The following is a 112,111-nucleotide window of genomic DNA, read 5'->3' as shown; positions in this document are numbered from 1 at the left end:
GCCGCGATCTTGCTCTCCGCGTCGCCCTTGCCGCCCGACACGATCGCGCCGGCATGGCCCATGCGACGGCCCGGAGGTGCCGTACGGCCCGCAATGAAGCCTGCCATCGGCTTCGACCGACCGCGCTTGGCTTCGTCGCGGAGGAACTGTGCCGCCTGCTCTTCTGCGTCGCCGCCGATTTCGCCGATCATGATGATCGACTGGGTCTCGTCGTCGGCGAGGAACAGCTCGAGCACGTCGATGAAGTTCGTGCCGTTGACCGGATCGCCACCGATGCCGACCGCAGTCGTCTGACCAAGGCCTGCGTTCGACGTCTGGAACACCGCCTCATAGGTGAGCGTGCCTGAACGGCTGACAACGCCGACCGAGCCCTTCTTGAAGATCGAGCCAGGCATGATGCCGATCTTGCACTCGCCGGGAGTCAGCACGCCGGGGCAGTTCGGGCCGATGAGGCGCGACTTGGAGCCCGACAGCGCGCGCTTGACCTTGACCATGTCGAGGACGGGAATGCCCTCGGTGATCGCGACGATCAGCTCGATCTCGGCGTCGATCGCCTCGAGGATCGAATCGGCGGCGAAGGGGGCGGCACGTAGATGACCGACGCGGTCGCGCCGGTCATCGCCTTGGCTTCGGCGACGGTGTTGTAGACGGGGAGGTCGAGGTGCGTGGTGCCGCCCTTGCCGGGCGTGACGCCGCCAACCATCTGCGTGCCGTATTCCAGCGCCATCTTGGTGTGGAAGCTGCCGGTTTCGCCGGTCATGCCTTGCGTGATGACCTTGGTGTTCTTGTCGACGAGGATGCTCATTCTATCTCCAGTCCGGTCCGCCCCGGCGAAGGCCGGGGTCCAGTTGGGAAGGCGGTCATGGTAACGCGATACGATCGTACAGGTCATCCCAAGCAGGATTGAACCCTTCGATCTCACGCACTTTCCAGGCCCGCTTCCACTCCTTCATTTGCAGCTCGCGCTGCCGTGCCGCTTCCCATTCGCCGCAAGCCTCGTACCAGACGAGGATCTTGCAGCCGTAACGCTTGGTGAAACCGCCGAAGCCGTTGCGGTGCTCCCACACACGCTTTGGCAGGTTTACGGTCGAACCGAGGTAGATCGCACCGTTGGGGAAGTTGGCCATGATGTAGACGAACGCTTGTTCTTCCATCATTTCGGCTTTCCCAACTGGACCCCGGCCTTCGCCGGGGTGGTGGTTACTCCTTTTGGTTCGTCACCTCACCTCAAATCAGTTCAGCGAACCATCGATGCCCTTGCAGGCCACGATCAGTTCCTTGACCGCATCGACCGACACGGTGAGGTTCTGCTTCGCTTCGTCGTCCAGCTTGATCTCGACGATCTTCTCGACGCCGCCCGCACCGATCACCACCGGCACGCCGACGTACAGATCGGTAAGGCCGTATTCGCCCGAGACATACGCCGCGGCCGGCAGCACGCGCTTCTGATCGTACAGATACGCCTCGGCCATCGCGATGCCGCTGGTCGCCGGCGCGTAGTATGCCGAACCCGTCTTCAGCAGCGCGACGATCTCGCCGCCGCCGCCGCGCGTGCGCTTGACGATCGCGTCGATCTTTTCCTGGCTCGACATGCCCATCGCGATGAGATCGGGAACCGGGATGCCCGACACCGTCGAGTAGCTGATGACCGGGACCATCGTGTCGCCGTGGCCGCCGAGCACGAAGCTGGTGACGTCCTTGACCGAGACCTTGAACTCGTCGGCGAGGAAGTGGCTGAAGCGCGCCGAATCGAGTACGCCGGCCATGCCGACGACCATATGGTGCGGCAGCCCGGAGAACTCACGGAGCGCCCAAACCATGGCATCGAGCGGGTTGGTTATGCAGATCACGAATGCGTCGGGGGCGTTGGCCTTGATGCCCTCGCCGACGGCCTTCATGACCTTCAGGTTGATGCCGAGCAGGTCGTCGCGGCTCATGCCGGGCTTGCGTGCGACACCGGCGGTGACGATGATGACGTCCGCGCCGGCGATGTCGGCATAGTCGTTCGAGCCGGTAATCTGCGAGTCGAAGCCTTCGACCGGGCCGCACTGCGACAGGTCGAGCGCCTTGCCCTGGGGGATGCCCTCGGCGACGTCGAACAGGACGATATCGCCAAGGCCCTTGAGTGCTGCGAGGTGCGCGAGCGTACCGCCGATGTTACCGGCGCCGATCAGCGCGATCTTCTTGCGAGCCATTCCAATCCGTCTCCGTCTGATGTGCGGGGTGATTGGTGACGCCGGTTACGCGCATTATCCCGCTACGGCAACCGCTAAAAGGACAAAAGCAGCTTGTTATTGCGAGTAGTTCGCATGTGCAATAAGCTCAGCGGTGGCCCTCGGCGAGATAGTCCTCGGAGCGCATCTCTTCGAGGCGGCTGATCGTGCGGTCGAACTCGAAGCGCCCGTCACCGCTTTCGTAGAGGTCGCCGGGTTGCGCGTCGGCAGCGGCGAGCAGCTTCACCTTGTGCTCGTACAGCGCGTCGATCAGCGCGACAAAGCGCGCCGCCTCGTTGCGGTTCTCGGGGCCGAGCTTGGGGATGCCAACGAGGATGACGGTGTGGAATTTCCGCGCGATGGCGAGGTAGTCGGCCACGCCGCGGGCTTCTCCGCACAGCTTCTTGAAGCTGAACACCGCGACGCCCTTGAGCGACTTCGGCACCCGCAGCGTGCGGCCCTGGACGATCAGGTCTTCGGCGGGGACGTGCTCGCTGTCGTCGGTCGAGAAGTCGGTAAGGCGGAAGAATGCGGCGGAGAGTTGCGCGGTCGCCTCGGGGCCGTTGGGGACGAGCCAGGTGTCCTGGCTGCCGAGCCGGTCGCGGCGATAGTCGACCGGGCCGTTGAGCGGGAGCACGTCGAGGCGGTGTTCGATGGTCGCGATGAAGGGCAGGAAATGCTCGCGGTTGAGGCCGTTCTTGTAGAGATCGGCGGGCGGGCGGTTCGAGGTGGTGACGATCGTCACGCCGGAATCTAGCAGCGAGGTCACCAGCCGCGAGAGGATCATCGCGTCGGGGCTGTTGGTGACCATCATCTCGTCGAACGCAAGCAGGCGGGTCTCGTCGGCGATCGCGGTGGCGACGGGGACTATCGGGTCGCCGACTTCCTTGCGACGTTCGGCGGCGATGCGCGCGTGGACCTCAAGCATGAACTCGCCGAAGTGGACGCGGCGTTTCTTCTCGATCGGCGCGTTGGCGAAGAACAGGTCCATCAGCATCGACTTGCCTCGGCCGACACCGCCCCAGAGGTAGACGCCTCGGGGTTGGCTTTCTTGGAGAAGCGGGCGAAGAAGCCGGTGGATTTGGGGGTGGCGAGTTCGGTGGCGAGGGTGTTGAGGCGGGCGGCGGCGGCGGCCTGTTCGGGGTCGGGGCGGAGTTCGCCGGATGCGACGAGTGCTTCGTAGGCCTTGAGTACCGTCACGCCGCCACCCCATTACCACCCCGGCGAAGGCCGGGGTCCAGGTGGAAAGGTCGCCGTGATAGAGCGCTGCGCTTGATCAATGATTGTGTCCCAACTGGGCCCCGGCCTTCGCCGGGGTGGTGGTAGCGGCCGGGGTCAGCCCTTTGGCGGCTTAGGCGACGGCTTGCGGATCGTGGCCGAGAAGGCGGCGATCTTCGTTTCGTCGTTCCCTTGCACCACGAGGCCCCGGAGGAACAAGAGGCGGCCGGTTTCCTTGAGCACCTCGACCTGCGCCTCGATCGGCTCGCCGATGCGACCGCCGCCGATGAACTGCGTGTTGAGATCGAGCGTGACGGCGGTGCCGGCGGTGATCAGGCCGAAGCCTCTGGCGGCGGCGAACAGCGCGACGTCGATGAAGGCGAGGAGCGCGCCGCCGTGGACGTTGTTCTGGAGATTCGAGTGGCGATGCTCGGGGGTGATGCGGACGCGGACGGTGTGGCCGTCGACGCGGTAGAGCATGGGGCCGAGCAGCGTGTTGAACCGGGTTGGGTCGGAGAGCGACCAGCTGCGCCAGCCTGGGTTGGCTGGGTCTTCAGCTTCGACGAAATGGGGTTGGGTCAACGGTCTGTCCTTCCGAGCATCCGAGAACACCGCGCCCTTTTCTTACCCGCCTCCCCACTCCGTTCGTCCTGAGCGAAGTCGAAGGACCTTGGGAAGCGTCAGCCCCTGCCCCCGAGCGGGTGCTTCGACTTCGCTCAGCACGAACGGGAGGGGACAACGGGACCGGAGGGGAGCGGATCGAGGCGTGGAAGAAGGGGGAGGGGCGTAAAACACGCCCCTCCCCCCACAGCATCAGACGATCCGTTCGGCTTCCATCTTCTTGATCTCGGCGATCGCCTTGGCGGGGTTGAGGCCCTTGGGGCAGGCATTCGCGCAGTTCATGATGGTGTGGCAGCGGTACAGGCGGAACGGATCCTCGAGCTCGTCGAGGCGCTCGCCGGTCATCTCGTCGCGGCTGTCGGCGAGCCAGCGATAGGCCTGCAACAGGATCGCCGGGCCGAGGAACTTGTCGGCGTTCCACCAATAGCTCGGGCACGAGGTCGAGCAGCACGCGCACAGGATGCACTCGTACACGCCGTCGAGCTTCGAGCGGTCTTCCGGCGACTGGAGCCGCTCCTTGCCCGAGGGCGGCGGGGTGACGGTCTGCAGCCACGGCTTGATCGACGAATATTGCGCGTAGAAATGCGTGAAGTCGGGGACCAGGTCCTTGATCACGTCCATGTGCGGCAACGGGGTAATCTGGACCTCGCCCTTGCAATCCTCGATCGCGGTCGTGCAGGCGAGGCCGTTCTTGCCGTTGATGTTCATCGAGCACGAGCCACAAATGCCCTCGCGGCACGAGCGGCGGAAGGTGAGCGAGGAATCCTGCTCGCTCTTCATCTTGATCAGCGCGTCGAGCACCATCGGGCCGGTGTCATTCAGATCGAGCTCGAAATTATCGTAGCGCGGGTTCTCGCCGCCGTCGGGATCGTAGCGATACACCTTGAACGATTTCAGACGCTTGCTGTCCCCCGAACCCTGGCTGATCGAGGCGTGCTTGACGCCCTTCTTGACGACGCTGTTTTTCGGGAGCGAGAATTCGGCCATTGCGAGCGGTCCGTCCGTGGTGTGATTATAGGTTGTCAGAGCCGATACATGACAGGGGCCCTCCCCGCAAATCCTTAGCTTCGCGGGTGCAACATGCGTCACACCCGCTGTCGCGTTGCCTTCTGCTCTCCGGTCAGATGATGTCGAGGACGAGCCCGAGGTCGCGGGCTTCCTCGGCTTCGATGTACCAGTTGGAGGGGGCCTTCTTCTTCAACTCCTCGAGCGATACCTTCGAGCCCTCGACGATCGCGCGGAAGCCTTCCTCCTGGATGTTGATCGAGTCCTCGATCTCGTGGAGCTTCGCCTTGAGCGTGTAGGACAGCGTGTTGAGCGGGCCGTTGAGCTCGATCGTGCTCTGCATCTGGCGCTCGTGGATCATGATGCGGCTGTTGCGGGTGAGGAAGCGGCTGTCGACGGGGAAGGCGGACATGAACGTCGCGCCAGCGGAATAGACCGCGACCTTGCCGAGGAACAGCGTCTCGCGGCCGGTATATTCGCGGAGCAGGCGGATGTTGTCGCCCATCGCGCGCGCGACTTCGGGGTCGCCGCCGAGCGTGGTGATCGAGACGACCAGCGGGCCTTCGGTGGGTGCGGCGACGAGTTGCGACTTGAAATTGTCGTACATCGCGTCGTCGACGGGGCCGTGGAGGTGGATGTGGGGGGCGGCCAGCAGCGGATAGTTGCGGGCGTTCGAAGCGGGGGATGTGTCGGTCATGCCGCGGCAAACTTTTGCGGGGGCGGTGGGTTCCGGATTAGTTGCTGCATGTCAGCAACGTGATTTGGTAAGACCTTTTCGACGTGCTATAAAGCGGTCATGATCGAGACCATCCATGCCGGCGCGACCGTGAGCATCAGCGACCTTAAGAAGAACCCCTCCGGAGTCATCGAGGCTGCGGGTGGATTTCCAGTGGCTGTGCTCAATCGGAATACGCCTGCCGCCTATCTGGTGCCGGCAGCGGCGTGGGAGGAATTGATGGACCGTTTGGAAGACGTCGAACTGGCAGACCTGGTGCGGGCGCGTGCCGACGAGGTGCCGGTCGCGGTGTCGCTTGGCGACCTATAGTCTTGCTTTCCTGCCGAGCGCGCTGCGGGAGTGGGAGAAGCTTGGCGCCAATGTTCGCGAGCAGTTCAAGGCGAAGCTGACCGAGCGGTTGGGCGAGCCGCATATCGCGAGTGCGCGGCTGAGCGGGATGACCGGATGCTACAAGATCAAGCTGCGGGCCGCGGGGTATCGGCTGGTGTACCGGGTCGACGATGGCTTGGTGACGGTGATCGTCGTGGCGGTCGGACGGCGGGATCGGAATCTGGTGTACAAGATCGCGGCTGGCCGGCTCGATTAGTCGTCGGCGTTGCGCCTGAAGCTTGTTTCCCCGCGAAGGCGGGGATCCAGACTGGGCTCCCGCCTTCGCGGGAGAACAAGGAAGAGGTCAGGCCTTTCCGGCTGTGCGCTTGTATTGAAGGATCCAGCCTACCAAGCCGCCTGGGACTCCGCCTACCAGCGAGAAGAGCGCGTAGAAGGTGATTGCGATCTTTTGGGGTTCTTCGCCGACACCGCGGGGTTCGATGCCGAAGACGTAGATCGCGGTCAGTAGTGCGACGACCGCCGGCCACAGGAAGCCGGCGATCATCGGTTGGAAGCGCGTCAGGAGCCCCACCGCGACGGGCACGAGGAACCCGATCGCGATGATGGCCCACGTCATCGAAACATCCGCTTCATCAGTATACCCGCTTCTTGGGCTTGATGTAGTCGATGTCGTCGGTGAGCGTGTAGTCGTGGACCGGGCGGAAATCGATCTTGGTCTCGCCGCCCTTGCCGCCCCAGCCGTTGAAGGTGGTGATGGTGTGCTTCATCCAGTTCGCATCGTCGCGCTCGGGGAAATCCTCGTGCATGTGCGCACCGCGCGACTCGGTGCGGTTGGCCGCCGAGTTCATCGTCACGACCGCCTGGCCGATCAGATTGTCGAGCTCCATCGTCTCGACCAGATCAGTGTTCCAGATCATGCTGCGATCCTTCACGGCGACGTCGGTCATCCGGCTGTAGATCCCGGCCATCTTCTCGACGCCCTGGTTCAGCAGCTCGGTGTCGCGGAACACCGCGCAATGCTTTTGCATGGTCTGCTGCATGTCGAGGCGGATCTGCGCGGTCGGCGAACCGCCGCTCGCGTTGCGGAAATGGTCGAGACGCGTCAGCGCGAGATCTTCCGACCCCTTGGGGAGCGGCGCGTGTGCCGTACCGGGCTTCAGCGTGTCCTTGATCCGCAGGCCGGTCGCGCGGCCGAACACCACGAGATCGATCAGGCTGTTCGAACCGAGGCGGTTGGCGCCGTGGACCGAGACGCACGCTGCCTCGCCGACCGCGAACAGGCCAGGGACGACCGCGTCGGGGTTGCCGTCGACGAGGTTGACGACTTCGCCGTGGAAGTTGGTCGGGATGCCGCCCATGTTGTAATGCACGGTCGGCGTGACGGGCAGCGGCTGGCGCGTGAGATCAACGCCGGCGAAGACTTTCCCCGTCTCGGTGATGCCCGGCAGGCGCTCGGCAAGCACCTTCGGATCGATGTGATCGAGATGCAGGAAAATGTGGTCGCCGTTCTTGCCGACGCCGCGGCCTTCGCGCATTTCGAGCGCCATCGAGCGGCTGACGACGTCGCGCGAGGCGAGGTCCTTTGCCGACGGGGCATAACGCTCCATGAAGCGCTCGCCCTCGGAGTTGGTCAGATAGCCGCCCTCACCGCGTGCGCCCTCGGTGATGAGCACGCCCGCACCGTAGATGCCGGTCGGGTGGAACTGGACGAACTCCATGTCCTGCAGCGGCAGGCCGGCGCGGAGCACCATCGCGTTGCCGTCGCCGGTGCAGGTGTGCGCCGAGGTCGCCGAGAAATACACGCGGCCGTAGCCGCCGGTGGCGAGCACGGTCTGGTGGCTGCGGAAGCGATGGATCGAGCCGTCTTCCATGCACAGCGCGATGACGCCGCGGCAGACGCCGTTCTCCATGATCAGGTCGAGCGCGAAATACTCGACGAAGAAGTCGGTGTTGTACTTCAGGCTCTGCTGATACAGCGCGTGGAGCATCGCGTGGCCGGTGCGATCGGCGGCAGCGGCGGTGCGCTGGACCGGAGGGCCCTCGCCCATGTTCTGCATGTGGCCGCCGAACGGACGCTGATAGATCGTGCCGTTCTCGTTACGGCTGAACGGCATGCCGGCATGTTCGAGCTCGTAGACCGCCTGCGGGGCCTCGCGGCAGAGATACTCGATCGCGTCCTGGTCGCCGAGCCAGTCGGAACCCTTGACGGTGTCGAACATGTGCCAGGTCCAGTGATCCGGCGAGTTGTTGCCGAGCGACGCGGCGATGCCGCCCTGTGCGGCGACGGTGTGGCTGCGGGTCGGGAAGACCTTGGTGATGCACGCCGTCTTCAGGCCGCTCTCGGCGATGCCCATCGTCGCGCGCAGGCCGGACCCGCCGGCACCGACGACGACCGCATCATAGGTATGATCGATGATCTTGTAGGCAGCTGACATTACGCGGGAGCTCCGGAGAAGGCGACCTTCAGGATCGCGAACAGGGCGATGCCGCCCAGCGTGAAGGTGAACAGGTTGAGGAGGATCATCGTCACGACACGGCTTTCGTCGTGCATGTAATCCTCGATCACGACCTGCAGACCGAGACGGAAGTGATAGAACACCGAGAGGATCAGCAGCGCCATCGGCACCGCGACCCACGCCGATTGCAGCCACAGATGGACCGCGGCGTAATCATAGCCGGGCATCCGCGCGACCGAGATCATCAGCCAGAGCATGAGGAACAGGTTCGCGCCCGCCGTCAGACGCTGCTGCCACCAGTGATGCGCGCCGTGCTTGGCGCTGCCAAGGCCGCGGACGCGACCGATTGCCGTACCCGAACCCATTACTTGATCCCCATGTAGAGCCAGAACACGACCGTCAGCGCGACAGATGCGACCATCGTGGCGAGCGCGCCCATCTTGTTCCGCTTCAGTTCGTAGCCCGCGCCGGTGTCGAGCACGAAGTGGCGAATGCCGGTCATCATGTGCTGGAACAGCGACAGCGTCAGCCCGACCGCGACGATATAGCCGAGGATGTTGAGCCGGCCGGTGTCGGTGGTGAACACGTCGACGAAGGTCGCGTACGCCTGATCGCCCGACGCGATCGCGGCGAGCCACCAGACGAGCAACAGGCTGCCGACGGTCGCCATCCCGCTACCGGTCGCGCGGTGCAGGATCGAGACCAGCATGTGCGGGCCCCATTTATAGACCTGCAAATGGGGAGATAGCGGGCGTGCCGGGTTGCGCGATGCCAAGGGCGGAGTCCTCGAACCAGAAGATGACGAACCAAGAACAGCTTGGTCCAGAATATAGATATGGGCGACCTATTAGCCACCGCGTGCTGCGATGCAACCCATTGGGGCCGGTCCGATAACCCATGACACCGCTGGCCCTCCACGCGACATGGGAGCGCCGATCCACTTCATTGCGGTTTCGAAATAATCCGCAACACGGTCGACGCGGCCCCCATCCCTAACCCGCTCTTAAGATATGCCGTGTAGCGCTGGACCGGTATTCCCGATCCGGAGCCCAGCATCTTGACCACCACCGACCTGCCGGTACCCGGCGCGATTGCCGCTTCCGTCGACCTGGCAGCCCGGCTGCGGGCGTTCGACTTCGACGGATCGCTGGCTGGCGCGAGTCGGGAAGTCTGGGCCGCGCTCGCTCCCGAAATCACGCACGTCTCGAAGGCGTATTGGGAGCAATGGCTGCGCTGTTTCTCCGACGAGCGGATCTGGGCGGCGCACGAAACCGAGCGGATGATCGAGGTCGGCTGCACGTTCCTGCGCAATCGCTTCCTCGAGACGAGCGGTCGCGCCTGGGTCGAGTCGGTCGAACGCTCGGTCGCCGCCGCTTATGTTGCGGACGTCTCGCCGATGGCGCTGCTGTCGATGATCAGCGCGAGCGACCGTGCCGCGCTCGAAGTCTTGATGCGCCGGGTCGACCGGTCCGATGCCAAGCTGCCGGTCTATATCGACACGCTGATGCGGCTGTCGGCGCTCGAAGGCGAGATCACCGTCGCGATCTACAACGCATACCGGACGCACTCCGCGCAGAACGCACGCGATACGCTGGCGGCCGAGTTCCGCGACGGCATCGCGGCGATGGTCGAGACCGCGACCGACGAAGGCCATATGCTCCGCGAACAGGCGATGCGCAGCTCGGCGTCGACCCGCGCGGTGCTGGGCAAGGCGAGCGAAGTCGCCGCCGCCGCCGAGCAATCCGCAGTCGCCATGCGCGAAGCCGCACAGACCGCCGCCGGGCTGATCCGCGCGATCGAGGATGCGCGGACCGAGGTCGAGGCTGCGGCCGAGATCGCCAATCGTGCGTCGGTGCAGGCTGGCCAGGCGGTCGGCATGTCCGAGACACTCAGCGATCACGCGAAGTCGATCGAGTCGATCCTCGGGCTGATCCGCGACATCGCCGGGCAGACCAACCTGCTCGCACTGAACGCGACGATCGAGGCCGCACGCGCCGGCGATGCGGGCCGCGGATTCGCGGTCGTGGCGCAGGAGGTGAAGAGCCTCGCCAACCAGACCGCACGCGCAACCGACGATATCGCCGCGAAGATTGCCGCGATCCAGTCGGCGACGCGCTCGACGGTCGAGACCAACGCCTCGATCAAGTCGACCGTGGCCGAGGTGCAGGAGAGCGCCGACCGGATCCGCTATGCGATGGAGGCACAGGCGCAGACCGTGACCGCGATCACCGCCGCGGTCGACGAGACCGCGCTGGCGGCGGATTCGATGTCGACCACGATCGCCGCGATCCGCGAGGATACCGAGACGGTCGCGACCGAGATCGACGGCGTCGGCCGCGGCTTCGACGTGCTCGACTCGCGGCTTGGCAATCTCAAGAACAGCGCCGGGGATTTCGTCGCGAAGGTCGCTGCATAAAGGACCCTCAGGAGGGGGCGATGATCGAACACCAGGAGAGGATGGCCTTTGCGGCCGGCGAGACCAAGACCCGGAACCCGGTGCGCAACTGGGGCGGCGATCAACGGCCGCTACGCGAGCGCGTGCATGATTACGACTGGGACGGGCTGATCGAACCCGCCTGCGCGACGCTCAGCGCGTTGCTAGAACCGGCCGATCGTCGCCGGATCGCCGAGACGTTCTGGCGGCACTATCTCTCGCTCGAGTCGGCACGGCACCTTCAGCGGCATTTCACCCCCGAACTGCTCGATCAGCGGATCGCCCTGAGCACCGAATATGTCGGCCTGAAATACGGTGCCCCCAACGACGATGCGTGGAAGGCGATGGCGATCAGTCATGCAGAGAATTCGCATCGCTCGGGCGTCCCCCTGCCCGCGCTGCTGTCATCGCTGGCATTTGCGCACAGCGTGACGCTCAACCTGCTCGCGGATCGGCTCGGCGGGGACCTGTCGGCGATGCGGACGCTGAGCGACGTGGTCCAGCGGCTCGCGCTGATCGAGGCGGATATCATGGCGTCGCATCTCGGCGCGAGCGATGCGGAGGCGGCACGGGTCGAACGCCAGACGCGCGCGACCGATTTTCGCAGCAGCATTGCCGCATCGATCGAGGATACCGCGGCGCTGGGCGCGCGGATTCGCGTGCAGGCGGCGGGGGCGTCGGCCTCGACCCGCGGAATGCTCGGTCGGGCAAGCGAGGTCGCGGCGGCGGCGGAACAGTCCGCGGTGGCAATGCGCGAGGCGGCATACACCACCGCCGGGCTGATCCGCGCGATCGAGGATGCGCGCGGTGAAGTTGAGGCCGCAGGCAAGATCGCCGACCGCGCCTCCGCCCAGACCGGCGAGGCAGTCGGCGTATCGGAGGCGCTAAGCGAACATGCCAAGTCGATCGAATCGATCCTCGGGCTGATCCGCACCATCGCCGGGCAGACCAATCTGCTGGCGCTGAACGCGACGATCGAGGCGGCGCGCGCGGGCGACGCCGGGCGCGGCTTCGCGGTGGTGGCGCAGGAGGTGAAATCGCTCGCCAACCAGACCGCGCGCGCGACCGACGACATCGCCGCGAAGATCGCCGCAATCCAGTCGGCGACCGCGGCGACGGTCGCGACCAACGCCGAGATCAAGTCGACCGTCGCCGAGGTCCAGCGCAGCGCCGCGCGGATCCGTCACGCGATGGAGTCTCAGGCGCAGACCGTCAGCGCGATCACCGCCGCAGTCGACGAAACCGCGCTGGCGGCGGATTCGATGTCGCACACCATCGCCACGATCCGCGAGGATACCGAGGCGGTAGCCTCCGAGATCGACCAGCTCGGCCACGCGTTCGGCGAAGTCGATGATCAGCTGGGGGTGCTGCGGGGTGCGGCGGACGGGTTCTCGGCGAGCGTGGCATGAGCCGCTCGGAGACACTGTTCGTCACCCGCGGCTCTGGCCGCTCCTGCGCCATAACCAGCCGAGCAGGCGGCCCGCCAGCGCCGGCAGTCCTGGGCGGAACAGCAGCCAGTCGCGGATCGGTGCGTCGACCGTCGCGCCGATGACCTGCTTATAGCCACTATCGCCTGCGCCCCAATCGACCCGGCGGATCCCCCGCGCCTGGGCCGCGACCAGATTGCGCCAGTAGAGCAGCTTGCCCGGCGAATGCTTCGCGAAATGCGGGTCGTAGCTGTTGGCGATCGCGTACAGGAGTTCGCCGGTATCGATATCGAACGAGAAGGCGGCAGGCGCACCGTCGACCGTCAGCAGCGCGGCGCGGAACATGCCCGCAAGCACCGGGTCGGCGACCGCGGCCTGCCAGAAGGCGAGATGACCGTCAGCGGTGAACTTCATGCCGGTGCGATCGGTAGCGTGCGCGATCCAGCTCGCCTGCTCGACCGCGCCGAGGTCGGCGAATGCGGCGGGCCAGTCCGCACCCGAGAGGAAGCGCCAGTCCGGCGTGCCATGCTCGGCGAGGTGCTTTTCGTGGAAGCGGTTCTTGCGCAGCGTCGAGGTGCGAGGCCAGGGCTCACCTTCGCGCGCACGTGGCAGGTCGAGCGACCAGTTATCGCCGATCGCGCGATCGACCGTCGTCCAGCCTTGCGCGCGGGCGGTGGCGATCAACGCGGCGGCGGCGGGGTCGGTGTCGTAGACCGGGCCGATCCTGATGCCGTTGACGTGGCGCGCTAGGGTCGACAGCGCGGCCTTTAGCGCAGGTTCACCGGCTTCGAGCGCGAGGCCGAAGCTGCGGAACGGCCAGTAGCAGCCGGGGATCGCCGCGATCCGGAGTAGGCGTGGCCCCAACGGCACGAACGGCAGCGTCAGCACCGGCACGTCGTCCTGCTCGACCACCAGGGTCTTGGCTTGGCCACCATAAGCAGCGAGCGCGGCGGCGTACCAGCCGAAGCGGAGGAAACGGTGGCTCTGCGCGCCCCGCTCCGCGACGGTGTCGATCGCGGCGGCCAGCCCCTCGACCACATCGGCGCGGACAGTGGGCGGTAGCCGGACGAAGTCGGCCAGGAGCATCGGCTTGGACATTGCCCGCTAGATACCGCGCAGAAGGTTACGATTGCATGCTCTTTTGCAATCGCCCCTTTTGCATTCGGCCATTCCCCATCATGGTGACGGTCATGCCGACGATCCCCGCCATTTCGACGATCGCCCAGACGATCCAGCTCTCGCTCGCGCCGGTGTTCATGCTCGCCGGCATCGGTCAGTTGCTCAACGTTCTGGCCGGACGCCTGTCGCGGGTGATCGACCGGGCGCGCAAACTGGAACTGCTGCACGGCAGCATCGCCGGACCCGACCATCATCGCTACGTCTGGGAACTGCGCCTGCTCGACCGCCGGATGACGATCATCAACGCCGCGCTGTTCCTGGCGGTGTCGAGCGCGATCATGACGTGCGTGTTGATCGCGCTGCTGTTCATCGCCGAACTGGCGAAGCTGCATTTCGGCACGGCGGTGGCCTTGTGCTTCATCCTGGCGATGATCCTGCTGATCGCAGCACTCGTCTCGTTCATCGTCGAGGTGCGGATCTCGCTGCGCGCGTTCCGGATTCGGCCCGAACTGCTGAAAGACCTGTCGTGATCGAGAAGCGCATCCTGCAGGCGGTCGTGGCAGTCGCGTGCCTGTTGCCACTGATCGTCGGCGGCCAGGGCGTGCTGCACGGCCCCGCGCCGTTCGGGCATCTCGCCGAGGTGCCACGCGATCTGGACAGCCATTTCCGGTATATCTCGGGGATCTTCTTCGCGACCGGATTGGGGTTTCTAAGCTGCATCCCCGATATCGAGCGCAAGGGGCCGCGATTCCGGCTGCTCGGCGGGCTGATCTTCGTCGGCGGCGTATCGCGGGGGATCTCGCTGCTGGCGGTCGGCGTACCGTCGCAAGGACACGTACTCGGGCTGGGTATGGAGACGGTGGTCGTGCCGTTGCTGATGCTCTGGCAGTGGAATTTCGCGAAGCGGGCGGGCTGACCCCTTTTCCCCGGCCCCTCGACACGCACAGTCCCCCACCCGTCATCCTGACGAAAGTCAGGATCCAGAGCCATTGGCGCCACGCTCTTTGCTCTGGGTCCTGACTTTCGTCAGGATGACGGCAGGTGTGGGAGGTCGTCCTGTTTCACCCAGCACGCCAATCACCCGGTCAGCGAGCAGCGTCCAAACCGGGGCCTATGTCGGCAGTCGGCAGATACCGTGGCGCCACGCGAGCCTTCGCTCTTTGCTCGTACGCATAGCCCGCGCCCAGCACCGCCGCGTCGCCGTACTTCGTCGCGATGAACGACAACCCAACCGGCAGACCACGGACCAACCCCATCGGCACCGTCAGGTTCGGATACCCCGCGATCGCCGGCAACCCGCTCGAACTCGGCCCGCCGTACTGATCGCCGTACACCGGTTCGCTCAGCCACGCCGGGCCATAGGTCGGCTCGACCAGGACGCTCGCGCCCGCCGTCTTGAGCATCGCATCGATCCCCTCGGCACCCGCCAGTCGCAACGATTTCGCGCGCGCCGCCTTGTACGCGGGATCGCCCAACCCCTTGGTCTTCGCCGCAGCCTCGAACGTCTCCTGCGCGAAGAACGGCATTTCGGCGCCTGCGTTGGCGGTGTTGAACGCGATGACCTGATCGAGCGTCCGCGTACGGACCGCGCCCGGCGTGGTCGCGAGATACGTGTCGAGATCGGCTTTCAACTCGGTCTGGAGCACCAGCAGTTCCGCCTCGCCAAGACCATCGAGCTTGGGCTGCTTGACCTCGACCAGCACCGCGCCCGCAGCCTTCATCACATCAAGCGAGGCCTGGTATTTCGCGGCAAGGTCCGCGGTCATCTCCGGCCGGATCACGCCGACGCGCAGGCCCGACAGCGCGCTGGTCGACAGCTCGGCCGCATAGTCGCGCTTGTAAGCCCCTGCCCCCGCGGTCGCGGCATCGGCAAGATCAACCGCAATCATCGCCGAGAACATCGTCGCGACATCACGCACGCTTCGCGCCATCGGCCCCGGCGTATCCTGGCTGTGGCTGATCGGTACGACATGCGTGCGGCTGACGAGGCCCAACGTCGGCTTCAACCCGACCAGTCCGTTGAGCGACGACGGACACACCACCGAGCCATCGGTCTCCGTGCCGATCGCCGCCGCCGCGAAGCTCGCCGCGATCGCCGCGCCCGAGCCACTCGACGAACCACACGCGGTACGGTCGAGCGCGTAGGGGTTCTTGACCAAGCCGCCGACCGCACTCCAGCCGCTCATCGACCGGGTCGATCGGATGTTCGCCCATTCGCTGAGGTTGGTCTTCCCCAGGATCACCGCCCCCGCGGCGCGGAGTTGCGCGACCACGGGCGCGTCGCGACGGGTCATGTTATCCTTCAGCGCGAGGCTGCCGGCCGTCGTCGGCATAGCGTCGGCAGTCTCGACATTGTCCTTGATCAGCACCGGCACGCCGTGGAGCGGCCCACGGATGCGCCCGGCCTTGCGTTCTGCGTCGAGCGCCTTTGCCTGCGCCAGCGCGTCGGGGTTGAGCGCGATAACGGCGCGGAGAGTAGGGCCCTTGCGGTCCATCGCCGCGATCCGCGCGAGATAGGTGCGGACGAGGTCGACGCTGCTCGCCTTGCCGGACGTCATAGCCGCCTGGAGCTGATCGATCGACTGTTCCTCGACCGCGACGGCCTTGGCGCTCGCGACGGCTGGAATGGCGGTTGCGAGCAATAGCCCGATGATAAACTTACGCATTTTGCGAATCCCCTTTGGCGCGAGGCTATCGGGGTTGCGCATCCACGCCAAGCGGTCTGAACGATGCTCGACACGATGCGTTACGGATCGGCAACGGATAGGGGAATGGCGTGCGTCTCGTGTTGAAGATCGTCGGGGGCATCGTGCTGCTGGCGGTCGTGGTCGTCGCGCTGGCGGTGACGATCGTGCCGCGCTTTCTCGACCGCATCTACTACCGCGGACCGGTCAGCGCCCATTTCGACGGTACGCGCTTCGTCAATCCCGACAACGACGCCGACACGCAGCAGATCCAGCCCGCGGGTGCCGGCAACGGTGGGGGTCGCGCGGGCTTCTTCTGGCGCTATTTCACCGGCAGCGATGGGCGGCCTGCGTGGCCGAAATCGGTCGCAGTGAACCGCATCGCGCCGCCCGCGCGCGTCGAGGGCGAGCGGATGGTCGTGACGTGGGTCGGCCATGCGAGCGTGCTGATCCAGACGCAGGGGCTCAACATCCTCACCGATCCGGTCTGGGCGGAGAAGGCCGGGCCGCTGGGCACGGGGCCGAATCGTGTCACCGAGCCGGGCATCGCGTTCGATGCGCTGCCCAGGATCGACCTCGTGCTGGTCAGCCACAATCATTACGATCATCTCGACAAGGCGACGCTGCAAAGGCTGTGGCAGCGCGACCGGCCGCGGATCGTCACGAGTTTGGGCAACGACAGCGTGATCGGCCAGACCGGCGCGCAGGCTATCGCGCTCGACTGGGGGCAGCGGGTAGCGATCAAGCCCGGCGTCGCGGTCACCGTGACGCGCAACCATCATTGGGGCAGCCGCTGGTTCACCGATCGCAATCGCGCGCTGTGGTCGAGCTTCGTCGTGACGCTGCCGGGCGGGAACGTATTTTTCGCGGGCGATACCGGGATGGGCGACGGCCAATGGCCGGTCGAGGCCGCGGCGCTGGGGCCGATCCGGCTGGCGCTGATCCCGATCGGCGCGTTCCGGTTCGTCGACGGGCAAATGGAGTCGGGCAGCCATATCGGGCCGGTCGATGCGGTCGAGGTGTATCGCCGGCTCGGCGCAGCGCACGCGATCCCGATTCACTGGGGGACGTTCCGCCTGTCGTTCGAGGGGTATGATACGCCGCCGAAACTGCTGGCGGCGGCGATGCGGTGCACGGGGCAGACTGGGTTCGCGCCGGTTGCGATTGGACGGCCGGTGGAAGTTGGGGCGTATGTGAAGCCTGCGGCGGTAACGCCGATGGCTCGGGCGGCTTTGCTTGAATGCCTCGATACGCCACAGGTTCGCGCGCTCCGCTAAATTCTCCGTCACCCCGGAGCTGTTCGGCGGGTATCCCCTTCGAGCAAGTAAGCGTGTTTCCCCGCAAAGGCGGGGACCCAGACTGGGCTCCCGCCTTCGCGGGAGAACAAGGATAGACAAGAGTAACGTCGGCCCCAGATCCGACCACCCCGGCGAAGGCCGGGGCCCAATTGGGGAAGGCTGTTGATGGTGGACAGCTCTTCGTTACTGCCACCTTTCCAATTGGGCCCCGGCCTTCGCCGGGGTAGTATTTTCCTCAATCGCGCCCGTCCCTCACCCCATCTTGAACACGCAGAGCTTGTTGCCGTCCGGATCGCGAAAATACGCGCCATAGAAGCCCATCTCCTCAGGCCCGCGCGTGCCGGCACCACCTTCGTCCGCGCCGCCGAGTTCGATCGCCTTGGCGTAGACCTGGTCGACCTGCTCGCGCGAGATCCGCCGCTAGCGCGACCATCGTGCCGTTGCCCGCGGTCGCGGCTGCGCCGTCATAGGGCTTGCCGATCACCAGCATCGGCTTGTCGGGGCCCGCGCCGTAGAAGGTCAACTGGCGCGCGTCGGGCATTTGCATCAGGCGCTTGCCGCCGACCGTCGCGAACAGCGCATCGTAGAACGCCAGTGCGGCGTCGATATCGTTGGTGCCGAGCGTCGCGTAACCGATCATGGGTCTCTCCTCTTATGATTGAGAAGCGATATCGGCGGGTCATGCCGCGAACACAACCGTTCCCCCGCGAAGGCGGGGTCCAGACCCGCACTCTCCCGGCGTTCGACGGGGAAGTAATCCCTGGACCCCGCTTTCGCGGAGGAACAGTAGGTCAGCCAACGAACGCGCGCTCGATGACGAACGTACCCGGCTTCGAATTCGCGCCCTCCTCGAAGCCCTGCGCCTCGAGCATCACCGCGAATTCCTTGATCATCTCGGTCGAACCGCACAGCATCGCGCGATCGGTCTCGGGGTTGAGCTTCTGCTCACCGCGGACCGGGTGGCCGAACAGCGACGCATCCTCGATCAGCGCCCCGATCCGCCGCGTGGTGCGGAACGGCTCGCGCGTCACGGTCGGGATGTAATGAAACTGCGTCTGCGCCTCGTCGGCGATCAGCGGGTCCTCTGCCAGCAGCCCGACCATCTCGTCGTGATAGGCGAGATCGCTCACGCGCCGCACGCTGTGCACGACGATCACCTGCTCATATGCTGCATAAACGTCGGGATCGCGCATCAGGCTGAGGAACGGCGCGAGGCCGGTGCCGGTCGAGAACATGAACAACCGCTTCCCCGGCAGCAGCGCGTCGAGCACCAGCGTGCCGGTCGGCTTCTTGCCGAGATACACTTCGTCGCCGGGCTGGATCAGCTGAAGCTTCGAGGTCAGCGGGCCGTCCTCGACCTTGATCGACAGGAACTCGAGCTCTTCCGAATAATGCGGGGACGCGATCGAATAGGCACGCATGATCGGCTTGCCGCCTTCCTGCGGAAGACCGATCATCACGAACTCGCCCGAGCGGAAGCGGAAGGTCGAGGGCCGCTCGATCGCAAAGCTGAACAGATGTTCGTTCCAGTGACGCACCCACAGCACCTTGGCGTTGAGGAACGCGGGGGTCTCGGGGATCAGCGCGGGCGCGCGGGTTGCTTCGACGGTCGGGGCGGTCATGCGTCTATTCCTTGGCCTACGCGCGGGCGCTGGCGGATCGATGGCTTGCGAAACGGTCGCATTATGGGCGTGAGCCGGACGGGTCAACAACAGCTAAACTTGGCATCGCCCAAACAGGTCCCGTGGCCGTTGCCGACTCAGGCCATGTTCCCCATATTCCCCCTCGATGGCCATTCAGATCCGCACCAGCCTCGCCGAGCCCGAAACCGGCGAAAGCTTCGTCCCGCACCGCCCCACCGCGCGCCCGAACAAGGTGGAGGGGGCAAGGCGTTCAACCTCGTCAGCGAGTACGAACCCGCGGGCGACCAGCCCACCGCGATCGCCGAACTCGTCTCCGCGATCGGCGACGGCGAGAAGGATCAGGTGCTGCTCGGCGTCACCGGCTCGGGCAAGACCTTTACGATGGCCAGCGTCATCAACCGCGTCCAGCGGCCCGCGCTGATCCTCGCGCCGAACAAGATCCTCGCGGCACAGCTGTACGGCGAGATGAAGTCGTTCTTCCCCGACAACGCGGTCGAATATTTCGTTAGCTATTACGATTACTACCAGCCCGAAGCGTATGTCGCGCGCTCCGACACGTACATCGAGAAGGAATCGTCGACCAACGAGTCGATCGACCGGATGCGGCATTCGGCAACCCGCGCGCTGCTCGAACGCGACGACGTGATCATCGTCGCGTCGGTGTCGTGCCTGTACGGCATCGGCTCGGTCGAGACCTATTCGGCGATGATCTTCGACCTGAAGAAGGGCACGACGGTCGACCAGCGCGAGATCGTGCGCAAGCTCGTCGCGCTGCAGTACAAGCGCAACGACGCGGCGTTCCAGCGCGGCAATTTCCGCGTGAAGGGCGACACGCTCGAAATCTTCCCGTCGCATTACGAGGACAGTGCGTGGCGCATCTCGTTCTTTGGCGACGATATCGAGGAGATCATCGAGTTCGATCCGCTGACCGGCAAGAAGGTCGCGTCGCTGAACTCGGTGCGCGTCTATGCGAACTCGCATTACGTGACGCCCGGCCCGACGCTCAAGCAGGCGGGCGAGGCGATCAAGCACGAGCTCGCCGAGCGGCTGAAGGAACTGGTGCTGGAGGGCAAGCTGCTGGAGGCGCAGCGGCTCGAGCAGCGCACCAACTTCGACCTGGAGATGATCGCCGCGACGGGCTCCTGCGCGGGAATCGAGAATTACAGCCGCTTCCTGACCGGCCGCATGCCGGGCGAGCCGCCGCCCACTTTGTTCGAATATCTCCCCGACAACGCGCTGCTGTTCGTCGACGAGAGCCACGTCACGATCGGCCAGATCAACGGCATGTCGCGCGGCGATCACCGCCGTAAACTGACGCTCGCCGAATACGGCTTCCGCCTGCCGTCGGCGATCGATAACCGCCCGCTGCGCTTCAACGAATGGGACGCGATGCGCCCGCCGACGACCTATGTCTCGGCGACCCCCGGCAGTTGGGAGATGGAACAGACCGGCGGCGTGTTCGCCGAGCAGGTCATCCGCCCGACCGGGCTGATCGATCCGCCCGTCGAGATCAAACCGGTCGAAGAACAGGTCCAGGACCTGATCGTCGAAGTCGGCAAAACGACCGCGCTTGGCTATCGCACCCTAGTCACCACCCTGACCAAGCGGATGGCCGAAGACCTGACCGAATACATGCACGAAGCGGGCATAAAAGTCCGCTACATGCACAGCGACGTCGAGACGCTGGAACGCATCGAACTTATCAGAGATCTCCGTCTCGGCGTCTACGACGTCCTCATCGGCATCAACCTGCTGCGCGAGGGGCTCGACATTCCCGAATGCGGGCTGGTCGCGATCCTCGATGCGGACAAGGAGGGCTTCCTGCGCTCCGAGACCTCACTGATCCAGACGATCGGCCGCGCGGCGCGCAACGTCGACGGTCGCGTGATCCTGTACGCCGATCGCGTAACCGGATCGATGGAGCGCGCGATGAACGAGACGTCGCGCCGCCGCGAGAAGCAGGTCGCGTACAACACCGAACACGGCATCACCCCGACGACGATCCGCCGCAACATCGGCGACATCATCGCGCATGTCGCGAGCCAGGATCAGGTGACGATCCCGATCGACGAGGACCGCCCGCATATGGTCGGCCACAACCTGCGCGCGTATATCGAGGACCTCGAGAAGCAGATGCGCAAGGCGGCGAGCGATCTGGAGTTCGAGACCGCCGGGCGACTGCGCGACGAAATCCGCCAGCTGGAGAACGAGGAACTGGGCCTGCCGGTCGACCAGCAGAAGGCGCCGGTCATGGGGCGGTCGAACGAGGGCAAGCCGGGCACGCGAAAGACACGCTACGGCAAGAGCCAGAAGATGCGGATGGGGGCTCGCGGTCGCGGTAGCCCTTGCGTGCTTACTGTTGCCGCTGGACACTAATGGATCGCCTATGCCTAATTGATTGTGGCTTATGATCCGCAGCTTTCACGACAATGAGGCCGAGCACGTCCATAGTGGGCGGCGTAGCCGCAAGCTGCCTGCAGATATTCAGCAAACCGCGCGACGCAAGCTCAGACAGCTTGATAACGCCGGAAAGTTAAACGACTTACGTATTCCGATAGGCAACCGGTTGGAGCAGTTGAAAGGCTACTTGCCATTGCGGTATAGCATTCGGATCAACGACCAGTGGCGGATCACCTTCCACTGGCTCGACGGAGGCGCGGACGATGTCCGGATTGAGGATTACCACCGCGGATAACGACCGGTTGGGCAACGTCCACCCAGGTGATATCCTGCGCGAAGATTTTCTGATCGGGAGCGAAGTTTCGTTTGAAGATGTCGCGCGGGACGCTCTGATCAATCTAGCGCTTCTTCGTGAAATCGTGGCAAGCAAAAGGGATATCGATCCTTCGATTGACGCCCGCCTGACCCGGTATTTTGGGATGTCAGACGGGTTTTTCTGCGCCTCCAAATTAGTTACGACGTCGAAGAGGTCAAGCGCAACGAAGCCGATGCGCTTGACCGGATCGTTCCGCGCGCAGCTTAGCCGACGACGAGGTCTTCGCTGCTCGACCCGTAATAGCTTGCGACGCGGTCGGCATAGGCCTGGTCGAAGACGGGCGCGTTGTTCGCCCAGCTCGGGCCGCCTTCGAGGACGCGCTTGTCGATCGTGACGACGTAGAGGTCGCGGACGGCGTCGAACTGGAGCAGCGCGAACGGCAGCGGGTAGAAGCTCTTGCCCATGCCGAGGAAGCCGCCGAGGCTGAGGACGGCGTGGGTGACGCGGCCGGTGCCCTTGTGGACCATGAACGCGTGGACCGAGCCGACATTGTCGCCATCGCGGCTCTCGACCTTCATCGTGCCGGAGATGTTCGACTGGACGAGCAGCTGGGTGGGCGTCTGGGCGGCGGTATCGGACATGGACGTTCTCCTGATTTCTTCCGTCGTTGAACCGGTATCACCGTGCGGCGGTTCCCGCCGGGCGCGCTTCGTCGTACTTGAGCGACCGCCGGGCGTGCCGCATAGCGATGCGATGCGCACTCCGTCCCCTCACCTCGTCGGCTTGCGATCGCTTGCCCGCCCTCTCGTCCTAGCGCGGCTTGCCGGTCTGGCGACGCTCGCGTCGATCGCGGGCTGCGTTCCGCCGCCGCGTGCGGAAGCGCCGCCCCCGCCGCGTACCATTACGACGGCGCCTGCCCCGGAGCCGCGTCCGGCACCTATTGCTGCCGACTGGCGCGACTGGCCGTATTCGCCGGGGACGTGGGTGTACCGCCGCGATGCGCGCGGCTCGATCGCTTTGTTCGGGCCGGCCAATGCCGATGCCTCGCTGACGGTGCGATGCGACACCGCGGCGCGCCAGGTCTATCTGTCGCGCGCGGGCAGTACGCCGACGCCGCTGACGATCCGCACGTCGAGCGTGACGCGCGCCGTGTCCGTACAACCGACCGGGGGCACGCCGCCCTATGTCGCGGCTGCGCTGATGCCGAACGATTCGTTGCTGGAGGCGATGGGGTTCAGTCGCGGGCGGTTCGTCGTCCAGCAGGCCGGACTGCCGCCGCTCGTCGTGCCCGCCTGGGCCGAGATCGAGCGCGTCACCGAGGATTGCCGCGGCTGATTTCGGTGAAGTGGCAGTCGAACAGGATTGCCCGAAAACTTCCGTAAAACAAGGCTTGTATCGCAGGCGCGGTCGGCACACATTGGCGTTGCGGTCAGGCTTGGCCGCGTTGTTTCAACAAGCGAAAGGAGGTGATCCGATGTCTCATGGTTCAGCAGTGAGTTCGGTTCGGTTCGTTCGGGGGACGCACCGCTAACGCCGCCGACATGCGTGGGGAGTATCCTCTCCCAGTCAACGCGTGTGTCACAGGATAAGCGGTACGCATGGTCCTCCGGGCTGGAACTCTCCGGCCGCTGACCATGTCAGGAGGCTGTCGGGTCGTCGGGAGACGATCCGGCAGCCTCTTTTCGTTTGTGGGAGTGTCGGGGCGTGGTGGCATGCAGCGCTCGGGGCAAACCCATTGCCCGGCCCGCGCCGCCTAATGTGGGGCCAATTCCAGACTCCACCGCGCTACGGACTTGATCGTTTAGGTTTTGCGGCATTGTGTGGCCGAAACTATTCAGAGATTCCGGGACGTTTGGCACGCCGCCGTTCGTGACGGATCGAAGGGCAGCGCACGTCCTTGCTCTCCCGCGAAGGCGGGAGCCCAGTCTGGATCCCCGCCTTTGCGGGGAAACATGCTGGTTCAGGTGCACAGGCGGCGCTTTGCCCCGTAGAGGCGCCGGCTGCCCAAGACCGCCGCCCTAAAGGAACGACTTCGCCCGGTTGAGGACGATGCTGCACATCCGCGTTTTCACCTGCCCGCCGAGATCGTCGAGCGAAAACGCCTGGCCGTTCGGCGCCTGTACTTCGCCTTCCTGTCCCGCCGCGTAGCCCGGCGACGTCTGCACGCCCTGTCGTCCGGTCAGACGCTGGAGGATCGACTGCGCGCCGGTGGCCGGGGCCTTCGCGCTGCCCGCTCGTGGCGCTGCATTCCGTCCGCCGGTTAAGGCGCCGAGCGCACCACCTTGCCCGAGCAGATTGTTCTTAAGGCAATAGCCGAGCAACCCGGCGGCATTGCCCGCGCCGATCGATCCGACGTTCGGTAGCGCACCACCTAGCAGACCACCAAGTCCGCCGAGGCTGCCCAAGCCGCCCTGCGTCGGCGCTGATTGCGGCGCGGTGGTCTGTGCCGAGGCCGTGGTCGCGAGGGCGAAGGCTGCGACGAGGGCGATTGCGGTCTTGGGCATGATGAGCGTGCTCCGATAAGGTCGTATTACCAACAGGACTGGCCCGGGTGCGTTCCGGGCTCGGCTTCGTTCAACCGCCCGCGAAGAACGCGTCGACCGATCCGCGCTTGGCGCCCAACGCCGCCGCGACCCGTCGGCGAGCATCGTAATATACCAGCGCCGGCGCGGCCGGATCGGTCTGTCGAAGGCGGGCGGCCTCCGCGTCCGTCAGGCTGCTCTCGCCCGCGACATAATCCGCATACCCCTCCTGCTGCCAGGTCGGGAGCATAGCACTGCGCACTTCGCCAAGATGGTTGGCGATCATGATGTGCGTCGTCTCGTGCGCGATCACGCCGGACAGCGTCCGGGTACCGCCGATCGCACGACCGTTCGTCACGCGATCCGCGGCGACGTCGCTGCGGTTGAAGACGATCGCCGAACTGAAGGGCCGGCGGAATGCAAAGGCACCCGGCGACTGGATCGCCAGAAGGCGCCAGCGCCAGCCACCGTCCGTCAGGAACAGCGAGCGATCGAGCGAGCCGGTGTAGAGCGGACTGGCGCGCAGCAACCCTTCCGCGCGCGCCAGTTCGCCGGCAATCCGCGGATCGATCGGACGCTCGGCATAGACGGTGACGGTGCCGATCCGCTGCTCATGCGGAAACGCTAGCAACTGCGGCGCGTAGACGACCGCGACGGCAAGCAGAAGGAGGAAGGCCACGACCCACCGGACGGGCCCCCGCCCCCTTCTGCCTGCGCGCGTCGTCATGCCGGCGTCAGCAAGCCTTCGCGCGCGATCTTCTCGCGCCACACCAGCGGTGCAAGCTGGTGGACGTTCTCGCCCGCGGAATCGACCGCGACGGTCACTGGGAAGTCGCTGACCTCGAACTCGTAGATCGCTTCCATCCCGAGATCCGCAAAGCCGACGACCTTCGAACCCTTGATCGCGCGCGCGACCAGATACGCAGCCCCACCGACCGCCATGAGATACGCCGACTTGGCCTCCGCGATCGCCTTGGTCGCATCGCCGCCGCGCTCCGCCTTGCCGACCATCGCCAGCAGGCCTTGGTCGAGCATCATCCGCGTGAACTTGTCCATCCGCGTCGCCGTGGTGGGGCCCGCAGGTCCGACGACTTCCTCGCCAACCGGATCGACCGGGCCAACGTAGTAGATCACGCGACCCTTGAAATCTACCGGCAGCGGCTCGCCCGCATCAAGCATGTCCTTGATCCGCTTGTGCGCCGCATCGCGCCCAGTCAGCATCTTGCCGTTGAGCAACAGGCGGTCGCCGTGCTTCCAGGTTTGCACGACTTCGGGCGTCAGCGTGTCGAGATCGACACGGATCGCGGCCTTGTCGGGCGTCCAGTTGACGTCGGGCCATTCCTCCAGCTTCGGCGCTTCCAGATACACCGGGCCCGAGCCGTCGAGCACGAAATGCGCGTGGCGGGTGGCGGCGCAGTTCGGGATCATCGCCACCGGCTTCGACGCGGCGTGGGTCGGCCAGTCGAAGATCTTGACGTCGAGGATGGTGGACAGCCCGCCCAAGCCCTGCGCGCCGATACCGAGCGCATTGACCTTGTCGTAGATCTCGATCCGCAGCGCCTCGATGTCGTTCTTCGGGCCGCGCGCCTTCAGCTGTGCCATGTCGATCGAGCCCATCAGCGACTGCTTGGCGAGGATCATCGACTTTTCTGCGGTGCCGCCGATGCCGATCCCTAGCATGCCGGGCGGGCACCAGCCGGCGCCCATCTGCGGGATCATCTCGAGCACCCAGTCGACGATCGAGTCGGATGGGTTCATCATCTTGAACTTCGACTTGTTCTCACTGCCGCCGCCCTTCGCCGCGACGTCGATCGAGACGGTGTTGCCGGGCACCATCTCGACATGCATCACGCTCGGCGTGTTGTCCTTGGTATTGCGGCGGGTGAAGGCGGGGTCGGCGAGGATCGACGCACGCAGCTTGTTCTCCGGGTTGAGATACGCCTTCCGAACACCCTCATCGATCACTTCCTGCAGCGAGCGGGTCGACTCAAGACGGCAATCCTGGCCCCATTTGACGAAGATCGTGACGATCCCGGTGTCCTGGCAGATCGGGCGGTGGCCCTCCGCGCACATCCGGCTGTTGGTCAGGATCTGCGCGATCGCATCCTTGGCGGCGGGGCTCTGCTCGGCCTCGTACGCGACGCCCAGCGCGCGAATGTAATCCATCGGGTGGTAGTAGCTGATGAACTGGAGTGCGTCGGCGACGCTTTCGATCAGGTCGGCTTCGGTGATGACGGTCATGCAGCGCCTTTACGGATACAGGTTTGCAGACGTCTTAGCGGCGATCGTGCGATTTTTGAAGACGGGGTCACGTCACAGACCATGGCGAGCGCGATCACGCAGATCCAAGCGGTGAAGGTCGGCGTGTCGCGTCGATGCCAAACGAAAGGGGCTGGAACGATGATCCCGCCACTCCAGCCCCCTTGCTTTGATCACCGAGGTACCGGCCCGATGGCCGCGCGGTGATTACATCGGTGGCGTCAGGCCGTCCTTGCCCACTGCGACCGACCTGGCGCCCTTGGAGTCCGCCGAGATGATCGCGAACAGCTTCTGGCCCTTGGCGAGGACGGTGCGCTCGGCCGGCTCGAACCGGACGATCGGCGTGCCGACGGGGACGACGACCTGGGCCTTGCCGCCCTTGTACGAGATGCTCAGCTTGGTCTCGCCGGGCTTGCCTGCGCCACCTGTGACCGTGCCATTCGTCATGCCGCTCTGCTGCGCGACCGTGCCGTTGGTCATCGCACTCTGGCCATCGACGGTGCCGTTGGTCATCGCGCTCTGCCCGTCGACGGTGCCGTTGGTCATTGCGCTGGACCCGTTCGTGCCGCCGCCTGCAGCCGCGACCGCGCCGGGGACGTCCCAGGGATAATGACCCTCGCCGGTGCCGCGCATCGCCTCGGGGAAGATCACCAGTTCGACCGCGCGCAGCGCGTCGTCGGGACCGGTCGTCGCGGTACCGATGAAGTCGCCGTCCTTGAGCGTCGACAGGTCGGACTTCACCACCCAGGCGAACTTGGTGTTCGCGTCGAGCGGAACGGTGGCCGACTTGCCGTCATAGGTCTGGACGGTCAGCGCGTCGGTACCGATCGCGGTGATGACGCCGCGTACACGGTTTACGGCCGGGGTCGCGCTCGCCGCGGTGGTGTTGCCCATGGCGATGTTTGCGGTCGAGGTGTTCGAGTCCGTCGAAGTCGTCTGACCACAGCCGCCAAGGACCGCGACCACGCCGCTCAGCAGCATCAGCTTTTTCGTCAACATCGCAGTAAATCCTTCACAATATCAAGGCGTAGCGCCGAGACGGCACCGGCGATCGGTTCGCAGACGGCCATGATGATATGGTCGATGTGGCTCACCGCCGGAAGGGGCAATCGGTCGCATGCTACGGGCAGCGTCGGCGAGTGAGTGTTGGGCCATTTCGGCGGCGGCAGGGCGACTTCGGCTTTCCGCGCGGCGCTGCTCCGCCTAGAATGCGCCGATGCAGGATATCAGAAACATCGTCGTCCTGACGGGCGCGGGCATCTCGGCGGAGAGCGGGATCGCGACGTTCCGCGGGCCGGGCGGCTTGTGGGAGGGGCACCGGGTCGAAGATGTCTGCACGCGCGAGGCGCTCGCAGCGGATCCGGAACTGGTGCACCGGTTCTACGATCTGCGCCGCGCTGCGTTGGCGACGGTCGAGCCCAATGCCGCGCACCGTGCGCTGGCGCGGCTGGATGCAGAATGGGCGGGCGAGTTGCTGATCGTCACGCAGAATGTCGACGATTTGCACGAGCGGGCGGGCGCGACGCGGATGCTCCATATGCATGGCGAGTTGCTTTCGGCCTTGTGTGCCGCGTGCGGTGCGCGCGAGCCTTGGGCGGGCAGCCTGCCGGAGGGGTCGGCGTGCGGCGCGTGTGGCTCGGCGGCGCTGCGGCCGGACATCGTGTTCTTCGGCGAGATGCCGTACCAGATGGAACGGATCGAGGCGGCGTTGGCGAAGGCCGACCTGTTCGTGTCGATCGGCACGTCGGGGGCGGTGTATCCGGCGGCGGGGTTCGTACAGACCGCGGCGTATCATGGGGCGCGGACGCTGGAACTGAACCTCGATCCGTCGATGGGGAGCGTGTTCTTCGAGCAGACGCGGATCGGTGCGGCGGGCGTGCTGGTGCCGTCGTGGGTGGACGAAGTGCTGGGCCGATAGTCAGGCAGGCACGGGCGTTACGGACGATCGCGTATAGGACCGCCCCCAGAACCAGATACCCGCCACGATCATCGGCACGCTCAGCGTTTGCCCCATCGTCAGTCCCCACCACAGGTGATCGAGTCCGGCGTCGGGCTGGCGGACGAATTCGAGCAGGAAGCGCGCAGTGCCGTAGAGGGTCAGTCCGGTGCCGAGCAGCCGTCCCGGGCGAAGCCGCGCGTCGGTGCGCCAGAACAGATATGCGAGCACGATCATGGTCACGCCCCCTCGAGCGCGGCTTCGTATAGCTGGCTGGGGTGGCGGGGGATGCCGTCCTGCGTGCCGGGGAAGATCACCGCCCAGGGCAGCGAACTGGGCCGGCCCCACAACTCACCGTTCACGAAATTGGCGATCCGTACCAGCACGAGCCCAAACGGCGTCGCGCACGCAACATAGTCGCAGACGCGGAGCAGCGAGAGGCGATGGCGGCGGGTGAACGCGATCAGGCTGACGATCACGCCGAGGAACCCGCCATGCAGCGACATCCCGCCCCGCCAGAGTTTCAGCACGTCCAGCGGATCGCGCCAGATCTCCGGCCGGTAGAACAGGCAATAGCCGAGGCGGCCGCCGAGTATGATGCCGAGCGTCAGATAGAAGACGAGGTCGTCGACATGGCGTTCAGCCATCGGCGCGCCGGATCGCCCGAGCATTTTCCGCAGATACCACCAGCCCAGGGCGATCATCGCGATGTAGCTGAGCGCGTACCATCTGAGCTGGAACAGGCCGAAATCCCAGGCGACCGGGGAAAGAGGAAGCTGGTCATAGCGGATCGCGGACGTCGCATCGATCATGATCGGCATCGTGTGGTCCTCGTCCGGCTGAGCGGGCGTAGGGACGATAGCATGCGCGGGTAAGAGGACGGCGCAGTTTCGACCGGGCGATCAAGTAACGGTTTTACTATTGCGGGATCGAATCGTGGAAAAACTGACCCAGCTTGTTCGAACTCTACACCACCCCGGCGAAGGCCGGGGCCCAATTAGAAAGGTCGAAGTGACGGATCGTTGTCCGCAGTTACGACCGTCCACCAATTGGGCCCCGGCCTTCGCCGGGATGGAATATTTTCGCGGGTTCAGTCGACCCAGTCTAGGCCCATGTCGCGGTAGACTTCGCGGTCTTCGTCCCAGCCCGGCTTTACCTTTACGTGCAGGTATAGATGGACGGGCTTGCCGGTGATCGAGGCGAGTTCGATGCGGGAGCGGGCGCCGATTTCCTTGATGCGGACGCCGCCCTTGCCGAGCACGATCGCGCGCTGGGTGGGGCGTTCGACGAGGATCTGCTGGTGGATCTCCAGCGAGCCGTCCTGGCGTTCGATATACTGCTCGGTCTCGATCGTGCTCGCATAGGGGAGTTCGGCGTGGAGCTGGAGATAGAGCTGTTCGCGCGTGACCTCGGAGGCCAGCGCGCGCTCGGTCGAGTCGGAGACCTGGTCCTCGGGGTAGTGCCACGGACCTTCTGGCATCGCCTTGGCGAGTTGCGTCTTGAAGTGGGCGAGGCCGTCGCCGGTGCCGGCGCTGATGAAGAAGGTCTCGGCGAACGGGAGCAGCGCGTTCAGTTTCTCGGCGTGGATCAGCAGCTTGGTCTTGTCGGCGAGATCGACCTTGTTGAGGATCAGCCAGATCGGCTCGGTGCGGCCGACCAGCGACTCGACGATCGTCGTCACCTTGCCGCCGATGCCACCCTTCGCGTCGACCACCAGTGCGATGATGTCGGAGCCTTCAGCACCACCCCAGGCGGCGGCGACCATCGCGCGGTCGAAGCGGCGCTTGGGCTCGAAGATGCCGGGGGTGTCGACGAGCAGGATCTGCGTGTCGCCCTCGATCGCGACGCCCATCAGCTTGGCGCGTGTCGTCTGTGCCTTGGGGCTGACGATCGCGACCTTCTGGCCAACGAGCGCGTTGACGAGCGTCGACTTGCCCGCGTTCGGCGCGCCGACGATGGCGACTAGGCCGCAATGCTTGGGGGCGGAGATTTCAGGCGTGGTAGGTTCGGTCACTAAAGCTCTTTTCGGCATCGGGATATTCGGGTGCGGTCATACAGACAAAACGCCCTCGCGTCATTCCCGCCGAACTACGGCACTGTCGCCGCGTCGAGCGCAGTTTTAGGAAGGCAGTTATTTCGCGCAGAGGCGCAGAGGACGCGGAGATGATGCGAATGAGGCGCGTGACCGCCGCGATCACATCCCGCCGAGTATCTCGGTGTCTTGCCGGGCACGACCGTGCCCCAAGCGTACCACCTCCGCGTCCTCTGCGCCTCTGCGCGAACAAATCCTTCTTAGCCGAGCTTCTCCAGCAGCGCCTTGGCCGCGGCAGTCTCGGCTTCCTGTTTGCTGGAGCCCGTCGCAGTCGCTTCGGCTAGCTTGCCGACTGACACCAGCATCGTGAATTTGGGGGCGTGGCCGGGGCCGGTGCGTTCGACGATGGTATATTCGGGGGGCTTGCGGTTGTGCGCGGCGGCCCATTCCTGGAGCGCGGACTTGGGGTGTTGCGGGGCTTTTGCGCCCGCCTGGACACGGTCGCCCCATGCGCCGCGGACGAAGGCGCGGGCGGCATCGAGGCCGGCTTCCTGGTACCAGGCGCCGATCAGCGCTTCCATCACGTCGCCGAGCACGTTGTCGCTGTCGCTGGCGCCGTCGTCGCGCGCCTGCTTGCCGAGTTTTAGATGCGCGCGGACGCCGAGTTCTCGCGCCACGTCGGCGCAGACCGGGCCGGTGACGAGTGCGTTTAGGCGCTTCGACAGCGAGCCCTCGGGGTCGGTCACGAACAGTTCGTATAGCCACTCGGCGATGATCAGGCCGAGCACGCGGTCACCGAGGAACTCGAGTCGCTCGTAGTTCGCCGCGGCCTGGCTGCCGTGGGTCAGCGCGCGTTCAAAGGGGGCGAGGTTGGTCGGTACGCGGCCGAAGAGCGTCTTCAGCCAGCCGGCGAGGTCGCTCAAAGCCTTCCCCGATACGGCTCCAGCGCGCGGCACTGACCCAGGTCCAGGGCTTCAGCCATTCGGCATTGCCGTCGGTCGAGAAGAAGTTGACGACGGCCTTGCCCTCGACGTTCTCGAGCGGGACGTAGCCCATGCCCTGCGGCGCGGGGAAGCGGCTGTCGCCGCTGTCGTCGCGGTTGTCGCCCATCACGAAGATGTGCCCGGCGGGGATCGTGTAGAGCCCGGTGTCGTCGCGATCGGGGAGTTCGGCCTGGTCGAGAACTTCGTAGCTGCGGCCGGCGGCCCCGTTCTCGCCAGGGAGCGTTTCGCGGAAGCGGGGGTAGCGGCAGATCTGCACGTTGGCGACGACGTCGACGAACGGCGCGCCGCATTTCTCGGCGTTGAAATTGGCGGTGAGCGGGATCGTGAAGTCGGCGATGCGGAGCTTCGGGATTGCCTTGCCGTTGAGGTAGACGGTGCCCTGCCGCATCTGGATCGTCTCGCCGGGCAGGCCGATGACACGCTTGATGACGTCGTGGTCGAGCACTTCGGGCGCGCGGAAGACGACGACGTCGCCGCGCGTCGGCGTGCTGCCGAAGATGCGCCCGGGAATCAGCGGTACACCCGCGGGGAGCGACCAGCGCGAATAGCCGTAGTTCCACTTCGAGACGAAGAGATAGTCGCCGATCAGCAGCCGGGGCAGCATCGATTCGGACGGGATGCTGAACGGCGCGAAGATGAAGCTGCGCAGGATCAGCACGACCACCGCGAGCTTCAGCAGAAAGCGGAACGTCTCGCTCGTTTCGGAGCGCTTGGGTTTGGTCTTCACGTCATTTGCCATGTGCGCGGGTTTGCGCAGACCGCGCCTATCGTCAAGCGTGTGCGGGATACGTGTCACCGAAAGAACGTTGTCGCGGTCTCGCGCTTGCAGCATGACCGGCGCGCACGTCTATTCGGAGAAGTAGCATGACCGCCGACTGGTCCAAGATCGAAGCCCTGCCCGCCACCACGCTGACCGACCTGTTCGCAGCGGACTCGGAGCGCCTCTCGAAGCTGAGCCTCGATGTCGCGGGGATCCACTTCGACTGGTCGAAGACGCATCTGACGACGGACATGGTCACCGCGTTCGAGGAGATGGCGAAGGCGCAGGACCTGTCGGGCAAGCGGCAGGCGCTGTTCTCGGGCGAAATCGTCAACGTCACCGAGGGCCGCGCGGTCGAGCACACCGCCGAGCGCGGCGAGGGCAAGCCTGAGAGCGTCGCGATCGCGCAGGCCAGCCACCAGCGCATGCGGACGCTGATCGATGCGATCGAGGCCGAGGCGCTGGGTCCGGTGCGGCATATCCTGCATGTCGGGATCGGTGGGTCGGCGCTGGGGCCGCAGTTGCTGGTCGATGCGCTGGGGCGTGAGGACAAGCGCTACGACGTCGCGATCGTCGCCAATGTCGACGGCGTTGCGCTGGAGGACGTGTTCGCGAAGTTCGATCCGGCGGCGACGCTGCTCGTGGTCGCATCGAAGACCTTCACCACGACCGAGACGCTGATGAACGCCGAAAGCGTGCTGCAGTGGATGACCGAGCATAATGTCGAGGACCCTTACGGCCGCGTGATCGCGCTGACCGCGTCGCCCGAAAAGGCGATGGAATGGGGTGTCGACGAAACGCGCATCCTGCCGTTCGCGGAGAGCGTCGGTGGGCGGTATTCGCTGTGGTCGACGATCGGTTTCCCGGCGGCGATCGCGCTTGGCTGGGACAAGTTCGAGGAGCTGCTCGAGGGTGCGGCCGAGATGGACCGGCATTTCCGACTCTCCGCGCTGCACGAGAACGCGCCGGCGCTCGCGGCGTTCGCTGACCTCTATTACACGCAGATCCGCCATGCCGAGACGCGCGCGCCGTTCGCGTATGACGAGCGGTTGCGGTTGCTGCCGAGCTATCTCCAGCAGCTTGAGATGGAATCGAACGGCAAGTCGGTGACGGTCGACGGCCAGCCGCTCGGGCGTCCGTCGGCGGCGATCACTTGGGGCGGCGTCGGCACCGAGGCGCAGCATGCGGTGTTCCAGTTGCTCCACCAGGGCACGCATCTCGTGCCGGTCGAGTTCATCGCGGTGATCGAGCCGGGCGACACGCTGCCCGAGGAGCATCACCGTGCGCTGTTGCTGAATGCGTTTGCGCAGGGTGCGGCGCTGATGGCGGGCAAGCAGGTCGAGGATCCGGCGCGGAGCTATTCGGGCGACCGGCCGTCGTCGACGCTGCTGCTCGACGATCTCGACGCGCACACGCTGGGCGCGCTGATCGCGTTTTACGAGCACCGGGTGTTCGTGAACGGAGTGCTGCTGGGGATCAATTCGTTCGACCAGTTCGGAGTCGAGCTTGGGAAGGAAATGGCGAAGGCGGCGGAGAAGGGCGGACAGACGTTCGATCCTTCGACGGATGATCTGATCAAGCGCGCGTTTGGGTGAGGTTGGGGGAGGGCGGTCCCCTCCCCTTTGTCTGTAATCCAATTACCCAACCCAAAAACGCACCACCCCGGCGAAGGCCGGGGCCCAGTTGGGTGAACCGCAGTTTGCCACACCAAAGCCTCACCAACTGGGCCCCGGCCTTCGCCGGGGTGGAGGTCGGTTGTTGTAGGTATGGAGCACTCTTTACCATACCGCGTTACGCCATGATGCTACTACTCCTTGCCGTCGCGCTCGCCGCCTCACCCACCGTCGCGCAGATGAAGTGGGAGCGGCGCGTGTTGATCGTCTCCGCCTCGACCGCTGAAGATCCCGCGCTTGCTGAGCAGCGTCGCATTCTCGCCGGGTGGAAAACCGACGCTGTCGCGCGCGACCTCACCATCGTCGAAATCGTTGGTGACACTGTCCGCGGCGCGAGCAACCCAGCCGCGACGCTCCGCCGCCGATACAACCTCCCCACCCGCTTCACCGCGATCCTCATCGGCAAGGACGGCGGCGAGAAACTGCGCAGCGCCAAGCCCTTCCCCGCCGCCGCACTGGAAGCGACGATCGACGCGATGCCGATGCGCAAGGCCGGTCAGCGATAGACCCAGCCGATCAGCGTGATCGCCGCGCCGGGGTTGTGGCGTCGCGCCCCCTGCCCCAGATGGCATGCAAAGCCGCTCCCAAGCGGCACGCGACGTACAAGGACTGCCCGTGACCGACACCACATCCGCGACCGATACCCAATTCGACTACGACCTCTTCGTCATCGGCGCAGGCTCGGGCGGGACGCGCGCCTCGCGCGTTGCCGCCGCCCACGGGGCACGCGTCGCGGTTGCCGAGGAATACCGGGTCGGCGGCACCTGCGTCATCCGCGGCTGCGTGCCGAAGAAGCTGCTGATCTACGGCGCGCATTTCGCCGAGGATCTGAAGGACGCAAAACGCTTCGGCTGGCAGGTGCCCGATGACTGCGCGTTCAGCTGGCCGACGCTGCGCGACAACGTCATGGAGGAGGTCGACCGGATCAACGGCGCCTACACGACCACGCTGCAGAACAATCACGTCGACATCATCCACCAGCGCGCGGTCGTCTCCGGGCCCAACGAAGTCACGCTCGCCGATGGCACCGTCAAGACCGCCGCGAAGATCCTGATCGCGGTCGGCGCGCACCCGCTGGTGCCCGGATTCCCCGGCGCCGAGCACGGCATCACCTCGAACGAGGTGTTCCACCTCGACGACGTGCCGAAGCGCGTGCTGATCGCGGGTGCAGGCTATATCGCCAACGAGTTCGCCGGGATCTTCCACCAGTTCGGGTCGCACGTGACTTTGGTCAACCGGACCGATGTGATCCTGCGTGGCTATGACGAGTCGATCCGCGACCGCCTGCTCCAGATTTCGATGAGCAAGGGCATCGATTTCCGCTTCAACGCTGCGTTCGAGAGCATCGAGAAGGACGAGAACGGGTGTCTCACGGTCAGGATGAGCGGACACGAGCCGATCACCGTCGACCTCGTGATGTTCGCGACTGGCCGCCTGCCTAACACCAAGGGCCTCGGGCTCGAAACCGCAGGCGTCGAGATGGACGCGGCAGGCGCGGTGATCGTCGACGAGGACAACCGGTCGAGCTGCGACTCGATCTTCGCGGTCGGCGACGTCACCAACCGGATCCAGCTGACCCCAGTCGCGATCCGCGAGGGGCAGGCGTTCGCCGACACCTTCTTCGGCAACAAGCCCACGCGCGTCGATTACGCCAACGTCCCCGCGGCTGTGTTCAGCCACCCGCCAATGGCTGGCGTCGGCATGACCGAGTCTCAGGCGAAGGAGGCGCTCGGTTCGGTGAAGGTCTACACGTCGGACTTCCGCCCGATGAAGAACGTGCTGGCGGGCCGCAACGAGCGCTCGCTGTACAAGATGATCTGCGATGGCGAGACCGACCGCGTGGTCGGCATCCACATGATCGGTCCGGACTGCCCGGAGATCCTTCAGTCCGCCGCGGTCGCGGTGAAGGCGGGGCTGACCAAGGCCGATTTCGACGCGACCGTTGCGCTGCATCCGACGATGGCGGAAGAGCTTGTCTTGATGAAGTGAAACCTTCAGGCTTTGCGTTGCGGGAACGACGCGGTAGATCGCGCATACCCGATCCTCGAAAGGTCCCAGCATGCGTGAAGCCGCCATCGTCTCGACCGCCCGTACCGCTATCGGCAAGGCGTATCGCGGCGCGTTCAATGCGACCGAGGCGCCGGTGCTGGCGGGGCATGTGATGAACGCGGTGGTCGAGCGCGCAGGGATCGATCCGGCGCGGATCGACGAGGTGTTCTGGGGCGTCGGCAACCAATGGGGGACGCAGGGCGGTAACGCCGGACGGATGGCGATCTTTGCGGGCGGGCTGCCGGAATCGGTGCCGGCGTTTACGCTCGACAGGAAATGTGGGTCGGGGCTGACCGCCGTGGCACTCGCGGCGCGGACGATCATGTGCGACGAGGCGGATGTCGCGCTTGCCGGCGGGATGGAGTCGATCAGCTACACCGTGACCAAGGATGCGCCGCGCTACGTCAACGCGAGCGTAATCGCCAAGGAACCGGCAGCGTATATCCCGATGATCGAGACCGCAGAGATCGTCGCGGAGAAATACGGCATCAGCCGCGAGGCGCAGGACGCCTACGCCGCGATGAGCCAGCAGCGTGCCGCCGCCGGGTTGGCGAACGGGGCATTTGCCGAGGAGATCGTGCCGATCACGGTCGAGAAAGCGCTGTTCGACAAGCAGGGTGCGCACGCCGGGATCGAGAGCGTCACGCTGTCGCAGGACGAGGGTATTCGCGCCGGCACGACGCTGGAGGGTCTGCGCGGGCTGAAGACGGTATGGCCGGGTGGTGAGTTTTCCGGGCCGGGGTCGAGTGTCACCGCGGGCAATGCGAGCCAGTTGTCGGACGGCGCGTCGGCGCAACTGCTGATGGATCGCAGGACTGCTGAGGCTGAGGGCAAGGACATCCTCGGCATCTATCGCGGGTTCCAGGCGGCGGGGTGCAGCCCGGCGGAGATGGGTATCGGGCCGGTGTTCGCGATCCCGAAGCTGCTCGAGCGTGCGGGGCTGTCGGTCGGCGATATCGGCCTGTGGGAGCTCAACGAGGCGTTCGCGTCGCAATGCCTCTATTGCCGCGATTTCCTCGGGATCGATCCGGAGAAGTACAACGTCAACGGCGGCGCGATCGCGGTCGGCCATCCGTTCGGAATGACCGGCTCGCGGCTCGTCGGGCATGCGCTGATCGAGGGTCGCAAGCGCGGCGTGCGCTATGTCGTGGTGTCGATGTGCACCGCAGGCGGCATGGGCGCCGCGGGGTTGTTCGAAATCGTGTGATCTTCCTGCCTCTCAATGAAGGAGGAGTTGGGGGTGGGTTGGCTGCCGTGTGGTTCAAAACGGTGAGGCCGATCACCGTCATCCCAGCGAAAGCTGGGATCTCACCGTGAGAGCCGCGGCACCCGCCAATCGGGATACCCCAGCTTTCGCTGGGGTGACGGTTGTTGCGCCGTGAAATTATTGCGCTGCTCAAGCCGGCCGACCCACGCCGCCCCCCTTTCAGGGAGGGGGAAGGAAGCGAACAGTTGCCGGACTCAGTCGGCGAAGAGGAGGACGGGGGTTTCGAGGTATTTCTTGAGGCCCTGAACGAAGCTTGCCGCGTCCCAGCCGTCGACGACGCGGTGGTCGCAGCTGATCGACAGGTTCATCAGTTTCGCGCGGACGACCTCATCTCCCTTGAAGACGGGGCGTTCGACGATCTTGTTGGGGCCGATGATCGCGACTTCGGGGCGGTTGATGACCGGAGTCGTCGCGATGCCGCCTAGGGGCCCGAGCGAAGTTACGGTGATCGTGCCGCCGCCCATCTCGTTGGGCGCGAGCTTGCCGGCGCGCGCGGCTTCGGCGAGGCGGGTGATCTCGGCCGCGAGCTGCCAGACGTTGCGGTCCTGCGCGTCGCGGATCACGGGGACGGTCAGCCCCGCGTCTGTCTGTGCAGCCATGCCGAGATGGATTGCGCCGTGGCGCGTGACGACCCCTGCCTCGTCGTCGTAGCGCGCGTTCATCATCGGGAAGTCTGGGATCGTCTTGCAGATCGCGACGATCATCAGCGGGAGCATCGTCAGCTTGGGGCGGCCGCCGCGGTTGGCGTTTAGGTCGGCACGCATCGCCTCCAAGGCGGTGACGTCGATCTCGTCGACATAGGTGAAGTGCGGGATCGCGCGCTTCGATGCGGCCATGTTCTCGGCGATGCGGCGGCGCATGCCGATGACCTTGATGGGCTGGTCTTCGCGGGCGCGCGACGCGTGCGGGGGTGGTAGCCTTCGCCCGAGCCGTAGCGGAGATAGGAGTCGAGGTCGGCGTGGCGGACTCGGTCGGAGTCGGATTTGACCGAGGCGAGGTCGATCCCGAGGTCGCGCGCGCGGGCGCGTACCGCTGGGGAAGCGAGCGCGTGCGCCTTATCCTCCCCGGCACGGGGAGGGGGACCATCCGCAGGATGGTGGAGGGGGCTTCCACGGGCGGAGCGGTCTGCGGGAACATGCCCACCGATGCAGTATCCGCCACCGGCGGGGTCGTTTGCGGCACGCCCCCCACCCCCGGCTTCGCCGGCGGTCCCCCTCCCCGTTTCGGGGAGGAGTTCGACGCCCGGGTTCTCGGCTTCGTATTGTTCGGCGGTCTCGGCCTGCGCCGAGGTCAGCGGCGCGGCGACGACTTCGTCTGCGGCATCGACCGCATCCGTCTCGATCACCACCAGCGCGGCGCCGATCGACACCTGGTCGCCGACTTCGCCCGCGAGTTCGACGACGATTCCGGTCACCGGCGATTCCATCTCGACGGTGGCCTTGTCGGTCATCATGTCGGCGATCGGTGAATCCTCCTCGACACGGTCGCCGATGGCGACGTGCCATGCGACGATCTCGGCCTCGGAGATGCCTTCGCCGATGTCCGGCAGCTTGAAGGTGAAGCGGGCCATTATGCGTCCTTCATGATCTTTTTCAGGGCTTCGCCGATGCGGACGGGCCCCGGGAAATACGCCCATTCGAGGCTGTGCGGGTACGGCGTGTCGAACCCGGTCACGCGCTCGATCGGCGCTTCGAGATGGTAGAAACAGCGTTCCTGGACGATCGCCGACAGCTCAGCGCCGAAGCCGCTGGTGCGGGTCGCCTCGTGGACGATCATGCAGCGACCGGTCTTCTTCACCGACGCCTCGATCGTCTCGATGTCGAGCGGGACGAGCGTGCGGAGGTCGACGATCTCGGCGTCGATCCCGGCCTCGGCGACCACGGCCGCGCAGACATGGACCATCGTGCCATAGGCTAGGATGGTGAGCGCCTCGCCCGCGCGGACGATCTTCGCCTTGCCGAGTTCGATCTTGTAATAGCCGGTCGGGACTTCGCCGGCCGGATGCTTCGACCAGTTCTGCGACGGGCGATCCCAATAGCCGTCGAACGGGCCGTTGTAGATGCGCTTGGGTTCGAAGAAGAGCGTCGGATCATTGTCCTCGATCGCGGCGATCAGCAGGCCCTTGGCGTCGTACGGCGTCGACGGGATCACCGTCTTGATGCCGGACATGTGGGTGAAAAGACCCTCCGGCGACTGGCTGTGCGTCTGGCCGCCGAAGATGCCGCCGCCGAACGGCGAGCGCACCGTGATCGGCGAAGTGAACTCACCCGCCGAGCGATACCGAAGTCGTGCGGCTTCGGAGACGAGCTGGTCGAGCGCAGGGTAGATGTAGTCCGCGAACTGGATCTCGGGGACGGGGCGCAGGCCGTACGCGCCCATGCCGACCGCGACGCCGATGATGCCGCATTCGGTGATCGGGGTGTCGAACACGCGGGTCTTGCCGTGCTTGGCCTGGAGCCCGGCGGTCGCGCGGAAAACGCCGCCGAAATAGCCGACATCCTCGCCCATGACGATCACGTCCGGATCGCGCTCCATCATGATGTCCATTGCGGAGTTGATCGCCTGGATCATGTTCATGCGTGCGGTGGGCTCGGCGTCCGTTGCCTCGGACTCGTGTGCTTGCGTCATGTCGCTCATGCCTTGCGATCCCATGGACGGCCGCTGGCCGTTTCCTCGTCGAGCATTTGCTGGCGCTGCTCCTTCAGATGCCACGGCATCTCCTCGAACACGCCGTCGAACAGCGACTCGAGCGGCTGGTGGAGGCCGTGGCCGAGGATGCCGTTCTTCTCGGCTTCCTTCTGCGCGGCCTTGACCTGCTCGGCGAGTTCCTTGTCCTGTGCCGCGTGGCGCTCCTCGTCCCATTCGCCGATCGCGATCAGGTGATCCTTGAGGCGCTTGATCGGGTCGCCGAGCGGCCAGGCATTGGGTTCGCCTTCGCTGCGATACTGGCCGGGGTCGTCGGAGGTCGAATGGCCTTCTGCGCGATAGGTGAAGTGCTCGATCAGCGTCGGGCCCTGGTTGGTGCGCGCGCGCTCGGCGGCCCATTCGGTCGCTGCGTAGACCGCGAGCGCGTCGTTGCCGTCGACGCGGAGTCCGGCAATCCCATAGCCGACCGCGCGCGCCGCGAACGTCGTCGCCTCGGCACCGGCGAACCCGGAGAAGCTGGAGATCGCCCACTGGTTGTTGACGACGTTGAAGATCACCGGTGCGCGGTAGACCGCGGCGAACGTGCAGGCCGAGTGGAAGTCGCCCTCCGCGGTCGAGCCTTCGCCGCACCAGGTGGCGGCGATCCGCGTGTCGCCCTTGGCGGCGGACGCCATCGCCCAGCCGACAGCCTGCGGATACTGCGTCGTGAGGTTGCCCGAGATCGAGAAGAAGCCGGCTTCCTTGACCGAATACATGATCGGCAGCTGCTTGCCGCCGAGCCGGTCCGCCGTGTTCGAATAAATCTGGTTCATCATGTCGACGAGGCTCCAGCCCCGCGCGATCAACAGGCCTTGTTGACGGTACGAGGGGAAGCACATGTCCTCGTAATCGAGCGCGTAGGCTGCCGCGACCGCGACCGCCTCCTCGCCAAGCGCCTTCATGTAGAAGCTGGTCTTGCCCTGACGCTGCGCACGGAACATGCGCTCGTCGAACGCGCGGAGCAAAGCCATGCTGCGCAACATGCGGCGCATCACGTCGGGCGAAAGCTTGGGGTCCCAGGGGCCGACCGCGTTGCCGTCGTCGTCGAGCACGCGGACCAGCGTATAGGCGAGATCGATGAAGTCGGACGCCTTGTCCGCGGTGTCGGGGCGGCGCGCTTCGCCGGCGGGCGGCACGTCGACTTCGGCGAAGTCCACCGCGTCGCCGGGGCGAAACTTCGGCTCGGGTATATGCAGCGTGAGCGGCTGCAAATTGGCGCGCGGATGCTCGCTTGCCATCGTCATTCCATCTCCATGAGGCCGCTGTGACCGCGGAACACTCTTACCGAGGCTTGTTATTAAATTTCAACGCAGATTGCGAGGGGGAGTTGCGCATTCACGATGTGCCGCGCGGATTTTTCTCCCCCTCCGCAGAATTCAGCCGCCGACGGTCTGTTCGATCACGCCGAAGATCGGATGGCGCTTGTCGTCCTCCGCCCAAATGCGGACGACGTCACCCTGCTTGAGGAACGGCGTGACGGGCTTGCCGCCCTGTATGGTTTCGATAGTCCGGACTTCGGCGAGGCAGGAATAGCCGACGCCACCCTCGGCAACCGACTTGCCGGGACCACCATCGGGGCCGCGGTTCGAGACGGTGCCCGAGCCGACGATCGTTCCCGCGCCGAGCTTCCGGGTCTTGGCGGCGTGGGCGACGAGTGTACCGAAGTCGAACGTCATGTCCTCGCCCGCCTCGGCGCGACCGAGCGGCTGGCCGTTAAGGTCGACCATCAGCTTGCGGTGCAACTTGCCGTCCTTCCACCAGTCGCCGAGCGAGTCGGGGGTGACGAAGACGGGCGAGAACGCGCTGGCCGGTTTCGATTGGAAAAGCCGAAGCCCTTGCCGAGCTCGCCGGGAATCAGGTTGCGCAAGGACACGTCGTTGGTGAGCCCGACCAGCAGGATCGCCGCCAGCGCCTCGTCGCGACTCGCGCCGAGCGGGACGTCGCCGGTGACGACGACCACCTCGCCCTCCATGTCGCAACCCCAGGATTCGTCGGCGAGCGGGATCGGATCGCGGGGCCCGAGGAACCCGTCCGAGCCACCCTGATACATCAACGGATCGTGCCAGAAGCTGTCGGGCATTTCCGCCGCGCGCGCCTGTCGCACGAGCGCAACATGATTCACGTAGGCCGAGCCATCCGCCCATTGATACGCACGCGGCAACGGCGACTCGGCGTCATGCTCGTGGAAGCGCCGCATCGGGATCATCTCGTGCTCGAGATCGGTCGACAGGTTCTTGAGGTCGATCGAAAGCCGGTCCCAGTCGTCGAGCGCGGCCTGCAGCGTCGGCGCGATATGGCTCGCATCAGCGTACCAGGCGAGGTCGTTGGAGACGACCACAAGCTTGCCGTCTCGTCCCCGAGTAGCGTCGGGATGCTTCAGGCTGGCCAGTTTCATGGGGCGGATCCTCTATTGTTTGCACGCATCCTACGCCCGCGACGCTGGTCAAGTCGAGCTTGCTGCGCGCATCGAAACTGATTTTGGTAAGAGCGCAGGGAGCGCCGGCCTGCTAGGAATTGGGCTTGCGTAACGGTTGAGGAAGTCGAGCATGCCCAGATACTTCTTCGACATCGACAACCATAAACACGTCAATGACGACGACGGCACCGATTTGGCCGACGACGAGGTGGCGCGTGTCCAGGCGGTCATTTTCGCGGGCGATTATCTTAGCGATCATCCCGCGATCGCGCGCCACGGCGCACATTTTCGTGTCGCGGTCCGCAACGACCAGGGGCATGTGCTGCTCGCCGTCGCGGTCACGATAGACGAACCGGGAAGCCCTCATGCGGGCGCCTCCGGTTCAATACATGCCTGACGCGGGAGTCGACCGGGCGCCGTGCCCTAAGGACATCGGAACACCCCGCAATAATATAACATGGGTTTTGTCAGTCCGCTCAATCCTGGGATAAGGTGCGACATCCGCCAACGCGCTATCCCAGTGAGGGTGACAGCGAGAAACGAGTGCTCCTGCCCTGATGCGGAGAGTGCACGTGGATATGTCCACCGTGACTGAACAGGTTACACGGAAGTTCGAGTCGCGGATGGCGCTGCGTGCGGATGACCGTGCTCAGATCGCTGCGCTGCCGTTCAAGGTGCGGACGATCGATGCGTCGACCTACATGCTGCGCGAAGGCCAACGTCCGACGCGCTGCGCCTTCATCCTCGCTGGTCTCGCTTATCGGCAGAAGCTGACGCCCAATGGCGAGCGCGAGATCGTGTCGATCCTGATGCCCGGCGAGTTCGTCGACCTCCAGAACCTGTTCCTCGATGAATCCGATCACGACATCCAGGCGCTGACCAGACTGACGTTGGCGGAGGTGCCGATCGTGGCGTTGCGTCAATTTATCGAGGCGTGCCCGACCGCGGGCCAGGCCTTGTGGATCGATGCGCTGGTCGAGGCATCGATCCACCGCGAGTGGCTGCTCAACGTCGGCAGGCGCAACGCGCGCAGCCGGTTGGCGCATCTGCTCTGTGAATTTTCCGTGCGGTTCAAGAAATCGACGCTCGGGGATGCCATGGCCTACGAGTTGCCGATGACTCAGGAACAGCTTGGCGACGCGCTTGGGCTGACCCCCGTGCATGTGAACCGTGTCTTGAAATCGCTCGAGAACGACGGGCTGATCGCGCGCAAGAAGCGGCAGGTAAGCGTGACCGACTGGCCCCGCCTGCGCGACGCCGCGGAGTTCAACGAGCGCTATCTGCATCTGGGCCAGATCCGGACCTGACGTCGCCAGGGGTGCGAAAAGGGGCCGAAGGTTGACTTTTCGACTGTGGTTCGCCAAATGGCGGCCATCGAGGCGTAATGCAGCGTGATTGGACCTTAGGGTCTTAGCTCCGCCTCGGTCGTTTCCAACGGGCTTCCCTTTTCACGCGGGGTGTCAAAACACCACCGCCCCTCGCGCGTCCTTGTGTGGATTCGCGAGCCCGGCATCTATTGAGAGACTTTACATGTCATTTGCAAACCTCGGCCTTGCCGAGCCGCTCGTCCGTGCGCTCGAAGCCAAGGGCTATACCGAGCCGACGCCGATCCAGGCACAGTCGATCCCGATCCTGCTCGAAGGCGGCGATCTGCTCGGCATCGCGCAGACCGGCACCGGCAAGACCGCGGCGTTCGTGCTGCCGTCGATCCAGCGCCTGACCGAAACCCAGAAGCGCGTGCTGCCGACGCATTGCCGCATGCTGGTGCTCGCACCGACGCGAGAGCTGGCGAGCCAGATTGCAGACAGCGCCCGCGCGTACGGCCAGTTCAGCAAGATGTCGGTGACCACCGTGTTCGGCGGCACCAGCATCAACAAGAACCGCCAGGACCTGAGCCGCGGCGTCGACATCCTCGTCGCCACGCCGGGCCGCCTGATAGACCTGATCGAGCAGGGCTTCTGCAACCTGTCGATGATCGAGATCCTCGTGCTCGACGAAGCCGACCAGATGATGGACCTCGGCTTCATCCACGCGCTGAAGAAGATCGTCCGCATGCTGCCGAAGAAGCGCCAGACTTTGTTCTTCTCGGCGACGATGCCGGTCGCGATCCGCGAGTTGGCCAGCCAGTTCCTGCTCGACCCGAAGACGGTGTCGGTAAAGCCGGCCGCGACGACCGCCGAGCGAGTCGACCAGTATGTCACCTTCTGCAACCAGTCGGAGAAGCAGGCGCTGCTGACGATCACGCTGGCCGATCCGGCGATCGACCGCGCGCTCGTCTTCACGCGCACCAAGCATGGCGCTGACCGCGTCGTGAAGCTGCTCGCGGGCAACGGCATCGCATCGAACGCGATCCACGGCAACAAGAGCCAGGGCCAGCGCGAGCGGGCACTCGGCGAGTTCAAGCAGGGCAAGGTCAAGGTCCTGATCGCGACCGACATCGCCGCACGCGGCATCGACGTCTCGGGCGTCAGCCACGTCATCAACTTCGAGCTGCCGAACGTCGCCGAGCAGTATGTCCACCGCATCGGCCGTACCGCGCGTGCGGGCGCGAGCGGCATCGCCGTCGCGTTCTGCGCGGATGACGAGAAGGCGTACCTGCGCGACATCGAGCGGATCACCCGCCAGAAGGTCCAGGTCCGGTCGCTGCCGGACGATTTCGTGAACCTGTCGAACCAGATCAAGCAGACGCGCGTCAAGACGATGGGTGCCGATCCCGAGGTTCGGATCGACCGTCCGCGCGATCCGGCACGGCCGCGCGCGACGCATTCGCCGCGGGCTACCGGGACGACTGGTCGCAACTATGCGGGTGCCAGCCGTGGTGGCCAGGGTGGCGGTGGCGGCCAAGGCGGCGGCGGTCGTCCCCAGGGCGGTGGTCGTCCCGGCGGTCAGGGCGGCGGTCGTCCAGCCGGCGGCGGTGGCCGTGGTCCGAGCCGTGGCGCGGGTTCAGGCCCAGCACGCTAAGGAGCATTCGTTCGCCTCGCGGGTTTGGTGTAGACCGGTCCCGCGAGGAGAATGCTCATGGACGTTTCCACTACACCTGTCGCCGAACGCGTCGCACGCGTGCTGGCGGGACAGCGGATCAGCTGCAACGCCGGCGGCGATGCCGAGTCGGCGTCGCGGTTGATCGACGATGCGTGGACGGATTATATTCCCGACGCGCTGGCAGTGCTGAAGACCCTGCGCGAGCCTGACAAGGCGATGGCGGCGGCGGGCGATCCTGCGGTCTGGGAAGCGATGATCCTTGCGGGGATCAGGGGCGCCAAGCCGGTGACGGTGGTTCTCTAGAAACTTGTTCCCCCGCGAAGGCGGGGACCCAGTCTGGGCACCCGCCTTCGCGGGTGAACACGCTTGGCGTACGCACACTCAGCACACGCACTCCACCCCGGCGGAGGCCGGGGTCCAGTTGGCAGGACCAGCGTAACGAAGCGCGTACATCCGTTACAATCGTTTCCCACCTGGGCCCCGGCCTTCGCCGGGGTGGGGTTTGGTTTGCGGTAGCTGGAGGGCTGTCAGCGGATCGTCGTCAGCCATTCCGCTTCGTCCGCGCGCTCCGTACGCAACGCGTTTACCCGAGCGCTCTTATCCTCATAACCGATCGCCATGCCGCAGAAGAGCATGCGGTCTTCCCGTATCTCGAGAAACGTCCCGACCGTTTCCGGATACATCGCCCAACATTCCTGCGGACAGGTGGCGAGTCCAGCCTCGACCGCGAGCAGCATCAGGTTCTGCAGGTACATGCCGAGATCCGACCATTGCGGCGGCCCCATGCGGCGATCGACCGTGCAGAAATACGCGGCGGGGGCACCGAAGAATTCGAAATTGCGGGCGAACCAGTCCCGGCGGGCGGTCTTGTCGTCGCGGGGGATGCCGAGGTGCGCGTACATCGCTTCGCCGACGGCGTAGCGGCGGTCTCTGTAGGGGGCGACTAGCTCTTTGGGGTAGATGTCGTAGGCTGGTGTTTCGGTCACCCCGGTCGCAATCTTTTCCGCCATGATGGCTTTTAGGCGGGTCATGGGTTCGCCCTGGACGATGGCGATATGCCAGGGCTGGAGGTTGCCGCCGGTTGCGGCTCGGGATGCTTTACGGCCAGGTCGTGGAGTAGAGTCGGATCGACGGGGGTGTCGAGGAAGCCTCGGACGGAGCGGCGAGAGGCTATGGCTTCGGTCACGTCCATGTGTTTCTCCTCTTAGGCCCAGCCCCACCCCGTTAGCCCTGAGCGAAGTCGAAGGGCCTTGGCCCATGTGCTTCGACTTCGCTCAGCACGAACGGAAGGTGCACTTACAGCACGAAGCGGCTCAAATCCGTATTGCGGGCGATTTCCTTCAACTGGCTGTCGACGTACGCGCCGTCGATGACGAGGTTCGAGCCGCCGCGGTCTTCGGCGTTGTAGCTGACCTCCTCCAGCAGCTTTTCCATCACAGTCTGCAGACGCCGCGCGCCGATGTTCTCGATCTCGGAGTTCACTTCGGCGGCGATGCGCGCGATCGCGGCGATGCCGTCTTCGGTGAACTCGATGCCGACGCCTTCGGTGGCGATCAGTGCCTTGTATTGCAGCGGCAGCGACGCCTTGGTGTCCGACAGGATCGCGACGAAATCGGCTTCGGTGAGGCCCTTCAACTCGACGCGGATCGGCAGGCGGCCCTGTAACTCGGGGAGCAGGTCACTTGGTTTGGCGACGTGGAACGCGCCCGACGCGATGAAGAGGATGTGGTCGGTCTTCATCGGGCCGTATTTCGTGGCGACCGTGGTGCCTTCGATCAAGGGCAGCAGGTCGCGCTGGACGCCTTCGCGGCTGATCGAGCCGCCGCGGCCGTCGGAGACGGCGATCTTGTCGATCTCGTCGAGGAAGACGATACCGTTGGCCTCCGCGTCGGCGAGCGCCGCACGGCTGACCTCGTCTTGGTCGAGACGCTTGTCGGCCTCTTCCTCGACGAGCTTGTCCCACGCGGCGTGGACGGTGAGCTTCCGGCGCTTGAGCTGCTGGCCGCCGCCGAACGACTTCATCATCTCGCCGAGATTGATCATCTGCGGCGCGCCGCCGGGGATTTCGAACGGCGTGGTCGGCGCCTGCTCGACCTCGATCTCGACTTCGGCGTTGTTGAGATGGCCGTCGAGGAAGCGCTGCTTGAAGCTTTCGCGCGTCGCCTCGCTCGCGTTCTTGCCGGTGAGCGCGTCGAGCAGGCGCGACATCGCTGCCTCCTCCGCCTTGTCCTTGACGGCGACACGGCGACGTTCCTTTTCGAGGCGGATGGCTTCCTCGACGAGGTCGCGGGCGATCTGTTCGACGTCGCGGCCGACATAGCCGACCTCGGTGAACTTGGTCGCCTCGACCTTCACGAACGGCGCGTCGGCGAGCTTGGCCAGACGGCGGCTGATCTCGGTCTTGCCGCAGCCGGTCGGTCCGATCATCAGGATGTTCTTGGGCGTGACCTCGTCGCGGAGGTCTTCGCTGAGCTGCTGGCGGCGCCAGCGGTTGCGCATCGCGACGGCGACCGCGCGTTTCGCGGCGGCCTGGCCGATGATGTGGGCGTCGAGCGCGGCGACGATGGCCTTGGGGGTGAGCTGGTCGTTCATTTTGTTACCTTCTCCCTCCCGCTCGGGAGGGGTCGGGGAGGGCGTGGCCGCAACGGAAGGTGTGGGTGGGGTGTATTTCAGCCCCTCCCTGACCCCTCCCGCAAGCGGGAGGGGGATTACGTGGTCGAGTCCATCGTTTCGACCGTGAGGCGGTCGTTGGTGTAGACGCAGAGCTCGGACGCAATGCCCATTGCCTTGCGGCAGAGGACTTCGGCGTCGGTCTCGTATTCTACCAGCGCTCGGGCCGCGGCGAGCGCGTAGTTGCCGCCGGAGCCGATCGCGGCGACGCCGTTCTCGGGTTCGAGGACGTCGCCGTTGCCGGTGAGGATCAGCGTCACGTCCTTGTCGGCGACGATCATCATCGCTTCGAGGTTGCGGAGGAACTTGTCGGTGCGCCAGTCCTTGGCGAGCTCGACCGCGGCGCGGAGGAGCTGGCCCTGGTGCGCTTCGAGTTTGCGTTCGAGGCGTTCGAACAAGGTGAACGCGTCGGCGGTGGCGCCGGCGAATCCGCCGATGACGCTGCCGTCACCAAGCCTGCGCACTTTGCGCGCGTTGGGTTTCATTACGGTCTGGCCCATCGAGACCTGGCCGTCGCCGATCACGACGACCTTGCCGCCGCGGCGGACCGAGAGGATCGTGGTGCCGTGCCATGTCGGCATGGCGTGGGGGTCGTTGCTCATGGCAGCGATGTAGGGTTTGGTTTGGGGGTGCAACGCCCCTGCCGCCTCCCATCCCCCTCTCCCATCATCCGTCATCTCCGCGCAGGCGGGGATCCAGACCCTCGGACCTCACCCGTTCATCACTGAAGTCAGCCAGTATGGGTTCCCGCCTCCGCGGGAATGACGAAGGAGGCTTGGGTGGTTACCGCCCCTTCCCCCATTCCCGGGCCACCGTGTAACCGAGATAGCCGGTGCCGAAGAGCGCGTAGAGGGGTTCGGGGATCGCGTTGAGGTACGCTGCCATACCCGCCGCGATTGCCTGCGCCATTTGCGGGCGGACGGCGGCGATTAGGCCGGCGGGGATCGCGCCGAGCAGCAAAGTGTACATCACGTAGAGGAACGTCGGGCGGGCTCGCGTGATCCAGGGATCTGGTGCGGGATCAAGGGGTTGCGGGGTCATTGGCTGCCTCCAAAAAAGTGAAGTATAGGAAGTGTAGACGCTGGGAGCGTTTCGCCGGGGCGTCAGGTGCGGTTGGCGAGCCAGCCGTAGAGGAAGGCTTCGTTGGCCGGACGGGTCTCGGCAAGCGCGACGTAGCGTTCGCCTTGCAGGGCCTCGATCGCCTTCAGGAGTACGGTTTCGCCGCCGGGTTTGCGGCGGGCGAGGAAGGCTTCGAGCGCGGTTAGGGTCGCGGGGCCGATGCGGCCGTCGAGGGTCATGTCGGGGTAGTCGGTGGCGCCGCGGTTTAGCGCGTTGAGCGCGCGCTGGAGGAAGGTGGCGGCGACTGCGGGGCCCATGTTGACGCCGGTGTCGAAGAGTTCTTCGGCGATTTTGGGGGCTCGGGGGCGATCTGGTCGAAGGCGGGGCGGGTCCAGTAGAGGCGGCGGTAGATGGTTTCGGCCTGATCGCGGGGAAAATTGCGCATATCTCCCGGGTAGCCGTTGGTGCGGGCTACTTGTTGCGTGATGCCGTATCTGGTGGGGCCGCCTCGGTCTGCGGGGTGGTTGGAGTAGCCGCCTTCGCGGTCGATGACGGCGTCGATTAGGTGGTCGATGGTCATGATGTGGGTCCCGCCCTGTTTGGGGGTAGAGCGAACCATATTGGTTCGCTGTAGGACAGGGGATTCTGTGGAGGTCAGGATCTTCGATCCTTCCCCGCCAGGGGAGGTGGCCGGCACTTGCCGGTCGGAGGGGAGGACACCCAACGGACGTGATCGCTTGCCTCCCCCTCCGTCACCTTCGGCGCCACCTCCCCCTTGCGGGGGAGGATCGTTAGGGCGCATCCTAGATGGCACCTCCCCGGCGGAGGCCGGGGTCCAGTTGGGGAACGGTGCTGAGGGAGGGCGGCGCTTCGTTACCCCCGACGTTCCAACTGGGCCCCGGCCTTCGCCGGGGTGGTGGCACTGTTGGGTGGCAGCACTGTTGGGTGCTGGCAATGTTGGGTGGTGGCCTAGTAGCCTGACGGTGCGCTCCCCCGCCCTACCCAAACCGACGCTACGTCCGTGCGGGGTTGGCGGATTGGTGCCCCTAAGGCTATGCGCTCCCTTGAACATTCGCCGCGGGCCTTGCCCGCGCCCACCCGGTCGCCGCCGCGGCCGACAGGTTAGGAAGACCATGGAAGACGATTTCCGCAAAGCCGCGCTCGATTATCACCGCTATCCAAAGCCGGGGAAACTCTCGGTCGAAGCGACCAAGCGGATGGCGACGCAGCGCGATCTGGCGCTAGCTTATTCGCCGGGCGTTGCGGCCGCGTGCGAGGAAATCGCCGCCGATCCGGACAAGGCACGCGATTACACAGCCCGCGGTAACCTCGTCGCCGTCATCACCAACGGTACCGCGGTGCTCGGGCTCGGTGCGATCGGCGCACTAGCGTCGAAGCCGGTGATGGAGGGCAAGGCGGTGCTCTTCAAGAAATTCGCCGGGATCGACTGTTTCGACATCGAGATCGACCAGCTCGATCCGCAGGCGTTCATCGAGGCGGTCCGCGTGCTCGAGCCGACGTTCGGCGGGATCAATCTCGAGGACATCAAGGCGCCGGAATGCTTCGAGATCGAGACGAAGCTGCGCGAGGTCATGAACATCCCAGTGTTCCACGACGACCAGCACGGCACCGCGATCGTGTGTGCAGCCGCGGTCCGCAACGTGCTCGAACTGCGCGGCAAGCGGCTCGACCAGATGAAGCTGGTGACGTCGGGCGCAGGTGCGGCGGCGCTCGCGACAGTCGACCTGCTGGTGTCGATGGGGCTCAACCCCGAGAACGTGACGCTGACCGATATCAAGGGCGTGGTGCACGCCGGGCGCGACGAGAACATGCCGCCGAACATGGCGCGCTATGCCCGCACGACCAACGCGCGGACCCTGCCGGACGTGCTGGAGGGGGCGGACATCTTCCTCGGGCTGTCGGCACCGCGCGTGCTGAAGCAGGAATGGCTGCACCTGCTCGCGCCCGATCCGTTGATCCTGGCGCTGGCGAACCCCGAGCCCGAGATCCAGCCGGCGCTGGTCCATGCGACGCGGCCCGATGCGATCATCGCGACCGGGCGTTCGGATTTCCCCAACCAGGTCAACAACGTACTGTGCTTCCCGTTCATCTTCCGTGGCGCACTCGATGTCGGCGCGACCGAGATCAACGAGGCGATGAAGGTGGCGGCGGTCGACGCGATCGCGGCCCTCGCACGCGCGACAGCTTCGGATGTGGTGGTCACCGCATACGGCGGTGCGACGCCGGTGTTCGGGCCGACCTACATCATCCCAAAGCCGTTCGATCCGCGGCTGATCCTGCATGTCGCGCCGGCGGTGGCGAAGGCGGCGATGGATTCGGGTGTGGCGACGCGGCCGATCGAGGATTTCGACGCGTATCTGCGTGACCTCGAAGTGTTCGTGTATCGCTCGGGCCAGCTGATGCGGCCGATCTTCGCGCGCGCCAAGCAGGCCGGGCGCTCGATCGCGTATGGCGAGGGCGAGGACCCGCGGACGTTGCGCGCGGTACAGACGGTGATCGACGAGGGCATCGGACGGCCGGTGCTGATCGGGCGGCGCGAGGTGATCGCCGAGAAGATCGAGTCGAGCGGTCTGCGCATGACGATCGGCACGGACGTCGAGGTGCTCGACCCGGCTACCGATCGCGAAGTCTTCGAGCCGCTGCTGGCGGGCTATAGCGCGCTGGTCGGCCGGCGCGGCACACCGCCGGACAGCGCCGAGCGCGCTCTGCGGACGCGACCGAGCGTCGCCGCGGCGATGCTGCTGCGCGAGGGCCGCGTCGATGCGGCGCTGTGTGGCGGGATCGGCGATTGGTGGACTCAGATGACGTATGTCATGCCGCTGATCCCGCGGATGCCGGGCGTGTCGCGGCTGTACGCGATGTCGGCGGTGATCCTGCGGACCGGCAGCCTGTTCTTCTGCGATACGCACGTGACGGTCGATCCGACCGCCGAGCAGATCGCCGAGATGACGATGCTCGCGGCCGAAGCGGTACGCGCGTTCGCGATCGAGCCGAAGGCGGCGTTGCTGTCGCATTCGAGCTTCGGTGCGTCGCGGTCGCCGTCCGCGCAGAAGATGCGTGCAGGGCATGCGTTGCTGAAGGAGATGGCGCCGGAGTTCGAGTTCGACGGCGAGATGCACGGCGATGCCGCGCTGTCGGAGGCACTGCGGCGGCGGCTGGTCGACGATAGCCCGTTGACCGGCTCAGCGAACCTGCTGGTGATGCCGAACATCGATGCGGCGAACATCGCGGTGTCGTTGTTGTCGGCATCGACCGAATCGGCACCGCTGGGGCCGATGCTGCTCGGTCTGGCTAAGCCGTTGCAGATGATGGTGCCGAGCGTGACCGCGCGCGGGATCGTGAATTTGAGCGCGATCGCCGTGGGTCATGCGGCAACGGTGCGCGAGACGGCGTAAGGTCGCCGGACGGGGCCGGCGTCAGGGTCGGCCCCATTCCAGTTCAGTCATCCCCGCGCAGGCGGGGATCCATAAGGGCTGGCGTTACTGGTGACACGCAACGTTCGAGTTTATGGGTCCCCGCCCCCGCGGGGATGACGACGAATGTATCGGAATACGCTCGCACAAGAACTGCACGAGTCCGCCACAACATCGCTATAAGAAAATGGTCGGAGCGACAGGATTCGAACCTGCGACCCCCACACCCCCAGTGTGGTGCGCTACCAGGCTGCGCTACGCTCCGACCGAACGGGCCGCAAAACGACCCGAGGGGGCGCACTACGCGGGGTCCGCGCCTGATGCAAGCCCGAACACCGCAGCTATGTCGGCAGCCATGTCAGATGCGCCCGGTCGCACGGCGCCCACGTCTCATCCTGTGGCGATCTGTTGCGCGCGGTTCCAAGCGATGATAGCGGGCGGACCAATGCGGGCGCGACGCGCGACGTCCGGCCCGACCCATCCTTGCGCCTTCTACGGCCCAGCCAGATACGGACCTTCATGTTCATCTCACCAGCTTTTGCCCAGGCCGCAGACGGCGCCACGACGGCGGGGGCGGGATCGCCTCGTTCCTGAGCCTCGCGCCGCTCTTCCTCGTGTTCGTCGTGTTCTACTTCCTGATGATCCGCCCGCAACAAAAGCGCATGAAGGCGCTCCAGGCGTCGGTCGCCGCGGTGAAGAAGAACGACAGCGTCGTCACGTCGGGCGGGATCCTCGGCAAGGTGACCAAGGTCGAGGATAATGTCGTCGAGGTCGAGATCGCGCCGAACGTCCGCGTCCGGGTTGTCAAGGCGACGCTGACCGACATCACCAGCCCGAACACGAAGCCGGCCAACGACTGATGTTGGATTTTCCGCGCTGGAAGGTCGGGTCGATCATCGGGTTGCTGGCGGCATTGTGCCTGCTGGCGATCCCGAGTTTCCTCCCCGAGAGCACCACGAGCCAATGGGGTCGCATCCCCCATCCGCACATCAACCTGGGGCTCGATCTCGCTGGCGGCAGTTATCTGCTGCTCGAGGCGGATACCGCCGACCTCGCCGCGACGCGGATCGAGGCGATGCGCGACAGCGTCGCGGGGACGATGCGCAACGGCACGCCGCGGATCGAGATCGGTGACATTTCGACGCGGGGCGGCCAGCTGACCTTCCTGCTGCGTGATCCGAGCCAGGTCGACGCAGCGCGCGAGCGCCTGCTGGCGATCACCGGCGGTGGCGCCGGGATGAGCGGCCAGCGCGAGTGGGATATCAATGTCGTCGACACGAGCCGGTTCGTGCTCAAGCCGACCGAGGCAGGCCTGACCCAGGCGGTCGACACGGCGATGAAGGACGCGACCGAAGTCGTCCGTCGCCGCATCGATGAACTCGGCACCAAGGAGCCGACGATCGTCCGCCAGGGCGCGACGCGGATCGTCGTCCAGGTACCGGGGTTGAAGAACCCGCAGGCGCTGAAGGATCTGCTCGGCAAGACCGCCAAGCTCGAATTCAAGCTGGTCGACGAGACCGCGAACCCCGCCGATCTGGTCAAGGGTATCGCGCCGATCGGCAGCCAGGTTCTCCCCTATCCGGGCAATCCACGCGGCGTACCGTTCATCGCGGTCAAGCGCTCGGTGATCATCTCGGGCGACCAGCTGGCCGATGCGCGCCAGGAGTTCGAGCCGCAGACCAACGCGCCGCAAGTGGCGATCACGTTCAACGCGGTCGGCGGGCGTCGCTTCGCCAAGGTCACGACGGACAATACGGGCAAGCCGTTCGCGATCATCCTCGACAATTCGGTGATCTCTGCTCCGAACATCAACGAGCCGATCCTTGGCGGTCGTGCATCGATCTCGGGCAACTTCACCGTCGAGTCGGCGAACGCGCTGGCGATCACGCTGCGGTCGGGCAAGCTGCCGGTCGCGCTGAAGACGATCGCCGAGAGCACCGTCAGCCCCGATCTCGGCAAGGATTCGATCCGCGCCGGCGTGCTCGCCTCGATCATCGCAGCGCTCGCGGTGATCGTGTTCATGTTCGTCACCTATGGGCGGTTCGGCCTGTATGCGAACCTCGCCGTGGTCATCAACATCCTGGTCATCGTCGCCGTCATGGCGATGCTGAACGCGACGCTGACGCTGCCCGGTATCGCCGGGTTCGTGTTGACGATCGGTACCGCGGTGGATGCCAACGTGCTGATCAACGAGCGTATTCGCGAGGAGCGACGCCGCGGGCGTAGCGTGATCCAGTCGGTCGAGCTCGGCTACAAGGAAGCGTCGCGGACGATCTTCGAAGCCAACGTGACGCACGCCATCACCGGCGTGATCATGCTGCTGCTCGGCTCGGGTCCGGTGAAGGGCTTCGCGGTCGTGCTGCTGATCGGGATCTGCACGTCGGTGTTCACCGCCGTCACGTTCACCCGGATGATGGTCGCGTTGTGGCTGCGGAAGAACCGCCCCACCACGATCAATATTTGAGGCGGGAGATAACCATGCGCCTGCTGAAACTCGTACCCGACAACACGAACCTGAAGTTCGTCTCGCTCCGCAAATGGGCGTTCGGGCTGACCCTGCTGCTGTCGTTGCTGGCGATCGGACTGGTCGTGACGAAGGGCCTCAACATGGGCGTCGACTTCGTCGGCGGCGTCCTGATCGAAGAGAAGTTCGCGACCCCTCCGTCGATCGACGCGGTCCGTACCGAAGTCGACCGGCTCGGCGTCGGCGAAGCCTCGATCCAGTCGTTCAGCGATCCGAAGACGCTGTCGATCCGCCTGCCCGTCCCCGCCGGTGACGAAGGCGCGACCAACCGCCTCGTCAAGAAGGTGTCGGACGATCTAGCGGTGAAGTTCCCCGGCGCGACGTTCTCGAAGTACGACACGATCTCTGGCAAGGTGTCGGACGAGCTGATCAGCAAGGGTCTGCTCGCGGTCGGCCTCGCGATCCTCGGCATCGCGCTATTCGCGGTAGTCCGGTTCGAGTGGCAGTTCGGCGTGTCGACCGTCGTCGCGATCGTCCACGATCTGTTGATGACCCTGGGATTCTTCGCGCTGACGCAGTTCGAGTTCGACCTGAACATCGTTGCGGCGGTGCTGACGATCATCTCCTACTCGATCAACGACAAGATCGTGATCGACGACCGTATCCGCGAGAACATGCGCCGGTACCGCAAGATGGACATGCGCGAGATCATCGACCTGTCGGTGAACGAGACGCTGCCCCGCACGGTGATGACCTCGGTGACGATCCTGCTCGCGCTGGTCGCGATGCTGGTGCTGGGCGGCCACGTGCTGCGCGGGTTCACTGCGGCGATGATCCTGGGTATCGTCGTCGGGACGTATTCGTCGATCTACGTGTCGTCGTCGCTGCTGATCACGCTGGGTCTGCGCGCCGATCCTGCGCCGCGCAAGGGCGGCGTGCAGGACGGTGCCGAGCGGGTTGGTCCCAAGGTCGAGCGTTGATCGCGTCATGAGGATGGACCGCGAGAAGACCGATGGGCCGATGATCTCGGCGATCGGTCGGGCCGGGTTCAAGGTCGACGACGGCTATTATACCGCGTTGTCGATCAGTCCCGAGCGCGCGGATGGCTGGGAGCCGCCGACGTTCGAGGCGCTTGCAGAGTCGGACGTCGCGGCGCTTCTCGCACTCGATCCGCCGCCTGAGTTCCTGTTGCTCGGCACCGGCTCCGCGCTGCGTCAGCCGCCGCTTGCGTTCAAGCGCGCGGTCGAGGCGCGGGGGTTCGGGATCGAGGCTATGGATAGCCGTGCTGCTGCTCGGGCTTGGGCGGTGTTGCGCGGTGAGGGTCGCTGGATCGTCGCGGCGCTGTACCCGCTCGAGGGGTAATCCAGAATTACAATCCTCCCCCACCAGGGGGAGGTGTCGCCGTAGGTGACGGAGGGGGTGGACACGGAACGGCCGTTTCCCCTTTCCTCCCCTCCGTCTGGCGAGGGCCAGCCACCTCTCCCTTTGCGGGAGAAGATCGTTTAGCGGCGTTCTGCGGCTAGCGTCGCAAGGTGATCGTAGAGCGCGGCGGTATTGGCCTCCCAGGTGAACGGCGCCGCGGCCTTGCGCGTTGCTTCGGGCGCCGGCGGGTCTGCGAGCAGCGTGTCGATCGCGGCGGCAAACGCCAGCCCGTCGCGGATCGTGACCCGACCGGCATCGGCGGATTTTACCACCTCATGCGCGCCGCCGGCATCGGTGATGACGATCGGGGTGCCGCAGGCGAGCGACTCGACCCAGGCGTTGGCGAGTCCTTCCGAACTGGAGGCAAGCGCGCTGACGTCGGCGGCGGCAATCAGCTTGGGCAATTCGGCGTGCGGAACGGCGCCGAGCAGTCGAACGCGGTCGGCGATGCCGTAGCGCGCGATCCGGGCATCGAGTGCGGCGCGTTCTGGCCCCTCCCCGCGATCAGCAACGTGACTCCGGGGAGCGCCGACACCGCATCGATGACGATGTCGTGCCCCTTGCGCGGGATCAACGCGCCGACCGACACGACGAGCGGCCCCGCGATGCCGAGCGCGGTCTTGCCGGCGGTCCGGTCGAGGGGACGGAATCGGTCCTGATCGACACCGGTGTGGTGGACACGGATACGCTCGGCGGGGAGGCCCATCGCGACCATGTCGGCCTTCATCGCCGCGCTGACCGCGAGCATCCCGGCGGCGTCCCGCCCGGCGCTGCGAACGCGCGATGCAGTGGCGGGCGCGGTGCCCCAATGGTGGATATCGGCACCGCGCGCTTTGATCGAAACGGGAACGCCGTAGCGTTTGCCGAGCGCCACCGCAGCGGGTCCGTCCGGGAAGAAGAACGACGCATCGATCACGTCGAACGCAAAATCCTCGCGGATCGCGTCGAGCACCGGAGCAAGCGCGCGGACGAGTTCGGCGGGGTGGCGGCGCCCCTTGAGCAGCGGGCGCACCGCAAAGCGCGGACGATGGACGTCGATGCCTTTCCATCGTTCGCGCGCCGGCAGCGTTGCCAGCCTGGCATAATGACCGATGCGTTTCAGTATGCCGGGGAGGCCGATCGGTGCGACCGCTTTCAGGCTGACGTCGGGATGCGCGGCGAGCCCTAACGTCTGACGCTCAACGAACACGCCGAAATTCGGGCGCGTGGCGTCGGGAAACAGCGTCGAGAGGGTAAGGATGCGGAGCATGTCGCCGCGAGTTTAGGTCCACGGGGGTTAACGGGGGTGAGGCGATATGCCAACCTTCTCCGGTAACACGCTCCACCCCGGCGGAGGCCGGGGCCCAATTGGGAGGACGGGACTGACTGACCGCTGCCCATCTTTATTTCCACCTATCCAATCGGGCCCCGGCCTTCGCCGGGGTGGTCGCAGTCTGGGATGTGGTGCGCTTTATCGCCTTGTTTCCCCGCGAAGGCGGGGACCCAGACTGGGCTCCCGCCTTCGCGGGAGAACAAGGCAGCAAAGGATACCGCAGACCAAGAGGCGGCGATTAAATCCGCTTCGCCAAAGGATACGCGAACAACACGTCGGCATCCGCGCTCGTCGAGACCGTCTCGCTCCCCGTCATCGTCGCGCACTCGCCGGCCTTGAATGCCACACCCGCGACATCGCCCGAGCCGGTGATCGGGATCACCCAGCCGGTCGTACCCTCGGGCAGATTGACGACATGGTCGCCGCCCTTCCAGCGCTCGAGCACGAACTTCGGCCCCTCGACCATGATCGTCCGGCCGGTTTCGACCTCGATCGGCGGCGCGACGGGGACGTACGGGGTCGGATCGGCAACATCGATGCCGTCCTTCAGGTGCAGTTCGCGATCGCTGCCATAATCATAAAGGCGATATGTGGTCTCGGAATTCTGCTGGACCTCGATCACGGTCAGCCCGCCGCCGATCGCGTGGATCGTGTCCGACGCGCAATACATGAAGTCGCCCGGCTTGACCGGCTTCCAGTCGAGCTTGTCCTCGATCGTGCCGTCGATCGCCGACTGGCGCAGCGCGTCCTTCGAGATCGGCTGCTTCGTACCGACCGCGATGGTCGAGGTCGGCTCGGCGGCGAGAATCGTCCAGCACTCGTCCTTGCCACGCGGCAGCCCGCGATCATGCGCCTGTTCGTCGTTGGGATGGACCTGCACGGACAGCTTTTCGCTGGTAAACAGATACTTGATCAGCAGATCGGGCGTGGTGTTGCCGGGCTCTTGGAACCAGACTTCGCCGATCGGCGGCGAACCTGCGGCCGGATCCTCGAAACCGGGCCAGAGCGTGTCGCGACCCCAGGGCTTCTCGACGCGGTGGGTGTGCAACAATGTGGCCGGCATGACATGATCCTCGACGTGAATGGCGCTTCGAATGGCGAGCACCAACGCACGACTATTGCCGTGCGATCCGGCTCCAGGAAAGGGGCAAGACCCGCCCGGCGAAAAGGATTGTTCGTGGCTATCCGCTTACGCTAAGGATCACGCCGATGCGTATCACCCAGTCTCGTGCCCTTGCGGTCACGCTCATCGCCGCGCTTGCGCTCCCCATGGCCGGTTGTGCGGGTGGCCGCGCCGCCAAGGGCGATCTGCCCTATGTCGCGCGCGATGTCGGCACGCTGTATTCGACCGCCAAGGCACGGCTCGATCAGGGGCGTTACAAGGAAGCAGCGCAGCTGTTCGACGAGGTCGAGCGCCAGCATCCCTATTCGATCTGGGCGCGCCGTGCGCAGATCATGTCGGCATTCAGCTATTACCTCGCCAAGGATTACACCGCCTCGATCAGCTCGGCGCAGCGCTTCCTCGCGGTCCATCCGGGCAACCGCGACGCGCCTTACGCCTATTATCTGATCGCGCTCGGCTATTACGAGCAGATCACCGACGTCACGCGCGACCAAAAGATCACGCGTCAGGCACTCGATTCGCTGGGCGAACTGATGCGCCGCTATCCGAACACCCGCTATGCGTCGGATGCACGCCTCAAGATCGATCTGGTCAACGACCATCTCGCCGGCAAGGAGATGGAAATCGGGCGGTTCTACGAGACGCGCGGCCAGTGGCTCGCCGCGAACGGCCGGTTCCGCACGGTGGTCGACAAGTTCCAGCAGACCACGCACACGCCCGAGGCGCTGATGCGGCTGACGGAGACGTATCTGCAGCTCGGCGTGCCGATCGAAGCCGAGAAGGCTGCCGCGGTGCTTGGCCGCAACTACCCCGGCACCGACTGGTACGATCACGCTTACAAGCTGATGCAGGAGCATCCGGTCAAGCCGATCGCACCGCTGGCGCCGGGCGAGGCGATCATTCCGACCGGGACCGCGGGGACGCCGGGTACCGGCGTGCTGGAGCTTCCCAAGGCGAACGGCAACACCGGTGGTACCGGTGCAGGCAGCGTTTCGAGCCCCGCACCGGTCGGTCCGGGCAGCGCGACGCGGACCGGCCCCGGCAACTGATCGCCGGACCGCCATGAGCGCACGGACGTGAGAACAATAGGGGATCATTTTCGCGCGCTGATCGTCTAAGACGCGCACGATGCTGACCGACCTTTCCATTCGCGACGTGGTGCTGATCGAGGCGCTGGATCTGGGATTCGGCGAAGGACTCGGCGTGCTGACCGGCGAGACCGGCGCAGGCAAGTCGATCCTGCTCGATGCGCTGGGGCTTGCGCTCGGCGGACGCGGCGATAGCGGGCTCGTGCGGCACGGAGCGACCCAGGCCGTCGTCACCGCGACGTTCGACGCCCCTGCCCCCGAATCGCCGCTTGCGCTGCTGTTCGATGAAAACGGGCTGGAGATCGAACGCGGCGAGCCGTTGATCGTGAAGCGGATCGTCAAGGCGGATGGCGGTAGTCGCGGATTCGTCAATGACCAGCCGGCGTCGGCGGGTCTGCTGCGCGAGATGGCACCGCATCTGGTCGAGATTCACGGCCAGCATGACGAACGGGGGCTGTTGAATGCCCGCGGACATCGCGCGCTTCTCGACATCTTCGGGCGGACCGAGCCAGGCGCTACGGGCAAGGCCTATGCCGGGTTCCGTGCGGCCGAGGCCGAACTGGCAGCGGCGCGCGCGGATATCGAGACGGCGGCGCGCGATCGCGAATGGCTGGAGCATACCGTCGCCGAACTCGATGCGCTGGCGCCGGTCGCTGGCGAGGAAGAGACGTTGGCAGATACGCGACGGTCGATGCAGCGCGCGGAAAAGATCGCCGACGATCTGGCGGCGATCGACGATTTTCTCGAGGGCAAGGACGGCGGGCTGGCGAAGCTGCGCCAGGCGGCGCGCGTGCTGGAGCGGATCGCGGAGGATCATGTCGCGCTGGGCGAGGCACTGGCGGCGGTCGACCGCGCGGTGATCGAAGCGTCGGTCGCCGAAGAGCAGTTGCGCGATGCGCGGGCGGAACTCGCCTATGATCCGCGCGCGCTGGAGGATGACGAGGCGCGCCTGTTCGAGTTGCGGGCAATGGCGCGCAAACACCGTGTGCAACCGGATGACCTGGCGGCGCTGGCGGATGAGATGCGCGCGCGGCTAGAGCGCCTCGATGCGGGCGAAGGCGGCATTGCCGTGCTGGAGGCTCGCGTTGCGTCGGCGCGCAAGGCGTATGACACGGCCTCGGACGCGCTCACGAAGCGGCGGCTGGCGGCGGCCAAGCGACTCGACGTTGCGGTTGCGGGCGAACTGGCACCGTTGAAGCTCGATGCGGCGCGGTTCCAGACCGTGGTCGCGCCGCTTGGCGAAGAGGGCTGGTCGGCGGCGGGCAAGGACCGCGTCGAGTTCGAGATCTCGACCAATCCGGGTGCACCGTTCGCGGCGCTGACCAAGATCGCATCGGGCGGCGAATTGTCGCGCTTCATCCTCGCGCTGAAGGTGGCGCTGGCGGAAGAGGGCGGCGCGTCGACGATGGTGTTCGACGAGATCGACCGCGGCGTCGGCGGCGCGGTCGCGAGCGCGATCGGCGAACGCTTGGCGCGGCTAGCGCAGAGCACGCAGCTGCTGGTGGTGACGCACAGCCCGCAGGTTGCAGCACGCGGCGCCAAGCACCTGCTGATCGCGAAAAGTAGCGACGGCACGGTCACGCGAACGGGTGTACGCGCCTTGTCCGAACACGAACGGCGCGAGGAAATCGCCCGGATGCTGTCCGGCGCGCAGATCACCGACGAGGCGCGCGCGCAGGCGGAGCGGTTGCTCGAGCGGGCCTGAGGTTTCAGGCCCTAGACTGCCGGCTGCGTATCCACTTCGCGCGACCCATTGGCCGAGATCTTACGGCGAATCTCTCGACCGACGTTTGAAATTAAGGCGTCGCTTGCCGCGGATGCCCCAGATGAATCTTCAACACCGGCACGACGATGTAGTCACCACCCACCTTGCGGATACCGTGCAGCGCGCGGCTGCCGAAGCCGCCGTCTTCGCGGATCGCGGCGCGGATGGGCGTCTGCTCGGTGTGGATCATGTCGTCGAGCCCCGCCGCGCTGGCGTCCGAGCGCGGCCATAGCGTCTGCTGGACGCGGTCGTCGGCCGACGAATCATCGTTCCAATCATAGCCGATCGCCGGGGCAGGCTTTGGCGAGACATGGGTTTGCTGCGCCATGGCGGGCGTGGCGAGACACAGCGCCGACAAAACAACGGACGTCGTTTGCTTCACACGCGTCTCTCCCTTCACCCCGGCGGAGGCCGAGGCCCAGCTGAGAAACAGTATTTGGCGAATGCTACGAACCGTTACAACGACCTTGCCTACTGGGCCCCGGCCTCCGCCGGGGTGGCAGCCCCCGAGCAGCCCGCTCCTTCCCTCAATCGCGATAGCTCGGGTCGATCCGATCGAGTTTCCGCAGCAACGCCGGCCACGCCAGCCCATCCGCCAACATCCGCATCCCGGGACCGCTCGATTGGCCCTCGACCTTCTCCGCCACGCCCTGGTTCGGGGTGTTGAGATTCTCCCGCCCCGCGCTCAGCATCAGCACCTGCGCCTCGCACGCGCGCTCGAGGAAATACATCCGCAGGAACGCCTGCGGGATCGACTCGCCGACGGTCAGCGTGCCGTGGTTGCGCAAGATCATGCTGTGCTTGGTGCCGAGATCCTCGACCAGCCGCTCGCGCTCCTCGAGCTCGGTCGCGATGCCTTCGAAGTCGTGATACGCCACGTCGTGCCCGGCGATCATCGCGGTCTGCGTGTGCGGAAGCAGCCCCTCCGCCATCGCCGACACCGCCTGGCCATGCGGCGTATGCAGATGCAGCACCGCGACCGCATCCTCGCGCGCGGCATGGACCGCCGAATGGATCACGAAGCCCGCACGGTTGACCGGCGCGGGCGTGTCCATGACCTTGTCGCCGTTCACGTCGATCTTGACGAGCGACGACGCGGTGATCTCCTCGAACATGTGCGTATAGGGGTTGATCAGGAAATGATGCTCGGGCCCCGGCACGCGCGCGGACAGATGCGTGAAGATCAGATCGTCCCAGCCATAATGCGCCACCAGACGGTATGCGGCGGCAAGATCGACGCGCAGCGCCCATTCCTCGGGCGAAACGAGATCGCGTACGGTCGGTTCGGTCCTGAGTGCGGTCGCCATCATCCATCTCCTGTTTTTATGGGCTTAGCATAGCATGGCGCAGGCCCCTGAAATGTCACCAGATTGACAATCCCGGCGATCGGCCGACACTTCTGCGATGTCGTCGATCGATCACGCGCAGCTCGAATCGGACTCCTGGTTCGGTGCGGTGCCGGCCGAGCGGCGCGCGCTGTTGCTGGCGCAGGCGAGCGTGCGTTCTGTCGCGGCGGGGACGCGGTTGTACGGCGTCGGCGACCCGCCCGATGGGCTGTGGGCGGTGCTCGACGGGCAGGTCCGGCTGATCGGCTATCCCGCGGTCGGTGCCGAACTGGTGGTGTTGATGATGGGGCCGGGCACGTGGTTCGGCGAGCTGTCGACGCTCGATGCCGGGCCGAGGCCGCATGATGCGGTCGCATTCGGGCCGGCGCGCGTGCTGCATATCGGGATCGACGCGTTCCGGCGGCTGGCGGGCGCCACGCCCGAACTGTGGTGGGACATCGCGCTGCTGGCGTGTGCGCACCAGCGTGCGTCGCTGGCGTTCATGATGAATACGCTGGCGCAGCCGATCCCGGTGCGATTGGCAAGGACGCTGGGGGCCTCGCGCGCGCCGCGGGCGGGAGCAGCATCGAACTTCGCCAGGAGGATATCGCCACGATGATCGGCGTGTCGCGGCAGACGCTCAACAAAGCGCTGAAGGCGATGGAACGCGAAGAGGTGATTGCTGTCGAATATGCGCGGATCAGGGTCGTGGATGCGGAAGGGTTGCGTCGGTTGGGTGCGGGGTGAGTCGTCGCGCCTCATGAATAGCACCACCCCGGCGGAGGCCGGGGCCCAATTGGGGGACGGTGATAACGATGCGCATCGCTCCGTTACTGCGGCCTTTCCACTTGGGCCCCGGCCTTCGCCGGGGTGGAGTGAGGCTCTGCGGTCTCCGATCCTCCCCCGCCAGGGGGAGGTGGCTGGCCCTTGCCAGACGGAAGGGGGAGGCACGAGCAACCAGCGTTTTCGGTCCTCCCCTCCGGCACCTTCGGTGCCCCCCTTGCGGGGGAGGATCGTTGGCTCCCGTTACAGAACCCCGCTGCCACCCGTGGCCGCAAACGCGCTACCACTCGTAAAGCTGGTCCCCGTCTCCGCCAACGTTACGAACAGTGACGCTAGTTCCGCCGGCTGACCCGCGCGACCCAGCGGCGTGTCTTGCCCGAACTCGCCCATCTTGCCCGGCAGCTGTCCACCCGCGACCTGCAGCGGCGTCCACACCGGGCCCGGCGCGATCATGTTGACACGAATGCCCTTCTTGCCGAGCTGCTTCGCCAGTCCCTTGGTGAAGATCAAGATCGCACCCTTGGTGGTCGCATAGTCGAGCAGTTCTTCGCCCGGATCGACCGAGTTGACCGACCCCGTGTTGATGATCGACGCACCCGGCTTCATCAGCGGGATCGCCGCCTTGCAGAGGTGGAACATCGCATAGACGTTGGTCTTCATCGTGCGATCGAACTGTTCGAAGCTGATCTCTGCGATCGAGGCCTTCGACTGCTGGTACGCGGCGTTGTTGACGAGGATGTCGAGCCCGCCGAGTTCACGCGCGGCGCGTGCGATCAGGTCGTTGCAGAATTTCGCATCGGTCAGGTCGCCGGGGATCAGGACGACCTTCCGCCCCTCGGCACGGAGCAGCTTGGCGACATCCTGCGCATCGGGCTCCTCGGTGGGATAATAGTTGATCGCGACATCGGCACCTTCGCGCGAGAACGCGATGACCGCCGCGCGGCCGATCCCGGAATCGCCGCCGGTGACCAGCGCTTTCCGCCCGGCAAGACGCCCCGAACCGCGATAGCTCGCCTCGCCGCAATCGGGGACGGGGCGCATGTCGCGCTGAAGCGCGGGCCATTTCTGGCGCTGTTCGGGGAAGGGCGTGGAAACGAAGCGCGTCTGCGGATCGGCGAGTGGCGCCTGCCCTTGCGCAAAGGCCGGCGCGGCGGCGGCGGCGAGGCCGGTGACGGCGGCGCCCTTGAACAGGTCTCGGCGGCTGGTGTCTGTCATGATTGCGCTTCCCGGAAAAATTACCTTGCGATGTCAGCGTTTAAGTCACGCGAATGTTCACGCCATGTTGATCCAGGTCTTGTCGAAAGACGCCCCCTCCCCTAACCCGTCGCAATGACCGACCTTCCCGCGACCGAGACCGAAGCCGCCGCCGAGCTGGAGACGCTCGCCGCGCAGATCGCGTATCATAACGCCCGCTATCATACCGACGACGCGCCCGAGATCAGCGACGCCGACTATGACGCGCTGGTGCGGCGCAATTCGGCGATCGAGGCTGCGTTTCCGGGCGCCGTGCGGAGCGATTCCCCGAGCCGGACGGTGGGGGCGGCGCCGGCGGGGCATCTGGCGAAGGTCGCGCATGCCAAGGCGATGATGAGCCTCGACAACGCGTTCGCCGACGAGGAGGTCGAGGAGTTCGTCGCGCGCGTGCGCCGGTTCCTGAAGCTCGCGGACGACGCGACGGTCGCGCTGACCGCAGAGCCGAAGATCGACGGGCTGTCGTGTTCGCTGCGGTATGAAGAGGGGCGCCTCGTGCAGGCGTTGACGCGGGGCGACGGGCAGGTCGGCGAGGACGTGACGGCGAACGTCCGTACGATCGGCGACATCCCCCAACAGTTGAAAGGTGAAGCGCCCGCAATCTTCGAGGTTCGCGGCGAGGTGTATATGGCGAAGGACGATTTCGCTGCGCTCAACGCGCGCCTGCTCGCCGAGGCGGAGGAGACCGGCAAGGACGCGAGGCAGTTCGCCAATCCGCGCAATGCCGCCGCCGGATCGCTGCGCCAGAAGGACGCGAGCGTCACCGCGAGCCGGACGCTCCGGTTCCTCGCGCACGGCTGGGGCGAAGCCAGCGTCGTGCCGGGTGATACCCAGGCCGAGGTGGTCGACACCTTGCGCAACTGGGGCTTTCCGATCGCCGACGGGTTCGCACGGGTCGAAGGAGTGGCAGCGGCGCTCGACGTCTACCGGAAAATCGAAGCCGAGCGCGCCGACCTGCCGTTCGATATCGACGGCGTGGTCTACAAGGTCGACCGGCTCGACTGGCAGGCGCGGCTGGGTCAGGTCGCCAAAGCCCCACGCTGGGCGATCGCGCACAAATTCCCCGCCGAGCGTGCGCAGACCTTGCTCGAGCGGATCGACATCCAGGTCGGCCGCACCGGCGCGATGACCCCGGTTGCGCGCCTCTCTCCCGTGACGGTCGGCGGCGTCGTCGTAACTAACGCGACCCTCCACAATGCCGACGAGATCGAGCGACTCGGCGTTCGGCCTGGCGACCGCGTGCTCGTCCAGCGCGCCGGCGACGTCATCCCACAGATCGTCGAAAATTTGACGCCCGACGCCGAGCGCGAGGCGTATGTCTTCCCGCATGTCTGCCCAGAATGCGGGTCTGCCGCCGAGCGCGAGGAGGGCGAGGTCGTCTATCGCTGCACCGGCGGGCTGATCTGCCCGGCGCAGCGGGTCGAACGGCTTATCCACTTCGCCTCGCGCCATGCGTTCGACATCGGCGGGCTCGGCCAGACGCTGATCGAAGCGTTCTTCCGCGACGGCCTGATCGAATCGCCCGCCGACATCTTCCGCCTGACCGAGGAACAGCTAGCGGCGAGGAAGAAAGACGGGCGCGTGTGGGCGGCGAAGGTCATCGCGGCGATCGAGACCAAGCGGACGATCCCGCTCGACCGCTTCCTGTTCTCGCTCGGCATCCGCCATGTCGGCGAGATTACCGCGCGTGACCTCGCACGACGCTATGTGTCGGCGAAAGCACTCGGCGCGGTGCTGCGGCACGCGGTATTCCTGCGCAGCCAAATCGAGCCGGTGATCGGCGAACCCGAGCGGAAGTTCGTGCTCCGCCGCGATAAGCTGCTGGTCGGCGCGATCGAAACCGCCGGCATCGGCCCCGAGGTCGCGAGCGCGTTGGTCGGCTTCTGCGCCGAGCCGCATAATCGCCACGTGGTGTTCGACCTGTTGCGCGAAGTGAAGCCCGCAGACGTCGTCCACGAGACGCGCGAATCGCCGGTCACCGGCCAGATCCTGGTCTTCACCGGCAGCCTCGAGACGCTCAGTCGCGACGAGGCGAAGGCGCAGGCGGAAGCGCTCGGCGCGCGAGTCGCGGCGTCGGTGTCGAGCAAGACCGGCCTCGTGATCGCGGGTCCGGGGGCGGGCTCCAAGCTGAAGAAAGCCACAGACCTAGGCATCCGCGTCATCACAGAAGCCGAATGGGCGGAGATCGTCGCCGCCAGCTGAGGCGCGCGACACTGCTGGTCGGCGGTTCCATCCTGGCCGAAACGGTTCCACTGCGTGGCTTTTTTGCAACGCGGTATGACCGAGTGTGTCCATGACACTTCCCGACTCGCCAATGTCACATATCCGAAATATTCGAAGTGCAGGGCCGGATTAACACGACATGAAGTCGCGAAATTCGGAGCCGCGGGCTCTCAAAGGGGTAATTACTGATGCGGAACAACCTTTTCCTGGGTGTGGCAGTCGTTGCGCTCGTCGCACCTGCCGCCGCCATGGCGCAGGACACGACGGCGACGATCCGCGGTTCGGTCCAGTCTGCCGGCGTACCCGTCAACGGCGCCACGGTGGTCATCACCAACGTCCCGTCAGGCACGCGCTCGACCGCGACGACCGATGCGAGCGGGACGTTCATCGTCACCGGCCTGCGCGCCGGCGGCCCGTTCACCGTCGACATCGCGTCGGCGCAGGGCAGCACCAGCGTCACCGACATCTTCACCGTCATCGGCCAGCCGTTCGATTTGCCGATCGAACTGGCCGCAGGGGGCACCGCATCCAGTGACGAGATCGTCGTCACCGCATCGTCGATCCGTGGCGCCGGGACGTCGTCGGATGGCCCGCAGACCGTGCTGAGTGCACGCGACATCAGCAAGGTCGCCTCGGTCAACCGCGACATTCGCGACATCCAGCGCCGCGATCCGTTCGCCACGCTCGATCTGTCGAACAACCGCGCCGTGTCGTTCGCCGGCAGCAACCCGCGCTTCAACCGCTTCTCGATCAACGGCGTGTCGGTCAGCGACAATTTTGGCCTGAACCCCGATGCCAGCCCTACCGCGCGCGGTCCGATCCCCTTCGACGCCATCGCGCAGGTGTCGGTCTCGATCGCACCGTATGATTTCCGCCAGGGCAATTTCCAGGGCGGCGCGATCGACGCGACGCTTGCGTCGGGCACCAACGATTTCCACGGCACCGGCTTCTACTCGCAGAACACCGACGGCCTGTACGGCAAAAAGATCGGCTCGTTCACGCGCCCCGACACGAACTTCAAGTCGGAAACCTATGGCGCGACGTTGTCGGGCCCGATCATCAAGGACAAGCTGTTCTTCATGGTCTCGGCCGAGCGCAACACCGAAGCCCGCCCGCTGACGATCGCATCGCCGTCGCAGGTGCCGTTCGGCACGGGTAACTTCCTGACGACCGCCCAGGTCGACAACGTCGCCGCCATCGCTCAGTCGGTCTATGGCTATGACGCGGGCGAGATCCTCTCGATCGCGCAGCAGAAGGACGAGAAGATCGTCGGCAAGCTCGACTGGAACATCACCGATGGCCAGAAGCTCGCATTGTCCTACGTCAACGCGTTCGACTCGTTCGTCGTCAGCGGCAGCAACTCGCAGTCGGCCGCGTCGCCGGGCTTCTCGCTCGACTCCAACGGCTACAAGCTGGGTGAACTGCTCCGCGCCGGCATCGCACAGCTGAACTCGGATTGGTCCGACACGTTCTCGACCGAAGTCCGCGGCACGTACAAGAAGTACACCCGCACCCGCGATCCGCTGCGCGGCAACGATTTCGCCCAGTTCCGCGTCTGCCTCGATCCGACCTCGGTCGGCACCGGCGGCCAGGCTCAGTCGTGCAGCACCGGCACCCCGGTCATCGCATTCGGGCCGGACGCTTCCAGCCAGTCGAACACCTTCGCCACGGAAACGTTCGGCGGATCGGCGTTGGCCAACGTCACGGTCGGCGACCACAGCATTCGCCTGCTCGGCGAATTCTCGCGCGTGACGATCAAGAACCTGTTCCTTCAGAATTCCGCCGGCTCGTATTATTTCGACTCGCTTGCCGATTTCCAGGCGCGGCGCGCTAACCAGGTGACCTACCAGGACGCCGTCTCGCTCAACACGGACGATGCAGCGGCAGACTTCGGGTATCAGCAATATACCTTCGGCGCACAGGACAGCTGGCGCGTCAGCGATACGCTGAACCTGACCTACGGCGCACGCTACGACCTGTACGACATGCAGAGCCGCATCCCGTACAACGCCAACTTCCAGAACCGCGTCGGTTTTGCGAACACCAAGAACTTCAAGGGTCTGGGCGCGTTCCAGCCGCGCATCAGCTTCGACTTCAAGCCGCCGGTCGCGCGCCTGAAGCTGCGCGGCGGTGCCGGCATCTTCGCTGGCGGCGCACCCGACGTGTACCTGTCGAACAGCTTCTCGAACACCGGCGTGGTCACCAACTCGGTGACCGTCAACCGGATCACCAGCGGCGCGTCGGCCTATAACCAGCCGGTCGCCGTCGGCGATGCCGCGCTCAACAACGTCAATGGTGCCGCCATTCCGGCGGCACTCGCAAACTATCTGTCGACCAACACGGGCTCGCTCAGCACCGCGCCGGTCAATGCGATCGATCCGAGCTTCGACATCCCGTCGACGTTGAAGGCGACCTTCTCCGCCGATTATGACCTGTTCGGCATCGAGTTCGGCGCCGACTATATCTATTCCAAGGTCATCCAGCAGGTTCAGTTCAGCGACGCCCGCTCGGTGGTGATCGGACGCCTGCCCGATGGCCGCCCACGCTATGCCGCACGGACCAACGCCGGCGGCATCAGTGTTACCGATCCGAACACGGATATCGTGCTGGGGAATACCAACCGCGGCCGCGGTCATGTGTGGGATGTCCGTGCCTCCAAGACGTTCGACTGGGGTCTGTCGCTCGGCGGCAGCTACACGTGGCAGGACGTGAAGGATGCAACGCCGGCCACGTCGTCGACCGCACTGTCCAACTATGGCAACGCGGCGATGGTCGATCCGAACTTCGCGGCGTATGGCCGGTCGAACGACGAAACACGGTGGGCATTCAAGTACAACATCGGCTTCGATCATGCGTTCTTCGGCGACTATCGTACCGCGATCCAGCTGTTCGGCGAGACGCGCGCAGGCCGTAACTACAGCTTCACGATGATCGACCAGAGTGGCGGTACCAGCAACCGCAGCCCGGTGTTCGGCACGCTGTCGAACAACGGTCGCTACCTGCTGTACGTGCCGACCGGCGCAAACGATCCGCTCGTCAGCTACGACACGCCGGGAACGCAGACTGCGCTCGATAACCTGATCAACAAAACCGAGCTGAAGGACTATCGCGGCAAGATCGCAGGCCGCAACATCGCCCGCAGCCGTGCCTTCACGCGTATCGATCTCCATCTCGAACAGCAGGTTCCGACCTTCATCGGCGGATCGCGCGTGACGATCTTCGGCGATATCGAGAACCTTCCGAACCTGCTCAACAGCAAGTGGGGCGGTCTGCGTCAGCTCGCCTTCCCGTCGACCGCGTCGGTCGTTCAGGTTCAGTGCCTTGCTGTCGCAACCGCGACCGGCGCTCCGGGCGTCGTCAACACTGCCGCAAACCAGACGTGCACGCAGTATCGCTACTCGTCGTTCATTGAGCCGGCGACGGCTCGCGCGCCGGTATTCAACGGTTCGCTGTACCTGATCCGTATCGGCGCACGCTTTACCTTCTAAGCTACGCTTGACGTAATCGGTCGAACCGGGCCGCCGTTCCTCTAGGGGAGCGGCGGCCCTTTTCGTTACAGCATCACTAAAGATACGCGGCTCACGGGTTTTGCGTGTCCGTTGCGCCGCGTGTAAGACCGCGGGCCAATGGCTATTTCCTCCGCCCCGTCCCCCGGCCAAACCCGGCGGCTGCCCTTCACCGCGCGACCGTTCTTCGAGAACAAGGCGCGCGCGTTCTGGATCCTCCAGGCGGTTGGCTGGAGCGGGTATCTGTTGCTGCGCGGGGTGGTGTCGATCTCGAACGGGCTGTCGCTCGACGGGGTGATCCCGGTGATCGTCGAGGCGATCGTAGGCTACTGCATCACGCTGCTGCTCTCGACGATGTACGGCCAGTATCGGCAGATGAACCGGCTGGTCGGAATCTTCCTGACGATTGCGACGCTGGCCGCGGCGACGTTCCTGTATGCGGTGCTCGACGCGTTCACCTTCTCGTTCATCGCGACCGCGACGCCAGGCGTTACGCTGACGCGGCTGCTGGGCTCGGTGTACGTTACCTTCACGGTGTTGTTCGGCTGGTCGGCGCTGTATTTCGGGATCAATTTCTACCTGATCGTCGAGCAGCAAATCGACCAGATGGAGCATCTCGAGAACCAGGCATCGTCGGCGCAACTGGCGATGCTGCGGTATCAGCTCAACCCGCATTTCCTGTTCAACACGCTAAACTCGATCTCGACGCTGGTGCTGCTCAAGCAGACCGAGCGGGCGAACGCGATGCTCAGCCGGTTGTCGTCGTTCCTGCGCTATACGCTGGCGAACGAGCCGACCGCGCACGTCACCGTCGCGCAGGAGGTGGATCAGCTGAAGCTGTATCTGGAGATCGAGAAGATGCGCTTCGAGGATCGGATGCGGCCGAAATTCGACATCGATCCGCGCGCCGAACGGGCCCGTTTGCCGTCGCTGCTGCTGCAACCGCTGGTCGAAAACGCGATCAAATATGCCGTCACCCCGCAGGAGGAAGGCGCCGAAATCTGCGTCGAAGTGCGGCTCGCCGGGGAACGCGTGCAGATCGCCGTATCCGATACCGGTCCGGGCTTGATCGAGGGCCGGATCGGTTCAAGCCATTCGACAGGCGTGGGGCTCGCTAATATTAGAGACAGGTTGGCTCAGGCATATGGGCCCGACCACCGTTTCGAAACCCGCTCCACGCCCGCTGGCGGCTTCTCGGTCGAGATCGAGATTCCGTATCAGCTTGAAGACGTGAACAGAGAGGCCGCATGACCATCCGTACCATTCTCGTCGACGACGAGCCGCTGGCGATCCAGGGGCTGGAACTCCGACTCCAGGCCCATGAAGACGTCGAGATCATCGAAAAATGCTCGAACGGCCGCGAGGCGATCTCGCGCGATCAAGACGCACAAGCCCGATCTGGTCTTCCTCGACATCCAGATGCCGGGGTTCGACGGGTTCTCCGTCGTGCAGGGGCTGATGGAGGTCGAGCCACCGCTGTTCGTGTTCGTCACTGCCTATTCCGACCACGCCTTGCGCGCGTTCGAGGCTCAAGCGGTCGATTACCTGATGAAGCCGGTCGAGGAATCGCGGCTGGCGGATACGATCGAGCGGGTTCGGCAGCGTCTGTCGGAGAAGCGCGGCGTCGAGGAGGTCGATCGGTTGCGCGAAGTGCTTGCCGATGTCGCGCCGGATGCGGCGGCGGACATGCCGGATGGGGACGCCGTGTCGGCGAACCGGTTCGAGAAGCTCATCAACATCAAGGATCGCGGGCAGATCTTCCGCGTCGATGTCGATACGATCGAGCGGATCGATGCGGCCGGCGATTACATGTGCATATATACCGGCGATAATACGCTGATTTTGCGCGAGACTATGAAGGATCTGGAGAAGCGGCTTGATCCGCGGCGATTCCAGCGGGTGCACCGGTCGACGATCGTGAATTTGGATCTGGTGAAGCAGGTCAAGCCGCATACCAATGGCGAGTGTTTCCTGGTGCTGAATTCAGGTGCGAGCGTGAAGGTTTCGCGGTCGTATCGTGATGTTGTGGCGCGGTTCGTCCACTGAGGTAGGGGACCCTTCCCCTTATTCTCGCGCCCTCCCCGTCATCCTGACGAAAGTCAGGATCCAGAGTCATTGAGGGCAACGCTTGTTACCCTGGATCCTGACTTTCGTCAGGATGACGGACGCGGGGGTGTGGTTGGGGCGAGCTTTCGGGGCGTGCTCTTCCACATCCGTCCTTGCCGATCGAGGTCCCGACTTTCGTCAGGATGACGGGGTGCGCTCCGTTAGCGAGCGCTTCCCTCGTTCCCGCACCCCATTAACCAGTCCCTAAACCCCGCGGCCTAGAGCGGGGGGATGAAGACGTCGGGTTACGGCCTTTATCCGCATGCACTGATCAGCCTGCCCGCGTTGGTGATGGCGACGTCGTGCGTGCCGGCGGATCGGCCGGCGGCGATCGCCCGGGTCCAGCCGGAGCGGAACTCGCGCGCCTTGCTGAGCCGGATGGCGTTGCATGTGCCCGACGACATTTCGGCGAAGATCGCGATGGCCGCACCAGATGCGCCGTTTGCGGCTGCGGCGCCGTTCGTTGCTCCGCCGTTTCTGACTTCGAACTCCGTTGATGATGCTAGCCGAGCCGCCGACTGCCTAACGGCGGCAGTGTATTACGAAGCACGGTCGCAGTCGGAGGATGGGCAGCGGGCCGTGGCGCAGGTGGTGTTGAACCGTGTGCGCGATCGGGCCTTTCCGAACAGTGTTTGCGGGGTCGTGTACCAGGGGGCCGAGCGGCGGACCGGGTGCCAGTTCAGCTTTACCTGCGACGGCTCGATGAACCGGGCGCGCGAGCCGGGGGCTTGGGATCGCGCGCGGGAGGTTGCGACGGCGGCGCTTGGGGGAGCGTATATGCGCCGGTCGGGGCGGCTACATCGTTTCATACGACGAGCATTTTGCCGTGGTGGGCGTCGAGCCTTGCCCGGATCACGACGGTTGGGGCGCATGTGTTCTATCGTTGGCAGGGGGCGTTGGAACGGGCGCTGACGTTTCGGCAGACTTATGCTGGGGTGGAGCCTGGAGTTCGGGGTGTTGGTTTGGCGAGCGGTGGTGGCGTGGCGGCGGTGGCGGCGCAGGTTGCTGGCGTTTCGGTGCATTATGGCAATCGGGACGACGTTGCGGACTCGGGTGCGGAGCCGGCCGATGCGCCGCATGGGGTGACGGTGCACCGGGGGGTGTTGCGTTCTAGTTCGGCGATTGCGGGTGCGGCGATTGTGCAGACGCGGTTGGTTTCTGGGGTGCGGGTTCACGTTGGTGGGCGGGCGGCTGCGATGATCGGCAGCGGCAACGCGGCCGACGCGGTAGTGTCGGACGAAACCTGATAGCTCCCTCCCCTTCAGGGGAGAGTTGGGGTGGGGCACTGCCCCAAGCGACACGTTCGCGGACGAGCCCCACCCCAGCCCTCCCCTGAAGGGGAGGGAGTTTTAGAGACTCCCTGTTCCAATACCTGCACCACCCCGGCGAAGGCCGGGGCCCAGTTGGGGGACGATATTGACTGCGAACCGCGCTTCGTTACGACCACCTTTCCAACTGGGCCCCGGCCTTCGCCGGGGTGGTGGCCTATATCGAGGACGGATCGGCAATCTGATCCTCCCCCGCAAGGGGGAGGTGGCTGGCGCTTGCCAGACGGAGGGGGAGGCATGCGAAACGTCTGTTGCGTGGTCCTCCCCTCCGTCGCCTTCGGCGCCACCTGCCCCTGGCGGAGGAGGATCGAGAGCGCATCGACTAGGGACCGGGCGGCAAACTCCCCCTTCCCCTCCCCTCGCAAAACCATGCTGCATCTGCTAACGGCACGCGCATGCTGAACCTGAACAATATCACGGTGCGCCTGGGCGGACGCGTTATCCTCGATGGCGCCACCGCCGCGTTGCCGCCGGGCTCGCGCGTCGGGCTGATCGGGCGCAACGGCGCGGGCAAGTCGACGATGGTGCGCGTGATCGCAGGACAGCTCGAGCCGGACGACGGTTCGGCCGACATGCCGAAGGGCGCCCGCATCGGCTACCTCGCGCAGGAAGCGCCGCACGGCGTGAAGACCCCGTTCGAGACCGTGCTCGAAGCCGATCTGGAGCGCGCCGCGCTGATGATCGAGAGCGAGACGAGTGAGGATCCCGACCGGCTCGGGGACGTGTACGAGCGGCTGATCGCGATCGACGCCTATACCGCGCCCGCCCGCGCCGCGCAGATCCTGCTCGGGCTCGGGTTCGACGAGGACATGCAGGCGCGCACGCTCGACAGCTTTTCGGGTGGCTGGAAGATGCGCGTGGCACTCGCCGCTCTGCTGTTCTCGCAGCCGGACCTGCTGCTGCTCGACGAGCCTTCGAACCATCTCGATCTGGAAGCGGTGATGTGGCTGGAGGACTTCCTCAAGGGCTACAAGGCGACGATCGTGGTGGTCAGCCACGAGCGCGATTTCCTCAACAACGTGGTCGATCACATCCTGCATCTGCAGGGCGGCAAGATCACGCTGTATCCGGGCGGCTACGACGCGTTCGAGCGCCAGCGTGCGGAGCGGCTCGCGCAGATCGAGGCGGCGCGCGCCAACCAGGCGGTGCAGCGCGAGAAGCTGCAGGAATATATCGCGAAGAACTCCGCGCGCGCCTCGACCGCGAAGCAGGCGCAGTCGCGACAGAAGATGCTGTCGAAGATGCAGCCGATCGCCGAGAGCTACAACGATCCGACGCTGTCGTTCGGCTTTCCCAACCCGACCGAGCTGCGCCCGCCTTTGATCACGCTCGACATGGCTACCGTGGGCTATGCCGACGTGCCGATCCTGAAGCGGCTCAACATGCGGCTCGATCCCGACGACCGGGTCGCGCTGCTCGGGCGCAACGGCAACGGCAAGACCACGCTCGCGCGGCTGCTGGCGGCGCAGCTGACGCCGATGGACGGCGAGATGTCGTCGTCGGGCAAGATGAAGGTGGGATACTTCACCCAGTATCAGGTCGAGGAACTCGATCCGACCGATTCGCCGATCGAGCATATGTCGCATCTGATGAAGGGCGCAACGCCGGCGGCCGTGCGGGCTCAGTTGGGGCGGTTCGGCTTCTCGGGCGACAAGGCGACGACCCGCGTCGGCAAGCTGTCGGGTGGCGAGCGGGCGCGTCTGGCGCTGGCGCTGATCACGCGCGATGCGCCGCATCTGCTGATCCTCGATGAGCCTACCAACCATCTGGACGTCGATGCGCGTGAGGCGCTGGTGCAGGCACTCAACGCGTATACCGGCGCCGTGGTGCTGGTCAGCCATGATCGGCACATGCTCGAGCTGACCGCGGATCGCCTGGTGCTGGTCGACGACGGGACCGCGAAGGAGTTCGACGGCAGCCTCGACGACTATATCGCGTTCGTCCTGAAGGGCGATGGCGGCAAGGGCGATGCCGCGTCGAAGGCCGACAAGAAGGCGGGCAAGAAGGCTGCGGCCGAGGCGAAGAGCAACGACGCGGCTCTGCGGAAGGCCTTGCGCGAGATCGAGGAGCAGACCGCGAAGTTCACCAAGGAGCGGAATGCTCTGGATCGCGCGATGGTGGATCCGGCGAACGCGGAGCCGCGGTTCTCGCGGATGTCGATGGGGGATCTAAGCAAGCGTCGCGCCGAGGTGCATGCGAAGCTTGAGGCTAGCGAGGCGAAGTGGCTGGAGGCTAGTGAGGCGCTGGAGGGCGTGGAGGCTTAAGGCCCCCCGCCCCGCGTAACGTCCCTCGCCCCTCGCGGTCTTCCCAGCGAAAGCCGGGATCTCCCGGTTCGGGTTACAGCATCCGCCAAGCGGGATACCCCAGCTTTCGCTGGGGTGACGGACTTTGGGTTGCGGCTGTCTTGCAGCAATGGTCCGCGCTTCCATGTTCTCCCGCGAAGGCGGGAGCCCAGTCTGGGTCCCCGCCTTCGCGGGGAAACATTCTTCTTTCCGCTCAGAGAATAGGCTCCGAGCTCTTCAGGCTTAGCCCTCGTCGGTGTCCGCGCCCGCCGCTGGACGTTCAAACCAGGCCTCGACCGGGCCGACCAGCTTCAGCGTCAGCGCGTTGCCGTTGCGGTCGACCTTCTTGCCGAGCGCGACTCGGATCCAGCCTTCCGAGATGCAATATTCCTCGACGTCGTGGCGCACCTTGTCCTTGAAGCGGATGCCGATGCCGCGTTCGAGCAGGTCCTGCTGGAAGAACGGGCTGCGCTGGTTGATCGACAGGCGATCGGGGGGCGTGTCGCCGGTTGCGGCCGGGGTGGCGGCGGCTTCGGTCTCGGGGGTGTGGGGCGTATCGGTCATGGTCGCGCGTCTAGCGGCAAGCACCGGGCGCGCGCCAGAAAAAGGCACCGGACGCAAAAGAGGCGCCGGGATTGCTCCCGACGCCTCCATGCAATCATTCGATCAAGTCAGCTGCAGACCTGCACCGAGACCCGGTCGCCGTAATAGGGGTCGACGCGCCACTCGTTCCAGCACCGCGGGCGGTAATCCTCGCGGTAGTAGGTACGGACCGGCGGGCTGTAATAGGCCACCGGTGGCTGTGCGTAATAGCCGCCGTTGTAGTAGCCGCGGTCATAGTACCGATTGCGGTTGTTGCTGCTGGCGATCGCTGCGCCGACGCCGAGGCCGAGGATGCCGCCAAGCACCGCTGCGCCGGCCGCATTGCCGCCGCCACGATGACCGTGCCAGCCGCCGCCGTAGCCGCGCCCATAGCCGCCGCGTCCCCAACGCTGCGCGTCGGCTGGTGCTGCTGCCGTCAGAGCCGTTGCGGCGAGTGCTACGCCGAGGCCTGCTTTCTTGAAAAATCCGTTCATCTCTTCCGAACTCCGTTACTAGTTACGCCCGGTCCGCTTGGGACAAACGCATAAGTGTCCGACCGTGTTTCAGGATTTAGGCGATTCGGCCTGAACTGGTTCGGAACGGCTTGTTAACCCACGGTATAGCTGCCCGCTTCTGCTGCAGTCGGTCCCGCGAGGGGACTCGGCGTTGTGCCGCGACGCTGGGCTTCGTTTACGAATATGCGATAGGGTGGCGGAATGCGTACGATCATGCCGATGCAAGCGATAGCCTTTGCCGTTTTGGGTGGCAGTGCCGTGCTGATCGGCGGGCTAGCGTTATCCGGATCGCCCGTTCGCGTGCGCGCAACAGAACCGACGCCGGTCGCCAAACCCGTGGCCGTAGCGTCGAAGCCCGTACCAGCGCCGCCGCTGGCGAGCGCAGCGCCGGACTCTGCCGAGGGGTATGTCGTCAAGCGCGTGCTGGACGTGCCTGAGCCGCTCCGTCACGGCGCCTATTACTGGGATACTGAGGGCGTGCCCGAGGGACCTATCGTGATTACCGTCGACCTCGTCGCGCAAACCTTGTCGATTTTTCGCGCGGGATACGAGATCGGGACGGCTGCGGTGATTTATGGTGCTGACGAGAAACCGACACCGCTAGGCGTGTTCAAGATCACGCAGAAGGACGCGCATCATGTGTCGAACCTTTACGGGGCGCCGATGCCGTACATGCTGCGGCTGACCAACGACGGCGTCTCGATCCACGGCAGTAAGCTGATGGATGGGAAATATGCCACGCACGGGTGCGTGGGGGTGCCGACTGCGTTTGCGAAGCTGATCTTCGAGCAGGTTAAGCTTGGCGATCGGGTGATCGTTACGAGTGGCGAGATGTTGGCGCGGGGCGGGCGGATTACTGCTGCCTGAGGGTGGGCGGTTTCGGACGGTAGCGCACCGTGCCCTCACCTTCGCCGCCTTCGTCTCTTCCTCTCCCTTTGGGAGGGGATTTGGGAACAGCCTAAAGTCCTAGCAGCAGGAACCTCCCCGGCGGAGGCCGGGGTCCAGTTGGGGGACCTCGCTGAAGAAGGGCAGCGCCGAGTTACTGTGACCTTTCCACCTGGGCCCCGGCCTTCGCCGGGGAGGTGCGTCGGTTTGGTCCTGCCCGCTCGCGTTGCCGCCAGCGTGAATGCTGCCTTTCGGCTTTCTCGCACAAACAAAAAGGGCCGGAGGTTTCCCCCGACCCTTCTGCATTTCTGGTCCAGCGCGACACGGCAAAGCCGCGTCGTCGGACCTCGCCTGAGCGAGGCCGGCCGAGCTTGTAAGCTTGGCCGGCTTCGCCGTGCCAGGCTTACGCGCTCTGCTTAGCCCGGCTAGCGCGCTTGCGCTCGTTGGCGTCCAGGAAGCGCTTGCGCAGGCGGATCGACTTCGGCGTGACTTCGACCATCTCGTCGTCGTCGATGTACGCGATCGCCTGCTCCAGCGTCGCGCGCTTCGGCGGGGACAGGCGGACCTGGTCGTCCTTGCCGCCCGAGGCGCGGAAGTTGGTCAGTGCCTTGGTCTTCATCGGGTTGACCTCGAGGTCGTCCGGCTTGGCGTTCTCGCCGACGATCATGCCCTCATAGAGGGCCTCGCCGTGGCCCACGAACAGGATGCCGCGCTCTTCGAGCGGGCCGAGGGCATAGTTGTTCGCCTCGCCCGAACCGTTCGAGATCAGCACGCCGTTCTTGCGGCCCTCGATCGCGCCCTTGTGCGGACCGTACTTCTCGAACAGCCGGTTCATGATGCCCGTGCCGCGCGTGTCGGACAGGAATTCGCCATGATAGCCGATCATCCCGCGCGACGGCGCCGAGAAGGTGATGCGGGTCTTGCCGCCGGTCGACGGACGCATGTCGGTCAGCTCGGCCTTACGCGTGTTCATCTTCTCGACGACGGTACCCGAATGCTCCTCGTCGACGTCGATGATGACGGTCTCGTACGGCTCGGTCTTCTTGCCGTTCTCGTCCTCACCGAACAGCACGCGCGGACGCGAGATGCCGAGCTCGAAACCTTCACGGCGCATCGTCTCGATCAGCACGCCCAGCTGAAGCTCGCCGCGACCGGCGACTTCGAAGCTGTCCTTGTCGGCCGCCTCGGTCACCTTGACGGCGACGTTCGACTCGGCTTCGCGGAACAGACGCTCGCGGATCATGCGCGACGTCACCTTGCTGCCCTCGCGGCCCGCCATCGGCGAATCGTTCACGGCAAAACGCATCGACAGCGTGGGGGGATCGATCGGCTGCGCGTGCAGCGGCTCGGTCACCGTGATGTCGGCGATCGTGTCGGCAACCGTAGCGACCGAGAGACCTGCCAGCGAGATGATGTCGCCAGCCTTGGCTTCGTCGACGGGAACGCGCTCGAGACCACGGAACGACATGATCTTGGACGCACGACCGGTCTCGATGATCTTGCCGTCGTTATCGAGCGCGTGGATCGCCTGGTTGGTCTTCACGGTACCCGAATTGACGCGACCGGTGAGGACACGGCCGAGGAACGGATCGCGGTCGAGCAGCGTGACGAGGAAGGTGAACGGCACGCCGGCGACTTCCACGGCGGGCGGCGGCACGTGCTTCACGATCGTCTCGAACATCGGGATCAGCGTGCCTTCGCGCGCGTCCATGTCGGTCGAGGCATAGCCGTTGCGACCCGATGCGTAGAGCACGGGGAAGTCGAGCTGGTCGTCGTTCGCGTCGAGCGACACGAACAGGTCGAACACTTCGTCGAGCACTTCCTGGATGCGCGCGTCGTTGCGATCGACCTTGTTGACGACGACGATCGGCTTCAGGCCGAGCGCCAGCGCCTTGCCAGTGACGAACTTGGTCTGCGGCATCGCGCCTTCCGACGAATCGACCAGCAGGACGACGCCGTCGACCATCGACAGGATGCGCTCGACTTCGCCGCCGAAATCGGCGTGGCCGGGCGTGTCGACGATGTTGATGCGGATGCTCTCGGACTCGCCGGGAGGGGTCCAGTCGACCGAGGTCGGCTTGGCGAGAATGGTGATGCCACGCTCTTTTTCGAGGTCGTTCGAATCCATTGCGCGCTCTTCGACGCGCTGGTTGTCGCGGAAGGTGCCGGACTGGCGGAAGAGCTGGTCGACCAGCGTCGTCTTGCCGTGATCGACGTGCGCAATGATCGCCACGTTGCGGAGGCTCATGAATGTATTCTCTTGATCGAGGAACGGGTTGGCGCGCGCCATAGCGTAATTGTTGCGCCGCGGGAAGACCGGGCGGTATTTGGGGACTCACGAGCGTTGCCGTCATCCTGACGAAAGTCAGGATCCAGAGCCATGAAGGACAGCATCTTGTTACTCTGGATCCTGACTTTCGTCAGGATGACGGAGCACGGCGCTTGTATGTTCCGGCGGCGAGAATAGTACGGGGATCGCGGACCGCCAGCATTGCCCTTAGCGCGGCGTGCTTGTCGGGCGCGGCGGCATAGTAACGCTGCCAGATCCGCAGCCCCATCCAATAGCCGAGTTCGGGTGGCCAGCCGGCGGGCGGCGTGGAGTAGTTGCCGATCCAGCGGGCGTACGCCTTGGCTTCGGGCGAGCCTTGCTCGGGGTCGTCCTTGTCGGTGAGCTTGCGGGTGAGCGCGATGTCGGCCTGCATCTGGCGCCAGAGTTCGGCCTCGCGCGGGGTGGCCCAGGCGGCGCGGGCGGCGTCGGGCTCCTCGCCGGTGACGAGTTGCGCGATGAAGTCCGCCGCGCCCTCGACGAGAATCGCGGCGAGCAGGGGATCGCGGGCGAGCGTCATGCCGGCGTCCTGCTGGAAGGAATGCACCGTCTCGTGTGCGAAGAAATGGCGGAGCGTCTGGCGCAGTTTCTCGGGCGTCGGCGACATGCGGCACAGCACTTCGAGCCCGAGTACCTGCGCGCCTGGCTTGGCGGTGCCACCGGAGGTGTGTGCGCCAAAGACTATATAGACCTGCGGGAGCTTCACGTCGGGGAGTGCGCCGTGGAGGCCGAGATAGATCGCGCGAAGATCGGCGGTCGCGGTCTTGGCGGCGGGGAGGCAGGTCTTGATCGCCTGAGCATACCGCGTCGGGTTGGCGGCGATGGCGCGCGCTAGCGTGTCCGCGTCGACGATCCGGCCGGGGGTGAAGATGCCGATCCCGAAACTGCCCTTGTCGAGGTAGTCGCGTTTGAGTTGCGCGGCGGTGGGCTTGCCCTTGGTCTTGGCGAACAGCGCGGCGAAGCGGTCGGCGTCTTCGGTGTGGATCGTGGCGGTGAGCGGGTCGGCTGGTGGAGGGCGATTCGTCGCTGCCGCGGGGAGGAGGGCGAGCGCGAGGATCAGCGGGCGGAGCATGGTGCAGAGTATCGTGTGTTTGCCGAGGCGCCAGAGCGGATATTGCAATCCTCCCCCGCCAGGGGGAGGTGTCGCCGAAGGGGACGGAGGGGGAAGGACACGGAGCAGAGGTTGGCGTGCGCCTCCCCCTCCGTCAGGCAAGAGCCTGCCACCTCCCCCTTGCGGGGGAGATCGTGAAGTGGCGGCGACGTGCAACACCCCACCCTCCATTCGATCCACCCCGGCGGAGGCCGGGGCCCAGTTAGGAAGGTGGCAATAACAGCGTGCCGCGACCCGTCAGCAACGTCCCCCAACTGGACCCCGGCCTCCGCCGGGGTGGTGACACTCCTAGAACTCAGAACCCCTCCAGCACGATCTTCCCCTTGGCCGTGTGGCTCTCGATCCGCTCATGCGCCCGCCGCAAATTCGCCGCATCGATCGTCCCGAAATTCTCCGCGAGCGTCGTCCGGATCGTCCCAGCATCCACCAGCCGCGCGACCTCGTCGAGCAACTTGCCCTGCTCGGCCATGTCCGCGGTCTGGAACAGCGAGCGCGTGTACATCAGCTCCCAGTGCACCGAGATCGACTTCTGCTTCAGCGGCACGATGTCGAGCGTCTTCGGATCGTCGATCAGCGCCAGCCGACCCTGCGGCGCCAGCAGCTCGCCGATCTCGGCGATATGCTCGTCGGTATGCGTCGTCGAGAACACGAACCGCGGCGCGCCGAGCCCGAGTGCCTCGACCTGCGCGGCGAGCGGTTTGCGGTGGTCGATCACGTGATGCGCGCCGAGCTCCTCGACCCAGCCGCGCGTCTCGTCGCGCGACGCGGTGGCGATCACGGTCAGGTCGGTGAGCTGCCGCGCGAGCTGGACCGTGATCGAGCCGACTCCGCCTGCCCCGCCGATGATCAGGATCGCGTTCGCCGCACCGGGGACGGGTTTGCGCACGTCGAGCCGGTCGAACAGCGTCTCCCACGCGGTGACCGAGGTCAGCGGCAGCGCCGCCGCCTGCGCCCAGTCGAGCGACTTTGGCTTGTGGCCGACGATGCGCTCGTCGACGAGGTGATATTCGGCGTTGGTACCGGGCCGGTCGATCGCGCCTGCGTAGAACACTTCGTCGCCGACCTTGAACCCGGTCACGTCCGAACCGACCGCGACGACGACGCCCGATGCGTCCCAGCCGAGCACCTGCGGCTTGCCGTCTGGATCTTCGCGACGCTGGCGGATCTTGGTGTCGACCGGGTTGACCGACACCGCCTTCACCTCGACCAGCAGGTCCCGACCGGTCGCTTCGGGCTTGGGGAGATCGAAGTCGACGAGCGACTGCGGATCGTCGATCGGGAGCGACTTGGTATAGCCGATGGCGCGCATGCTGGAACTCCTGTGATGTCGCCGACAAGCTGTCCACGCGGCCGCCCGGTTTCAAGGAGAGCGGTTGGCAAGCCTGAGTGTATTATCTATATACGCCACTTGAACGCGGGGCGGGTTGCAGCCACCATGCCCCACCGAACGGAGACACGAGCATGGCGACGACCCCGAACACGCTGACGGAAGAGCCGGGCCTGGTGCTGACCCCGCCCGATCCGGTGCCCACGGTTGCGGCCGCGAAGGCGTCCGGGCTGGTGCCCGTCGATGCCGGCGTGAAGTCGCAGCTCGAGGAGCGCGTGTCGGGCTTCGTCACCGACCTCGTCGCGCAGGACGTCAACTCGCCCGAATTCGGCAAGCGGGTCGACGCGATCACCGCGATGGGCGCGAAGGAAATCCGCGACGCCGCCGGCCAGTCGAACCGCTTCCTCGATCGCCCGGTCAAGGCGATGGATCAGGAGACCGGTGTCGGCAAGGACCTCGCCGAGCTGCGCCGCGTCGTTGAGGATCTCGATCCCGGCAAGAAGGGCAACCTCACCGCGCCGCAGAAGCTGTTCGGGATCATCCCGTTCGGTGGCAAGATGCGCAATTATTTCGACGGCTATAAGTCGTCGCAGACGCACATCGCGCAGATCCTGAAGAGCCTCGGCTCGGGCAAGGACGAGTTGCTGATGGACAATGCCGCGATCGATACCGAGCGCGCGAACCTGTGGGCGGCGATGGGTCGGCTCGAGCAGATGATCCATTTGTCGAAGACGATGGACGCCAAGCTGGAGGACGTCGCCAACGATCTCGACCATACCGATCCCGCCAAGGCGAAGGCGATCCGCGAGACGGCGCTCTTCTACACGCGCCAGCGGACGCAGGACCTGCTGACGCAGATGGCGGTGACCGTGCAGGGCTATCTCGCGCTCGACCTGGTTAAGAAGAACAATGTCGAGCTGGTGAAGGGCGTCGACCGCGCCTCGACCACGACCGTCTCGGCGCTGCGGACCGCGGTGACGGTGGCGCAGGCGCTGACCAACCAGAAGCTCGTGCTGGAGCAGATCACCGCGCTCAACACGACGACCGCGAACATCATCGATTCGACCGGCAAGCTGCTGAAATCGCAGACCGCGCAGATCCACGAACAGGCCGCGTCGGCGACGATCCCGCTGGAGACGCTGCAACGCGCGTTCCAGAATATCTACGACACGATGGACGCGATCGACGTGTTCAAGCTGAAGGCGCTCGATCTCGATGAAGGTCACGGTCGGCGCGCTGTCGAACGAGGTCGACAAGTCCCGCGGCTATATCGCGCGTGCTGAAGGGGCGACTCAAGGCCAGCTGGGCGGACCCTCGCCTAGCCCGTTCAAGCTGGAGGCGATGTAACCCTCGTGAGCGAAGTAGACGACGCCATCGCCAGCGCCCGCGCCTCCTGGTCGCGCATTTCCGACGACCGGACGGGCGCCGTCATCTCACGCGTCCCATCGCGGGGGCGGGCGCGGCAGACGCAGGCGATCGGCAAGCGGCTGACCCGGATCGCGGTCGCCGACGTGTCGATCCTGATCGCGGCGATGGTGATCGGCTGGATCGTGCCGCTCGGGATCGGCGGCGCGATGGTGGTCATGGCGCTGCTGGTCGCCGCCACGGTGCTGTTCGCGATCTGGCCGGCGGAACGCGCGCCCACGCCCGAGCGCCTCGCGGCGGTCGACATCCGCGCCCTCCCCGCACAGACCGAACGCTGGCTGGAGGCGCAACGCCCCGCCCTCCCCGCACCCGCGATGACGCTGGTCGCCCGGATCGGCCTGCGTCTCGAAACGCTGACCCCGCAGCTCGCCACGCTCGACGCGAACACGCAGGAAGCGGTCGACGTGCGCAAGCTGATCGGCGAACAACTCCCCGCCTTCGTCAAGGATTACGAGAAGGTGCCAACGTCGTTGCGCACCACCCCGCGCAACGGTCGCTCGCCCGACGCCGAACTGGTCGACGGGCTGAAGCTGATCGAACAGGAAATCGGCGAGATGACCGCGCGCCTGGCACAGAGCGACCTCGACAACCTCTCCACCCGCGGCCGCTTCCTGGAGATGAAGTACAAGGACTGAGAGAGTGAAGCGCACCCGCCTCAGCGTCTGCCGCCGCAAGGCGCGCTTCGTGTCGGAGGTCGACGCGCTGGTGGTGGCGCAGACCGGCCGCGTGCCGCTCAGGGCCTATCGCTGCAACCGGTGCCTGCAGTTTCACCTAACCAGTCGAACAAAGGGCAAGCAGGTGGTTCGAGGTTGAAAAATCCTGAAACAAAGCGTCATCATTGGTGGCCGGAATGCCTGTCTCGCTATTGGGCAGGCGCTGACGGAGGTGTGACTAGACTACGCCCATCTGGCGATACTTTTCGCGGAAAACCGGAAGGGTTTGGTCTCATCGGTCACGGCCATTCAATAAAGCTCGGGGCTTCCGGCGAAACCACTCCTTGGGACCACAACTTTGAAGGCGAATTTCAACTAGCTGACGATAGTTTCCCAAGTCTGATCCAGTGGCTCGACAGCCTTGAGCGACCAGGACCACCGTTCGAGGTCGAGCGCAAAACCAAAATTCAAGCCCAGACGGTCGATAATGCCCGCTTAAAAATGCTAATTGAATGCATAGTGTCCCTGGCTGTGCGTAGCCCCATGCACCGTGAACGTGTTGTTGCGCTTGCAGAGAGTCTGCGCGGTCCGCTCCCCGAGCGAGAACGCAATGTTCTAATTGGTGCAAATATGCAACGTATGCAGCGCAGCGTAGTCCGATCAATTAGCGGCCGAGGCAAAGTACTGGTGCTTTTTTCACCCGAACATGAGTTCGTGTTTGGCAACGGGTTTTTTCACAATATTTACCCGCCGGGTGAGCATCTGACGTCTCCCAAAATTCTGGTACCTATCACGCCTTGGATGAGCGTATTATTTTGTCGCCCAACTAGCTATCGGTCCGATCCCGCACTCGTCACGACCAGTGTCACAATCGGGGAAGCAGATGCGCTCAATGAGGTCATACAAATTTACGCCAAGGATGAGATATTTTATCGCAATGAAAAACCTCGAATCGTCGAGGCTTACAAGCAGAACGCTCATTTAGTATTTAAAAATGATCGCAATTCAGTTGAGGACTGGATTCATTCTACTCCAGGTATTTCACCTCGCGATACCTCGCTCGATTTTTTACAGGAAATGATCGAGCGTCAGTAGATATCGGCACATTAATCGATATTGGAATCATTCAGCTCCTATTGCCTCGTCCAGGAAGGGAAGAATGTTTGATATCCAGATCGAACCTCAAGCAAGTATAGCACGTGCTCGCTCGGCCAGTCGCTCAACCGCTGAAGCGTGTATACCCGGCACCGACGTCAACACACCAAACGCCTGCGGCCGTGGCTTGTTGAACACCAACGGCGCGCCGAGCGCGTCGCTCACCACTGCCCCCGCTTCGCTTGCAACCAGCACTGCGGCGGCGATGTCCCACTCGTTGCCCCAGCGCAGCGTCGCGACGAGGTCGGCTTCGTCGGCGGCGACCATCGCGATGCGGAGCGCGATCGAGTTGGGTTTGTGGACCATGACGAGGTCTCGGTCGGCTTTGGGGAGGGCGTCCACCGGGGTTCGGCTACCGGGGAAGTCGGTTCGGTCGCCAGCCTTCAGCGGGATGCCGTTGCGGGTGGCGCCCTGCCCTGTGACCGCATGCCAGCGTTCGTCGCGGGACGGCGCTTCGAGGATGCCGATCACCGGCTTGCCACGGTCGACCAGCGCGACCGAGACGCACCAGCCGGGTCTGGCGCGGATATAATCGCGCGTACCGTCGATCGGGTCGACCACCCAGAGCAGGTCGTGCGCGAGGCGGTCGGCGTTGTCGGCGGTTTCCTCGGACAGCCAGCCGGCCTCGGGGAGCAGGGTCGACAACCGCGCCTTGAGCATCCGGTCGATCGCGATGTCGAGCTCGCAGACCGGGCTGCCGGGGGTCTTTTCCCAGCGCTGGAAATCGGTGTCGAAGCGGTCGTGCGCCATCGCGCCGGCCTCCATGGCAATCTTCGCGACGGCGTCGGCCATCGCGCGCAGCCATTCCGGCGACCGTTCCGGCCCGCGGCGGTGCGGATCAGCCACTCGCCACCGTCATGCCCTCCACGCGCAACGTCGGCACGTTGACGCCGTAGCGGAATTCGAGGTCGTTGGCGGGCGTCATCGCGAGGAACATATCCTTGACGTTGCCCGCGATCGTGAACTCGGCGACCGGCGTGGTGATCTGGCCGTTCTCGATCCGGAAACCCGCCGCGCCACGGCTGTAATCGCCGGTCACGCCGTTCGCGCCGCCGCCCATCAGTTCGGTGATGTAGACGCCCGACTCGATGTCGGCGATCAGCGTTTCGAGGGGGATGTGGCCCGGCTCCATGAAGACGTTGCTCGTCGATACGCCGGGCCCGCCGCCAACACCGCGCGCGGCATGGCCGGTCGGCTCGAGGCCGAGCTGGCGTGCCGAGGCGGAGTCGAGCAGCCAACGTTCGAGCATGCCGTCCTCGATGATGTCGCTCGGCGAGACGGGAAGTCCCTCGCCGTCGAACGGTCGCGATCGCAGGCCGTGCGGGCGGTGCGGATCGTCGCGGATGGTGATGCCGTGCGCGAACACCTGGCTGCCGAGCGAATCGAGCAGGAAGCTGGTCTTCCGGGTGATCGCCTGACCGGAGATCGCGCCGAGCATGTGGCCGACCAGCGATCCGCCGACGCGACGGTCGTAGACGATCGTGGTGGGCCCGCTGACGAGGCGACCGGGGTTGAGGCGTGCGACCGCCTGTTCGCCGGCGCGGCGGCCGATCGCTTCGGGCGATTCGAGATGTGCGCGGAGACGGGCGCTGCTGTGCGCGTAATCGCGTTGCATGCCGCCGCCCTCGCCTGCCAAGACGCTGGCCGATACCCCGTAGCCGGTCGCGGCATAGGCGCCAGCGAAGCCGTGGCTGGTGGCGAGCGCCCAGACGCTGCGCGAAGCGCTAGCGCCGCCGCCTTCGCTGTTCGAGACGCCGGGGACGGCGCGGGCGGCGTCTTCGGCTTCGAGTGCGGCGTCGCGGAGTTGCTCGGGGCTGGCTTCGCCGCCGTCGTCGAGGCCGAGCATCGGGATGATGCCGTGGAGCAGGCGATTGGCAGGGGCGAGACCGGCCCAGGGATCCTCGGGCGCCTCGCGCGCCATCGCGACCGCGCGTTCGACGAGCGCATCCATCGCGGCGGTCGACAGGTCGGAGGTGGAAACGCTGGCGGAACGCTGACCGACGAACACGCGCAGGCCGAGGTCCTCGCTTTCGGAGCGGCCGATATCCTCCAGCTTGCCGAGGCGGATCGACACGTCGAGCGCGGCGTCGGCGGCGAAGACCGCGTCGGCGGCGTCGGCGCCTGCCGCCCTCGCGCGCTGGACGATGTCGTGGGCGCGGTCGCGGGCTTGGTCTGGGGTCAGCATATCAGCGACTTAAGGATGCAGGCTCGTGCCGACAACCACGCAGGCGAGGAACATCAGCAGTCCGGCGAACCGGTTCGCGCGAAAGCGGGCGAGTGCTGCGGTGCCGGCGCCCTCGTGCGTGTCGGGTTTGAGCGTGACGACCTGCCACGCGAGGTGGAGCGCGACGGGGACGAGCGCGACGATCGCGAGCGGGTCGGGGCGGACTTGCCAGAAGGCTGCGGCCCATAGAGCGACGGCGGCGATGTAGAAGACGCCGACGCCCGCCTTTACGTGGCTGCCCATGCGAAGCGCGGACGAGCGGATGCCGATCATCGCGTCGTCCTCGCGGTCCTGCAGCGCGTAGATCGTGTCGTAGCCGATCACCCAAGCGATCGAGCCGGCGTAGAGCAGCCACATCGGCGTATCGAGTGCGCCGGCGATGTCACTCCAGCCGACCAGCAAAGCCCAGGAGAATACGATGCCGAGCCACGCCTGCGGCCACCAGGTGATGCGCTTCATGAAGGGGTAGGCGGCGACCGGCGCGAGGCTGGCGAGCGCGACGATCGCGGCGAAGAAGGTGAGTTGCAGGAGGACCGCAAAGCCGATCAGGCACAGCGCGACGAGCCAGACCCAGGCGAGCTTGATCGAAACGAGCCCGCTGGGGATCGGGCGGGCGCGGGTACGCGCGACCTGCGCGTCGAGATCGCGGTCGATGATGTCGTTGAAGACGCAGCCGGCGCCGCGCATCGCGATGCTGCCGAGGAGGAGCCATAGGATCAGGTCCCAGCGCTCGACTGCGCCACCGGCGAGCGCGACGCCCCACGCGCCGGGCCAGAACAGCAGCCACCAGCCGATCGGGCGGTCGAAGCGGGCCAGTAGGGCCAAGCCGCGGAGCGTGGGCGGGAGGCGGCCGACCAGTCCTCGGTGTTCGCTGTCGGGGACGATTTCCGCGTGGCTCGGCTTGGTCTGCATGGCGGAGGCGTAGGAAGACGGGGTTTGGCGCGCAAGCCTTTGCCGGGTACCGGTGGGGCGTGACGCGTTCGGACCCTCCAGCATGATCGGCCTTTCGGTCGCGGTCGGCCGCTTCGTCGAGGCGTTGTTCTGGGGTATTTTCCGCGTCGCCGGCGCGGTTGCGGGGGTGTTGATCCTTGGCGTCGTAGTTTTGGTTGTTGCGTGGGTGGTTGCGCGGAAGATGTGGGCGCGGCGGAAACGCTGAACGCCGCTTCCCGAAGAGGCCCCTCCTAAATTCTCCCCGGCACGGGGAGGGGGACCGTTCGCCTTGGCGAAGGGTGGAGGGGATCACCGCGACCGTTCCGCTGGTAGCGGAGAGCCTCGCAAGTGCCGCTTCTATTAACGCCCCGGACGCCGCCGTTACTTCCGCGGAAGCCCCCTCCACCAGCTGCGCTGGTCCCCCTCCCCGTGCCGGGGAGGATTTGCTAGAGGCGAGTTATGCCCGCAACTCCCGCCTGGCCGCCGCAATCCACGCCGCGCCTTTTCGTCGATCGCCTCCTCGCGCCCGGGCCGCTCCACATCGACGGCCCCGCCGCGCATTATCTCGCCGGCGTGATGCGGATGAAGATCGGCGATCCGGTGAAGCTGTTCGACGATCGCACCGGTGAATGGCTCGGCGTCGCGTCGAGCGTCGGCAAGCGCGACCTCGTGCTCGACGTCACCGAATTGCTGCGACCGCGCGAGGACGTGCCCGACCTATGGCTCTGTGCCGCGCCGCTCAAGAAGGGCCGGGTGGACTGGATGGCGGAGAAGGCATGCGAGCTCGGCGTCGCGCGGTTGCAGCCCGTCGTCACCAGGCGGACGATCGTCGACAAGCCCAATACCGAACGCCTCCGCACGCAGATGATCGAGGCGGCCGAGCAATGCGGGCGCACTGCGCTGCCCGAGGTGACCGAGCCGGTGAAGCTGCCCGCGCTGCTCCGCGACTGGCCCGAGGACCGCGCGCTGTTCTTCGCCGACGAGACCGGCGGCGCGCCCGCTCTGGAGGCGATGCGGGCGCGGCCCGGCCCGGCGGCGATCCTGATCGGGCCTGAGGGTGGCTTCGATTCCGACGAGCGCGAGGCGATCCGCGCGCATCCGCAAGCGGTTGGAATCGGTTTGGGGCCGCGCATCCTGCGGGCGGAAACCGCGGCGGGCGCTGCGGTCGCGTTGTGGATGGCGGCGGCGGGCGATTGGCGCGGCAACGAGGCGGGCGGCGAGGATAGATAACGGGACCGGGGCGCAATACCTACCGATTGGTCCGAATCCCCTCTAGCACCCTCGTTCATCGGCGCGTAAGGCGCGGCGATGACGACGATTCCCGCTCCGAAAAAGACCAGCCCGACGATCGAGTCGCGCGACCAGTTGATCGCCAGCTTCGCGGGCGGCGAAAAGCCGAAGGACGCGTGGCGGATCGGCACCGAGCACGAGAAGTTCGTCTATGCGAACGGCGACCACCACGCGCCGTCCTATGACGAGCCGAGCGGTATCCGCGCGCTGCTCGGCGAGTTGGAGCAATATGGCTGGAAGCCGGTCATGGAGGGCGGCAACGCGATCGCCATGTCGGGACCGGACGGCAGCATCAGCCTGGAGCCCGCCGGCCAGTTCGAACTGTCGGGCGCGCCGCTCGATTCGCTCCACGAGACCTGCGCCGAAACCGGGCGTCATCTGGAGCAGGTGAAGGCCGCGGGCGAGAAGCTCGGGATAGGCTTTCTCGGGCTTGGCATGTGGCCGGACAAGACGCGCGCGGAACTGCCGATCATGCCCAAGGGGCGCTATGCGATCATGCTGCGGCACATGCCGCGCGTCGGCAGCATGGGCCTCGACATGATGCTGCGGACCTGCACGATCCAGGTGAATCTGGATTACGCATCCGAGGCGGACATGGTGAAGAAGTTCCGCGTCGGGCTGGCGCTTCAGCCGCTGGCTACCGCGCTATTCGCGAACTCGCCGTTCACCGAAGGCAAGCCCAACGGCATGCTGTCGTATCGCAGCCATATCTGGTCCGACACCGATCCGCACCGCACCGGCATGCTGCCGTTCGTGTTCGAGGATGGCTTCGGCTACGAGCGTTACGCCGAGTATGCGCTCGATGTGCCGATGTACTTCGTCTACCGCGAGGGCAAGTATATCGATGCCGCCGGGCTGTCGTTCCGCGACTTCCTGAAGGGCGAACTGAGCATTTTGCCGGGCGAGAAGCCGACGCTCGACGACTGGACCGATCATCTGTCGACCGCTTTCCCCGAGGTCCGGTTGAAGACCTTCCTCGAGATGCGTGGTGCCGATGGCGGGCCGTGGAACCGGATCTGTGCGCTGCCGGCGCTGTGGGTCGGGTTGCTGTACGATCAGGGTGCGCTCGATGCGGCGTGGGATCTGGTCAAGGACTGGACGATCGACGAACGCCAGGCGTTGCGCGATGCGGTGCCGAAGCTCGGGCTGAACGCGCCGATCGCGGGTGGCGGCAAGCTGCGCGATATCGCGGGACAGGTGCTCGACATCGCCGGCGCCGGCCTGTCGGCACGCGCGCGGTTCAACCGGGCAGGTGACAACGAGACGGGCTTCCTCGACCCGCTGCGCGAGATCGTCCGCAGCGGCAAGGTGCCCGCCGAAGTCCTGCTGGAGCGCTATAACGGCGTGTGGAACGGTGACGTCTCGAAGGTCTACGACGAAGCCAGTTTCTAACTCCTCCTCCCGCTTGCGGGAGGGGTCGGGGAGGGCTTGTCCGCTGGCGTTGCGCTTAGAGGTATAGGTCGGCCCCTCCCGTAAACGGGAGAGGAATTAGCCGCGCAGTTTCTTGAACAGCCGCGGCACCAAGCCGTTGCGCGTCATCCAGTCGAAATACGCGCGATAGTCCGGATCGAGCTTCAGGTGCCGCTCTTCGGTCTTGGCGCGCCAGTAATACACCCCGCTGACCGCCGCCATCAGCAGTGTCGCGCGCGCCGCGTCGACGACGCTGCCTAGCGTCAGCACGGGGATCGTCGAGATCCACCAGAAGACGTTCTTCGACAGATACGCAGGATGCCGCGACACCGCGTAGGGCCCATGCGTCAGGATCCCGCGGTTGGTGAGGTTGGAGAAGCGAAAGCCGAACGCCATCGTCGCCCAGGCGTAGATCGCGGTCAGCCCGACCAGCACCGCGCCGATCAGCGCGAGCAGGATTGGATGCCCCTGGAACCAGTAGGCCCAGTCCGACGTGCCCGGATGATAGTCGAGCGGTCCGCCGGGGGTCATCAGGATGAACGGCGGGTAGCACATCAGCGCGGGCATCCATGCTGCTGCGAACGGGTTGGCGCTGCGGATGTGCGAATCGAGCGGGCGGAAGGTCAGCAGATAGCCGACCGTCGCGAACGCCACGTCGATCAGGAACATCAGCGTTACCAGCCAGCTCGCCAACGCGACCGGATCGCGGAGAACGATCGAGACGTCGCCGCGAACGAAATCGCCGAACCCCGGCGGCACGATCGCCAGCATGAAGGCGAGGAAGAACGTCTTCACCCCCCAGGCGCGGAGATGGCCGTAAATCGCCTCGCGGTCGACACCCGCCTGCCCGGTCATCCAGGCGCCGAGATGCCAGGCACCGTCGCGCGGCTCGACCAGATAGCGGTCGATCCAAAGCACATAGGGGATCGAGACCACGAACAGGATCGGCGCGGCATTGGTAAAGCACCACATCGCAAACGCAAAATTACCCTGCCAATAGAAGCGCCCGGCGCCATAGATCACCGCGATCGCGGCCCAGGTCGCCCATAGCCCGGCCAGCTTGGTCAGACTCGTGTCGAGCATCTCGCGCCACGACTTGCCAGCCGTCCAGTCGACTCCCGTGCTCGGGCTCAAATGCACCTTGTCGACCAGCAGCGACCAGGCGATCATCGGCAGGCCGCAGGCTGCGACGTTGATCAGCGCCGAATACGGCCCGTCCATGCCGTAATGGCGCGCGACGGCGATCCAGGCGAGTACGCCCACAAGTCCCGACAGCCCAGCACCGTGGCTAACCGCCGATTTCGGCCGGGGATCGATGGTGGCGGGAACGGTAATCGCTGGGTCGTGGTCCATCCCGTCGGCCTAGCGCAATATGGTAATCAAGGCGTGAAGCATGTTCGGCAGCACCTATACGGACGCTTGCGCCGAGCGCATCGCGACGCTAGTCCAACCGCTCGCTCAGGCGTCGGGCGGGTATAGTACAATGGTAGTACAGCAGCCTTCCAAGCTGAATACACGGGTTCGATTCCCGTTACCCGCTCCAAAAAACGGCTCGCCCGTCGTCCCTTGAGCGTTGCCACGACGTGTCAGCTACCGCTGCGGCTGAGCTTCCAATCGTTATTTTGCGACCAACTGCCCCAACAGGTTGGCCATCCGTCGCCGTCCAAGCACCGTCAGTTGGACATGCGATCGGCGCCCATCGCGCTCGTCGCGCGTCCGTTCGACCAGATTGGCATCCTGCAACATTGCCAAATAGCGCAGCGCGGTGGCCGAAGGCGCACGCGCACCGATACAGACGGCCGAGACGCTGAGTTGGCGACGCTCGTGATCCGAAATGAACAGATCCAGCAGGATGTCCCATGCGGGTTCCGAAAACAGCGTTTCGCCGAGCAGGTCGTCGCGAATCTTTCTCATGGTATACAGGCGCTTGGCCACCTCCACCAGTGCCGGCGAGGAGACCCCACCGGGCGCCGGATCGGCAATAGACACGCCGACCGGTAGAAAGGCCACGCGCTTGGCGGCCGTGATGGGCACCACAGCAATTGCGTAAGTCATAAACGTCTTCCGAATATGCTTCAGCGGAGGGTCGGGTCCTGGCGACTCCAGTCGAGATCCCAGCCACGTGCCCGGATCCTGCGCGAGTGCCTGACTGTCCCGATCACGAGAAGCAGGACGATGGGATAGCTCCAGGCCGCGGAGAGGACAGCGTAGACGAGCCGGATAACGTCAGGGCTAATCGCTCGAGCCAGATGAGCCCCCGTCCCCAACGCGTGGAGCGCGGTTGCCCAGGCCGGCCAGAACCGATCGGCCTTGAGCGTGATCGCGATCATCACCGCCAGCAGGACGAGGTCGACGATCATCACGCCCCCTCCAGTCCTACGAACAGGACCGGAATATCCCGCTGGACGAGGCCGGTCGATACCGCTGCGAGCAGCAGCGCCAACCCCGTCAATCGCTCCGGCGCCCCGCCCCGCAGAAGGGCATAGCCGGACGCGGCCACCTGTATCGCGTAGAACAACCAGACCCGATCCAACTCTTACCTCCAAAGCAGGACCGAAACCGGCCGTTCAGGCCACTGCCGCGAGGCGAACCGGCGTCTCGGCGCGCAACGCACCTTCGTTCGGCGGACATTCCGCGGTGTCGCCATACCCGTAGAACTGCCCGAGGCCGATTTCGGCGCGCACGTCGACCAGCGCACGATGCGCCTCGACGAAGCGCTGGCGGGCGTTGATGATATCGAGCGAAGCTTGCGATACCATCTGCAACGCCGCGACGCCGGTGCCGACAGGCAGGTTGGCGGCGACACGCTGCTGCAACAACGTCGATACGCACGATGCCGCGAGCATCGCCGCGTGATCGACGGCCGCCTCGGCCTTCAGAAAATCGATCGTGACCTTGTCGGTCGCGTCGCGTCGTTGTTTCAGCATCGTCGTTCTCCCCGTTGGCACCGTCGTTGCGGTGCCGTGTACGGGAGCGCCGCGATCTCGGTTCGATCGCAACAGGCTGGTCATCGTCATCGCCATGTTCACGAGCGCCATCGAGGTGACGGCGATCAGGCCCATGAGAGCGAGAAGTCTGATTATCCTGTCGCCAACCGAAAATCGATTGCGGGCCACTCCCGTCGATCCGCTTTCCCCGGAGATTCCGAAGAAGCGGCGAACAAGCCCCCACGGCTCGATCTGAGCTCTGTCTGGAGTGCTGGAGGGGAGATTGGGAACGTCGAATGGTTCGGATGGTAGCCGTTCGTATGTGAGCGCAGGCTCTTCCGCCTCGGTTGGTTCACGAACCAGCACGGTGTCGCCGGTCACGCCCTGCTCGTGCTCCTGCAGGCGCCGCGCGGCTTCGAACCGCGTGCCGACGCCGAGAATCTGGATGGCGCGCTCGATCCGCTTGTCGATCGCCGACGGCGACACACCGAAGATCGCGGCGATCTCCTTCGAGTTATGGTGGGTCAACACCAATCGCAGGCAGGCGCGCTGGGCTTCGGTCAACTGCTCGATGCGTCCTGCGGTCATGCCGTGATGGTAGCGCGAACGCGGCGCAGTTGCACCCTTCACTTACATCAGGATGGCGTTCCAGCCGCACGACGGCGCAACGTGTTGGAACTGGCAGCAACTCATGTTGCTGGATGGGCCAGCCTTTGTCGGTCTCTTGCCTGCATTCGGCAGTCGTGGGACGTCGAGCGCCTCAATCGCGGGCGAAGATCTCGTCATGCGGGATGGTCAGGTCGAGCGATGGGATGTGGAGATCGGTACGATCGCGCAGCCAGTCGTCGGTCCATCCGCCGCTCGGCGTGCGCCGGACAAGGCGGATGCGTTCGTCGGTCGGGTCGACGAGGACGATCTCGCGGGTGCCTTCGAGCTCGCGATACTCCTCGAGCTTGACCTTCTGGTCGTAGGAGGAGGTCGATGGCGAGAGTACCTCGAACACGACCTGTGGGTCGCCGAGAAGCTTCTTGCGGTCGTTGCCGGGGGCGGACGGGTTGTTGCAGTAGATGCTGAGGTCGGGAAATCGTACCGACCGCTCGCCGGTGCGGGTGGCGAAGTCGGAGCCGTAGGGGCGGCAGCCGGTGCCGCGCAACTTGGGGCCTATATACATCAGGAGATTGGCGGCGATGCGGGCATGCGCTTCGTTGCCGCCGGCCATCATGTAGATCAGGCCATCTTCCAATTCAGCCTTCGCGCCGCCGAAATCCATGTCGAGGAATTCGTCGACTTCGACTCGGCGATAGGCGGGATCGAGGCGGAGCGCGGTCATACGCCACAAGGTATACCTTTCGCGCGGACAAACAAAGGGCCGGGGATTGCTCCCCGGCCCTTTGCCTTGGTCGTCTGTTCGGAACGGAGGACCGGCAAAGCCGGTCCTTTTCGTCGGACGGGATCGGTGGCTTTCGCCGCCGACCCGCCGGCCGTTCTGATTTTCTGTCCGGGGCAGGTTGCCCTGCCCCGGTCGAAAATCAGAAGTCCATGCCGCCCATGCCGCCCATGCCGCCCATGCCGCCGCCGCCCATGGGCATGGCGGGCTTGTCTTCGGCCATTTCGCTCACGGCCGCTTCGGTCGTGATCAGGAGGCCTGCGACCGATGCTGCGTTCTGCAGCGCGGTGCGGACGACCTTGGTCGGATCGATCACGCCGGCTTCCACCAGGTTCTCGTACGTGTCGGTCGCGGCGTTGAAGCCGATCGACGTGTCGTTGCCGTCGAGCAGCTTGCCCGAAACCACCGCACCGTCATGACCCGCATTCTGCGCGATCTGGCGAACCAGAGCGGTCAGCGACTTGCGGACGATGTCGATACCGCGCGTCTGGTCGTCGTTCGCACCCTCGAGGCCATCAAGCGCCTTGGTTGCGTACAGCAGAGCCGTACCGCCGCCGGGGACGATGCCTTCTTCGACGGCTGCGCGGGTTGCGTGCAGCGCGTCGTCGACGCGGTCCTTGCGCTCCTTGACCTCAACCTCGGAAGACCCACCGACCTTGATCACAGCAACGCCGCCGGCAAGCTTGGCGAGACGCTCCTGGAGCTTCTCCTTGTCGTAGTCGCTGGTCGTGTTCTCGATCTGCTGGCGGATCGCCTCGGTGCGGCCCTTGATCGTATCGTGATCGCCGGCACCGTCGACGATGACGGTGTTGTCCTTGTCGATCGTGACGCGCTTGGCGGTGCCGAGCATGCCGAGCGTGACGGTCTCGAGCTTGATGCCGAGGTCTTCCGAGATCATCTCGCCCTTGGTCAGGATCGCGATGTCCTCGAGCATCGCCTTGCGACGATCGCCGAAGCCCGGTGCCTTGACCGCTGCGACCTTCAGGCCGCCGCGCAGCTTGTTGACGACGAGCGTGGCCAGAGCCTCACCCTCGATGTCCTCGGCGATGATCAGGAGCGGACGACCCGACTGAACGACGGCTTCCAGGATCGGGAGCATCGCCTGCAGGTTCGACAGCTTCTTCTCGTGGATCAGGATGTAGGGATCCTGAAGCTCGACGGTCATCTTCTCGGGGTTGGTGATGAAGTACGGCGACAGATAGCCGCGGTCGAACTGCATGCCCTCGACGACGTCGAGCTCGAATTCGAGACCCTTCGCTTCCTCGACGGTGATCACGCCTTCCTTGCCGACCTTCTCCATGGCTTCGGCGATCTTTTCGCCGACTTCACGGTCGCCGTTTGCCGAGATGATACCGACCTGCGCCACTTCCTTCGAACCCGAAACCGGCTTCGAACGCGCCTTGACGTCCTCGACGACCTTGATGACAGCGAGATCGATGCCGCGCTTCAAGTCCATCGGGTTCATGCCCGCTGCGACCGACTTCATGCCCTCGCGAACGATGGCCTGCGCCAGAACCGTCGCGGTGGTGGTGCCGTCACCGGCGATGTCGTTGGTCTTCGAGGCCACTTCGCGCAGCATCTGCGCACCCATGTTCTCGAACTTGTCCTTGAGCTCGATCTCCTTGGCGACGGTGACGCCGTCCTTGGTGATGCGCGGTGCGCCGAAGCTCTTGTCGATGACGACGTTGCGGCCCTTGGGGCCCAAGGTCACCTTGACCGCGTCGGCGAGGATGTCGACGCCGCGGAGGATGCGCTCACGCGCGTCACGACCGAATTTTACGTCCTTGGAAGCCATGTCAGCTGCCCTTTCAGATTTTTGCGTCACCCCAGCAGACGCTGGGGTCTTGCAGTAATTGGGAGACCCCAGCTTCCGCTGGGGTGACGAGAAGGTGGTTAGCCGACGATCCCCAGGATGTCGGATTCCTTCATGATCAGAAGGTCTTCGCCGTCGACCTTGACCTCGGTGCCCGACCATTTGCCGAACAGGATCTTGTCGCCGGTCTTGACGTCGAGCGGGGTGATCGTGCCGTTCTCGGCGCGAGTGCCGGTGCCGATGGCGACGACTTCGCCTTCCTGCGGCTTTTCCTTGGCGGTGTCGGGGATGATGATGCCGCCAGCCGTCTTCTCTTCGGCTTCGAGGCGCTTCACCAGCACGCGATCATGCAACGGACGAAAGTTCATGGGGTCCATGTCCTTTTGGATTGTGACAGATTTCTGGCACTCGAGGTTATCGAGTGCCAACGGACGGCATATGTGCCTCGGGGTGCGGCATGTCAAAGGTTCCGGGGGTGAAATTTTTCGGGCGGGCGTGGTATTCGGGCATCGTGGCTGAGGTCGTCGAACGACAGCAGTGCCGTTCTCCTGCGCACGCAGGAGCCCAGGGTGACGGAGGGCGGCGCTTGGTATCCTGGGCTCCTGCATTCGCAGGAGAACACTTGGGCGGTTGGATGCTGACTTCTGCTCCCCTTCCGCTTGCGGGAGGGGTCGGGGGAGGGGTTTCTTGGGCGGGTGCTCGTGGGACGCCCCTCCCTAACCCCTCCCGCAAGCGGGAAGGGAACTGTGTGGTGGTCGGGGCCGATGTGAGGGCTAGAACGCTTCCTGTGTTGGACGCGTAATACAGGGCATTTACCTGTGCGCCCCGTTGCTCTAGCTCTCCTCCCATGACCGATACCGCTGTGCCGTCCTACGCCCCCTCCTATAACGACCCTGCCCGCCCGCCGCGGAAGAAATGGCGGCTCGTGCGGGGCGTGTGGAAGTTCCTCGTGGCGATCAAGGATGCGCTCGTCCTGATCGCGATGCTGTTGTTCTTCGGGCTGATCTTCGCGGCGCTCAATGCACGGCAGAGCACGACGGCGATCAAGGACGGCGCGCTGGTGCTCGACCTCAACGGCTCGATCGTCGAGCAGCCCGAGGAACAGGCCGCGTTCGCCGCACTTTCGGGGCAGAGCCGGACGCGGCAGTTTCGCCTGCGCGACGTGGTTCGCTCGATCGACACCGCACGCACCGATGCGCGCGTGAAGGTCGTCGTGCTCGATCTCGACAGCTTCGCCGGCGCGTATCCCGCGGCACTCGGCGAGGTCGGCGACGCGCTGGCGCGGGTGCGCGCGAGCGGCAAGCCGGTGCTGGCTTACGCGACCGCGTACACCGATGGCGGCTATCGCCTCGCAGCGAATGCTAGCGAGATCTGGGTCAACCCGCTGGGTGGCACGATCTTCATGGGGCCGGGCGGCAACCAGCTCTATTACAAGGGCCTGATCGACAAGCTCGGGGTCAACGCGCACGTCTACCGCGTCGGTCGCTACAAGTCGTTCGTCGAGCCTTACACGCGGGCGGACCAGAGCGACGACGCGCGCGCCGCGAGCACCGCGCTGTACGGCACGCTGTTCGCGCAGTGGCGTGAGGCCGTCGCGAAAGCACGACCCAAGGCACAGATCGCGCAGTTCATGACCGCGCCGGACAAGGTCATCCTCGCCTCGAACGGCAATATCGCCGAGGCGAATTTGCGCGCGGGCATCGTCGACAAGCTCGGCGATCGGACCAGCTTCGGGCGGCGCGTGGCGGAGATAGCGGGCAGCGATGCCGCCAAGCCGGCGGGCAATTACACCGCGATCAAATACGACGCGTGGGTAAAGGCCAACCCCTCCCCACGGCGGGCGACTCGATCGGCGTGCTGACGATCGCCGGCGAGATCGTCGACGGCGAGAGCGGCCCCGGCAAGGCGGCAGGCAAGACGATCGAGAAGGCGGTGCTCGACGGGCTCGCGAAGAAGACGCTGAAGGCGCTGGTCGTGCGCGTCGATTCGCCGGGCGGCTCTGTGCTGGCGTCGGAGCAGATCCGGCTCGCGATCCTCGAGGCCAAGCGGCAGAAGCTGCCCGTGGTCGTGTCGATGGGCGGGCTGGCCGCGAGCGGCGGTTACTGGGTGTCGACGCCGGCCGACGTGATCTTTGCCGAGCCCGGCACGATCACCGGCTCGATCGGTATCTTCGGCGTGATCCCGACGTTCGAGAACGCGCTCGCCAAGATCGGCGTGACCAGCGACGGCGTGAAGACCACGCCATTGTCGGGCCAGCCCGACATCACCGGCGGCACCACGCCGATGTTCGATGCGATCGCGCAGGCAGGGATCGAGAACGGGTATCGCCAGTTCGTCTCGCGCGTGGCGGCATCGCGGAAGATGACGCCGGCGCGGGTGGACGAGATCGGCCAGGGCCGTGTCTGGGATGGCGGCACCGCGCGCCAGATCGGGCTGGTCGACCGGTTCGGCACGTTGCAGGACGCGATCGACGAGGCCGCCAAGCGCGCCAAGCTCGATCCGGCGAAGGTGCATGCCGAGTATCTGGAGAAGAAGCCGGGCTTCCTCGCGACGATCGCGCAGGATTTCGGCACTGATGGCGACGATGATGCCGGTGGCGGCGATGCGTTCGCGCATGTCGCAGCGGACCGGCGCCAGATGCTTGCGCGGGCGGTCGGTGACATGAAGCGGCTGGCGACCTCGGGCTCGATCCAGGCGCGCTGCCTGGAGTGTGGCGGGATGGGGCCGACGACCGTGGGGATTGGCGATGCCAAGTTGCTCGACCTGCTGCTGGCGCGGATCGGGTTCTGATGGCGATCCCCGCTTCGGGCAATGGGGGCGGGATCGTCATTCGGGCGGCGGTCCCCGAGGACGCGGCGTCGATCGCGGCGATTTACGCGCCGCACGTGCTGGTCGGGACAGTGTCGTTCGAGACCGAGGCGCCCGATGCGCGGCAGATGCGCGCGCGGATGGCCGCGTCGGACGGGCTGTATCCGTGGCTGGTCGCCACGATCGGCTCCGAGGGAGGGGTGCTGGCGTACGCCTATGCCTCGGCCTTCCACAAGCGTGAGGCGTACCGGTTCGCGTGTGAGACCACGGTGTATGTCGCGGATGCGGCGCAGCGCCAGGGGGCTGGGCGGCTGTTGTACGAGGCGCTGATCGATACGCTGCGGGCTCAGGGGTTTACGCAGGCGATCGGGGCGATCGCGTTGCCGAATGATTCGTCGATCAAGCTGCACGAGGCGGTCGGGTTTCGACGCGCGGGGGTGTACCGCGAGGTCGGGTACAAGAACGGGCAATGGATCGATGTCGGGCATTGGCAGTGCGAGCTGAACGAGCCTGCAGTGCCGCCGGTGGAGCCGCGTAGGTTTGCGGAGGTCGGGGTTGTACGGGGGTAATCGGACGATTGTACAGCGGATGAACTTCGAGCTCAACGTAGCGTTGAATGATCAGACGACTGGGATGAATGTGATGATTAAGTCGATCGTGATACCCGCACTGATGATATCCTCAAGTGCTTTTGCGCAGACATATCAGACGACTGCCAGAACGCCGAGTGGAACTACACATTCGGTACTTTCTACGCGAAACGTGGGCCTCTCCACGCGGATGACATCGTCTCTTCATGAACCGCGAGAATGTTTGGTGCGCAATTCAACCAAGGTGACGGAATGCCATACACGTGCCGAATGGGCGCGGATTGCACGAAAAGACTATAAGCGACCACGGGGTTAAGGTCAGCGCCGGCCGCCGTATGCCGGAAGCGCTAGATGAAAGCGGATCGCGGCAGCTCTGAGTGTAAAGCCGGCGCTCGCCGCAATGACCGCCGACAACCCGAGCGGCATGCCCAGCAGCACCAGCCCGACATAACTCGCTGCCGCCAGCGCCGCCGCGGTCACGTACAACTCCGGCCGCATCAGGATCGACGGCTCCCCCGCCAACACATCGCGGATGATACCGCCGACGCACGCGGTCATCACCCCCATCAGCGCCGCCGGCACCGGTGGCACTCCGTACCCCAAAGCCTTCGCCGCGCCGTACACCGCATACGCCGCCAGCCCGACCGCGTCGAACCAGCCGAGCGCCTCGTCCTTCCACCACCGCTCGGGCGTCACCCAGATCAGCAGCGCCACCCCAAGGCACACGCTGGCAGCGCGCGCATCATGCACCCAGAATACCGGCGCGCCGATCAGCAGGTCGCGCACGGTACCGCCGCCGACGCCGGTGATCAGTCCGAAGAAGACGAGCGTCACGAACGTCTGGCCACGCTTCGCCGCCGCCAGCGCACCCGACGCGGCGAACACCGTGAGGCCCGCAAGGTCGAACCAGGGTGCCGCGACGGGCAGGATCTCGACGGGCAAGGGCACGGGCAACATCGCGGCGGCGTAACCGGCCTGCCATCCAGCGTAAAGCGGGACCGCGGAATGATGCCCTTCGGCCGTTGATAGCAACGCCCCGATGCCGGTCCCGAAGATGAACGGCAGCATGAACGCGGTGTTGTTTTTGGTTCATGCAACTGGCGCTATAGTCACTTCGTTACACCAGCAGATCAATTCACTAGGGAGTTACATCATGCGTAAGTTCGTTCTGGCCATGGGCCTCAGCGCAATGGTCCTGCCGACCATGCTCGTCCCCGTCTCGGCGGCAGACGCGCGCGATCGTCGCGAATGGCGTGGTCGTGACGGCCGCGTCTACTGCAAGAAGAGCAACGGCACGACCGGCACGATCATCGGCGGCGTCGGTGGCGCCTTGCTCGGCCGCACGGTCGACACCCGCGGCGACCGCACGGTCGGCACGCTGGGCGGCGCCGTCCTCGGTGGCCTCGCCGGTCGGGCGATCGACAAGGGCACGAGCAACAACAACCGTCGTTGCCGCTGACACTCATCGGCTAAATCAATGCCGCTATTTCGGTAGTTGCGCGTTGGGGAAGGGCGTCGTGGGAAACCGCGGCGCCTTTTTCTTGTCCAGGTGAAGGATCAAAACGATGACCACACGCAGCGGTTCGGCGAAGTATGAAGGCCTCGGCAAGGACGGCAAGGGTCATGTCTCGACACAGTCGGGCGTGTTGTCGAACAATCCCTACGGCTTCAACACGCGGTTCGAGAACGAGCCCGGCACCAACCCCGAGGAGCTGATCGCGGCCGCACATGCGTCGTGCTTCACGATGGCGCTGAGCTTTGCGCTCGCCGGCAAGGGCTATGAGGCCGGCACGCTCGAGACGTCCGCCAAGGTGACGCTCGACAAGGACGGCGACGGGTTCAAGATCACCAAGTCGGCGCTGACGCTGAACGCCAAGGTCGACGGCATCTCGAAGGAAGAGTTCGAGGCGATCGCCGCGGACGCCAAGGCGAACTGCCCGGTATCGAAGGTCCTCAACGCCGAGATCACGCTCGAGCACACTCTCGCCTGATATCGATCTCGCCTGATATCAATGACCTAAGTCTGTCGGCCGGCTGAATGCGCCGTAGTTTGCGGTTCACGCAACTCGCGCTTCGGCCGGCCGTTGTTTGCGTATCCAGTCAGGAGACCAAACATGCGTATCGCCATTCTCTCGGCGGCCCTCGCCGCCACCGCGTTCGGCGCGATTCCCGCCGGCGCGCAATCGACCGTTCGCGGCGCCAACCAGGAATATAACGACCAGGTGCGCGACGCACGGCGCGACTATCGCCGCGATCTCCGCAACGCCGACTCGCGTGGCGACGTCCGCGATGCGCGCCGCGATTACCGCGACGAGGTGCGCGACGCACGCCAGGACCGCCGTGGCGACATTCGCGACATCCGCCAGGATCGTCGCAATGACGGGCGCAACTGGCAGCAGTATCGCGGCTATGACTACAACCGCTACGAACCCGGCCAGCGTGGCTATCTCGCCGACCGCTATTACCGCGATGGCCGCTATTATCAGGAGCGCCGCCTGGGTCGTAACGACCGCATCTATCGCGGCGGCAACGGGCGCTATTACTGCCGTCGCAACGACGGGACGACCGGGCTGATCGTCGGCGGGCTTGCCGGTGGTGCGCTCGGCAACGTGATCGCGGGCGGTGGTTCGCGGCTGCTCGGTACGCTGATCGGTGCGGGCGGTGGCGCGGTACTCGGGTCGTCGATCGATCGCGGCAACGTGCGCTGCCGATAAGACGCGGTTGGCGTGAGACGATAGGGCCCGGTGGAAACACCGGGCCCTATCTGCGTCAGATGATACCGCCGCCCAGACTCAGGCGCAGCGCGAAGATGATGATCAGGACGATGTTGAGGTTGCGCCCGCCGGTGCTCGACGACAGCGCGCCGACGGCGGCGCCGACGATCCCGATCGGGATGACCAGCCAGTTCATCCAGCCGAGCAGCGGAATGAACGCGACGAGGCCGAGCACCAGGGTGACGAGGCCGATGAGGATCGAGACGATGTTCAGCATGAGGTGAACATGGCGAGTCGCGGGGGTTCGGGCAAGACTTGGGCGGATCCGTACGATCCTCCCCCGCCAGGGGGAGGTGTCACCGTAGGTGACGGAGGGGAGGACACGGAACATACGTTGCCCTTTCCTCCCCCTCCGTCTGGCAAACGCCAGCCACCTCGCCCTGGCGGGGGAGGACCGAGCGTGTGTGGAAAACGCTTTCTTCACCGTCTTTCGCGCATAGGATGCGGGTGATGACTTTTCCCTGCGCTCCGCACTTCTCCTCCCGCTGGCGCTGGCCGCCTGCAACCGGTCGTCGACCGACCAGCAGGATCTCAACAGCCTCGATGCCGAACTGACCAACGGCGCGGTGCGCGATCCCGCCGTTGCCGAGTCGCTTGGGAGCCAGATCATGGTCGATCCGCGGCTGGCGCAGTCGTCGAACACCGACGCGGTGCGCCCGCCGCCCCGCCCGGATAGCGGCGCGGTACCGCCCGAGGGCCCGCTCAACGCCGATCCGGTCGATGCCAAGACCTTACAGCGCGCGCCGGCTCCATCGAACGACTGCCCCGAGTGCAAGACCGCGAACGGCGCGCTCACGCTGGGCGCGCTGGCGGAACGGCAGAAGACGCCGGATGCAGGGGCGTGTGCGCGCCAGATCGGCTATTCGGCCGGGTGGGCGAACCGGTTGCCGGCGGACCTGCCGTTATATCCTGGCGCGCGGTTGACCGAGGCCGCGGGGGCGGATCGGGACGGCTGTCGGCTTCGCGTGGTAAGTTTCGCGAGCGCGGCGCCGATGCAGAAGATGCTCGATTATTATTTCACGAAGGCGCGGACGGCAGGGTATTCGGCCGGGCATAGCACCGACGGCAAGCAGCACGTGCTGGGCGGGGTTCGCGGGAACGACGCGTATGTGGTGTATGTGACGGCGCGGGCTGGGGGCGGGAGCGATGTCGATATGGTGTCCAACGCTGGGCGGTGAGGCTGGCCGGTGAGTTTGCTCCCTCCGCCGTCGCTCTGAAGTGCATTGAACTGCACCACCCCGGCGGAGGCCGGGGCTCAGTTGGGGAACGTCGCTAACTGAGCGCGGTCCTTCGTTACTGCGACCTTGCCAACTAGGCCCCGGCCTTCGCCGGGGTGGTGCTTTTGGGGTGACGTCCCCTTCCCCTCCTTGTTCTCCCGCGAAGGCGGGAGCCAAGTCTGGGTCCCCGCCTTCGCGGGGAAACAATCTGAGACAGGGCTCGCGCGGTGATCTAAAACCAACGCAATGGAGCGCCACAGGCCTCCCCTGCGGCGCACCTTTCCGTTTTACCCGATTCACGCTAGGGCGCGAGAATGCTTCCCCTTCTCTATGTCATGGTCGGTGGTGCGGTCGGATCCGGCGCGCGCTATCTGACTGGCCGCGCGATGCTGTCGTTGCTCGGCCCTGACTATCCCTTTGGTACGCTTGCCGTGAATTTGATCGGCGGGTTGCTGATGGGGCTGCTGGTTGGCGTGCTTGCCCGCAGTACCGCTTCGGAAACGTGGCGGCTGTTGCTCGGCATCGGCGTGTTGGGGGATTCACGACGTTTTCGGCGTTCTCGCTGGACGTCGTCACGATGATCGAACGCGGCGCGATCGGCGTCGCGTTCGGGTATGTTTTGGTGTCGGTGATCGGTTCGGTCGCCGCGTTGTTCGCGGGTCTCTCCGCAGTAAGGGCCGTCGCATGACTGCGGGCAAAAGCGATAGCGATACGGGTTTCCGCGAGTTCAACGTCGGATTCGACGATGACGGCATTCGGCTCGACCGGTGGTTCAAGCGGCATCTGCCCGACACGAGCTTCACGACGGTGGCGATGTGGGCGCGCACCGGGCAGCTCCGCGTCGATGGCGCGCGCGCGACTCCCGGCGACCGGATCGCCGCGGGCCAGATGCTCCGCGTGCCGCCACCCGAAGCCGACAAGGCCGCCGCCGACGTCGACAAGCCCAGGCGAGTCCGCGAACGCGTGATCCTGTCGGACGAAGAAACCGAACTCGCGCAGTCCATGGTCATCCACAAGGATTTCCAGGCATTCGTGCTGAACAAGCCGCCGGGGCTGGCGACGCAGGGCGGCACCAAGACGACGCAGCATGTCGACGGGCTGCTCGACGGATTGCAGTACGATAACGAGGGGCGGCCGAAGCTGGTCCACCGGCTCGACAAGGATACGTCCGGCGCGCTGCTGGTGGCGCGGACGTCGCGGGCTGCGGCGTTCTTTGCGAAGGCGTTTTCGGGGCGGACGGCGCGGAAAGTCTATTGGGCGCTGGTGGTCGACGTGCCGTCGATCGAGGACGGCATGATCGAGCTGCCGATCGCCAAGCAACCCGGCACCGGCGGCGAGAAGATGCACGTCGATGAGGCGGAAGGCGCACCGGCGCGGACGCGGTACCGCGTGATCGAGCGCGCGGGCAACCGTGCGGCGTGGGTCGAGTTGCAGCCGTTTACCGGGCGGACGCATCAGTTGCGCGTGCACATGGCGGCGATCGGGCATCCTATCGTTGGTGATGGCAAGTACGGCGGGGCTGCTGCGTTCCTGACGGGCGGGATCTCGCGGAAAATGCATCTGCATGCTCGCCGCATCAAGGTGGATCATCCGGATGGTGGGTCGATCGACGTAACCGCGGAACTGCCGACGCATTTCGCCGAGAGCCTTAAGCAATTGGGTTTCGAGGAGAAGCTGGGCGACGACCTGGTGCTCGACGAGAAGACCGCGCCGACGCGCGAGCAGATGAAGTCGCGGGCTAAGGCGCATGCGAAGTCGGTGCGGAAAGATCGTAAAGGTGAGCGGCGTGGGCGCGGGGTTGTCGAGGAGAAGAAGCCGGGCGCCAAGCCGGGTGCGCCCAAGACGGGCGGGCCTCGGACTGGAGCTGGCTCGAAGTTCGGAGCACCGCGGAGCGGGCCGCAGGTCGAGGGCGCCAAGCCGGCTGGGCGCGGGCGTCCGGGTGGAGCTCGGAAGCCTGGGCCTCGGAGCGGACCTGGGACTCGGTAACACTCATCGCCTGACGCGTGCCCTCACCCTTCCCACGGCCAAGCGGCCGCGGGCCCCTTCCTTCTCCCCCGAGGGGAGAGGGTGAAGTAGGTACGCTGGCGCTGATCTTACAGTTGCCCCACCCCGGCGAAGGCCGGGGCCCAGTTGGGGGACGTTGCTAACGAAAGGGCGGCACTCCGTTATTGCCACCTTTCCAACTGGGCCCCGGCCTTCGCCGGGGTGGGATGGTTGGTTAGCGGCAACTTCTCCGCACATTCCGTTCCCCCGCGAAGGCGGGGGCCCAGGAATCAAGCAGCGTGACGATCCTGACTCCTGGACCCCCGCCTTCGCGGGGGAACTACAAGAGCGCAGTTAGCACCCTACTTCAGCCAACCCAGCAGCAACCGCCGCACACCCTCAGTTACCGTCCCGAACACGATATGCGACGCCGCGCCATACAGATGCGTCGTCGGCGCGGTGTTCCACGGAGCCTCACCAAGCCCCGACGCCGGCACCGCCGCCTCGTCGAGCAACGCCGTCGTCGCCGCAGCGAACGCGGTGCCGTAGCCCGCGGTTACCGAAGGGCGATATTCCGCCGCCACCGCGTAGGCGATCCCCAGCCCTGCCCCGAGTGCATAATGCACGACCTGCCCTGCAAGCGGCTTGCGATCGTCGGGGATGTCGTGGCCAACCACCGCCTGCGACACCTTGTCCGCCGCCTTCTCCGTCGCCGGTTCCGCGTCGCTCTCCGACGACGACAGCGCCGCAACACCAGCCTGGAAGCGATCCATTACGAACGAGGCGGCAAGCCCCGCGACCAGACCCGCAGCGGCGGCGGCCCAGATGTTTGGGGCGGTGTCGGTTGAGGCGTGGGCCAAGTCGATTCTCCAGAGATATCCGACACGAACCATTCGCAGACGCCCGCGTTCCGGTTTGGCGTTCCCTCCGGTCCATGCGTCATCTACGAGGCGGGCATGCGTTGGAAAATCTCATGACCCGTCTTGCCGTGTTCGATTGCGATGGGACGCTCGTCGACAGCCAGGCGAATATCTGTGTCGCCTGCGAGCGTGCGTTCGAGGGTGCCGGACTGGTCCCACCGCCCCGCGCGGCGATACGTCGGATCGTCGGGCTCAGTCTCGTTGAGGCTATGCAGGTGTTGCTGCCGCAGGCGGACGATGCGCTGCACCGGTCGCTCGCGACCGACTACAAGAACGCGTTCCATGCGATGCGGGCGAGTGACGAGCTTGCCGACGAACCGTTGTTCGACGGGATCGCCGAGGTGATCGAGAAACTCGCGAACGACGGCTGGCTGCTGGGTGTGGCGACGGGCAAATCCGACCGCGGCCTCGCGCATATTCTAGCCGCGCACGGGATCACCGAGAGGTTCGTGACGTTGCAGACCGCCGACCGGCATCCGTCGAAGCCCGACCCGGCGATGCTGTTCGCGGCGATCGCCGAGGCAGGCGCTAGCGCGGAGACGACCGCGATGATCGGCGATACGAGCTTCGACATGGCAATGGCCCGAGCGGCACACGTACGCGCGGTCGGGGTCGCATGGGGGTATCACCCCGTGCACGAGCTATCCGATGCCGGTGCCGACGTCGTTGCGACGACCGTACCCGACCTGCTGCACATGGTGGCGCCGCGATGACCGACGCGGACAAGGTAGCGCAGCGGCGCTGGTTCGTGCTGGTCGTCGTCCGGATGGCGGGGGTGGCAGGTGCGCTGCTCGGATTGATCCTGATCGCGCGCGCGCATGACTGGGCGCCGAAGATCCTCGGGACGGCGATCGTGCTGTCGGCGATGGCGATGATCGCGATCGTGCCGCGTAGTCTCGCGCATCGCTGGCGGAGCACGCCTGAATGAACGGAATGGGCGCATGAAGCGGTTCTGGAAAGACGTCGCGATCGATGCGGATCGGGTAGTGACGCTCGACGGCAAGCCGGTGCGGACGCCCGGGCGGCGACCGCTGGCGTTGCCGAGCGATGCGCTGGCCGAGGCGGTCGCGGAGGAATGGCGCGCGGTCGGAGAGACGATCGATCCGCGGACGATGCCGCTGACGGGCTTGGCGAACGCGGCGACCGATCCGATCGCGAACGATCCGGCGCAGTTCGCCGCGCGGCTGGCGGCGTATGGCGAGAGCGACCTGCTCTGCTACCGCGCGGAGGGGCCGCCTTTGCTGGTCGAGCGGCAGGCGGCGGCGTGGGATCCGCTGCTGGCGTGGGCGCGGGGGCGGTATGACGTGACGTTCGCGGTCACCACCGGCGTGATGCACGTCGCGCAACCGGCGACGACGATCGCGCGGCTGCATGAGGCGGTCGCGGCGTATGACGATTTTCGGCTGGCGGGGTTGTCGCCGGTGGTGACGCTGACCGGGTCGCTGGTGATCGGGCTGGCGCTGATCGAGGGTGAGATCGATGCCGATGCGGCCTGGGCGGCGGCGGGGATCGATGAGGACTGGTCGGTCGAAATGTGGGGCGAGGACTGGCAGGCGACCCAGTTGCGCGAGTTGAAGCGCAAGGAGTTTGGGTTGGGAGTAGAGTTTCTGGGACTGCTTTAGCTTTAGCAGCCTACCTACCCTCCCCCACATCCGTCGCCCCAGCGAAAGCTGGGGTATCCCGGTTGGCGAGCGCTGCGACCCGGAACGGGAGATCCCAGCTTTCGCTGGGATGACGGTTGGGATGGGTTAGCGCGTCAGCCTGCGGATGAAACCGATCAGCCCGGTCTGGCGCGAGCGCTTGAGGCGCTCCGCGGCCAGGATCGTCTTCACGCCGCGGATACAGCTGTCGACGTCGTCGTTGACCAGCACGTAATCATAGCCGTCCCAGTGGCTGACCTCGTTCGCCGCGCGCGACATGCGGGCTTCGATCACCTCTTCCGAATCGGTGCCGCGGCTGGTGAGGCGGCGGTGCAACTCCTCCATCGACGGCGGGAAGATGAAGACGCGAACGACGTCGCCGCCGGCGATCTGGAACAGCTGTTGCGCGCCCTGCCAATCGATGTCGAACAGCACATCCTTGCCGGCCGCGAGCAGTTCCTCGACCTGTGCGCGGGGGGTGCCGTAGCGGTGGTTGAAGACGTGTGCCCATTCGAGGAACTCGTCCTTCGCGACCATGTCGCGAAAGCCTTCGAGGTCGGTAAAATGGTAATCTTTCCCATCGACTTCACCGGGTCGCACCGACCGGGTCGTGACCGAGACCGACATCTCGAGTTCGTGCTCGTCCGCGAGCAATCTGCGCGCGATGGTCGACTTGCCGGCGCCGGACGGCGAGGACAGGACGAACAGGACTCCGCGACGACGGAAACCATGTGGGTCGGACGGAAGTGTGTGGGGCATGCGCGCCCTTGCCGCGGACCGCATATGGGCGTCAACCCATGCGCGGCCCGCGCGTGGTATTACGAAGGCGGATTAATAGCCGGCCTTGCGTGCCTTGTTGCGGTCATACGCCTTCTTGGCTGCGTAACCGCCGCCGAGGATCATGCCGAGTGGGCCCATGCGGCGCATTAGGCCCATCGCCACGACGCCCTTTACTGCGCCCGAGGCGCCGCCCGAACCGTCGCGACGGCCCATCTCGCGGCCGACCAATGCACTAATAATACGTCCGATCATGCTTCTGACTCCCCGAAAACCTGGTCCTTGAGTTCCGCTGCACCGCGCAGCACTGCCCAGCCGATCGCGTAGGTCACGGCTAGCGGCACGACGATCTTGAGTACGTTGGCGGTGATCGCACCGATGATCGCGCCGTCCGCGTTGCCGTCGTCGCCACTGAGCGAGTCGATGCCTGCGCCGATCAGCGCGCCTATGGTCGTTGCGCCCACGTAATTTCTCCTGTCCGTGTGGCGGGTTAGCGTTTGGCGGAGGATTGGGTTCCCGCGCGCCCGCGTTCTCCTGCGTGCGCAGGAGAACGGGAGGTTAGCGGCCGAGCATCGATTCGGGTTTGACGACGCGGTCGAAGGTTTCGGCGTCGACGAGGCCTAGCGCGAGGCCGGCTTCCTTCAGCGTCAACCCTTCGGCGTGCGCGTATTTGGCGATCTTCGCCGCAGCGTCGTAGCCGATCTCGGGGGCGAGTGCGGTGACCAGCATCAGCGAGCGGTCGAGCAGTTCGGCGATGCGGCCGCGGTTCGGTTCGATGCCGTCGACGCAGCGTTCCGCGAATCCTTCCATCGCGGT

Annotated in this window: 103 protein-coding genes, 2 tRNA genes and 13 pseudogenes (2 of these 118 only partly in view); 55 read left to right on the top strand and 63 right to left on the bottom strand. The window is 65.5% G+C overall.

Going from position 1 to position 112,111, the window contains the following annotated elements; translation table 11 throughout:
- The 7 genes and pseudogenes from sucD to QP164_RS18100 all read right to left on the bottom strand — a co-directional run.
- Positions 1-805 (bottom strand): annotated as a pseudogene (gene sucD / locus QP164_RS18130) (succinate--CoA ligase subunit alpha) (it extends 79 nt beyond the left edge of the window).
- Between the two features lie 55 nt (positions 806-860).
- Positions 861-1,154 carry a GIY-YIG nuclease family protein gene (locus QP164_RS18125; RefSeq protein WP_132738234.1) on the bottom strand — a complete coding sequence of 98 codons (294 nt, stop codon included), beginning with the start codon at positions 1,152-1,154 and terminating at the stop codon, positions 861-863.
- A 78-nt stretch (positions 1,155-1,232) separates the two neighbouring features.
- Positions 1,233-2,195, bottom strand: coding sequence for a malate dehydrogenase (mdh, locus tag QP164_RS18120; protein ID WP_056060667.1), 963 nt, complete (start codon positions 2,193-2,195; stop codon positions 1,233-1,235).
- Between the two features lie 127 nt (positions 2,196-2,322).
- Positions 2,323-3,413 (bottom strand): annotated as a pseudogene (gene zapE / locus QP164_RS18115) (cell division protein ZapE).
- 135 nt (positions 3,414-3,548) lie between these two features.
- Positions 3,549-4,013 carry a PaaI family thioesterase gene (locus tag QP164_RS18110; protein ID WP_333924015.1) on the bottom strand — a complete coding sequence of 155 codons (465 nt, stop codon included), beginning with the start codon at positions 4,011-4,013 and terminating at the stop codon, positions 3,549-3,551.
- A 231-nt stretch (positions 4,014-4,244) separates the two neighbouring features.
- Positions 4,245-5,039 (bottom strand): succinate dehydrogenase iron-sulfur subunit, encoded by a 795-nt coding sequence (locus QP164_RS18105; protein WP_333924014.1) that lies wholly within the window; start codon positions 5,037-5,039, stop codon positions 4,245-4,247.
- 133 nt (positions 5,040-5,172) lie between these two features.
- Positions 5,173-5,754 carry a ClpP family protease gene (locus QP164_RS18100; RefSeq protein WP_056484564.1) on the bottom strand — a complete coding sequence of 194 codons (582 nt, stop codon included), beginning with the start codon at positions 5,752-5,754 and terminating at the stop codon, positions 5,173-5,175.
- A gap of 99 nt (positions 5,755-5,853) precedes the next feature.
- On the opposite strand from QP164_RS18100, the gene QP164_RS18095 reads away from it, so the two are divergent.
- Positions 5,854-6,102, top strand: a complete 249-nt coding sequence (locus QP164_RS18095) for a type II toxin-antitoxin system Phd/YefM family antitoxin (RefSeq protein WP_156348804.1) — start codon at positions 5,854-5,856, stop codon at positions 6,100-6,102.
- Positions 6,089-6,379: a type II toxin-antitoxin system RelE family toxin gene (locus tag QP164_RS18090; RefSeq protein WP_056484566.1), complete on the top strand. Its 291-nt coding sequence runs from the start codon at positions 6,089-6,091 to the stop codon at positions 6,377-6,379. The genes QP164_RS18095 and QP164_RS18090 overlap by 14 nt, the downstream gene beginning before the upstream one ends.
- An 87-nt stretch (positions 6,380-6,466) precedes the next feature.
- Here the strand turns inward: QP164_RS18090 and QP164_RS18085 are convergent, their stop codons facing one another.
- The 4 genes from QP164_RS18085 to sdhC are packed head-to-tail and all read right to left on the bottom strand — an operon-like array spanning position 6,467 to position 9,354.
- Positions 6,467-6,739, bottom strand: a complete 273-nt coding sequence (locus QP164_RS18085) for a hypothetical protein (protein WP_333924013.1) — start codon at positions 6,737-6,739, stop codon at positions 6,467-6,469.
- 16 nt (positions 6,740-6,755) lie between these two features.
- Complete coding sequence (gene sdhA, locus QP164_RS18080) at positions 6,756-8,558, bottom strand: succinate dehydrogenase flavoprotein subunit (protein WP_056047438.1); 1,803 nt, start codon at positions 8,556-8,558, stop codon at positions 6,756-6,758.
- The gene (gene sdhD / locus QP164_RS18075) at positions 8,558-8,944 is read right to left on the bottom strand and encodes a succinate dehydrogenase, hydrophobic membrane anchor protein (protein ID WP_060524023.1); all 387 of its coding nucleotides are present in this window, start codon (positions 8,942-8,944) and stop codon (positions 8,558-8,560) included. The genes sdhA and sdhD overlap by 1 nt, the downstream gene beginning before the upstream one ends.
- Complete coding sequence (sdhC, locus tag QP164_RS18070) at positions 8,944-9,354, bottom strand: succinate dehydrogenase, cytochrome b556 subunit (RefSeq protein WP_333924012.1); 411 nt, start codon at positions 9,352-9,354, stop codon at positions 8,944-8,946. The genes sdhD and sdhC overlap by 1 nt, the downstream gene beginning before the upstream one ends.
- 297 nt (positions 9,355-9,651) lie before the next feature.
- Here sdhC and QP164_RS18065 point away from each other — a divergent pair, with 297 nt between their 5' ends.
- Positions 9,652-10,995 carry a methyl-accepting chemotaxis protein gene (locus QP164_RS18065; protein WP_132738232.1) on the top strand — a complete coding sequence of 448 codons (1,344 nt, stop codon included), beginning with the start codon at positions 9,652-9,654 and terminating at the stop codon, positions 10,993-10,995.
- Between the two features lie 41 nt (positions 10,996-11,036).
- A complete protein-coding gene (locus QP164_RS18060) occupies positions 11,037-12,422 on the top strand; it encodes a methyl-accepting chemotaxis protein (RefSeq protein WP_435368374.1) in 1,386 nt (461 codons plus the stop codon).
- Between the two features lie 21 nt (positions 12,423-12,443).
- Here QP164_RS18060 and QP164_RS18055 read toward each other — a convergent pair whose 3' ends face one another.
- Entirely contained in the window at positions 12,444-13,538 is a 1,095-nt protein-coding gene (locus QP164_RS18055; RefSeq protein ID WP_333924010.1) for a GNAT family N-acetyltransferase, read from the bottom strand.
- A 92-nt stretch (positions 13,539-13,630) separates the two neighbouring features.
- Here QP164_RS18055 and QP164_RS18050 point away from each other — a divergent pair, with 92 nt between their 5' ends.
- Together QP164_RS18050 and QP164_RS18045 are read left to right on the top strand one after the other, a co-directional pair.
- A complete protein-coding gene (locus tag QP164_RS18050) occupies positions 13,631-14,089 on the top strand; it encodes a DUF2721 domain-containing protein (RefSeq protein ID WP_132737485.1) in 459 nt (152 codons plus the stop codon).
- The gene (locus QP164_RS18045; RefSeq protein ID WP_333924009.1) at positions 14,086-14,475 is read left to right on the top strand and encodes a DUF4345 domain-containing protein; all 390 of its coding nucleotides are present in this window, start codon (positions 14,086-14,088) and stop codon (positions 14,473-14,475) included. Before QP164_RS18050 ends, QP164_RS18045 begins: the two co-directional genes overlap by 4 nt.
- A gap of 169 nt (positions 14,476-14,644) precedes the next feature.
- On the opposite strand, the gene QP164_RS18040 is transcribed toward QP164_RS18045, so the two are convergent.
- A complete protein-coding gene (locus QP164_RS18040; RefSeq protein ID WP_333924008.1) occupies positions 14,645-16,225 on the bottom strand; it encodes an amidase in 1,581 nt (526 codons plus the stop codon).
- Positions 16,226-16,344: 119 nt separating this feature from the next.
- Between QP164_RS18040 and QP164_RS18035 the strand changes: the two genes are divergently transcribed.
- On the top strand, positions 16,345-17,520 hold the full coding sequence (locus tag QP164_RS18035) for an MBL fold metallo-hydrolase (protein ID WP_333924302.1): 1,176 nt from the start codon (positions 16,345-16,347) through the stop codon (positions 17,518-17,520).
- Positions 17,521-17,793: 273 nt separating this feature from the next.
- On the opposite strand, the gene QP164_RS18030 is transcribed toward QP164_RS18035, so the two are convergent.
- From QP164_RS18030 to QP164_RS18020, 3 genes are all read right to left on the bottom strand, one after another.
- Complete coding sequence (locus QP164_RS18030; protein ID WP_333924301.1) at positions 17,794-17,916, bottom strand: hypothetical protein; 123 nt, start codon at positions 17,914-17,916, stop codon at positions 17,794-17,796.
- Positions 17,867-18,181, bottom strand: coding sequence for a hypothetical protein (locus tag QP164_RS18025; RefSeq protein WP_333924007.1), 315 nt, complete (start codon positions 18,179-18,181; stop codon positions 17,867-17,869). Before QP164_RS18025 ends, QP164_RS18030 begins: the two co-directional genes overlap by 50 nt.
- 151 nt (positions 18,182-18,332) lie before the next feature.
- On the bottom strand, positions 18,333-19,163 hold the full coding sequence (locus tag QP164_RS18020; protein ID WP_056065556.1) for a ferredoxin--NADP reductase: 831 nt from the start codon (positions 19,161-19,163) through the stop codon (positions 18,333-18,335).
- 166 nt (positions 19,164-19,329) lie between these two features.
- Between QP164_RS18020 and uvrB the strand changes: the two are divergent.
- A pseudogene (uvrB, locus tag QP164_RS18015) lies at positions 19,330-21,560 on the top strand (excinuclease ABC subunit UvrB).
- A gap of 31 nt (positions 21,561-21,591) precedes the next feature.
- The gene (locus QP164_RS18010; protein ID WP_333924006.1) at positions 21,592-21,879 is read left to right on the top strand and encodes a type II toxin-antitoxin system RelE/ParE family toxin; all 288 of its coding nucleotides are present in this window, start codon (positions 21,592-21,594) and stop codon (positions 21,877-21,879) included.
- A 284-nt stretch (positions 21,880-22,163) separates the two neighbouring features.
- On the opposite strand, the gene QP164_RS18005 is transcribed toward QP164_RS18010, so the two are convergent.
- Positions 22,164-22,541 (bottom strand): PRC-barrel domain-containing protein, encoded by a 378-nt coding sequence (locus QP164_RS18005; protein WP_056065550.1) that lies wholly within the window; start codon positions 22,539-22,541, stop codon positions 22,164-22,166.
- A gap of 112 nt (positions 22,542-22,653) precedes the next feature.
- Here QP164_RS18005 and QP164_RS18000 point away from each other — a divergent pair, with 112 nt between their 5' ends.
- The gene (locus tag QP164_RS18000) at positions 22,654-23,235 is read left to right on the top strand and encodes a hypothetical protein (protein WP_333924005.1); all 582 of its coding nucleotides are present in this window, start codon (positions 22,654-22,656) and stop codon (positions 23,233-23,235) included.
- A 683-nt stretch (positions 23,236-23,918) separates the two neighbouring features.
- Here QP164_RS18000 and QP164_RS17995 read toward each other — a convergent pair.
- The 4 genes from QP164_RS17995 to QP164_RS17980 all read right to left on the bottom strand — a co-directional run bounded on the left by QP164_RS17995 (position 23,919) and on the right by QP164_RS17980 (position 27,680).
- Entirely contained in the window at positions 23,919-24,404 is a 486-nt protein-coding gene (locus QP164_RS17995) for a DUF2501 domain-containing protein (RefSeq protein ID WP_333924004.1), read from the bottom strand.
- Positions 24,405-24,474: 70 nt separating this feature from the next.
- Positions 24,475-25,101 carry a hypothetical protein gene (locus QP164_RS17990; protein WP_333924003.1) on the bottom strand — a complete coding sequence of 209 codons (627 nt, stop codon included), beginning with the start codon at positions 25,099-25,101 and terminating at the stop codon, positions 24,475-24,477.
- Positions 25,102-25,145: 44 nt separating this feature from the next.
- On the bottom strand, positions 25,146-26,663 hold the full coding sequence (locus QP164_RS17985; protein WP_333924001.1) for a fumarate hydratase: 1,518 nt from the start codon (positions 26,661-26,663) through the stop codon (positions 25,146-25,148).
- A 225-nt stretch (positions 26,664-26,888) separates the two neighbouring features.
- Complete coding sequence (locus QP164_RS17980; protein WP_333923999.1) at positions 26,889-27,680, bottom strand: hypothetical protein; 792 nt, start codon at positions 27,678-27,680, stop codon at positions 26,889-26,891.
- 217 nt (positions 27,681-27,897) lie between these two features.
- On the opposite strand from QP164_RS17980, the gene QP164_RS17975 reads away from it, so the two are divergent.
- The gene (locus tag QP164_RS17975) at positions 27,898-28,599 is read left to right on the top strand and encodes an NAD-dependent deacylase (protein ID WP_333923998.1); all 702 of its coding nucleotides are present in this window, start codon (positions 27,898-27,900) and stop codon (positions 28,597-28,599) included.
- Here QP164_RS17975 and lgt read toward each other — a convergent pair.
- The 4 genes and pseudogenes from lgt to lepB all read right to left on the bottom strand — a co-directional run bounded on the left by lgt (position 28,600) and on the right by lepB (position 32,392).
- Positions 28,600-29,438: pseudogene (lgt, locus tag QP164_RS17970) on the bottom strand (prolipoprotein diacylglyceryl transferase). It abuts the gene before it with no gap.
- A 269-nt stretch (positions 29,439-29,707) separates the two neighbouring features.
- Positions 29,708-30,649 (bottom strand): GTPase Era, encoded by a 942-nt coding sequence (gene era, locus QP164_RS17965; RefSeq protein WP_333923997.1) that lies wholly within the window; start codon positions 30,647-30,649, stop codon positions 29,708-29,710.
- Between the two features lie 260 nt (positions 30,650-30,909).
- On the bottom strand, positions 30,910-31,572 hold the full coding sequence (gene rnc / locus QP164_RS17960; protein WP_333923996.1) for a ribonuclease III: 663 nt from the start codon (positions 31,570-31,572) through the stop codon (positions 30,910-30,912).
- Positions 31,505-32,392 carry a signal peptidase I gene (gene lepB / locus QP164_RS17955; RefSeq protein ID WP_443027490.1) on the bottom strand — a complete coding sequence of 296 codons (888 nt, stop codon included), beginning with the start codon at positions 32,390-32,392 and terminating at the stop codon, positions 31,505-31,507. The genes rnc and lepB overlap by 68 nt, the downstream gene beginning before the upstream one ends.
- A 125-nt stretch (positions 32,393-32,517) precedes the next feature.
- Here lepB and pgi point away from each other — a divergent pair, with 125 nt between their 5' ends.
- The 4 genes from pgi (at position 32,518) to QP164_RS17935 (ending at position 37,342) form a co-directional block, all read left to right on the top strand.
- On the top strand, positions 32,518-34,008 hold the full coding sequence (pgi, locus tag QP164_RS17950) for a glucose-6-phosphate isomerase (RefSeq protein ID WP_333923994.1): 1,491 nt from the start codon (positions 32,518-32,520) through the stop codon (positions 34,006-34,008).
- A gap of 203 nt (positions 34,009-34,211) precedes the next feature.
- Positions 34,212-34,592 carry a DUF4174 domain-containing protein gene (locus tag QP164_RS17945; RefSeq protein WP_333923993.1) on the top strand — a complete coding sequence of 127 codons (381 nt, stop codon included), beginning with the start codon at positions 34,212-34,214 and terminating at the stop codon, positions 34,590-34,592.
- Positions 34,593-34,701: 109 nt separating this feature from the next.
- Positions 34,702-36,075 (top strand): glutathione-disulfide reductase, encoded by a 1,374-nt coding sequence (gene gorA, locus QP164_RS17940; RefSeq protein WP_333923992.1) that lies wholly within the window; start codon positions 34,702-34,704, stop codon positions 36,073-36,075.
- A gap of 70 nt (positions 36,076-36,145) precedes the next feature.
- Complete coding sequence (locus QP164_RS17935; protein ID WP_333923991.1) at positions 36,146-37,342, top strand: thiolase family protein; 1,197 nt, start codon at positions 36,146-36,148, stop codon at positions 37,340-37,342.
- 254 nt (positions 37,343-37,596) lie between these two features.
- Here the strand turns inward: QP164_RS17935 and QP164_RS17930 are convergent.
- The 4 genes and pseudogenes from QP164_RS17930 to QP164_RS17915 form a co-directional block, all read right to left on the bottom strand.
- Positions 37,597-38,972, bottom strand: a pseudogene (locus tag QP164_RS17930) (dihydrolipoamide acetyltransferase family protein).
- Positions 38,972-39,979, bottom strand: coding sequence for an alpha-ketoacid dehydrogenase subunit beta (locus tag QP164_RS17925; protein ID WP_056053047.1), 1,008 nt, complete (start codon positions 39,977-39,979; stop codon positions 38,972-38,974). The pseudogene QP164_RS17930 and the gene QP164_RS17925 overlap by 1 nt, the downstream one beginning before the upstream one ends.
- 56 nt (positions 39,980-40,035) lie before the next feature.
- Positions 40,036-41,325, bottom strand: coding sequence for a thiamine pyrophosphate-dependent enzyme (locus tag QP164_RS17920; protein ID WP_133030197.1), 1,290 nt, complete (start codon positions 41,323-41,325; stop codon positions 40,036-40,038).
- Positions 41,326-41,463: 138 nt separating this feature from the next.
- Positions 41,464-42,482, bottom strand: a pseudogene (locus tag QP164_RS17915) (fumarylacetoacetate hydrolase family protein).
- 151 nt (positions 42,483-42,633) lie between these two features.
- Between QP164_RS17915 and QP164_RS17910 the strand changes: the two are divergent.
- From QP164_RS17910 to QP164_RS17895, 4 genes are all read left to right on the top strand, one after another.
- Positions 42,634-42,900 carry a DUF6894 family protein gene (locus QP164_RS17910; protein ID WP_132896052.1) on the top strand — a complete coding sequence of 89 codons (267 nt, stop codon included), beginning with the start codon at positions 42,634-42,636 and terminating at the stop codon, positions 42,898-42,900.
- Positions 42,901-43,081: 181 nt separating this feature from the next.
- A complete protein-coding gene (locus tag QP164_RS17905; RefSeq protein WP_132738217.1) occupies positions 43,082-43,810 on the top strand; it encodes a Crp/Fnr family transcriptional regulator in 729 nt (242 codons plus the stop codon).
- Between the two features lie 223 nt (positions 43,811-44,033).
- The gene (locus QP164_RS17900) at positions 44,034-45,464 is read left to right on the top strand and encodes a DEAD/DEAH box helicase (RefSeq protein WP_333923989.1); all 1,431 of its coding nucleotides are present in this window, start codon (positions 44,034-44,036) and stop codon (positions 45,462-45,464) included.
- A 57-nt stretch (positions 45,465-45,521) separates the two neighbouring features.
- Complete coding sequence (locus tag QP164_RS17895) at positions 45,522-45,788, top strand: hypothetical protein (RefSeq protein WP_333923988.1); 267 nt, start codon at positions 45,522-45,524, stop codon at positions 45,786-45,788.
- 224 nt (positions 45,789-46,012) lie between these two features.
- Here QP164_RS17895 and QP164_RS17890 read toward each other — a convergent pair whose 3' ends face one another.
- From QP164_RS17890 to QP164_RS17870, 5 genes and pseudogenes are all read right to left on the bottom strand, one after another.
- The gene (locus QP164_RS17890; RefSeq protein ID WP_333923987.1) at positions 46,013-46,744 is read right to left on the bottom strand and encodes a nitroreductase; all 732 of its coding nucleotides are present in this window, start codon (positions 46,742-46,744) and stop codon (positions 46,013-46,015) included.
- 37 nt (positions 46,745-46,781) lie between these two features.
- Positions 46,782-48,077, bottom strand: coding sequence for an ATP-dependent protease ATPase subunit HslU (gene hslU, locus QP164_RS17885; RefSeq protein WP_192146063.1), 1,296 nt, complete (start codon positions 48,075-48,077; stop codon positions 46,782-46,784).
- A gap of 116 nt (positions 48,078-48,193) precedes the next feature.
- On the bottom strand, positions 48,194-48,736 hold the full coding sequence (gene hslV / locus QP164_RS17880) for an ATP-dependent protease subunit HslV (RefSeq protein ID WP_056066793.1): 543 nt from the start codon (positions 48,734-48,736) through the stop codon (positions 48,194-48,196).
- A 202-nt stretch (positions 48,737-48,938) separates the two neighbouring features.
- Positions 48,939-49,169, bottom strand: a pseudogene (locus tag QP164_RS17875) (3TM-type holin); the annotation flags it as partial.
- A gap of 89 nt (positions 49,170-49,258) precedes the next feature.
- A pseudogene (locus QP164_RS17870) lies at positions 49,259-49,794 on the bottom strand (glycoside hydrolase family 108 protein).
- 553 nt (positions 49,795-50,347) lie between these two features.
- Between QP164_RS17870 and QP164_RS17865 the strand changes: the two are divergent.
- Positions 50,348-52,630 (top strand): NADP-dependent malic enzyme, encoded by a 2,283-nt coding sequence (locus QP164_RS17865; protein WP_333923986.1) that lies wholly within the window; start codon positions 50,348-50,350, stop codon positions 52,628-52,630.
- A gap of 206 nt (positions 52,631-52,836) precedes the next feature.
- Here the strand turns inward: QP164_RS17865 and QP164_RS17860 are convergent.
- Positions 52,837-52,913: transfer RNA gene (locus QP164_RS17860), tRNA-Pro, on the bottom strand.
- A 373-nt stretch (positions 52,914-53,286) separates the two neighbouring features.
- Between QP164_RS17860 and yajC the strand changes: the two genes are divergently transcribed.
- Genes yajC through QP164_RS17840 form a run of 4 tightly spaced genes read left to right on the top strand, consistent with a single transcriptional unit; the run spans position 53,287 to position 56,474 of the window.
- Positions 53,287-53,508: a preprotein translocase subunit YajC gene (gene yajC / locus QP164_RS17855; protein WP_333924299.1), complete on the top strand. Its 222-nt coding sequence runs from the start codon at positions 53,287-53,289 to the stop codon at positions 53,506-53,508.
- On the top strand, positions 53,508-55,112 hold the full coding sequence (secD, locus tag QP164_RS17850) for a protein translocase subunit SecD (RefSeq protein ID WP_132737396.1): 1,605 nt from the start codon (positions 53,508-53,510) through the stop codon (positions 55,110-55,112). Before yajC ends, secD begins: the two co-directional genes overlap by 1 nt.
- 14 nt (positions 55,113-55,126) lie before the next feature.
- Complete coding sequence (gene secF / locus QP164_RS17845) at positions 55,127-56,092, top strand: protein translocase subunit SecF (RefSeq protein ID WP_132737393.1); 966 nt, start codon at positions 55,127-55,129, stop codon at positions 56,090-56,092.
- A gap of 7 nt (positions 56,093-56,099) precedes the next feature.
- On the top strand, positions 56,100-56,474 hold the full coding sequence (locus QP164_RS17840; RefSeq protein WP_132737390.1) for an Mth938-like domain-containing protein: 375 nt from the start codon (positions 56,100-56,102) through the stop codon (positions 56,472-56,474).
- A 140-nt stretch (positions 56,475-56,614) separates the two neighbouring features.
- Here the strand turns inward: QP164_RS17840 and QP164_RS17835 are convergent.
- Positions 56,615-57,783 (bottom strand): annotated as a pseudogene (locus QP164_RS17835) (glycosyltransferase).
- A 301-nt stretch (positions 57,784-58,084) separates the two neighbouring features.
- Positions 58,085-58,909 (bottom strand): class I mannose-6-phosphate isomerase, encoded by an 825-nt coding sequence (locus QP164_RS17830; protein ID WP_333923985.1) that lies wholly within the window; start codon positions 58,907-58,909, stop codon positions 58,085-58,087.
- 146 nt (positions 58,910-59,055) lie between these two features.
- Between QP164_RS17830 and QP164_RS17825 the strand changes: the two genes are divergently transcribed.
- A complete protein-coding gene (locus QP164_RS17825; RefSeq protein ID WP_333923984.1) occupies positions 59,056-60,018 on the top strand; it encodes an outer membrane protein assembly factor BamD in 963 nt (320 codons plus the stop codon).
- A 79-nt stretch (positions 60,019-60,097) separates the two neighbouring features.
- Positions 60,098-61,762: a DNA repair protein RecN gene (recN, locus tag QP164_RS17820; RefSeq protein WP_333923983.1), complete on the top strand. Its 1,665-nt coding sequence runs from the start codon at positions 60,098-60,100 to the stop codon at positions 61,760-61,762.
- Between the two features lie 91 nt (positions 61,763-61,853).
- Here the strand turns inward: recN and QP164_RS17815 are convergent, their stop codons facing one another.
- Both QP164_RS17815 and QP164_RS17810 read right to left on the bottom strand, forming a co-directional pair.
- A complete protein-coding gene (locus tag QP164_RS17815; RefSeq protein ID WP_333923982.1) occupies positions 61,854-62,204 on the bottom strand; it encodes a hypothetical protein in 351 nt (116 codons plus the stop codon).
- 145 nt (positions 62,205-62,349) lie between these two features.
- Positions 62,350-63,129 (bottom strand): class II aldolase/adducin family protein, encoded by a 780-nt coding sequence (locus QP164_RS17810; protein WP_132896259.1) that lies wholly within the window; start codon positions 63,127-63,129, stop codon positions 62,350-62,352.
- 97 nt (positions 63,130-63,226) lie between these two features.
- Here QP164_RS17810 and QP164_RS17805 point away from each other — a divergent pair, with 97 nt between their 5' ends.
- Complete coding sequence (locus QP164_RS17805) at positions 63,227-63,766, top strand: Crp/Fnr family transcriptional regulator (RefSeq protein WP_333923981.1); 540 nt, start codon at positions 63,227-63,229, stop codon at positions 63,764-63,766.
- Positions 63,763-63,894, top strand: coding sequence for a helix-turn-helix domain-containing protein (locus tag QP164_RS17800; protein WP_333923980.1), 132 nt, complete (start codon positions 63,763-63,765; stop codon positions 63,892-63,894). Before QP164_RS17805 ends, QP164_RS17800 begins: the two co-directional genes overlap by 4 nt.
- Positions 63,895-64,173: 279 nt before the next feature.
- Here the strand turns inward: QP164_RS17800 and QP164_RS17795 are convergent, their stop codons facing one another.
- Positions 64,174-65,145, bottom strand: coding sequence for an SDR family oxidoreductase (locus QP164_RS17795; protein WP_132896037.1), 972 nt, complete (start codon positions 65,143-65,145; stop codon positions 64,174-64,176).
- A gap of 114 nt (positions 65,146-65,259) precedes the next feature.
- Here QP164_RS17795 and ligA point away from each other — a divergent pair, with 114 nt between their 5' ends.
- The 7 genes and pseudogenes from ligA (at position 65,260) to QP164_RS17760 (ending at position 76,608) form a co-directional block, all read left to right on the top strand.
- Positions 65,260-67,383: an NAD-dependent DNA ligase LigA gene (gene ligA / locus QP164_RS17790; RefSeq protein WP_132896036.1), complete on the top strand. Its 2,124-nt coding sequence runs from the start codon at positions 65,260-65,262 to the stop codon at positions 67,381-67,383.
- A 209-nt stretch (positions 67,384-67,592) separates the two neighbouring features.
- Positions 67,593-70,892 (top strand): TonB-dependent receptor, encoded by a 3,300-nt coding sequence (locus QP164_RS17785; RefSeq protein ID WP_132896035.1) that lies wholly within the window; start codon positions 67,593-67,595, stop codon positions 70,890-70,892.
- 138 nt (positions 70,893-71,030) lie between these two features.
- The gene (locus QP164_RS17780; RefSeq protein ID WP_132896034.1) at positions 71,031-72,161 is read left to right on the top strand and encodes a sensor histidine kinase; all 1,131 of its coding nucleotides are present in this window, start codon (positions 71,031-71,033) and stop codon (positions 72,159-72,161) included.
- Positions 72,158-72,956 (top strand): annotated as a pseudogene (locus QP164_RS17775) (LytR/AlgR family response regulator transcription factor). Before QP164_RS17780 ends, QP164_RS17775 begins: the two are co-directional and overlap by 4 nt.
- 291 nt (positions 72,957-73,247) lie before the next feature.
- Positions 73,248-73,928, top strand: coding sequence for a cell wall hydrolase (locus tag QP164_RS17770; protein ID WP_443027461.1), 681 nt, complete (start codon positions 73,248-73,250; stop codon positions 73,926-73,928).
- A gap of 50 nt (positions 73,929-73,978) precedes the next feature.
- Positions 73,979-74,263, top strand: a complete 285-nt coding sequence (locus tag QP164_RS17765; protein WP_333924315.1) for a hypothetical protein — start codon at positions 73,979-73,981, stop codon at positions 74,261-74,263.
- A gap of 476 nt (positions 74,264-74,739) precedes the next feature.
- Positions 74,740-76,608 carry an ABC-F family ATP-binding cassette domain-containing protein gene (locus tag QP164_RS17760; RefSeq protein ID WP_056051982.1) on the top strand — a complete coding sequence of 623 codons (1,869 nt, stop codon included), beginning with the start codon at positions 74,740-74,742 and terminating at the stop codon, positions 76,606-76,608.
- Positions 76,609-76,869: 261 nt separating this feature from the next.
- On the opposite strand, the gene QP164_RS17755 is transcribed toward QP164_RS17760, so the two are convergent.
- Both QP164_RS17755 and QP164_RS17750 read right to left on the bottom strand, forming a co-directional pair.
- Entirely contained in the window at positions 76,870-77,190 is a 321-nt protein-coding gene (locus QP164_RS17755; protein WP_132896031.1) for a DUF3297 family protein, read from the bottom strand.
- Positions 77,191-77,297: 107 nt separating this feature from the next.
- Positions 77,298-77,702: a hypothetical protein gene (locus QP164_RS17750; RefSeq protein WP_333923979.1), complete on the bottom strand. Its 405-nt coding sequence runs from the start codon at positions 77,700-77,702 to the stop codon at positions 77,298-77,300.
- Positions 77,703-77,924: 222 nt separating this feature from the next.
- Here QP164_RS17750 and QP164_RS17745 point away from each other — a divergent pair, with 222 nt between their 5' ends.
- On the top strand, positions 77,925-78,590 hold the full coding sequence (locus QP164_RS17745; RefSeq protein WP_243693206.1) for a L,D-transpeptidase family protein: 666 nt from the start codon (positions 77,925-77,927) through the stop codon (positions 78,588-78,590).
- 421 nt (positions 78,591-79,011) lie between these two features.
- Here the strand turns inward: QP164_RS17745 and typA are convergent, their stop codons facing one another.
- The 3 genes from typA to QP164_RS17730 form a co-directional block, all read right to left on the bottom strand.
- Positions 79,012-80,856: a translational GTPase TypA gene (gene typA / locus QP164_RS17740; RefSeq protein WP_056051990.1), complete on the bottom strand. Its 1,845-nt coding sequence runs from the start codon at positions 80,854-80,856 to the stop codon at positions 79,012-79,014.
- Between the two features lie 172 nt (positions 80,857-81,028).
- Positions 81,029-82,006: a DUF2268 domain-containing putative Zn-dependent protease gene (locus tag QP164_RS17735; protein WP_333923978.1), complete on the bottom strand. Its 978-nt coding sequence runs from the start codon at positions 82,004-82,006 to the stop codon at positions 81,029-81,031.
- A gap of 334 nt (positions 82,007-82,340) precedes the next feature.
- Positions 82,341-83,354: a zinc-binding alcohol dehydrogenase family protein gene (locus QP164_RS17730; RefSeq protein ID WP_333923977.1), complete on the bottom strand. Its 1,014-nt coding sequence runs from the start codon at positions 83,352-83,354 to the stop codon at positions 82,341-82,343.
- Between the two features lie 152 nt (positions 83,355-83,506).
- Between QP164_RS17730 and QP164_RS17725 the strand changes: the two are divergent.
- From QP164_RS17725 to QP164_RS17710, 4 genes and pseudogenes are all read left to right on the top strand, one after another.
- Positions 83,507-84,719 (top strand): annotated as a pseudogene (locus QP164_RS17725) (toxic anion resistance protein).
- A gap of 5 nt (positions 84,720-84,724) precedes the next feature.
- Positions 84,725-85,432, top strand: coding sequence for a hypothetical protein (locus QP164_RS17720; protein WP_333923976.1), 708 nt, complete (start codon positions 84,725-84,727; stop codon positions 85,430-85,432).
- A 4-nt stretch (positions 85,433-85,436) separates the two neighbouring features.
- Positions 85,437-85,610 carry a hypothetical protein gene (locus tag QP164_RS17715; RefSeq protein ID WP_165911366.1) on the top strand — a complete coding sequence of 58 codons (174 nt, stop codon included), beginning with the start codon at positions 85,437-85,439 and terminating at the stop codon, positions 85,608-85,610.
- Positions 85,607-86,545, top strand: coding sequence for a hypothetical protein (locus QP164_RS17710; RefSeq protein ID WP_333923975.1), 939 nt, complete (start codon positions 85,607-85,609; stop codon positions 86,543-86,545). The genes QP164_RS17715 and QP164_RS17710 overlap by 4 nt, the downstream gene beginning before the upstream one ends.
- Positions 86,546-86,632: 87 nt before the next feature.
- Here the strand turns inward: QP164_RS17710 and QP164_RS17705 are convergent, their stop codons facing one another.
- From QP164_RS17705 to ubiA, 3 genes are read right to left on the bottom strand one after another with little or no spacing between them, the layout of a single operon-like run.
- Entirely contained in the window at positions 86,633-87,397 is a 765-nt protein-coding gene (locus tag QP164_RS17705) for a 3'(2'),5'-bisphosphate nucleotidase CysQ (protein WP_132896024.1), read from the bottom strand.
- A gap of 46 nt (positions 87,398-87,443) precedes the next feature.
- Complete coding sequence (locus QP164_RS17700) at positions 87,444-88,790, bottom strand: TldD/PmbA family protein (protein WP_132896023.1); 1,347 nt, start codon at positions 88,788-88,790, stop codon at positions 87,444-87,446.
- Between the two features lie 9 nt (positions 88,791-88,799).
- Entirely contained in the window at positions 88,800-89,741 is a 942-nt protein-coding gene (ubiA, locus tag QP164_RS17695) for a 4-hydroxybenzoate octaprenyltransferase (RefSeq protein WP_132896022.1), read from the bottom strand.
- A gap of 82 nt (positions 89,742-89,823) precedes the next feature.
- Here ubiA and QP164_RS17690 point away from each other — a divergent pair, with 82 nt between their 5' ends.
- The 3 genes from QP164_RS17690 (at position 89,824) to QP164_RS17680 (ending at position 92,441) form a co-directional block, all read left to right on the top strand.
- A complete protein-coding gene (locus tag QP164_RS17690) occupies positions 89,824-89,985 on the top strand; it encodes a hypothetical protein (RefSeq protein ID WP_165899558.1) in 162 nt (53 codons plus the stop codon).
- 233 nt (positions 89,986-90,218) lie between these two features.
- Entirely contained in the window at positions 90,219-90,989 is a 771-nt protein-coding gene (locus QP164_RS17685) for a 16S rRNA (uracil(1498)-N(3))-methyltransferase (RefSeq protein WP_132896021.1), read from the top strand.
- 78 nt (positions 90,990-91,067) lie between these two features.
- The gene (locus tag QP164_RS17680) at positions 91,068-92,441 is read left to right on the top strand and encodes a glutamate--cysteine ligase (RefSeq protein WP_132896020.1); all 1,374 of its coding nucleotides are present in this window, start codon (positions 91,068-91,070) and stop codon (positions 92,439-92,441) included.
- A gap of 96 nt (positions 92,442-92,537) precedes the next feature.
- On the opposite strand, the gene QP164_RS17675 is transcribed toward QP164_RS17680, so the two are convergent.
- Positions 92,538-93,812 (bottom strand): methyltransferase family protein, encoded by a 1,275-nt coding sequence (locus tag QP164_RS17675; RefSeq protein WP_333923974.1) that lies wholly within the window; start codon positions 93,810-93,812, stop codon positions 92,538-92,540.
- A 116-nt stretch (positions 93,813-93,928) separates the two neighbouring features.
- Here QP164_RS17675 and QP164_RS17670 point away from each other — a divergent pair.
- Positions 93,929-94,002: transfer RNA gene (locus QP164_RS17670), tRNA-Gly, on the top strand.
- 74 nt (positions 94,003-94,076) lie between these two features.
- On the opposite strand, the gene QP164_RS17665 is transcribed toward QP164_RS17670, so the two are convergent.
- The 7 genes from QP164_RS17665 to groES form a co-directional block, all read right to left on the bottom strand.
- Complete coding sequence (locus tag QP164_RS17665) at positions 94,077-94,514, bottom strand: transcriptional regulator (RefSeq protein WP_333923972.1); 438 nt, start codon at positions 94,512-94,514, stop codon at positions 94,077-94,079.
- 20 nt (positions 94,515-94,534) lie between these two features.
- On the bottom strand, positions 94,535-94,819 hold the full coding sequence (locus QP164_RS17660; RefSeq protein WP_333923971.1) for a hypothetical protein: 285 nt from the start codon (positions 94,817-94,819) through the stop codon (positions 94,535-94,537).
- On the bottom strand, positions 94,819-94,992 hold the full coding sequence (locus QP164_RS17655; RefSeq protein ID WP_333923970.1) for a hypothetical protein: 174 nt from the start codon (positions 94,990-94,992) through the stop codon (positions 94,819-94,821). Before QP164_RS17655 ends, QP164_RS17660 begins: the two co-directional genes overlap by 1 nt.
- 34 nt (positions 94,993-95,026) lie before the next feature.
- Entirely contained in the window at positions 95,027-95,974 is a 948-nt protein-coding gene (locus QP164_RS17650) for a sigma factor-like helix-turn-helix DNA-binding protein (RefSeq protein ID WP_333923969.1), read from the bottom strand.
- 172 nt (positions 95,975-96,146) lie between these two features.
- Positions 96,147-96,716 (bottom strand): Uma2 family endonuclease, encoded by a 570-nt coding sequence (locus QP164_RS17645; RefSeq protein WP_333924298.1) that lies wholly within the window; start codon positions 96,714-96,716, stop codon positions 96,147-96,149.
- 199 nt (positions 96,717-96,915) lie between these two features.
- On the bottom strand, positions 96,916-98,568 hold the full coding sequence (gene groL / locus QP164_RS17640; protein WP_333923968.1) for a chaperonin GroEL: 1,653 nt from the start codon (positions 98,566-98,568) through the stop codon (positions 96,916-96,918).
- 98 nt (positions 98,569-98,666) lie between these two features.
- Positions 98,667-98,954, bottom strand: coding sequence for a co-chaperone GroES (gene groES, locus QP164_RS17635; RefSeq protein ID WP_056052039.1), 288 nt, complete (start codon positions 98,952-98,954; stop codon positions 98,667-98,669).
- A 614-nt stretch (positions 98,955-99,568) separates the two neighbouring features.
- Here groES and sppA point away from each other — a divergent pair.
- Together sppA and QP164_RS17625 are read left to right on the top strand one after the other, a co-directional pair.
- Positions 99,569-101,376: pseudogene (gene sppA, locus QP164_RS17630) on the top strand (signal peptide peptidase SppA).
- A complete protein-coding gene (locus QP164_RS17625) occupies positions 101,376-101,963 on the top strand; it encodes a GNAT family N-acetyltransferase (protein WP_132896013.1) in 588 nt (195 codons plus the stop codon). Before sppA ends, QP164_RS17625 begins: the two are co-directional and overlap by 1 nt.
- A gap of 339 nt (positions 101,964-102,302) precedes the next feature.
- Here the strand turns inward: QP164_RS17625 and QP164_RS17620 are convergent, their stop codons facing one another.
- Positions 102,303-102,941, bottom strand: coding sequence for a trimeric intracellular cation channel family protein (locus QP164_RS17620; RefSeq protein ID WP_333924297.1), 639 nt, complete (start codon positions 102,939-102,941; stop codon positions 102,303-102,305).
- 196 nt (positions 102,942-103,137) lie between these two features.
- On the opposite strand from QP164_RS17620, the gene QP164_RS17615 reads away from it, so the two are divergent.
- From QP164_RS17615 to QP164_RS17605, 3 genes are all read left to right on the top strand, one after another.
- Complete coding sequence (locus tag QP164_RS17615; RefSeq protein ID WP_132737292.1) at positions 103,138-103,443, top strand: glycine zipper 2TM domain-containing protein; 306 nt, start codon at positions 103,138-103,140, stop codon at positions 103,441-103,443.
- 106 nt (positions 103,444-103,549) lie between these two features.
- On the top strand, positions 103,550-103,975 hold the full coding sequence (locus tag QP164_RS17610) for an OsmC family protein (RefSeq protein ID WP_333923967.1): 426 nt from the start codon (positions 103,550-103,552) through the stop codon (positions 103,973-103,975).
- 123 nt (positions 103,976-104,098) lie between these two features.
- On the top strand, positions 104,099-104,698 hold the full coding sequence (locus QP164_RS17605) for a glycine zipper 2TM domain-containing protein (RefSeq protein WP_332755637.1): 600 nt from the start codon (positions 104,099-104,101) through the stop codon (positions 104,696-104,698).
- 55 nt (positions 104,699-104,753) lie between these two features.
- Here QP164_RS17605 and QP164_RS17600 read toward each other — a convergent pair whose 3' ends face one another.
- Complete coding sequence (locus tag QP164_RS17600) at positions 104,754-104,975, bottom strand: hypothetical protein (RefSeq protein ID WP_132737284.1); 222 nt, start codon at positions 104,973-104,975, stop codon at positions 104,754-104,756.
- A 349-nt stretch (positions 104,976-105,324) separates the two neighbouring features.
- Between QP164_RS17600 and QP164_RS17595 the strand changes: the two genes are divergently transcribed.
- From QP164_RS17595 to QP164_RS17585, 3 genes and pseudogenes are all read left to right on the top strand, one after another.
- Positions 105,325-105,936, top strand: a complete 612-nt coding sequence (locus tag QP164_RS17595) for a hypothetical protein (RefSeq protein ID WP_333923966.1) — start codon at positions 105,325-105,327, stop codon at positions 105,934-105,936.
- A gap of 353 nt (positions 105,937-106,289) precedes the next feature.
- Positions 106,290-106,663: pseudogene (crcB, locus tag QP164_RS17590) on the top strand (fluoride efflux transporter CrcB).
- A complete protein-coding gene (locus QP164_RS17585) occupies positions 106,660-107,961 on the top strand; it encodes an RluA family pseudouridine synthase (RefSeq protein WP_333923965.1) in 1,302 nt (433 codons plus the stop codon). The pseudogene crcB and the gene QP164_RS17585 overlap by 4 nt, the downstream one beginning before the upstream one ends.
- A gap of 359 nt (positions 107,962-108,320) precedes the next feature.
- On the opposite strand, the gene QP164_RS17580 is transcribed toward QP164_RS17585, so the two are convergent.
- On the bottom strand, positions 108,321-108,818 hold the full coding sequence (locus QP164_RS17580) for a DUF1440 domain-containing protein (protein WP_333923964.1): 498 nt from the start codon (positions 108,816-108,818) through the stop codon (positions 108,321-108,323).
- Between the two features lie 113 nt (positions 108,819-108,931).
- Between QP164_RS17580 and QP164_RS17575 the strand changes: the two genes are divergently transcribed.
- From QP164_RS17575 to QP164_RS17565, 3 genes are read left to right on the top strand one after another with little or no spacing between them, the layout of a single operon-like run.
- Complete coding sequence (locus QP164_RS17575; RefSeq protein WP_333923963.1) at positions 108,932-109,591, top strand: HAD-IA family hydrolase; 660 nt, start codon at positions 108,932-108,934, stop codon at positions 109,589-109,591.
- On the top strand, positions 109,588-109,806 hold the full coding sequence (locus QP164_RS17570; protein WP_333923962.1) for a hypothetical protein: 219 nt from the start codon (positions 109,588-109,590) through the stop codon (positions 109,804-109,806). Before QP164_RS17575 ends, QP164_RS17570 begins: the two co-directional genes overlap by 4 nt.
- A gap of 13 nt (positions 109,807-109,819) precedes the next feature.
- Positions 109,820-110,500: an ATP12 family chaperone protein gene (locus QP164_RS17565; protein ID WP_333923961.1), complete on the top strand. Its 681-nt coding sequence runs from the start codon at positions 109,820-109,822 to the stop codon at positions 110,498-110,500.
- Positions 110,501-110,626: 126 nt separating this feature from the next.
- Here the strand turns inward: QP164_RS17565 and gmk are convergent, their stop codons facing one another.
- The 4 genes from gmk to fumC form a co-directional block, all read right to left on the bottom strand.
- Positions 110,627-111,277 carry a guanylate kinase gene (gmk, locus tag QP164_RS17560; protein ID WP_056489738.1) on the bottom strand — a complete coding sequence of 217 codons (651 nt, stop codon included), beginning with the start codon at positions 111,275-111,277 and terminating at the stop codon, positions 110,627-110,629.
- 72 nt (positions 111,278-111,349) lie between these two features.
- Positions 111,350-111,550 carry a hypothetical protein gene (locus tag QP164_RS17555; RefSeq protein ID WP_056052077.1) on the bottom strand — a complete coding sequence of 67 codons (201 nt, stop codon included), beginning with the start codon at positions 111,548-111,550 and terminating at the stop codon, positions 111,350-111,352.
- The gene (locus tag QP164_RS17550; protein WP_056052081.1) at positions 111,547-111,759 is read right to left on the bottom strand and encodes a hypothetical protein; all 213 of its coding nucleotides are present in this window, start codon (positions 111,757-111,759) and stop codon (positions 111,547-111,549) included. The genes QP164_RS17555 and QP164_RS17550 overlap by 4 nt, the downstream gene beginning before the upstream one ends.
- A 94-nt stretch (positions 111,760-111,853) precedes the next feature.
- Positions 111,854-112,111 carry the 3' portion of a class II fumarate hydratase gene (fumC, locus tag QP164_RS17545; protein ID WP_333923960.1) on the bottom strand. Its footprint extends 1,131 nt past the window's final position, so only the last 258 of its 1,389 coding nucleotides appear in the window; the start codon falls outside the window, past its right edge; its stop codon occupies positions 111,854-111,856.

The sequence above is a fragment of the Sphingomonas sp. LR59 genome (assembly GCF_036855945.1).
In the GTDB taxonomy this organism is placed as follows: Bacteria; Pseudomonadota; Alphaproteobacteria; order Sphingomonadales; family Sphingomonadaceae; genus Sphingomonas.
Note: the sequence above shows the minus strand (reverse complement) of the source record. Positions and strands in the feature narration are given on the sequence as shown.

Excerpts from the sequence above, each read along its gene's own strand:
- QP164_RS18125 (WP_132738234.1), bottom strand. The coding sequence starts at position 1,154 with ATGGAAGAACAAGCGTTCGTCTACATCATGGCCAACTTCCCCAACGGT.
- mdh (WP_056060667.1), bottom strand. The coding sequence starts at position 2,195 with ATGGCTCGCAAGAAGATCGCGCTGATCGGCGCCGGTAACATCGGCGGT.
- QP164_RS18105 (WP_333924014.1), bottom strand. The coding sequence starts at position 5,039 with ATGGCCGAATTCTCGCTCCCGAAAAACAGCGTCGTCAAGAAGGGCGTC.
- QP164_RS18100 (WP_056484564.1), bottom strand. The coding sequence starts at position 5,754 with ATGACCGACACATCCCCCGCTTCGAACGCCCGCAACTATCCGCTGCTG.
- QP164_RS18095 (WP_156348804.1), top strand. The coding sequence starts at position 5,854 with ATGATCGAGACCATCCATGCCGGCGCGACCGTGAGCATCAGCGACCTT.
- QP164_RS18085 (WP_333924013.1), bottom strand. The coding sequence starts at position 6,739 with ATGACGTGGGCCATCATCGCGATCGGGTTCCTCGTGCCCGTCGCGGTG.
- sdhA (WP_056047438.1), bottom strand. The coding sequence starts at position 8,558 with ATGTCAGCTGCCTACAAGATCATCGATCATACCTATGATGCGGTCGTC.
- sdhD (WP_060524023.1), bottom strand. The coding sequence starts at position 8,944 with ATGGGTTCGGGTACGGCAATCGGTCGCGTCCGCGGCCTTGGCAGCGCC.
- QP164_RS18060 (WP_435368374.1), top strand. The coding sequence starts at position 11,037 with ATGGCCTTTGCGGCCGGCGAGACCAAGACCCGGAACCCGGTGCGCAAC.
- QP164_RS18055 (WP_333924010.1), bottom strand. The coding sequence starts at position 13,538 with ATGTCCAAGCCGATGCTCCTGGCCGACTTCGTCCGGCTACCGCCCACT.
- QP164_RS18050 (WP_132737485.1), top strand. The coding sequence starts at position 13,631 with ATGCCGACGATCCCCGCCATTTCGACGATCGCCCAGACGATCCAGCTC.
- QP164_RS18040 (WP_333924008.1), bottom strand. The coding sequence starts at position 16,225 with ATGCGTAAGTTTATCATCGGGCTATTGCTCGCAACCGCCATTCCAGCC.
- QP164_RS18025 (WP_333924007.1), bottom strand. The coding sequence starts at position 18,181 with ATGATCGGTTACGCGACGCTCGGCACCAACGATATCGACGCCGCACTG.
- QP164_RS18020 (WP_056065556.1), bottom strand. The coding sequence starts at position 19,163 with ATGACCGCCCCGACCGTCGAAGCAACCCGCGCGCCCGCGCTGATCCCC.
- QP164_RS18010 (WP_333924006.1), top strand. The coding sequence starts at position 21,592 with ATGATCCGCAGCTTTCACGACAATGAGGCCGAGCACGTCCATAGTGGG.
- QP164_RS18005 (WP_056065550.1), bottom strand. The coding sequence starts at position 22,541 with ATGTCCGATACCGCCGCCCAGACGCCCACCCAGCTGCTCGTCCAGTCG.
- QP164_RS18000 (WP_333924005.1), top strand. The coding sequence starts at position 22,654 with ATGCGCACTCCGTCCCCTCACCTCGTCGGCTTGCGATCGCTTGCCCGC.
- QP164_RS17995 (WP_333924004.1), bottom strand. The coding sequence starts at position 24,404 with ATGCCCAAGACCGCAATCGCCCTCGTCGCAGCCTTCGCCCTCGCGACC.
- QP164_RS17985 (WP_333924001.1), bottom strand. The coding sequence starts at position 26,663 with ATGACCGTCATCACCGAAGCCGACCTGATCGAAAGCGTCGCCGACGCA.
- QP164_RS17980 (WP_333923999.1), bottom strand. The coding sequence starts at position 27,680 with ATGTTGACGAAAAAGCTGATGCTGCTGAGCGGCGTGGTCGCGGTCCTT.
- QP164_RS17975 (WP_333923998.1), top strand. The coding sequence starts at position 27,898 with ATGCAGGATATCAGAAACATCGTCGTCCTGACGGGCGCGGGCATCTCG.
- era (WP_333923997.1), bottom strand. The coding sequence starts at position 30,649 with ATGCCGAAAAGAGCTTTAGTGACCGAACCTACCACGCCTGAAATCTCC.
- lepB (WP_443027490.1), bottom strand. The coding sequence starts at position 32,392 with ATGGCAAATGACGTGAAGACCAAACCCAAGCGCTCCGAAACGAGCGAG.
- pgi (WP_333923994.1), top strand. The coding sequence starts at position 32,518 with ATGACCGCCGACTGGTCCAAGATCGAAGCCCTGCCCGCCACCACGCTG.
- QP164_RS17945 (WP_333923993.1), top strand. The coding sequence starts at position 34,212 with ATGATGCTACTACTCCTTGCCGTCGCGCTCGCCGCCTCACCCACCGTC.
- QP164_RS17935 (WP_333923991.1), top strand. The coding sequence starts at position 36,146 with ATGCGTGAAGCCGCCATCGTCTCGACCGCCCGTACCGCTATCGGCAAG.
- QP164_RS17925 (WP_056053047.1), bottom strand. The coding sequence starts at position 39,979 with ATGAACATGATCCAGGCGATCAACTCCGCAATGGACATCATGATGGAG.
- QP164_RS17920 (WP_133030197.1), bottom strand. The coding sequence starts at position 41,325 with ATGGCAAGCGAGCATCCGCGCGCCAATTTGCAGCCGCTCACGCTGCAT.
- QP164_RS17910 (WP_132896052.1), top strand. The coding sequence starts at position 42,634 with ATGCCCAGATACTTCTTCGACATCGACAACCATAAACACGTCAATGAC.
- QP164_RS17905 (WP_132738217.1), top strand. The coding sequence starts at position 43,082 with ATGTCCACCGTGACTGAACAGGTTACACGGAAGTTCGAGTCGCGGATG.
- QP164_RS17900 (WP_333923989.1), top strand. The coding sequence starts at position 44,034 with ATGTCATTTGCAAACCTCGGCCTTGCCGAGCCGCTCGTCCGTGCGCTC.
- QP164_RS17895 (WP_333923988.1), top strand. The coding sequence starts at position 45,522 with ATGGACGTTTCCACTACACCTGTCGCCGAACGCGTCGCACGCGTGCTG.
- QP164_RS17890 (WP_333923987.1), bottom strand. The coding sequence starts at position 46,744 with ATGGGCCAAGGCCCTTCGACTTCGCTCAGGGCTAACGGGGTGGGGCTG.
- hslU (WP_192146063.1), bottom strand. The coding sequence starts at position 48,077 with ATGAACGACCAGCTCACCCCCAAGGCCATCGTCGCCGCGCTCGACGCC.
- hslV (WP_056066793.1), bottom strand. The coding sequence starts at position 48,736 with ATGCCGACATGGCACGGCACCACGATCCTCTCGGTCCGCCGCGGCGGC.
- QP164_RS17865 (WP_333923986.1), top strand. The coding sequence starts at position 50,348 with ATGGAAGACGATTTCCGCAAAGCCGCGCTCGATTATCACCGCTATCCA.
- yajC (WP_333924299.1), top strand. The coding sequence starts at position 53,287 with ATGATCCGCCCGCAACAAAAGCGCATGAAGGCGCTCCAGGCGTCGGTC.
- secD (WP_132737396.1), top strand. The coding sequence starts at position 53,508 with ATGTTGGATTTTCCGCGCTGGAAGGTCGGGTCGATCATCGGGTTGCTG.
- secF (WP_132737393.1), top strand. The coding sequence starts at position 55,127 with ATGCGCCTGCTGAAACTCGTACCCGACAACACGAACCTGAAGTTCGTC.
- QP164_RS17840 (WP_132737390.1), top strand. The coding sequence starts at position 56,100 with ATGAGGATGGACCGCGAGAAGACCGATGGGCCGATGATCTCGGCGATC.
- QP164_RS17830 (WP_333923985.1), bottom strand. The coding sequence starts at position 58,909 with ATGCCGGCCACATTGTTGCACACCCACCGCGTCGAGAAGCCCTGGGGT.
- QP164_RS17825 (WP_333923984.1), top strand. The coding sequence starts at position 59,056 with ATGCGTATCACCCAGTCTCGTGCCCTTGCGGTCACGCTCATCGCCGCG.
- recN (WP_333923983.1), top strand. The coding sequence starts at position 60,098 with ATGCTGACCGACCTTTCCATTCGCGACGTGGTGCTGATCGAGGCGCTG.
- QP164_RS17810 (WP_132896259.1), bottom strand. The coding sequence starts at position 63,129 with ATGGCGACCGCACTCAGGACCGAACCGACCGTACGCGATCTCGTTTCG.
- QP164_RS17805 (WP_333923981.1), top strand. The coding sequence starts at position 63,227 with ATGTCGTCGATCGATCACGCGCAGCTCGAATCGGACTCCTGGTTCGGT.
- QP164_RS17800 (WP_333923980.1), top strand. The coding sequence starts at position 63,763 with ATGATCGGCGTGTCGCGGCAGACGCTCAACAAAGCGCTGAAGGCGATG.
- QP164_RS17795 (WP_132896037.1), bottom strand. The coding sequence starts at position 65,145 with ATGACAGACACCAGCCGCCGAGACCTGTTCAAGGGCGCCGCCGTCACC.
- ligA (WP_132896036.1), top strand. The coding sequence starts at position 65,260 with ATGACCGACCTTCCCGCGACCGAGACCGAAGCCGCCGCCGAGCTGGAG.
- QP164_RS17785 (WP_132896035.1), top strand. The coding sequence starts at position 67,593 with ATGCGGAACAACCTTTTCCTGGGTGTGGCAGTCGTTGCGCTCGTCGCA.
- QP164_RS17780 (WP_132896034.1), top strand. The coding sequence starts at position 71,031 with ATGGCTATTTCCTCCGCCCCGTCCCCCGGCCAAACCCGGCGGCTGCCC.
- QP164_RS17770 (WP_443027461.1), top strand. The coding sequence starts at position 73,248 with ATGAAGACGTCGGGTTACGGCCTTTATCCGCATGCACTGATCAGCCTG.
- QP164_RS17760 (WP_056051982.1), top strand. The coding sequence starts at position 74,740 with ATGCTGAACCTGAACAATATCACGGTGCGCCTGGGCGGACGCGTTATC.
- QP164_RS17755 (WP_132896031.1), bottom strand. The coding sequence starts at position 77,190 with ATGACCGATACGCCCCACACCCCCGAGACCGAAGCCGCCGCCACCCCG.
- QP164_RS17750 (WP_333923979.1), bottom strand. The coding sequence starts at position 77,702 with ATGAACGGATTTTTCAAGAAAGCAGGCCTCGGCGTAGCACTCGCCGCA.
- QP164_RS17745 (WP_243693206.1), top strand. The coding sequence starts at position 77,925 with ATGCGTACGATCATGCCGATGCAAGCGATAGCCTTTGCCGTTTTGGGT.
- typA (WP_056051990.1), bottom strand. The coding sequence starts at position 80,856 with ATGAGCCTCCGCAACGTGGCGATCATTGCGCACGTCGATCACGGCAAG.
- QP164_RS17735 (WP_333923978.1), bottom strand. The coding sequence starts at position 82,006 with ATGCTCCGCCCGCTGATCCTCGCGCTCGCCCTCCTCCCCGCGGCAGCG.
- QP164_RS17730 (WP_333923977.1), bottom strand. The coding sequence starts at position 83,354 with ATGCGCGCCATCGGCTATACCAAGTCGCTCCCGATCGACGATCCGCAG.
- QP164_RS17705 (WP_132896024.1), bottom strand. The coding sequence starts at position 87,397 with ATGGCCGACGCCGTCGCGAAGATTGCCATGGAGGCCGGCGCGATGGCG.
- QP164_RS17700 (WP_132896023.1), bottom strand. The coding sequence starts at position 88,790 with ATGCTGACCCCAGACCAAGCCCGCGACCGCGCCCACGACATCGTCCAG.
- ubiA (WP_132896022.1), bottom strand. The coding sequence starts at position 89,741 with ATGCAGACCAAGCCGAGCCACGCGGAAATCGTCCCCGACAGCGAACAC.
- QP164_RS17690 (WP_165899558.1), top strand. The coding sequence starts at position 89,824 with ATGATCGGCCTTTCGGTCGCGGTCGGCCGCTTCGTCGAGGCGTTGTTC.
- QP164_RS17685 (WP_132896021.1), top strand. The coding sequence starts at position 90,219 with ATGCCCGCAACTCCCGCCTGGCCGCCGCAATCCACGCCGCGCCTTTTC.
- QP164_RS17680 (WP_132896020.1), top strand. The coding sequence starts at position 91,068 with ATGACGACGATTCCCGCTCCGAAAAAGACCAGCCCGACGATCGAGTCG.
- QP164_RS17675 (WP_333923974.1), bottom strand. The coding sequence starts at position 93,812 with ATGGACCACGACCCAGCGATTACCGTTCCCGCCACCATCGATCCCCGG.
- QP164_RS17665 (WP_333923972.1), bottom strand. The coding sequence starts at position 94,514 with ATGACTTACGCAATTGCTGTGGTGCCCATCACGGCCGCCAAGCGCGTG.
- QP164_RS17660 (WP_333923971.1), bottom strand. The coding sequence starts at position 94,819 with ATGATCGTCGACCTCGTCCTGCTGGCGGTGATGATCGCGATCACGCTC.
- QP164_RS17650 (WP_333923969.1), bottom strand. The coding sequence starts at position 95,974 with ATGACCGCAGGACGCATCGAGCAGTTGACCGAAGCCCAGCGCGCCTGC.
- QP164_RS17645 (WP_333924298.1), bottom strand. The coding sequence starts at position 96,716 with ATGACCGCGCTCCGCCTCGATCCCGCCTATCGCCGAGTCGAAGTCGAC.
- groL (WP_333923968.1), bottom strand. The coding sequence starts at position 98,568 with ATGGCTTCCAAGGACGTAAAATTCGGTCGTGACGCGCGTGAGCGCATC.
- groES (WP_056052039.1), bottom strand. The coding sequence starts at position 98,954 with ATGAACTTTCGTCCGTTGCATGATCGCGTGCTGGTGAAGCGCCTCGAA.
- QP164_RS17625 (WP_132896013.1), top strand. The coding sequence starts at position 101,376 with ATGGCGATCCCCGCTTCGGGCAATGGGGGCGGGATCGTCATTCGGGCG.
- QP164_RS17620 (WP_333924297.1), bottom strand. The coding sequence starts at position 102,941 with ATGTTGCCCGTGCCCTTGCCCGTCGAGATCCTGCCCGTCGCGGCACCC.
- QP164_RS17615 (WP_132737292.1), top strand. The coding sequence starts at position 103,138 with ATGCGTAAGTTCGTTCTGGCCATGGGCCTCAGCGCAATGGTCCTGCCG.
- QP164_RS17610 (WP_333923967.1), top strand. The coding sequence starts at position 103,550 with ATGACCACACGCAGCGGTTCGGCGAAGTATGAAGGCCTCGGCAAGGAC.
- QP164_RS17605 (WP_332755637.1), top strand. The coding sequence starts at position 104,099 with ATGCGTATCGCCATTCTCTCGGCGGCCCTCGCCGCCACCGCGTTCGGC.
- QP164_RS17600 (WP_132737284.1), bottom strand. The coding sequence starts at position 104,975 with ATGCTGAACATCGTCTCGATCCTCATCGGCCTCGTCACCCTGGTGCTC.
- QP164_RS17585 (WP_333923965.1), top strand. The coding sequence starts at position 106,660 with ATGACTGCGGGCAAAAGCGATAGCGATACGGGTTTCCGCGAGTTCAAC.
- QP164_RS17575 (WP_333923963.1), top strand. The coding sequence starts at position 108,932 with ATGACCCGTCTTGCCGTGTTCGATTGCGATGGGACGCTCGTCGACAGC.
- QP164_RS17570 (WP_333923962.1), top strand. The coding sequence starts at position 109,588 with ATGACCGACGCGGACAAGGTAGCGCAGCGGCGCTGGTTCGTGCTGGTC.
- QP164_RS17565 (WP_333923961.1), top strand. The coding sequence starts at position 109,820 with ATGAAGCGGTTCTGGAAAGACGTCGCGATCGATGCGGATCGGGTAGTG.
- gmk (WP_056489738.1), bottom strand. The coding sequence starts at position 111,277 with ATGCCCCACACACTTCCGTCCGACCCACATGGTTTCCGTCGTCGCGGA.
- QP164_RS17555 (WP_056052077.1), bottom strand. The coding sequence starts at position 111,550 with ATGATCGGACGTATTATTAGTGCATTGGTCGGCCGCGAGATGGGCCGT.